The sequence below is a fragment of the Microbacterium sp. NPDC055455 genome (genome assembly GCF_053619935.1).
In genome coordinates, this window is sequence record NZ_JBSHLB010000003.1 from 110,482 (window position 1) to 222,540 (window position 112,059).

The following is a 112,059-nucleotide window of genomic DNA, read 5'->3' on the forward strand; positions in this document are numbered from 1 at the left end:
TCGCCGCGGGTGGCGTCGACCCACGAGGTGCGCACCTCGCCGACCGGGCAGTCGACGGCTTCGATGGCCTGCAGGCGACGGCCGCCGACCTGATAGGTGGTGACGTCGTTGTACTCGGTCGCGCCGGTGTCATAGGGCACGTTCAGCTGTGCGAGCGCGATCGAGTCGAGCACGAGGATCGGCGCCGCATCGTCTCGCGGCTGGTAGGCAACCTTGTCGAGCACGAGGCCCCGGTAGGTGTCCAGGCGCCAGCACATCTGCCAGCTCGATCCGGCCTCGAGCGTCTCCGAGACGAGGGAGTCGCCGGAGCAGGATGCCTCGGTGACGGTCTGCGCCGAGGCGGCCGCGGGCGCCGACAGCACCAGTCCGCCCGCGAGCAGGGTCATCGCGGTGCCCGCGCCGAGCAGCCGGCGAAGGGTGGGTCGTTTCATCGGGAGTGTCTCCATGGTCATGAGATGGACAGGACGGCACGCGTCGAGAGGTTGACGACGAACGTGCTGGTGGTGAGGAAGGCCCCGCCGTCGACCTGGGCGAGCACCTGCACGCACCGGTCGACGCCGCACGATTCGGCGCCGAAGGATCCGGCATCCGTCACGAAGGAGTGGGCGGTGAGGAGGACCTCGGCGGATGCCGGGGTGAGCGCGGAGCCGCCTGTGAGCGCCGCGAACTCGTCGACGACGGGCTGAGCCGCCTCCGAGTCGAGCAGCAGCTCCCACGCGAGCGCCGTCTCGGCGTCGGTCGGCGCCGGCTGGGTGCCCGACGCGCGATCGACCGACTCGACGGCACCGGTGGTCGCGTTGACGATCATGCTCACCGTCTCGTTCGTGCCGTAGTCGTAGTAGAGCGAGAGCAGACGCCGCTGCCCGTCGGCGTACGCCTGCGGGTCGGCGACGTCGGTGGACAGGAACTGCAGTCCGGCGTCGCCGAAGACGTCCTCGCCGGCGGCGAACGCCGCGTCCTGGGCGCCGAGGAAGCGGACGTACTCCACCTCGGCTCCCGTGAGAGCGTCGTAGGCGGCGGCGATCGCCGGGGGCTTGGCGACCTCCGCCGCCTTCTCGGGCGCGTCCTCATCGGTGCTGTCGGCGGCGATGGGGGTGGCCGGCGGGGTCTCGGGGGACGACGTCGCCTGCACGGCGGTCTGCGTGGCGAAGACGAGGGCGACGGCGGCTGCCGCGGCGGCGACCGCGGAGCCGATGCCGAGCGCCCGCGGCGTCAGCACACCGCCTCGGCGAGCGCGCTGCCGCTCCGGGGGTGGCGAGTCCCCGTCAGGAGAGAGCTGTGTATCGGTCACAGGAGTCCTTTCGATGGCGAAGACGCGGCTGCACCCGCGTCGGGCCGATTCTTCGCCGGCGCCGTTTCCCCGCGGTATGGAGCGGCGAACGCCGATCGAAATCATGCTGAGACGACGGGGCGGCCGGGCGCCGCGGATGTCTCAGGCGGTGTCACAGCGCCGAAACACACTCCGCGCTTTCCGGCAACGCACGGGCGGTAGCCTCGCGCGCAGCCGCATCGCGGCGGGCCGGTGCGGAGGAGGACGCGTGAGCAGTGCACTCGCGGACGCGATCGAGCAGGCTCGGCCGCGGCGGGATCTGGGCGGCAGTTCGCCGTTCGCGGGGCTGCGCCGGCGGCACGCGCACACGGTCGACGTCGTCGCGCAGTCGGTCGCCGCGACCGCACCCGCCGGCGTCCTGCTCGTGCACCCGGGCGCCCTCTTCGCGCGGAGCGGGTCGTTCGGGTTCTTCGACATCGCCCTCACCATCACCCTGGTCGTCGGCGTCGGCCTCGTCATCGGCATCTTCGCCCGGCGCATCGCGAGCACCGGCGCGCTCTACACCTTCGCCGCGCGCGGTCTCGGACCCCATATCGGCCTCGTGACCGGGGCGGCCCTCGGCATCGGCTATCTGGCGGTCGCGATGAACACGCTCGCTTCGGGTTCGCACCGACTCGCCGATCTCCTCAGCGGCGGTCCCGCCTCGCCGCTGCTGGTGATCGCGCTCATCATCGGATTCGGCGCGGTCATCGCCCTCGTCGTCGCGCGCGGCCTGCGCATGTCCACGCGCGTCCTCCTCGTGCTGGAATCCGTCGCGGTGCTGACGGTGCTGGGCCTCTCGGTGGCGGCGCTGGGCGTGAGCCGCTGGGACGTCGGCCTGCTGGTCCCGCGCGCGGCCGACTTCTCGATGGAGGCGATCATCACCGGCGTCGCCTTCTCGCTCATCGGCTTCGTCGGATTCGAGAGCGGCGCCGCGCTGGGTCCCGAGACGCGGCGTCCGTTCGCCGCCGTCCCGCGCGCGGTGATGTGGAGCGTCGGTGCGACCGGCCTGGTCATGCTCGTCGGCACGGCTGCCCAGCTGTCCATCGTCGCCGAGCAGCCGGGCGCGGCATCCCTCGCCGCCGTGACCGGGTTCGCGCACCTCATCGATGTCATCGTCGCGGTCTCGTTCCTCGCCTGCGCGCTCGCGATGACCACCGCCGCGACCCGCCTCGCGTTCGCCATGAGCCGCGAGGGGCTGCTCCCCGCCGCGCTCGGGCACGTGTCCCGGCGCGGGGTGCCCGCGATCGGCGGGCTGATCCTCGCAGCGACGGTCACCGCCGTCCCGGTGGCGGTGCTCGCCGCGGGCGGCAGCCGTCAGGACATGCGCGTCGTCACCTCGCCGGCCTCGATCCTCGGTTTCGTGCTGGCGTACGCGCTGGTGTGCGCGGCCGCGCCCGTCTTCCTCGGGCGGATCGGGGAGCTCACCGCCCGGGCGGTGGTCGTGAGCACGGTGCCGCTCGCAGGTCTGCTGTGCGTGCTCGCGTTCTACGTCGGCGTGACGATGCGCGAGAACCCCGCGGGCCTCCTGTGGGCGGCGGGCATCCTCGCCGCCGTCGTGGGCGCCGGCACCGTGCGCCTGCTGCGCAACCCCGCGGTGGCGGCGCGCATCGGCGTGCACGACTGGCCGGTCGATGCAGACACGATCGACGGGTCGGCGCGGAGGTGAGCGGGGCGGGTCTCCCGCGCGACATGCCGTTGCCGGAGAGGGGCCTGGGACTCGCGCTCGAGATCCTCGAGCAGGTCGCGCGCGACCATCACGGCGCCTCGGCCGCCGAGATCGCCCGCGCGGTCGGCGCGCCGCGGGCCACCGTGTACCGCGTCGTCAACGCGCTGGTGCGCGACGAGTACCTGGTGCGCCGTGCCGACTTCTCCGGCTTCGTCCTCGGCACCCGCGTGCTCGAGCTCGCGGCTGTCGTCGGAGCCCGCTCCCGACCCGACCACGCGGACGTGGTGGACCGGCTGCGCGCCGAGACCGGCGAGGCGGTGCACCTGTTCGCCTTCCACCGGACCGGCCTGGTGGTGCTCGACGAGGACGGCACACGCCCCCTCTCCGACCGCGACGCCCTGCTCGGCGATCCGCTGCGCTCGGCGATCGGGCACCTGTGGCTCGTCGCCCACCCCGACCGCCGCATGCCGCGGGCCCCGAGCTGGGGCAGCGGCGCACCGGCCGAGGACGTCCGAGCGATCCGTGAGGCCTACGCCGTGCGCGGGTACACCGAGCAGGGCGCGCTCCTCGCACCCGACCGCGGGTGCCTCGCGGTGCCCATCCACGACCACGCCGCCCGCCCCGTCGGCGCCGTGACCCTGTCGACGGCGATCGGGCGGCTCTCCGTCGCGGCGCGCCACGTCGGAGCATTGCGCGACGCGGCGCGCGCCCTCGCTCCGCTGGGCTCCCTCAGCGGCTGGTGACCCGCGGCGGGAGGGACAACGGATGCCGCGCCCCGCCGCCCGCGCTCACGGCGCCGCGTCGAGGATCCCGCGCAGCGTCTCCTGGTCGGCGCGCGCCTGCCTCAGCACCGCCTCGGCCGACTCCGCGACGGCCGGGTGCGGGTCGCCGTCGAGGATGAGCCCGATGAGTGCCACCATGCCGGCGTTCTGATCGCGCAGGATCTCGGCGAACCGGCGTTCGGCGTCGGGGTGCTGCGCGTCGACGAATCCCTGCACCGTGCTCCACGTCGGCATGCCGGGCATCTGCGCGTGGTCGGCGCCGTGACCACCGCAGGGGCCGTCCTTCGGTGGCTCGACCGGGCGCGCGTCCGCCCACGAGAGGTACCACTCGCGAAGCCGGTCGAGCTCGTCGGCGTCGCGCGCCGCGATGCCACCGGCGAACCCCAGGGCACCGGCGTCGATCCCGTCCTTGCGCAGCAGCGTCTCGGCCAGCTCGGACTCCTCGACGCGGTAGTAGATCATCGCCTCGACGTAGCAATAGTCGTCGGGGGTGACCTCGTGCGCGCCGGCCGACGGTGTCCGGCTGGGCGAGGGCGCGGCATCCGTCTTCCCCGCCGAAGGCGCCCCTGCCGCCACGGCGAGCGCGACGCCCGCGGCCGTCGTCGCCAGGGCGAGCGTCAGCGCGGCGACGACGACTGCTCTGCGGCGCACGCGAGACCTCCGGAACGGCGAGGATCCGGTTCGGGTCGGATGCCTCAGCGCCTGCCGGTGCCGAAGATCCCGCGGATCACCCCACCCAGTATCGTCTGCGTGGACTTGGAGTCGAGGATCTGCTCCAGCGGGGACTTCGACGACGAGCGCGACGCGCGCGTGGTGCGCGTGGTGCGCGTGGTGCCGGCGGTCTTCTTGAGCAGGCGCTCGTACTCCTGCCGCGCCTTCTTCTCGGCCGCCGCCTGCTGCTTGTCGATCGCCGCCTTCTGCTTCGCGTACTCGGCGTCCGCCTTGGCCTTCGCGAGGGCCGCCTCCTCCGCGGCGGCGGCTTCGTCGGCCGCCCGCATCTTGGCGGTGAGGATCTCGCGCGCGGACTCGCGGTCGATCGCCGTGCCGTACTTCGCCAGGAGCGGCGACGCCTTCACCGCCGCCTCGATCGCGGGGTCGGGGGTCGGCGACATGAGTCCCTGCGGTGCGCGCAGCCGCGTCCAGGCGACCGGTGTGGGTGCTCCCTTCTCGCTCATCACCGTGACGATCGCCTCGCCGGTGCCGAGCTCCTGCAGCACGCGCTCGAGGTCGTAACCCGACGTGGGGTACGTGCCGACGGTCGCGCGCAGGGCCTTGGCGTCGTCGGGGGTGAAGGCGCGCAGCGCGTGCTGCACGCGCGAGCCGAGCTGGGCGAGCACGTCGGACGGCACATCCTTGGGCGTCTGCGTCACGAAGAAGACGCCGACGCCCTTCGAGCGGATGAGGCGCACGGTCTGCACGATCGCCGCGAGGAAGTCCTTCGAGGCGTCCGTGAAGAGCAGGTGCGCCTCGTCGAAGAAGAAGACCAGCTCGGGCTTGTCGGGATCCCCCACCTCGGGCAGGATCTCGAACAGCTCGGCCAGCAGGTACATCAGGAAGGTCGAGAACAGCTCGGGCTTGTCGATCACGCCCGGGACCTCGAGCAAGCTGATGACGCCCCGCCCGTCGGGCGCCGTGCGGATGAAGTCGGCCACCTCGAACTCGGGTTCGCCGAAGAAGACGTCGGCTCCGGCATCCGCGAACGTGATCAGCTCGCGCAGGATCACGCCGGCCGTCGCCGCCGACAATCCACCCAGCTCCTTGAGCTCGGCCTTGCCCTCGTCGCTCGTGAGGTGCGTGAGCACGGCCCGGAGGTCGGCCAGGTCGACCAGCGCCAGGCCGTTCGCGTCGGCGTAGTGGAACACCAGGCCCAGGCTCGACTCCTGCGTGGCGTTGAGCCCCAGCACCTTGCTGAGCAGCAGCGGCCCGAAGCCGGACACCGTCGCCCGCACGGGCACGCCCTTGCCGATGCCGCCCAGGGCGAAGTACTCGGTGACGGATGCCTCGGGCGTCCAGTCCTGCGCGATCCCCCGGGTGCGCGCCAGCAGCTTCTCGCTCGGCTCACCGGGCGTCGCCACCCCCGACAGGTCGCCCTTGATGTCCGCGGCGAAGACGGGGACCCCCTTGGCGGCGAGCTGCTCGGCCAGCCCCTGCAGGGTGCGCGTCTTGCCGGTTCCGGTGGCGCCGGCGATCAGGCCGTGCCGGTTCATCATCCCCAGCGGGATGCGGACCTGGGCCTCCGGCACCGGCTCGCCGTTGACCAGCGCGCCGAGGTCGAGCGTGGCGCCCTCGAATCCGTAGCCGTCGGCGATGTCGCGGACCTCGTCCGCGTCGAGCGGGCCGGCGGTCGTGCGCGGCAGGTCCGTACCGGGGGCGGGCGCCGGGGTCTGCGGCTCCGGGAGCGGGGGCGCCGGGGCTGCGGACGGCGCGGGTGTCGCGTCGGCCGTCGGGGCCGACGGCGCGGCGGCCTCTCCTCCGACGCGGGCCTTCGCGGCGGCCGCTTCGGCGGCGGCGAGCGCGGCCTTGGCCTGCGCAGCCTTGAGCTGCGCCTCGGCCGCCTCCGCTTCCGCCCGCAGGCGGGCCAATTCGGCCTCCGCGGCGGCGACGGCCGGGTCGGTCGAGGGTGCGGTCGCAGGCGGGTCTGGCGCGTCGGCGGCGGTCATCCGCTCAGCCTATCGACGCGCGTTTCGCCCTGACATCGAGTTTCTCCCGCTCCCTCGCCATCGGGACCGCGAACGCGGCCGCCACGAGGAGGGCGGCGCCCGCGCCGATCAGGGCTCCGCCGACGGTGTCACTCAGCCAGTGCGCGTGCAGATACGTGCGGCTGAACGCCATCAGGATGATCCACACCCCGCCGACGATCGCCACCCACACCCGCGGGAAGATGACGTAGGCGGCGACGGCGATCGTGGCGGCGTTGGCGACATGCCCGGACGGGTATGAGCCGTAGTCCGCGACAACGACGATGTCCTCGGGGCGGACCCGTCCGAACAGGTGCTTGAGCACCTGGACGCCGCCGGCCGACACCGCCTCCGCCGCGACGAAGTACACGGCCGCCCACGGCCGCCGCAGCAGGACGAGCACGAGGGCGCCGCCGATGGGCACCGCGAGGACGGCGACCCACCCGCCGCCGACCCAGTCCATGAAGTACGAGAAGGCGCTGAACACCGGGTTGAACATGGCGGCCACCAAGGCGTTCCACCCGAGGTCGATCGCGAACGGCTCGTCGCCCCTGCTGAATACCCACCATCCGAGCAGGCACGCGAGCAGCGCGAGGCCTCCGCCCACGATCAGAAAGGCGACCACCGGTACCGCGACCCGCCGCTCCGCCGATGTCGTCATCGCCCCATTCTGCCGCGCGGCACCACCGCGGTCACCCTCTCGCCGTGATCGCCACGCGGATGCTATGGTTCGGACTCGATCCGCGCTGCGGCGGGACGGAGGTGGCATGACCCGCGTCGTCGACGTCGTAAGGGCGGTCGTCGCGCCCCTCACCCGCACGCGCCTGTTCCGGCGCATCATCGGCCCGACGCTGCTCCCGCCGATCGAACGGGCGATCGCCCGCGCGACGCACGGCCGCGTGCAGCTGAGCGCGCTGCTCGTCCCCTCGCTCGTGCTCCACACGGTCGGCGCCACGTCGGGTGAGCCGCGGGACGTGCCCCTCATGTACACCCCCGACGGGCGCGGGCGGGCGATCGTGGCCGGGACCAACTTCGCGGGGGCGCGGCATCCTGCGTGGACCGGGAACCTGCTCGCGCACCCTGACGCCGCGATCACCGTGCGCGGACGGCGCATGGCGGTCCGCGCCGCACTCATCCCCGCCGGCGAACGCGAGGCCGCCTGGTCCCTCATCCAGCGCCAGTGGCCGGGCTACCGCGACTACGAGCGCGAGTCCGGGCGCACGGTGCGGCTGTTCGTCCTGCAGCCGGTGCGACCGCCCGCGCCCTGAACCGGTCGGCTCAGGGCGCGAGCCGCTCCACCGTGCGCGGGCGCACGATCAGCCACAGCGCGAGCACACCCACGACGGAGCATCCGACCATGACGGACGCCATGGTGGTCGCGGTGATGCCGGCATCCGCCGCGAGCCACCCCACGAGCGGCGAGATGATCCCGGCCACGCCGAAGTTCGTGGCGCCGATGATCGACTGGGCCGTGCCCGCCGCCTTGCCGTGCCGGTCGAGCGCCAGCACCTGCACGCAGGGGAAGGTGAATCCGCAGCCGGTCATGAACACGAACAGCGGGATGATCGTGCCCCAGATGCCGAGGCCGAGCTGGTCGGTGATGATGATGGCGGATGCCGAGACCGCGAGCACGGCGGTCGACCACGCCATGACCCACTGCGGGCCGAAGCGCGCGGCCAGGCGCGACGCCGTCTGGACGCCGACCACGACGCCGAGCGAGTTGGCGGCGAAGAGCAGGCCGTACTGCTGGGCGTTGAAGCCGTACTCCTGCTGGAACAGGAACGATGAGCTCGACAGGTACGAGAAGAGGCCGGAGAAGGTCATTCCGCCGATGATGAGCACGCCGATGAACACGCGGTCGCTGAAGACGCTGCGATACCGCTGCCACACGGTCGTCGCGCCCCTCTCGTGCCGGCGCGCCGGCGGAAGCGTCTCGGGGAGGAAGATCATCGCCGAGACCAGCATCACGGCCCCGTAGACGGCCAGCACGACGAAGATGCCGCGCCAGGGCATGACGGCCAGGAGCGCGGAACCGACCAGCGGCGCGAGCACCGGCGCGACACCCGAGACGAGCGCCAGCCGGGAGAGCATGACGACCAGACGCCGGCCGCCGAACAGGTCGCGCACGATCGCTGCCGCGACCACGCCGCCGGCGGCCGCCCCCGCTCCCTGCAGCACGCGTGCCACGGACAGCAGCTCGAGCGTGGGCGCGAAGGCGGCGGCGGTGCTGGCCAGCACATGGAGGGCGGTGACCGCGAGGAGCGGCACGCGACGGCCCACCTTGTCGCTGAGCGGGCCGACGATGAGCTGACCCAGAGCGAAGCCGATCATGGTGCCGGTGAGGGTCAGCTGGATGGCTGCCGCGGTGGTGTCGAAGTCCGCCTCGAGCACCGGGAACGCCGGCAGGTACAGGTCGATCGTGAACGGACCCAGCGCCGTCAGCGCGCCGAGCAGGACGATGTAGAGCACCCGGCGGCGATGCGGGATCGAGTCGCCTGGGTGCAGCACGATGGGCGCGGTCGCCGGATTGCTGCCGAGGGTGCGGATGGCGCCCGTCGACGTCGCGTGGGGCTTCGGGGGGAGGGCGGCGCGGCCCTGGTCTTCGGGCCGGGGCTCGGCGGGGACGCGGTCTTCGCGCCGCTGGACGGGGATGGATGCGGTATCGAGCAACAGGGACTTCGTTTCGTGGCAAGGCCGTCAGGAGCGAGGCGGGGAAAGCGATCGCACGGGCGGTGCGCCGGGAGGGCGTGCGGGTGCGGAGGGAGCGGGCGCGAGTCGTCCGACGCTGCCGATCGGCGTCGCTGCTCGTGCGGGAGACCGTCAAGGTCGAATCGATTCGAGCACCATGTTACCGGATGGTCCCGCCCCGCTCGCAAGCGCTCTCCCGGAGGGCGCCGGGACAGGTCCCGGCTGTCGGGCCCTTCTCAGGGCAGGGCTCATTCGCTCGCATAGGATGAGGGCAACCCGTCAGCCTCCCGCCGAACGGCGTGGGCCGGGCGCCCCGACCGCTGTTCATCGATTGGCAGAGATCACGAGCATGACCCCGTCCCAGGCCGACAAGCGCAAGAGCGGCAACCCGGCAACGCAGGCCCAGATCGACCTCACGGTCAAGCAGCAGCGCGAGCAGAAGCGCCAGGAGAAGCTCGCGGAGTACCAGCGGCAGCTCGCCAAGCGGCGCCGCAGCCGGCTCGTCTGGTGGATCGTCGGCTCGGCGGCCGCGCTGCTGGTGGTGGCCGCGATCGTCGCGTCGATCGTGTTCGCCCCCGCTGCCCCTCCGACCTACGACCGCGGCGACAGCGACGGCAGCGGCATCGAGGGTCTCGAAACGTTCGAGAACACCGCCAACCACGTCGACACGACCGTCGACTACGAGCAGACCCCTCCGGCCGGCGGCGACCACAACGCGATCTGGCTGAACTGCGGCGTCTACACCGAGCCGGTGCCGAACGAGAACGCCGTCCACTCGCTGGAGCACGGCGCGGTGTGGGTCACCTACGACCCCGCCCAGGTCTCGGACGACGACATCGCGGCGCTCGAGGCGCAGCTGCCCTCCACCTACACGGTGCTCTCGCCCTACGAGGGCATGGACACCCCGATCGCCGTCAGCGCGTGGAACGCCCAGCTCAAGGTCGACGCCGCCGACGACGAGCGCATCGAGGAGTTCGTCCGCGCGTACTGGCGCAGCACCAACGCCCCCGAGCCGAACGCGGCCTGCACCGGCGCGTTCGACGCCCCCGGCAAGCAGTAGGGTTCCGTCGTGTCGGACGACGCCTCGACCGGATCCCCCCGGCGCTGGGTGGTCATCGTCGTCGGGCTCGTCCTGATCGCCGCGCTCGGTGTCGCGGTCGGCCGGTTCTCGACGTTCGGCGCGGCGCAGAGCGTCGCCGCCCCGGGGACGAGCTCACCCGAGGCCGGTTTCTCGCGCGACATGCAGGTGCACCACGCCCAGGCGATCGAGATGGCGATGGAGATCTACCGCAAGACCGAGGACGACGAGCTGCGCGTGCTGTCGTACGACATCGCCACCGGCCAGGCCGGCCAGCGCGGCGAGATGTACGACTGGCTCGTGCAGTGGGGGCTCCCCCAGACCGGCGACCCGATGATGCAGTGGATGGCGGAATCCTCCGTCGACCACGACCACGGTTCGAGCACGGGCGAGGCGATGTCCGAGGACGAGGCGCGGGCGGCCATGGGGATGGCTTCGGCCGAAGAGCTGACCGCGCTCCGGACCGCCACCGGCCAGGAGGCGGACTGCCTCTTCCTCGAGCTGATGATCCGGCACCACGAGGGCGCGATCCCGATGGCAGAGGCGCTCCTCGAGCTCGGGAGCGACCCTCGCGCGCTGCAGGTCGCCGGGACGATCCAGTCGGGCCAGACGGCCGAGATCGACGCGATGCAATCCATCCAGCGGCGCCTCGGCTGCAGCGCCTGACACACCGACCCTCGGACGACGGATGCCGCGGACCGGCGCTCAGCGCCTGGCCGCGGCATCCGTCGATCTGCTGTGTCAGCCCTTCGTGGCACCCGCCATGAGGCCTCGCACGAAGAAGCGCTGCATGGCCAGGAACACGATGAGCGGCACGATCAGCACGAGGAAGGCTCCTGCCGACAGCAGGAACCACTGATCGCCCCACGAGCCCGAGAGGGAGTTCAGCGTCTGCGTCATCGGCAGCGACGAGGTCGGCGCGAAGATCGTCGCGACGAGCAGGTCGTTCCACACCCAGATGAACTCGAAGATGGCGAAGGACGCCAGCGCGGGCGTGGACAGCGGGAGGATGATCCGGAAGAAGATCTGCCCGTGTCCTGCGCCGTCCACCCGAGCCGCCTCGATCACATCCGAGGGGATCTCGGAGATGAAGTTGTGCAGCAGGAAGATGGCCAGCGGCATCGCGAAGATGGTGTGGGCGATCCACACCGTCGCGAAGCTGTGGTCCACCTCGCGCATCTCCAGGCCAGGGAAGATCATCACGTCGCCGATCTCCAGTCCCCGCGAGAACAGCGTCAGCAGTGGCACCAGGGCCATCTGGATCGGCACGATCTGCAGCGCGAACACCGCGACGAACAGGAACCCGCGGCCCTTGAAGTCCATCCACGCGAAGGCGTAGGCCGCCAGCGAGGCGATCGCGAGCGAGAACACCGTGACGGGGATGGTGATCGCGAGGGAGTTGAGGAAGGACTCCCCCAGGGTCAGCGCGGTTCCCCCCGACGTCAGCGCGGCCTCGTAGTTGCCGAGCGTGAAGTCCGGGTTCGTGAAGACCGTCCACCAGCCCGACGTTGCCGAGTCCGCACCGGGGCGGAACGACGTGATGAGCAGGCCGAGGGTCGGGATCGTCCACAGGAAGGCGATCGCCACCGCGATCACGGTCGCCAGCGGCGACGTGAGCCGCTTCTGCGCCTGCGACTCGTTGCGACGCGTCTCGCGTGCGACCTTGCGCGCGGCCGCTCTGTCGAAGCTCGTCGTCTCGGATTCGACGGCGGTCATCAGCGGACCTCCCTCTGCTTGCGAAGCTGGATCACGTTGTAGACGAGCAGGGGCGTGACGAAGAGGAAGATGAGCACCGCCAGCGCCGCCGAGTGCCCGTAGCTCTGGAAACGCTGCTGCTGGTTGACCATCTCGAAGCCGAGGACCGTCGAGTTCGACCGGCCACCGGTCATCACCGCGACGATGTCGTACAGCTTCAGTGCGGCGATCGTGATCGTGGTCAGCACGACGATGATCGCACCGCGGATCCCGGGGACCGTGACGTTGATGAAGCGCTGCCACGCCGACGTCCCGTCCAGCTGGGCCGCCTCGAGCTGCTCGGCGGGGACCGCCTTGATCGCGGCGGACAGCACCACCATGGCGAAGCCCGTCTGCGCCCAGACGAACACGAAGAGCAGGCAGAACGTGTTGACCAGCGGCCAGATGTCGAGCCACCGGACCGGCTCGCCGCCGAAGGCGACGACGATGGCGTTGAGGAGGCCGACCTGCTCGCCCTGGCGGTAGTCGTACACGAACCGCCAGATGATGCTCATGCTCACCCCGGCGAACGCGAACGGCATGAAGACGAGGATCTTCAGCAGACGGTCACCGCGCGCGCGCTCCATGAAGGCCGCGTACGCGAGCCCGACGATGAGCGAGAACACCGGGGCGAAGATCGCCCAGATGAGCGTATTGATGATCGACCAGAATCCCTGCGGATTCGTGAAGGCCCAGACGTAGTTCTCCATCCCGACGAAGTTCTCGCCGCTCTTGTCGTAGAACGACTGGATGACCGTCGAGATGGTGGGATACACCAGGCCGACCAGGAGCAGGATGGCGGCCGGCGCCATGAAGAGCACCAGCTGGTACAGGTAGCCGGACCCTTCGCGCGCGCGGTGGTCGGCGTAGAACAGCAGTCCGCCGGAGATGAGGGCGATGGGGACCACGTACAGGACGGCGCCCTCGTACGGGCGCAGCATCATGAACGCCAGGAACGGGATCGCGAAGCACGAGATGAGCCGCAGCCAGAAGTAGCCGCGCCCCGCACGCGGGGCGTACTCGATCAGCACGAGCAGGATCGCGACCACCACGCCGAAGATCAGCACGATGACGGGGATCTGGGCGATCGGCCCCAGGTTGCCGATCCACTGGAAGAACGAGTTGAACGAGATGCCCAGCGAGACGGGCCTGGCGTCCTGATTCGGAGGGCTGAGGAGCAGGAAGACCACCAGCGCCGCGATCAGGATGAGCCCGATCGTGACGACGAGCCGGGTCGTCTTCTGCGACGGCGGCTTCCTTCCGCCGCGCTCGGCAGGCGGGGGCATCGTCTGCCCCTGATCCGCCGCCGATGTTGTGGTCTGAGACATGTTCTGCCTTCCCCCGTCGACGCCGACGGATGACGTCACGCCGGTGCCGGGACCGCGTGCGCGGACCCCGGCACCGACGTGCGGTGCGTCAGTTCTCGTAGCCTGCCTGGATGTCTTCCAGGACCTGCGACGTCGGCTTGCCGTCGATCCAGTCGACCATGCCGCGCCAGAAGGAGCCCGAGCCGACAGTCGCCGGCATCAGGTCGGAGGCGTCGAAGCGGAACACCGTGTTCGGGTCCTGCACGATCTCCATCGCCTCGGTCAGGAACTCGCTCGACGCCAGCGACGGGTCGGCGCCCGTGTTGGCCGAGATGGCGCCGCCGAGCTCGACGCGCGCGTCGGCGAACTCCGGGGTCGACATGTACTCGAGCACCGCCTGCGTCGCGGCGTCGTCCGAGAACGCCGTCACGAACTCGCCGCCGCCCTCGACCGCCAGCTCGCCCTCCTCGATGCCGGGGAGGATGAACGCGTAGATGTCGCCGTCAGGGGCAATGGTCGGCGTCTCGCCCTCCGCCGTCTGGGCGGTGAGGAAGTTCGCCGTGAGGAACGAACCCTGGTGCGTGAGCGCGCACGTGCCGTTGGCCACGGCCGCCGCGATCGGGTCGCCGAACGCCGTCGAGTTGATGCTCTTGACATCACCGAAGCCGGCGTTGACGTACTCCGGGTTCAGCAGGATCTCGCCCACGGCGTCGAACGCGGCCTCGATGTCGGGGTCGGTGAAGGGCGTGTCGCCCGCGGCCCAGCTGTCGTACACGTCCGGGCCCGCTCCGCGCAGGACGAGGTCCTCGACCCAGTCGGTGCCCGGCCAGCCCGACGCCGCCTCGGACGAGAAGCCGGCGCACCACGGGGGCTCTCCGGTGGCGTCGCGGATCGTCTGCGTCAGCTCGAGCAGTTCGTCCCAGGTCTTCGGGACCTCGACGCCCCACTCTTCGAAGCTGGCGGGCGAGTAGTACACGTAGCCCTTCAGGTTCGCCAGCATCGGAGCGGCGTAGAAGGTGCCGTCCAGCGAGCCGTACTCCTTCCAGTCCTCCGACCAGTACTCGTCGACGTTCGCCGACACCTCCTCGGTGGCCTCCTGGACCTCGCCGGTCTCGATGAGCGAACGGAGCAGACCGGGCTGCGGCACGATCGCGATGTCGGGAGCGGATCCGCCCGCGACCTTCGTGACGATGTTGCCCTCGAAGCCCTTGTCGCCGGTGTACTCGACGATGATGCCGGTGTCCTCGGTGAACTGGTCGAACGACTTCTGGAGGTTCTCCGCCTCCGAGCCGGTGATGCCGCCTGCGATCTCGACGGTCTCCCCCTCGACCGAGCCGTCGTCACCGGCCTCGTCACCGCCTTCGGCGCAGCCGGCGAGCGTCAGCGCCGCGATGGTCGCCACTCCCAGTGCGATGTAGCCGCGTCCGCGGCGGGATCGCAGTGCAGTCATGGTGTCTGCCTCCTCCTTGAGTTCGCGGAGCCGCGCCTCTCGGGCTCCGCACGTGAGAGATCGGGAACCGATTCCATGATCACGCTAGGGGATGCCGCCGGGGCGCACAATCTCCCCCGGTCACAACTCGGTAAACCTGCGTATCGGGGGTGGTGCCGTCCGCACCTGCACGGCACAATGAGGCCTGGAACCGGTTCCAGATTTCCGGGTGACGGTGATGTCCCCGGACGCACGAGGAGGACCCCGATGGCGGGCATCGCCGACGTGGCTCGGGTGGCAGGCGTGTCGAAGTCGACGGCCTCGCGCGCGCTCACCGGCTCGGGCTACGTCTCGGCGGGCACGCGGGCGCGCGTCCAGGACGCCGCCGCTGCGCTGGGCTACGTGCCGACCACCAGCGCGGTCAGCCTCGTCACCGGACGCACGCAGACCGTGGGCGTGGTCATGCCCTCACTCGACCGGTGGTTCTTCGCGCAGGTGCTCGAGGGCATCCAGGACGCCCTCCTGGAGCGGCGGTACGACCTCGCGCTGTACGGCGCACCGCCGGAGTCGGCCGCCCGGCGCGAGATGTTCGAGCACTTCCTGGCGCGCAAGAGGTTCGACGGACTGATCGCGGTGGGCATCGAGCCGAGCGCGCACGAGCTCGAGCGCCTGGTGGCCTTCGGCAAGCCGGTCGTCGCCGTCGGCGGCTACGACATCGGCACAAACGCGGTGACGATCGACGATCAGGCAGCGGCGCGCATCGCCACCGATCACCTCGTCGGCCTCGGGCACCGCGAGATCGCGTTCCTCGGCGGCGACCCGGACGGCCGCCGCACGAGCTTCGGGGACGGCCGTCGCCTCCACGGCTACCGGGCGGCGATGTGCGACGCGGGCCTGGAGGCCCGGATGCGCCATGTGCCGTCCGAGGTCACCCTGCCGGGCGGGTACGGCGCCGCGGTCGAGCTGCTGGGCGACCGTCGCACGCGGCCGACCGCCATCGTCGGAGTGTGCGACGAGGTGGCCGTCGGCGCCATCATCGCCGCCCGCCGGCTCGGCATCCGCGTGCCGGAGCGCCTCAGCGTCGTCGGCATCGACGACCACGCCTACGCCGAGATGTTCTCGCTCACGACGCTGCAGCAGCGGCCCCACCAGCAGGGCCGCGCCGCGGTGCAGCTGCTCATGTGGCAGCTCGACGACCCCGGCGCGCCGACGCACCGGCTCTACGAGTCGTCACCGCTCGTGGTCCGCAACTCCACGGCCCCCGTCGACGACGAGGCGTCGGCGGTCATCGGCGTGGGGCCGTCGGGCGGCTCCTGATCGGCGGACATGACGAAGGCCCCGGATGCGAAGCATCCGGGGCCTTCGTATTCGCAGAAGCGAGATTACTTGAGGGTAACCGTCGCGCCGGCCTCCTGGAGGGCGGCCTGAGCCTTCTCGGCGGTCTCCTTGTTGGCGCCCTCGAGGACGGCCTTGGGAGCACCGTCGACGACGGCCTTCGCCTCACCGAGGCCGAGCGAGGTCAGCTCGCGGACGACCTTGATGACCTGGATCTTCTTGTCGCCGGCGGCCTCGAGGATGACGTCGAACGAGTCCTTCTCCTCGGCCTCCTCGGCGGGGGCACCACCGGCGGGAGCGCCGGCAGCGGCCACGGCCACGGGGGCGGCGGCGGTGACGTCGAAGGTCTCCTCGAACGCCTTGACGAACTCGCTGAGCTCGATGAGCGTGAGCTCCTTGAACGCGTCGAGCAGCTCCTCAGTGCTGAGCTTTGCCATGATGATTCTCCTTGATTGTGGTTTTGCTTAGCCGAGGCCCGTTCAGGCCGCGGACTCCTGCTTCTCGCGCAGTGCGTCGACCGTGCGAACGGCCTTCGACGGCAGTGCGTTGAAGACGTAGGCCGCCTTCGTCATCGAGGCCTTCATCGCGCCGGCGAGCTTCGCCAGCAGGACTTCACGGCTCTCGAGGTCGGCGAGCTTGTTGACCTCGTCCGCGCTCAGGGGGTTTCCGTCGAAGAAACCGCCCTTGATCACGAGAAGAGGGTGTGCCTTGGCGAAGGCGCGCAGACCCTTCGCGACGGCGACCGGGTCACCGTGCACGAACGCCACGGCCGACGGACCCTTGAGGTCGTCGTCCAGCGACGTGATCCCCGCGTTGTTCGCGGCGATCTTGGTCAGCGTGTTCTTCACCACGGCGTACTCCGCGTCCTGACGGATGCTGTTGCGCAGCTCCTTGAGCTGCGCAACCGTCAGACCGCGGTACTCGGTCAGCAGAACGGCGGTCGAGTCCTCGAAGTGCTTCGTGAGCTCGGCGACCGATGCTTCCTTCTGCGCCATGGCCACTCCTTGTGTGTACGAGACGCTCCGCGGTGGCGGGCGCCGGCCGGAGGCATCCGTCATCTGGTCTCGTCACGGGAATGAAAAAAGCTCCGGCGCAAGCGCACGGAGCAGAATCCTGGATCCAGGAGAATCGTTCGTGACACCTGCGCGGGCCCCTGCATTCGCAGTGCTTCGATCTCGTACGCTTACACGCACGTCGATGACCGGCGGTCTTCGGCTTCCCCAAGGGTACGCGATGCCGCCCCCTCCGCCAAATCGACGCCCCTCCCCCGGCCGCCCGGTCCCCCGGGCCCCCTCCTGCCCGGTGGCCCTTCCTCCCCCCAACACTCCCCAACCCTCCGCCGACATCGCAGTATCTCGGCGAGAGACCACGTTGTCGGCGCCCAGAACATGGTTGCTCGCCGAGATCGCGGTTACTCGGCACGATGTTCCGGCACGGCGACGGCTACGGCAGGCGGATGCCGAATGCCGTGAGGCGCTCCGCGAGCGACTGGGCGGTGCGCAGGTGCTTGTCCTCTACGCGGACGAAACGCTGCTGGGTCGTGCCGCGGATCCAGTCCTCGCGACGCTTCTCGTCCAGGAGCACCTGCTGGAGCGTGCGCCCCGACCTCAACGCCTCATCCTCGTACTTCCCCATGCCGTCCACCTCGAGGAAGGTCCTCGCCTCCTCGATCTCGGCATCCACGCGATAGTCCTGACCCTCCGGCCCGGCCACCGGCACCTGCAGACGGACCCGCTCGAAGCCGAGCCCGTGCAGCAGAACTCGTGCAACGCTCTCGGCGGGCGACTCGGCGCGTCCATCCGCCATCTCGACCACCGTCGCGGCCTGCCTGACCCCGCGCTTGCCTTTCGCTCGCGCCACTCGCACGCGCATGCGCTCCCGCCAATCCTCTGCCGCGTCCTCGTCATACGTACGGTCGCGGAACGCGACCTGGCGCAGCGCGGCGTCGGCTGCGGCGACGGCGGTCTCCAACCCGACAGAGCGGACGAGGTCGAACACCGTCCTGTCGAGCGTCGTCGTGCGGATGCCGTGCCGCTCTGTCACATCGTCCGCCGGCAGCGCCTCCAGATGACGTCGGAGACCGGTTCGGCTGGAGACGTGCTTGCCACCCGGAAGGGTCACGTGGACGGCGCGAGGGACGTGGCGGTGAAGCGGGAGCTCCCACAGCACCGCACTCGACTCGCGGCATGCGACGCCACCGCCGCCACGCATCTCACCGAAAGCCGCGGCCACCTCGACCCGATGCCGCGATTCGGGCCAGAGGTCCGCCCAGTCGGCCTCGAGGACATAGCAGTTGCGGTGCAGCCGGATGAGCGTTCCGTTCGCCAGCGCTCTCCTGACGTCTCGATCACCCCAGCGATTGCGGTCGAGCAGCTCGCGGGTGAGCACGGCGCGTCGTGCGTCGTCGAAACCGATGTGACGGGGCATCCGAGCAACGTCCCAGACGCCGTCGCGAGAAGTCGTCGCCTGCTCCCTTCTGTGGATCCGATGAGCGGAACGCCGGCTCGTCCGATGCTGGGGAGGAGAGGCTCCCGGGCTCGGGATCAGCACCCTGGGCTGCCGCGTCGCCGGCACACGTGCGCCGAGTTCGCACGTCGTCGGCGAGTGACCACGTCCTCGGCGCCGAGAACGTGTCGGTTCGGCGAGAAACCGCGATGTCGGCACAAAAAGGGAGGGAGGGAGGGAGGGAGGGGCTACGCCGGGGGGCGGGTGTCGCGGGCGGCGGATGTCGCGCCGGCGGCGTACGGTTGATCCGTGACACCCGAGCTCGCCGCCCGCATCGTCGCGGATTCCCGCGACCGGGTCGCGTGGGTCCGTGCGCGGTCGCGCGGTATCACCGCGACCGATGTCGCGGCGCTGACCTCCGACAGGGCGATCTCGCGCGCAGCCGACGCGAAGCTGATGGGCTCAGGGTTCTCCGGCAACGCCTACACCGCGCATGGCCGCGCGCGCGAGCCCGAGATCGCGGGGTGGGTCGCCGCTACGCACGGCATCCAGCCGTCGTCGGCGCTCTTCCACGCCGTCGTCGAGAAGCGCCATCTGGCCACACCCGACGGCATCGCGGTCGACGGCGCGGGCCGCGTCATGCTGGCCGAGATCAAGACGACCAACAAGGCGTGGCGCAGCATCCCCCGCTCGTACCTCCGCCAGGTGTGGTGGCAGCAGCACGTGCTCGGGGCCGAGCGCACGCTCGTCGCGTGGGAGCAGCACGACGGCTTCGTGCCGGTCGGCGACGAGCCGCGCTGCGCGTGGGTCGACCGCGACGAGGCCGAGATCGCGAAGCTGGTGCGCCTCGCCACCGCGCTCATCGACGAGCTCTATCTGCGCACGACGCGCGCGCGACGCACGGATGATCGGATGCCGCAGCCCCCGGCTCCGCCCCGCGAGCCGTTCCGCGCGCTCGCCCTCGCCGACTGAGTCCGCTCAGCGCAGGGTCGTGACCTGCTTGGCCGAGGCATCCCACACCCGCAGTCCCACCGCGTGCCCGCGAGCATGCCCGAGCTGCACCGCGCGCAGCGCGAGCGCCAGGCGTTCGGGATCGAGTCCGCGGGCGAGCGTCATGTGCGGCGACCAGCGGTCGGGCGCCGTGTTGGCGTAGTGCGGCTCGGGCGGCCCGATCCGCCGCGCCACCTCCGCGTGGAACGCGAGCAGCGCTGCGCCGGGCACGACCTGCCGGGTGAGGACCAGCCGCGGGCTGCGGCCGAAGAGCAGCACGCCGCCGAGCTCGAGCGGCAGCGGCAGGAGGTCGGCGATCCCCTCCAGCTCACGCGGGTCGATGTGCTCCCGCACGGCGAGGGTGACGTGGGGGCGGTTGCTCGGCGCGGGGTTGCGCCCCGAACTCGGCAGCCCGGCGTCGATCAGGTGCGTCCAGTCCTCCCTCACAGCGCGGTCCACGGCGTCGTCGGGGACCAGCTCCACACTGAACACCTCTCCATCTTCCGCCGATCCGCGCCTCCCGGATGGTTGACACACCTCAACGATCAATCTATAGTTGATCCAAATCAACTGTTGACTTCGGTCAACCAGCTTCCGGCGCCGCCGCCGATCCTCCCGTCCATCGCCTCGGAAAGACCATCCATGACTGAACCCACCCCCGCGACCGGATCGGTCGCCGCTGTCGACGACAGGCGCCGGCACCGCACGGTGCTGCAGGCGCTCACCGGCCTCCTGCTGGGCATGTTCGTGTCGATGCTCGCATCGACCGTCGTGTCGACCTCGCTGCCGGTCATCGTCCACGACCTGGGCGGCGACCAGGCGGCGTTCACCTGGGTCGTCACGGCGACCCTCCTGACGACGGCGATCTCGACTCCCATCTGGGGGAAGCTCGCCGACCTCTTCGACCGCAAGCTGCTGATCCAGCTCGCGATCGTGCTCTTCGTGCTGGCCACCGCGGCCGCGGGCTTCTCGCAGGACCCCGGCACGCTCATCGCGTTCCGCGCCGTGCAGGGCCTCGGCGCCGGCGGCCTCGCCGCGCTGAGCCAGGTCATCATGGCCGACATCATCAGCCCGCGCGAGCGGGGCCGCTACATGGGCCTGTTCGGCGCCGTCATGGCCGTGGCGACCGTCGGCGGGCCCCTCCTCGGCGGCTTCATCACCGACACCATCAACTGGCGCTGGAACTTCTTCATCGCGCTGCCCTTCGCCGTCGCGGCGCTCATCATCATGCAGCGCACGCTGCACCTTCCCGCCCGCCCGAAGCAGAAGGCGCGCATCGACTACGTCGGCATCGTGCTGCTGTCCACCGCCGTGTCGCTGTTGCTCATCTGGGTCACCGGCGCCGGAGACGACTACGAGTGGTGGAGCGTCGAGACGGCCCTCATGGTCGGGGGCGCGCTCCTTGCGGCCGTGCTCTTCGTGATCGTCGAGCTGCGGGCGAAGGAGCCCCTCATCCCGCTCACGCTCTTCCGCGACCGGACCTTCACGCTCGCCGTCGTGGCGTCGATCTCCATCGGCATCGCGATGTTCGGCACCTCGGTCTTCCTCAGCCAGTACATGCAGCTCGCGCGCGGGGCGACCCCGACGGAGGCGGGGCTCATGACCCTCCCGATGATCGGTGGCCTCCTGCTCGCGTCGATCGTGATCGGCGGCCTCGTGACCCGGCACGGCCACTGGAAGCCCTACCTCATCGCCGGCGGCGTGCTCCTCATCGCCGGCTCATACCTGCTGTCGACCATCCACTACGACACGAACTTCGCGCTCGTCTCGCTCTACATGTTCCTGCTCGGCGCGGGCGTCGGCATGACGATGCAGAACCTCGTGCTCATCGTGCAGAACACCGCGAAGCCGAGCGAGATCGGGGTGGCGAGCTCGGGGGTCACCTTCTTCCGCAGCCTCGGCGGCACCGTCGGCGTCTCGGTGATGGGCGCCGCGCTGGCGGCGTCGGCGACGGACCTCTTCGCCGACCGCACGGACGACATCGCCGCAGCCATCATGACGCTCGGCGAGAAGGGCGCCGCCATCGCGGAGCAGCTCCAGTCCGGCACGATCCCGCAGGTCTCTGCGCTGCCCGAGGGCGTCCGCGTGATCGTCGAGGACATCTACGCGCAGGCCATCGCGCACTCGTTCCTCATCGCCGTGCCGCTGGCCGTCATCAGCCTCATCGCGATCCTCTTCCTGCCGAACGTGCCCCTGACCCGGATGACGACGAGCGAGCGCGTGCAGGCCAGCGAGGCCGACCTCGCGACGGTCTCGACGGCCGAGGGCATGGCGGCGCTGACGGCGACCGCTCCGCGGACGGGGAACACGGATGCCTCCGCCGCCGCCGCACAGCCCGAACCGTCCGGCGACGCGTCGGACGAGGCATCCGTCCGCCGCTAATGTCGATCACGATGACCTCCCCCGACACCCGAGCGGCGCGCACCGAGGCGGTGCGCGCCCTCGAGGCGGAGTTCGGCGAGCTGGTCACGCGCTTCCGGCGGGTGATCAGCGAGAACGCCAACAGGGTGAGCCCCGGCATGCTGCCGGGCGCCTACAAGGTGTTCACCACCATCGTCCGCCGGGAGCGGATCACCCTGTCGGCCCTCGCCGAGGTCCTGATGGCCGACAAGGGCCAGATCAGCCGCACGGTGCGCGAGCTGGAAGCACTCGGCCTCATCGAGCGCACGCCCGATCCGGACGACGGGCGGTCCCACCTGCTGTCTCCGACCGCGTTCGGGCTGGAGCGCCTCGCCGAGGCGCGCGCACCGCAGGAGAACACGCTGGTCGATGCGCTCGCGGAGTGGCCGCTGGAGGACATCCGCAACCTCACGCGGCTGCTGCACGCCCTCACCGCGGGCGAGACGCCTCACCGCTGACGCCTGACCGCTGACGGCCGACGCCCCACAGGCACTCTGCGGCTGGGCTTAGCACCGGCGTAACACGGTCGAGACGTGGGCAGGGTTGACTGGTGCCACGGGGATGGAATCCGGTGCCGACGGCGGCACGCCCGCGGAAGGAGTGCACGATGAGGATCCGGCCGCTGCGATCATCGCCCGACGTCCCGCTCACCGAGGTGGCCGACCCGCCCGAGACGATGCGGGCCATGGTCGTCGACGCGCCGGGGACGCCGGACGCGCTGCGCGCGGCATCCGTCCCCGTCCCCTCCCCCGTGCTCAGCGAGGTGCTCGTGCGGGTGGTGGCCGCGGGCGTGAACCCGATCGACGCCAAGACGCGGTCGGGCGCGGGGGTGTCCGCCTCCATCGGCGGGTATCCCGCCATCCCCGGGTTCGACTTCAGCGGGATCGTGGTGAAGAGCCCGTACGAGTCCCACCCGTTCCCGCCGGGAACCGAGGTGTTCGGCATGGCGGCGTTCCCGCGCACCGGCGGGACGTACGCGGACTACGTCGTCGCGCCGACGCTGTCGGTCGCCCGCAAGCCCGCCACGCTGTCGCACGTCGAGGCGGCGGGCGTGCCGTTGGCGGCCCTGACGGCCTGGGGGCTCGTGGTCGAGACCGCTCACGCGCACGAAGGTCAGCGCATGCTGATCCACGCCGGCAGCGGCGGCGTCGGTCACTTCGCGGTGCAGTTCGCCGCGTACTTCGGCGCGCACGTGACCGTGACGGCCTCCGCGCGCAACTCCTCGTGGCTGCGCGAGCTCGGCGCAGCGGTCGTCATCGACTACACGACCACGCGCTTCGAGGAGGTGGTCCCCGAGGTGGATGTCGTGATCGACCTCGTCGGAAACGTCTCCGCCGACACCGGCTCCCGCTCCCTCGAGGTGCTGCGCACGGGCGGGCTGTATGTTCTGGTGCCCACCGGCTCGTGGCCGGGGTACGCGGCGGCCGCGGCCGGGGCCGGCGTGCGCGCGACGTCGTACAAGGTCATCCCCGACGGCGGAGCGCTGGCGACGATCGCCCGCCTGCTGGACTCGGGCGCGGTCCAGGTCTACGTCGAGCAGGTCTTCGAGCTCGAGGAGGCGCCCGGCGCGCACCGTGCGATCGAGGCCGGTCACACGCGCGGCAAGGTCGTGCTCCGCGTCAGCGACGGCTGACCTGCAGTGTCACCGCACGGGCGCGAGCACGCGCCTGCCCTCGGCGACGACCTCGTCGGCGATGGCGTCCAGGAGCGGCGAGCGGAGGTTCCACTGCTGCCAGTGCAGCACCACGTCCACCGGGCGGCCGCCGAGCAGGACGAGCTCGCCGCGCTCGATCGCGTCGTGCGACTGGAACCGCGGCAGCATCGCCCAGCCCAGTCCGAGCCGCACGGCGGTCGCGAAGTCGTTCGAGGCCGGGACGTAGTGGCGCGGCGGCCGCGCCGGATCGACGCCCTGTGCCGAGAGCCACTCGTTCTGGAGGTCGTCGCGGCGGTCGAAGTCGACCACGGGTGCGGCGGTGAGGGCGGCGAGCGGCTCCCCGGCGAGCCAGCGCGCCGCGAAGCCCGGCGTGGCGACGGCCTCGTACCGCATGGCGCCGAGCACCGACGAGCGGCATCCGGGCACCGGCGCCGCCCGTGAGGTGACGGCGCCCATCACGGTTCCCGACTCCAGCAGCCCGGCCGTGAAGTCCTGGTCGTCGCGATGCAGGTCGAAGACGACCGGATGCCGTTGCGCGAGCCGGGCGAGCGGCTCGAGGAACCACGTCGCCAGGGAGTCGGCGTTGACGGCCAGCGGCACGCTCGCCAGCGCGGCGTCAGCGGGGTCCGCACCGAGCTCGGCGAGCGCGTCGTGCTCGAGCAGCGCCGTCTGGCGCGCCAGCCGGATGACCGACGCTCCGGCCTCGGTCGCGCGGGCGGGCTTCGAGCGCACCAGCAGGAGACGCCCCAGCTGCTCCTCCAGCGCCTTGATGCGCTGACTGACGGCGGACGGGGTGATGTGCAGTCGCCGGGCGGCGGAGTCGAGCGTGCCCTCGTCGACGACGACGGCCAGGGTCTCTGCCAGCTCGAACGGAATGCGCATCTTCAGTGGGGCTAATGGTACTGAAGAACCATGAGCTGGACTACGGATCAGCCGGCTCGTAGCGTCGAAGCGTGCCCAGTCCCCTCATCGCCGGCCTCGGCCTCGGCTTCTCCCTCATCATCGCCATCGGCGCGCAGAACCTCTTCGTGCTGCGGCAGGGACTCCGCCGGGAGCACGTCCTGGTCGTGGCGACGATCTGCGCCGTGTCCGACGCCGCGCTCATCGCGCTCGGGGTGTCGGGCATCGGGCTCGTCCTGCAGGCCGTGCCGTGGCTGGTCGACGTCGTGAGGTGGGCAGGGGCCGCGTTCCTCGTCGTCTACGGCCTCCTCGCAGCGCGGCGCGCCTGGCGGCCGACCGGCGACGTCCTGGGCGGCCAAGACGACCCGGATGCCGCGCACGACGTCGTCGGCGGCGGCGCCGTCGAGCTGCGATCGGGGGCCGAGGCACCGGCATCCGTCGCCACCCGCGTCCGCCCCGCCTCCGCCGCAACGGCGCGGGTGCTGCCTGTCGTCTTCACGTGCCTGGCACTGACGTGGCTCAACCCGCACGTGTACCTCGACACCGTGTTCCTCCTCGGCACGGTCGCCAACACGCACGGCGATCAGCGCTGGCTCTTCGCCGCCGGCGCGATGGCGGCGAGCTTCCTCTGGTTCTTCGGCCTCGCGTTCGGCGCGCGCCTGCTCGGCCGCTGGCTGTCGACGCCCCGCGCCTGGCGCATCCTCGACGCCGTGATCGCGGTCGTCATGATCGCGCTCGGCGTCTCACTGGTGCTCCCGCACTGACGAGCCCGACCCCACCGGGCTGCGCCGCACTCGGCTCAGCGCTCGATCTGCTCCCGACGAGCGACGACCAGAGCCCGCACCACGTCGTCCGGGAGCGGGTGCTCCGGCTGGTACCGGATCGTCCCCTTGTCCAGTCCGACACCGGGATGCCCCTCGAGCGCGCCCGACACGGCCGCGACAGCGTCCGGGCTGAAGGGATAGACGCCGATGTGCTTCTTCGCCCTCATCACGGAGACGAGCGGCTTGCCGCGGTAGACCAGCGCCGGCATCCCGTAGCCGGTCCCCTGTTCGGCATCGGGCGCCTCCTCGCGGGCGATCTCATAGATGCGCTCGACAGAGGGCCGATCGGCGGGATCGAGCCCTGCGAGCAGTTCGTCCACGGTTCCCATAGAGGCATCCTGGCATCCGGCGCTCGCACGCGTCACCATCGGCAGGGCACGATGGGCTCATGAGACGGGTGCACGTGACGGTCCGCGGCGAGGTGCAGGGCGTCGGCTACCGGTACACCATGCGCATGGTCGCCCGGGAAGCGGGGGTCGCCGGGTGGGTGCGCAATCGGCGCGACGGGGCGGTCGAGGCCGAGGTCGAGGGCACTCCCGGCCAGGTCGACGAGGTGCTCGCCTGGATGGCAGAGGGGCCGCCCGGGTCGCTCGTGGAGTCGGCGACGGTGACGGATGCCACGCCCACCGGCGAACGCGGCTTCGAGGTGCGCCCGACTGGCTGACTACTCGTCGTAGGGCCGGAGGATCCGGTCGATGAACCGCCTCGTGCGCTCATGCTTCGGAGCGGTGAACAGCTGCTGCGGCGCCCCGCGCTCGACGATGACGCCCTGGTCGAAGAAGACCACCTCGTCGGCGACCTGGCGCGCGAAGGCCAGCTCATGCGTGACGATGAGCATCGTCCAGCCCTCGTCGGCCAGCTCCTTCAGGACGGTGAGCACCTCGCCGACGAGCTCGGAGTCCAGGGCGCTCGTCGGCTCGTCGAAGAGCAGCAGCGCCGGCTGAAGGGCGAGCGCCCGCACGATGCCGACCCGCTGCTGCTGGCCGCCGGAGAGCTCGAACGGGTACGCATCGCGCTTCTCGCTCAGGCCCACGCGCTCGAGCAGCGCCTCCGCGCGCGCGATCGCCTCCCCTTTCGGCACGCCGTGCGCGTACACCGGCCCTTCGATGACGTTCTGCAGCACGGTGCGGTGCGGGAAGAGGTTGTGGTGCTGGAACACCATCGCCGACCGGTCGCGCAGCGCGATGCGGTCCGCCTTCGACACCGGGGCGGCGAAGTCCACCGCGGGTCCGCCGGTGAACGCGACGGTGCCCGCCTCAGGGATCTCGAGGCCGTTGAGCGAGCGCAGCACGGTCGTCTTGCCCGAGCCGCTCGGACCGATGAGCACCACGACTTCGCCACGGCGCACCTCGAGGTCCACGCCGTCGAGCACGCGGTTGTCGCCGAAGCTCTTCGTGAGCCCCGACACCGTCAGGAGCGGGCGGTCGTCGGCGGGCGCCGGAGGGGCCAGCGCGTCGTCGTGGGAGTGGTCAGTGGGCGACATAGCGGTCGAGCCTCCGTTCGATCGCGCTCTGGCCGGTGGAGAGCACCAGGCAGATCAGCCAGTAGATGAGGGCGGCCTCCAGGTAGATCGGGAGCACCTCGAACGAGAACGCGGCGATCTGCTGCGCCTGACGGAACATCTCGGTCACCAGGATCGTGGACGCGAGGGACGTGTCCTTCACCAGCGAGATGAAGGTGTTCGACAGCGGCGGCACGGACACCCTCGCCGCCTGGGGCAGCACGATCCTGGTGAGGGTGCGGGTCTGCGAGTACCCGACGGTGTGGGCGGCCTCCCACTGTCCCTTGGGCACCGAGAGGATCGCCGCGCGGACGATCTCGGCCGCGTAGCCGCCGACGTTGAGCGAGAAGGCGATGATCGCCGCCGGCCAGGGATCGATGACGATGCCGACCGACGGCATCCCGTAGAAGATCACGAACAGCTGCACCAGCAGCGGCGTGCCGCGGATCACCGAGACGTAGAACCGTCCGATGTTCGACAGCACGGGATTGCGCGACAGTCGCAGCAGCGCGATCGCCACGGCGATCACCATGCCGATCGCGAACGAGGCGATCGCAAGCGGGATCGTGCCGGTGATCGCCGCCAGCAGCAGCGGCCAGAACGAGTCGACGAGCAGAGTCCAGATGGTCTCGTCCATGGGCGCTCCTCCTTCGCACAGAGCCGCCGCCCGCCCAGGGCAGGGCGAGCGGCGGCTCGGGATGCACTACTCGGTGACGTCGGCTCCGAAGTACTTCTCGCTGATCTCGGCGAGGACGCCCTCCTCGCGGAGCTCGGCGAGGGCGCCGTCGATGGCCTCCGCGAGCGCTTCCTTGTCCTGGGTGAGCGCGAACGCGCTGAGGCCCGGCTCATCGGTCTCCGCGGCGATCTTCAGACCCGTCGGGCCCTCGCTCTTCTCGTAGTCGAGGAACGTCAGGTTGTCGTTGATGGTGGCGTCGACGCGGCCCTGCTGGAGCAGCGCCACGGCCTGCGCCCATCCCTCCACGGCCTCGATGGTGGCACCGCTCTCCTGGGCGAGCTCGTACCAGTTGCTCGTGAGGGACTGCGCGGTGGTCTTGCCCTCGAGGTCGTCGAAGCTCGTGATCGAGTCGTCGTCCTCGGGCACGACGATGACGCCGGGCGATACCGTGTAGGGCTCGCTGAAGAGGTACTTCTCCTGGCGTTCCGGGTTGATCGAGACCTGGTTGGCGATGACGTCGAAGCGGCCTGCGTCCAGCCCCGCGAAGATCGCGTCCCACTGGGTCTCCTGGAAGGAGACCTCGAGCCCGAGCTTGTCTGCGACGGCCTCGGCGATCTCGACGTCGAAGCCGACGAGGTCGCCCGACTCGTCGTGGTAGCTGAAGGGGCGGTAGGTGCCCTCGGTCGCGACGGTCAGCGTGCCCGCGGACACGAGACCGAGGTCGTCCGCCTCCGCGGACGCTGCGGGGTCGGCGGATCCGCCGCTGCTGCAGGCGGTGAGCGCGAGGGCGGCGGCGGTGGCGACGACGAGGGCGGTGATACTGCGGCGTGACATGTAGCTGTTCCTGGTGGGGTGAGTGCGAAGGACGCGCGAAGGGGTGGACGCGCGTCCTGGGGCCTTCCAGTACAACACGGGTCGCGCCGAGGCTCTTCCCCGCGTTACGCCGCGTTGCCTCCCGCCGCCTGCGGGACGCCCGCCCTCAGCTCGGCGAACACGTCCGTCGCATCGTCGAGGACCGCCAGGCCCGCGGCCTGCCCGGCCCACAGCGAGACCAGCTCGCCCTCGCCGCGCCGCGCGGCCTCCGTCCGGAACTGCCCCGTGAGCCAGTTCTGCGCGGGGAACGGCGCGATGACGCCGGCGGTCTCGAGAGCGCGCATCGCGCGGTTCGGGATGCCACGCGCCAGCCGTCCGCTCATGGCCCGGGTGAGCACGGTGCCGGTGTCGGCGGCACCGGCGATCGCCTGCCGGTGGGCGGCGGTCGCGGCGGACTGCCGCGTGCGGAGGAACGCCGACCCGACCTGCACGCCCGAGGCGCCCAGCGCGAACGCCGCGGCGACGCCACGCCGGTCGGCGATGCCGCCTGCCGCGATGACGGGCACCCGCACCGCGTCCACCACCTGCGGCACCAGCGCGAAGGTGCCGATGAGCGACTGCTCGGCCGGGCGCAGGAAGGAGACGCGGTGGCCGCCCGCCTCCGCGCCGGTGGCGACGACCGCGTCGACGCCGGCTGCGTCCAGCGCCACGGCCTCGGCCACCGTCGTGGCCGTGCCGATGAGCCGGATGCCACGGCTGTGCGCCGCGGCGACGAGCCGGTCGGAGGGCACGCCGAAGACCACGCTGAGCACCGCGGGCGCGGCATCCAGCACCGCCGTCACCTGGGCGTCGACGTCGGGCATGAACTCGAACGGCGGCGCCGGACGGGCCAGGCCCAGCTCGTCGAAGAGCGGCGCGGCCGCCTCGATCGCGGGGCGGAGGTCGACGTCGCCGGGGGCCACCTCGTCGCCGGTGGGCAGCCACAGGTTGACGGCGAACGGTCGCGTGGTCGCAGACCGCAGCGCCGCGATCGTGTCGCTGATGCGGTCCGCCGAGTACCCGTAGAGCCCGTACGACCCGAGCCCCCCGGCGTCACTGACCGCCGCCGTGAGCTCCACCGACGACAGCCCGCCGAACGGGCCCAGCACGATGGGTGCGTCGATGCCGAACAGGTCCTGAAGGGGCGTGGGCATGACTCCGACGCTACTCCGAACGCTCGGCGCCGCGCACAGAATCGGAGGCCCCGCCCGACACGCCGGGTCGCGGCATCCGTCCCCGGCGGGGATCATCCGACGTTGCGCCCGCCCGCTCACGCCGCTCGGAGACGCCGAAGGCCCCACCCGAGCGGGTGGGGCCTTCGGACGGACAGTCGCTGCGACGGTCGAAGCGTCAGGCGAGCGCGTTGACGTCCAGCGGGATGCCGGGGCCGAACGTGGTCGACACGGCGCCCTTCTGGATGTAGCGGCCCTTCGAGCTGGACGGCTTCAGGCGCACGATCTCTTCGAGCGCGGCCTTGAGGTTCTCGTCGAGCTGCTCGGCCGAGAACGAGGCCTTGCCGACGACGAAGTGCACGTTGGCGTGCTTGTCGACGCGGAACTCGATCTTGCCGCCCTTGATCTCCTCGACGGCCTTCGCCGGGTTGGGGGTCACGGTGCCGGTCTTGGGGTTGGGCATGAGGCCGCGCGGACCCAGCACCTTGCCGAGGCGACCGACCTGGCCCATGAGCTCGGGCGTGGCGACGGCCGCGTCGAACGCGGTCCAGCCGCCGGCGACCTTCTCGATGAGCTCGGCGCCGCCGACCTCGTCGGCACCCGCGGCGATCGCGGCCTCAGCGGCCGGACCGGTCGCGAACACGATGACGCGGGCGGTCTTGCCGGTGCCGTGCGGGAGGATGACGGTGCCGCGCACCATCTGGTCCGCCTTGCGGGGGTCGACCGAGAGCTTGAGCGCGACCTCGACGGTCGAGTCGAACTTCGCCGAACCGGTCTCCTTCGCCAGGGCGACGGCCTCGGTGGGAGTGTAGAACTTGTCCGCCTCGATCTTGGCGGCAGCGGCCTGGAAGGCCTTGGACTTGGTAGCCATGGTTACTGTTCCCCTCAGTCCTCGACCGTGATGCCCATGGAGCGGGCGGTGCCGGCGATGATCTTCGAGGCGGCCTCGATGTCATTCGCGTTCAGGTCGGCCTGCTTGGTCTCGGCGATCTGACGCACCTGGTCCTTGGTGAGCTTGCCCACCTTGGTCGTGTGCGGCGTCGGCGAGCCCTTCTGCAGTCCGGCGGCCTTCTTGATGAGCTCGGCGGCCGGCGGGGTCTTCAGGATGAACGTGAAGCTGCGGTCCTCGTAGACGGTGATCTCCACGGGGATGACGTTGCCGCGCTGCGACTCGGTCGCGGCGTTGTACGCCTTGCAGAACTCCATGATGTTGACGCCATGCTGACCGAGCGCGGGGCCGATCGGCGGCGCCGGGTTGGCTGCACCGGCGTTGATCTGAAGCTTGATCAGGCCGGTCACCTTCTTCTTCGGTGCCATTCTTCTTCCTCTGTTTCGTGCGCCCGTGCGGGCACGCTTCCACGGATCAGGCGGACCCTGAATGTGGTGGGGATGGTCGCGCAGACACGCGCAACCGCTCTAGTCTACCGGATGCCGCGAGCCGCAGCATCCGCTAGCGCCCTTGGCCATCTGCGCGTGCCCCTTGGCCATCCGCGCGTGCCCCTTGGCCATCCGCGCGCGTACCGAATGACGGAGATGTGCCAGATGACGGATGCCGCGGGGGCGAGGCATCCGTCATCGTGCACATCTCTGTGGTCATGCGCATGACTGGTGAGCGTCATGCCGCGCGGTGAAGGCCCTGGGCGATGGCCCGCACGATCACGTCGTGCACCTCGGGCCACCGCGTGACCACCTGGACGTAGTCGATGCGGATCACGTGGAAACCCATCAGGGTCAGCCGCGCGTCGTGCGCGATATCGCTGCGCCGTTGCGCGCCGACGTGGTGGCCGCCGTCGATCTGGAGCACGAGCCTGTCTCCGATGAGGAAGTCGACCGGGTGACCGGCGAGCCAGACCTGCTGGCGGATCGGCAGCCGGAGGAAGCGCAGCCGCACCGGAATGAGCGTCTCGAGCCCCGAGTCGGAGTGCGACGAGCACTCGGCCAGGACATCTCGCGCAGACGAGGGCAGGGGCATCCTCTCAAAGGACCAACGCTCCACCAGCTCGAGCCGAAGCGCCGCCTCCCAGATCGTGAGCGCCTCCTCGCGCGGCAGGCACGCCGCGGCGATCACCAGCACGTTCTCGATCGGGTCGACCAGAGCGTCTGGATGCCTTGGCACGAGCGGCCGCGCCCAATGCACGTGGGTGTCCCGTTTGACCTTGCCGACGTGCCGGTGAGGAGGAGCAGCCACGTGCACGGGACGCTCCTCGAGAACCCACAGCCCGAGCCTTCGCGCCTGGGTGTGGCACGTGAGCACCACCCCGGCGCGTGCGGCCGCGACGAGGAGCGGATCGGCGCCGGGCATGGCGACCCAGCCGTTGCGCGGACGGGTCAGCGCTCGCGACGACACGGCATTCTCGATCGTGCGGCGCGAATGCCCCCGCGCCCGCAGCGAAGCGACGCGCGCAACCCCGCCCGCCGCGCGCACCTCGCCCAGAAGGTGATCCATGGCCTTCAGGGTGCGACATCCCGGGGGCCGCGCCGACAGTCACGCCCGCGACGGTGGAGAGCCGGGACCCTACCAGCCCTGGGGAGGAGGCGCCGAGTCTTGGAGCCGGAGCCCTCCCCGGCCTGGGGAGGAGGCGCCGAGTCTCGGAGGCGGAGCCCTCCTCGGCCTGGGCAGGAGGCGCCGAGTCTCGGAGCCGGGACCCTCCCCGGCCCTGGGGAGGAGGTGCCGAGTCCCGGCGACGTGGAGGGTCTCCTGCAGACGCGGAGCAGGACGCCGGAGATCTGCAGAATCACGGATGCCGCAAGCCCAGCGGATCCGGCATCCTGCGCTTCTCCGCACTCGCGCGCCGAAGCGTTCGGCACCGCCGACTGCCGCGCACGACGAAGCGCCCCGCCGATTCGGCGGGGCGCTTCGGAGAATCTCGATGAGTCAGAGCTTGGTGACCTGGTCGAACGACAGCTCGACCGGGGTCTCGCGCTCGAAGAGCGAGACGAGGACCGTGAGCTTGCCGCTCTCGGGCTTGATCTCGCTGATCGTGCCGGGCAGGCCCGCGAACGAGCCCTCCTTGATCGTGATGGTCTCGCCCACCTCGAAGTCGACCTCGGCGGGGATGACGCGGGCAGCGGCGGCAGCGCCCTTCTTGGCGGCACCGCCCTTGGCGCCGGCGACCTCCTTGACCTCGACGAGGCTCTTCAGCATGTTGAAGGCCTCCTCGAAGCGCAGCGGGGTCGGGTTGTGGGCGTTGCCCACGAAGCCGGTGACGCCGGGAGTGTGGCGGACGACCGACCAGGTGTCCTCGTTGAGCTCCATGCGCACGAGCACGTAGCCGGGGATCCGGACGCGCGTGACCATCTTGCGCTGCCCGTTCTTGATCTCGACGACGTCCTCCATCGGGACCTCGATCTGGTAGATGTCCTCCTCGACCTCGAGCGTCGACTTGCGCTGCTCGATGTTGGCCTTCACCTTGCGCTCGAAGCCGGCGTAGGAGTGGATGACGTACCACTTGCCCGGGAGGGTGCGCAGCTCGGCGCGGAACGCCTCGTACGGGTCCTCGTCCTCGTCGGACTCGTCGTCGGAATCCGTCTCGACGGCGTCGGCCGCCTCGTCGAGCTCCGGCTCGTCCTCGTCGCCGTTCACATCGGGGCCGTCGTAGGGGCTGACCTCGTCGGCGGCCTCGGCCTCCCGCTCGGCGACCTCCTCCGCGATGGAGTCGTTGATCACCTCGGCGGCAGCCTCGGTCTCGGCCGTCTCGTCCAGGTTGAGAGCGTCGTTCACGATGGCATCCGCCTCCGGGTCGTCGATGTCGATGTCGTCCAGGTCGGCGTCGTCCTCGTCGGCGTCGGCGTCGTCGACGATGTGGATGGCGAGGTGCTCTGCGGGCTCCACCGAGCGCTCCTCGGCGGCCAGGACGTTGCCCTCCTGCGCTTCGTCGTCCTCGGACGACTGCTCGGCGGCCGTCGCCCAATCGGCGTCGTCGACATATCTTTCAGTCACGTGAATTCTCTTCCGTTCCGTCCGCTTCCGGACCTGCGGCCGCCCGTGCCGTGCACCGGCGAGCCGGGGCGCTCAGGATCAGGCGCCGGGCACTCCGAAGACGTAGGCCGTGATCCACACGAACAGCACGTCCAGGCCGTAGACGATCGCCATCATCACGACGACGAACCCCAGCACCACCGCCGTGTACTTCAGCAGCTCCTGGCGCGTCGGGGTGACGACCTTGCGGAGCTCGGCGAAGACCTGACGGATGAACAGGGCGATGCGAGCGAAGACGTTCGGCTTCTTCTCGCGAGGCGCCGCCGTTCCCTCAGTGGGGACGACTTCGCCCTTCGGCTCGTCCTGAACCATCGATGCCACCTGATTACCTTCCGTGAGCCGACGCGGGTCGGCCGCACATTACATGTCAACGCAGGGTGTTGTGTTCGACCGGAGCCATGTCACCGGCGTTGCGCTGATGCGCAGGGCGGACAGGAATCGAACCTGCAACCTGCGGTTTTGGAGACCGCTGCTCTGCCAATTGAGCTACCGCCCTAGAGACCCGGAGGTCTCGTGAAGCCCGCACTCTTCCCCTCTCACCGCGGCTTGAGGATGCGTGCCCGACCGGCGGGCACACCGAAAGAATGCAGAATTCAACTGCACCATCAAGTGTACGGCATGCCCGCGGAGCCCGCGAACCGGGGCCCCTCCGCAGGTGTGTCCCGGGCATGGCGCGACAGCGTCAGTACTGCTGCACGCCGTAGCGGTCGGGCTCGGGACCGCGCTGGAACGCGCGGCCCGAGATCGACGTCGCCTCGACGCGGACGTACGTGTACTTGAGGGTGGGGATCCAGGGCCGAAGACCCAGGCCGTCGGCGCGCTCCACGTCCGCGGAGCGGTCCAGCGGATGCGCGTGACCCCGCACGATGACGCTCCACGCCTCGGCGTCGGTGTGGTCGTCCACCTCGAACAGCACCTCGTCGTTCACGGTGAGCTCGAAGAGCTTGCTGCCCTGCGCGGTGCGGAACAGCACACCCTGACCGTCGACGACGTAGTTCACCGGGAAGATGTCCAGCACGTCGCCCACTCGAGTGACGAGCCGGCCGAGCTCCTGGGTGCGCAGGCGCTCCCAGCACTGCTCGTCGGCGAGTGCGACGACGGGGTCGGTTGTCTCTGCCATGCCCTTATCCTCGCGTTTCCGAGGTCGCGGCGACACCCCCGGATGGCGGTCCCGCCGTCCGGGGGTGGCGCGGGGAGGTCGCGGCGTCAGGGGGCGACGCGGATGAGCTTCTTGTTGACGAACTCGTCCGCGGCCAGCAGCCCCATCTCACGGCCGGTGCCGGAGCGCTTCACACCGCCGAAGGGCAGCTCGGGCGAGTCGGCGAGCACGATGTTGACGTAGACCATGCCGGCGTCGATCCTGTCCGCGATGCGCTGAGCCTGCTCGGGATCGGTCGTGTAGACGTACGACCCGAGGCCGAAGCTGGTGTCGTTGGCCACCTTGACCGCCTCGTCCTCGTCCGCGACCTTGTACACGACCCCCGCCGGCCCGAACAGCTCCTCGCGATACACGTCCATCTCGGGCGTGACGTCGGTGAGCACCGTCGGCTCGTAGAACGCGCCGTCACGTGTGCCGCCGGCCACGAGCCGCGCCCCCTGCGCCACCGCCCGGTCGACCTGCTCCTGAAGGCGCTCGGCGGCCGCCAGCGACGACAGCGGACCGAGGACGGTGTCGTCGGCGAACGGGTCGCCCATCTTCGACGCGGTCATCGCCTCGGTGAACTTCTCGAGGAAGGCGTCGTAGAGGCCCTCCTGCACGATGAAGCGCTTGGGGGCGTTGCACGACTGGCCGTTGTTGTCCATGCGCGCCTCGACGGCGGCGGCGACCGTCGCGTCCAGGTCGTCGGTGGACAGCACGATGAACGGGTCGGATCCGCCGAGCTCGAGCGCGACCTTCTTCAGGTTCTGTCCGGCCAGCGCCGCCACGGCGGACCCCGCCCGCTCCGAGCCGGTCACCGAGACGCCCTGCACCCGCCGGTCGGCGATGATGGCGGCCGCCTGGTCGTTGGTGGCGTACACGTTCGTGTAGACGCCCTCGCCGAGCCCGGCATCCGCGTACATCCGCTCGATGGCCGCGGCCGACTCGGGGCACTGCGGTGCGTGCTTGAGGAGGATCGTGTTCCCCACCACCACGTTGGGCGCTGCGAAGCGGGCGACCTGGTAGTAGGGGAAGTTCCACGGCATGATGCCCAGGAGCGCCCCGAGCGGGCTGCGGCGGATGACCGCGGTGCCCTCGCCGAGGATGTCGATCGGCTGGTCGGCCGTGATCGTCTCGGCGTTGTCGGCGTAGTACTCCGTGATGTCGGCGGCGAAGTCCACCTCGCCCAGCGCGGCCGACAGCGGCTTGCCCATCTCGCGCACGATGATCGCCGCCAGCTCGTCGCGGCGCTCGCGGTGAAGCTCGGCGACCTTGCGGATGCGCGCCGCGCGTTCGGCGACGGGCACATCGCGCCACGTGCGGTACGCGGCATCCGCCTTCGCGATCGCTGCCTCCAGGGCCTCGTCGGTGATGGTGGGATAGGTGGCCAGGGTCTCTCCCGTGGCCGGGTTGACGACGGCGTAGTCGGTCATGCTTCCTCTCCGATCGGATGGATTGGGGACAGTCTGCCCGTCAGCGGCGGGCGCGTCGAAGGCTTTCGGGCGCGTCGATACCGAGTGTCTCACCGCGGAAGAACGCCGGACGCTTGATGGCCTGCCAGATCATGATCACGATGCCGAGACCGATGATCAGCACGCCGAGCACGAAGACGCTGCCGAGGCCGAACCACTCGGTGCCGCTGCCGTACGCCGGGTCGAGGCTCTCGACGAGGGTGATCACGAACAGGGCGACGAGGATGACGCCGCCCACCAGAGGGAACAGCAGGGTGAAGAAGAAGGTGCGCGCCGAGTCGAACCACTGCCTGCGGAAGTACCAGACGCACGCGAACGCGGTGATGCCGTAGTAGAAGCAGATCATCATGCCGAGCGTCGTGATCGTGTCCCACAGCACGTTCTCGTTGATGAACCGCATCACGGCGTAGAACACCGACGCGACGACGGCGGAGACGATGGTGGCGTAGCCGGGCGTGAAGAAGCGCGGCGAAACCTTCGCGAACGCCGGCGGCAGCGCCCCGTAGTGCCCCATGGCGAGAAGCGTTCGCGCGGGGCCAACGAACGTCGACTGCAGCGACGACGCCGAGCTCGTGAGCACGGCCAGCGACACCAGGAACGCCAGCGGCCCCAGGATCGGGCCCGACAGGTAGAAGAAGACGTTCGCCTGGATGTCGGGGTTCCCGAGCCCGAGGCCCTCCTCTCCCGTTCCCGCGAACGCCAGCAGCGCCACCGAGATCAGCAGGTACAGCGTGACGATGGTGACCACGGTGACGGTGGCCGCGCGGCCCGGGGTCTTCTCGGGGTTGCGGGTCTCCTCGTTCATGGTGAGGGTGACGTCCCATCCCCAGAAGATGAAGATCGACAGCGACAGGCCCGCGACGATCGCGAGCGGCGGCGTCACGACGAGCGGGTTGAACCAGGATGCCTCGACGGGACTGGCGTCGAAGGCGGTGCCGTTCGCGACGTGCACGAACGCCGCGATCGAGAAGACCACCAGCACCAGCACCTGGAAGCTCACGAGCACGTACTGCAGCTTCTGCGTGGTCTGCATGTCGCGGTACGAGATGTACGTCGCGCCGAGCATGAACAGCAGACAGACCGCGACATTGATGAACGGGTTGAAGGCGAGCTCGGCGATGGTCCCCGGACTGCCCGCGAGCTGGTCGATGAGGAGGAAGAGGAACTCCACGGCGATGCCGGCGAGATTCGACAGCACGAGGATCGTGGCTGCGACGAGCCCCCATCCCGCCATCCAGCCCACCCACGGCCCGAAGGCGCGCGCCGCCCACGTGAACGACGTGCCCGAGTCGGGCATCGAGCGGTTGAGCTCGCGGTAGCCGAATGCGACGAGCAGCATCGGGATGAAGCCGAGCAGGATGATCGCCGGCACCTGGAACCCGACCTCCGACACGGTCGGGCCGAGCGCCGCCGTGAGGGTGTAGGCGGGCGCGATGCACGAGATGCCGATGACGACGGCGCCGATGAGACCGACCGTTCCGGCGCTCAGCCCCTTCTTCGACAGTCCGCCCGTGAGCGGCGCGGATGCCTCGGCGAGAGGCATCCGCGATTCCTGGCCAGCGCTCATCGCTGTGCTCCGTTCTTGCTCTCATGGCGGGTGCGGGGCACGACCACCATCGGTACGGTCAGCTCGTGCAGCATCTTCGCCGCGGTCGAGCCGAGGAACAGCCGACGAGGCTGCGCGAGACGGCTGGAGCCCACGACCGCGAGCTCGCGGGGGTCCCACGAGAGGTCGGCGACGGCGTCCTCGATGCTGTCGCCGAGCGCCACCACGGAGTCGGCGTGGATCCCCTCGGGTAGCGCGGCCCGCACGTGGACGTAGACCTCGTCGGCGTGCTGCGCGGCCGACTCGTTGCCCGCGAGGCCCGCCGGGAGGTCGAGCGCCACCAGCGACACCAGACGCAGCTCGGCGCCGGTCGCCTTGGCCAGCGCGATGCTCTCGTCCAGCAGCACGTCGGCGCCTGGGCGCAGCCCGATGGCGGCGGTGATGCGGCTGACGCCGCCGGCGGGGTCTATGAGGCGCGTCCCCTCGGGGGCGAGTGCGACCGGGACGTCGGCGGAGTGCAGGAGCTCACTGGCGACGGTGCCCAGGCGGTGCCGACCCCGCAGCCCGCCGTTGGCCGCGCCGACGACGATGAGCGAGGCGCCGGACTCGTGGGCGCACTCCAGCAGCCCCTCGGCGAAGGACTCCGCACGCCGGACGTGCGACTCGTGCGCGACCCCGTCGATGACGCGGTTCGAGGCGTCGGCCAGCCAGCCCTCGGCCTGCTCCTGGATGTAGCGGTCGTACGAGGCGTTGGGGGGCGTGATGACGCTCCGCTCCTCACTGGGGAGCACGACGACGAGGTCCAGGACCGCGCCCGTCGCCTTGGCCAGGCGCATGCCGAGCGAGAGCGCGTCGGCGCCGGCATCCGTCGCGGTGTAGCCGACGACGATCCGCGCGCTCATCGGCGGGCCGCCTCGACGATGCTGCCGGCGACGAGGCGACCCATGCGGATCGCGCCGTCGACGTGCTGGTAGCCGGCGCCGGCCATGTCGCTGCACGCGAAGTGGATGGGCCCGACCGGCGTGCGCAGGTCTGCGCCGTAACGGGCGAGGCCGCCGAGGTCGAAGCTGGCGGCGTAGGCGCCGCGGGTCCACTCCTCGGCGCCCCAGTCGCTCTCGAAGTACACGAGCGGCGTCTTCGCCTCGGGGCCGTAGTAGTGCGACAGCGACTCGAGGATGCGCTCCCTGCGCTCCTCGGCCGGCACGCGGAAGAGGTCGTCGGCGTTGCGGTCCGACACGAAGCCGACGAGGGTGCCGCGCTCGTCGCCGTGGTTGGTGTTGTCGTAGGCCTCGTGCGAGATCTCGTACGGGCTGAACGCGGTGCCGGACAGGCCCTGATCGCGCCAGAAGGGGCGGTCGTAGACGGCATGGACCTTGATGACGAAGCCCATCGAGATGTGCTGGTGCATCTGCTGCTTCAGGCGCGGCAGGGCCGGCTGGAACTCGATCCACGGATAGAGGATCGGGGCGTGCGCGAGCACCACGAAGCGGGCGCGCACCTGGAGCCCCTGATCGGTGACCACGCGCACGCTCTCGTCGGACCAGTGCACCTCGTTGACGGGCTGGCCGAGCAGGACGTCGTCGCCCAGCCGCTCCGCCAGCAGCAGCGGAACCTGCTGGAGGCCGCCCACGACGCGCTCGTCGAGGATGAAGTCGGCGTCCACGAGGTGCGAGAAGCTGCCGGCGCTGGCGGCCATGAGCAGGGCCTGCAGGGTCGAGAACGCATAGGCGGGCTTGGTCAGCATCGCGCCGGCGATGAAGAGCGCGATGTTGTCGCGCGCCTCGGCGTCGTCGGTCTGGGCTTCGAGCCACGCCTCGAACGAGACGCGGTCCAGTTCCTCGGCGTCGGGGTGCTCCCACGGCTTGTCGGGATCGATCTCGGCGACCATGCCGTCGAGCAGCTCGATGAGGCGGACGATCTCCTTCTCGGTCTCGGGCGCTACCGGGAAGATCTCGCCGGTGAAGCGCTTGAGCTCGCCGTCCCGGCCGATGTAGACCGAGTCCCCCTCGCGGTAGCGACTGTAGGTCTCCAGCCCCAGCTCGGCGAGGGTCTCCTTCAGCGCGTCCTGATCGGGCGAGACCCATTGGCCGCCGATCTCGAGCATGGCCCCGTCGACGACGTCGGTCCACAGGCGCCCGCCCACGCGGTCGCGCGCCTCGAGCACGACGACCGAGAGGCCCGCCTTCTTCAGCTCGTTGGCGGCGGTCAGGCCGGCGGCTCCGGCGCCGACGATGACGACATCGCGGCTCAACTCGGTCATTCGGACTCCTTCGTCGAGTTCTCTTCGTCAGGTCTGCGCGCCGTGGAGCGCAGGACACGGATGCCGCGGATCACGCAGCCGCGAGTGCGGCGGCGACGACGTCCAGGCCCTCGTGGAGCAGGTCGTCGGTGATCGACAGCGGCGGCAGGAAGCGGATGACGTTCCCGTACGTGCCGCAGGTGAGCACGATGACGCCCTGTGCGATGCAGGCCTTCGCGACCGCGGCGGTGAGCGCGGCATCCGGCTCTCCGGTCGCGGGATCCACGAACTCGGCGGCGATCATCGCGCCGTGCCCGCGCACGTCTCCCACGCGCGGGTCGGCGGCCTGCAGCCCGCGCAGCCGTTCGGTGAGGACGGCCTCGATCTCGCGGGCGCGCTCGAGCATCCCGTCGTTCTCGAAGACGTCGATGGCGGCCAGGGCCGCGGCGCACGCGATCGGGTTCCCGCCGTAGGTTCCGCCGAGGCCGCCGGCGTGCGACGCGTCCATGATCTCGGCACGGCCGGTGACCGCAGCCAGCGGCAGGCCGCCCGCGATGCCCTTGGCGGTGGTGATGAGGTCGGGGACGATGCCGAACACCTCGCTGGCGAACATGCGGCCGGTGCGAGCGAAGCCGGTCTGGATCTCGTCGGCGATGAAGACGACGCCGTTGGCGCGGCACCAGTCGACGATGGCGGGGAGGAACCCGTCCGCCGGAACGATGAAGCCGCCCTCGCCCTGGATGGGCTCGATGATCACCGCGGCGAGGTTGTCGGCGCCGACCTGCTTCTCGATGAGCGAGATGGCCTTCTTCGCCGCCTCGGCACCGCTCAGTCCGTCGCGGTACGGGTACGACAGCGGTGCGCGGTAGATCTCCGAGGCGAAGGGACCGAAGCCGTGCTTGTACGGCATCGACTTCGCCGTCAGCGCCATCGTGAGGTTGGTGCGGCCGTGATAGCCGTGGTCGAACGCCACGACAGCGGGCTTGCCGGTGTACTTGCGGGCGATCTTGACCGCGTTCTCCACCGCCTCGGCGCCCGAGTTGAACAGCGCGCTCTTCTTGGCGTGGTCGCCGGGGGTCATCCGGTTGAGCGCCTCGGCGACCGACACATACGAGTCGTACGGCGCGATCATGAAGCACGTGTGGGTGAACTGCGCGACCTGCTCCTGAACGGCCTTCACGACCTTCGGATGCGCGTTGCCGATGGTGGTGACGGCGATGCCCGAGCCCAGGTCGATGAGCGAGTTGCCGTCGGCGTCGACGATGACGCCCCCGCCGGCAGCCACGGCGTGCACCGGTGCGGTGTGGCCGACACCGGCTGCCACGGCGCCCGCCTTGCGGTCGAGCAGCTCCTGCGACCGGGGACCCGGGATGCTCGTGACGAGGCGTCGCCGCTGAGGCAGGGTGGGACCGCCGAGGGGCGTTTCGGTGAGGGTGTCGGCTGCGCTGCTCATGGAGGGGAGCGTATGTCGGCCGTTTCCGACGCCGCACCTTCCCGGCCGTACATTCTCGATGGACCGCTGTACGAAACGTACACTCGGAGCATCATGGACGCCGACGCCCCCACGCTGCGCGCACTGCTCGCACGCAGAGATCTGCAGCTGTCACTGGCGATCGACGACGTCGATCCGGCGGCCCTGGACCGAGCGATCCGATGGGTGCACAGCTCGGATCTCGCCGACCCGACACCGTTCCTCTCCGAGGGGCTCGTGCTGCTCACGACCGGGACCCAGTTCCCCCACGGCGACGACGGCGGCGCGGACGCGGCCGAGGTGTACCGCGCGTACGTGCGCCGCCTCTCGGCGCGGGGCGTGGTAGGTCTCGGCTTCGGCACCGAGGTCGTGCGCGCCGGCATCCCACCGGCGCTCGTCGACGCGTGCACGGATGAGCGGATGCCCCTGTTCGAGGTCCCCTACCGCACGCCGTTCATCGCCGTGGCGCGGGCGAACGCCGAGGCGATCGCGGCCGAGGCGTATGCCCGGCGCAGCTGGGCGCTGGCCGCTCAGCGGGCGATCGCGCTCGCCGCGCTCCGGCCGGACGGCCTCGGGGCGACGGTGGCGGAGCTCGCCAAGCAGCTCGACACCTGGGTGGGCATGTTCGACGCGGCCGGAGAGCTGTCGCGCGAGCACCCGGCCGGGAGTCTCGGCCACGACACGGCGGCCGCGCTGCAACGCGAGGTGACGGGCGTGCTCCACCGCGGGGCGCGCGCGGGATCGTCCCTGCACATCGGCCAGACCCCGTTCACGCTCCAGACGCTCGGGCGCGGCGGGCACCTCCGCGGCGTGATCGCGATCGCCGCGGGGGACCTCGACCAGGAGGGACGCGTCGTCGTGACAGCCGTCATCGCGATGGCCGGCCTGGCCCTCGAGCAGCAGCAGGGCCTGGCGCGGGCGCGCTCGGCGCTGCGCGCGGGGCTCGCGCAGTCGCTCATGACCGGCGACCCCGGCCTCGCCCGGCGGACGTCGCGCGAGCTGTGGGGGCCGCTGCCGTCCGCGCCGGTCATGGTCGGACTGACGGATGCCTCCGCCCTGCGCGTCGACGGCATCGCCGAGCTGCTCGAGCTGTGGGCGGAGGAGCGGCGCGGCGCGCTGTTCTTCGGCCGCGGCGACGACGGCATCGTGCTCGTGGTCCCGTCGGACGACCGCTCGGCCGCCGACGAGCTCGCCGACCGCTTCGACGTGCGGGTGGGACTCTCGGACCCGACCGGCTACGACGGGTTCGCCGCGGCGGTGGGCCAGGCACGGGTCGCGCGGGATCGCGGTCTCGCCCCGGTGACGGCGTTCGCCGACGTGTCGGGCGCGGGCGTCCTGTCCGCCCTCGGGGATGAGGCGCGAGCCCTCGCACGGGCCGAGCTCGCTCCCCTCGTGGATCACGACGCGGCGCAGGGCACGCGACTCCTCGAGACGCTGCGGGTGTGGCTCGACGAAGACTGCTCGCACGAGGCATCCGGTCGATCCCTCGGCGTGCATCGCCACACCGTGCGCACCCGCCTGGCGCTCATCGAACGGGTCCTCGGGCGCGATCTGACGTCGTTCGCGACGCGCGCGGAGCTGTGGGCCGCGCTGCGCGCGCTGGAGGACTGAGCGCTCGCACCATGCGGCGGTCGCGCGCCGTACACCGGATACGGGTGGACGCCGCGAATCGGACGGATCGACGACCCCTCGGCGCCGGCGTGCGCGGACGGCGGCGGTAGCCTGTGCGCGTGCCGCCGACCCGAGACCTCGATGACATCCGCAACGGCGACGTGTCGTGGTGGTGGCGCAGCGCCGGCGGGACTCCTGCCCCGCGACCGCCGCTGAACGGCGACCTGCAGGCCGACGTGGCGATCGTCGGCGCGGGCTACACCGGCCTGTGGACCGCCTACTACCTCAAGCGCGCCCAGCCCGACCTGCGGGTGGTCGTGCTCGAGCAGCGCTTCGCCGGATTCGGGGCGTCCGGCCGCAACGGCGGCTGGCTCACGAACACCGTCACGGGCGGCCGCGACGCGTTCGCGGCCTCGCGCGGGCGCGACGCGGCCATCGCGCAGCAGCGGGCGCTCAACCAGACCGTCGACGAGGTCATCGGCGTCGCGCAGCGCGAGGGCATCGAGGCCGACATCGCGAAGGGCGGCGAGCTGAACGTCGCCCGCTCCGCCGCGCAGCTCGCCCGCCTGCGGGCCGCCGTCGCGCACGACCGCTCGTGGCCCCACACCGACATCGAGGAGTGGGATGCCGCGGCCACGGCATCCCGTCTCCGCATCGACGGCGCGCTCGGGGCCGCCTGGCATCCGCACTGCGCCCGCGTGCACCCCGTGAAGCTGGCCGCCGGGCTCGCCGAGGCCGTCGAGCGCCTGGGCGTGACCGTCTTCGAGGACACGCGCGTGACCGAGATCACGCCGGGCCGCGCGGTGACCGACCGCGGCACGGTGCGGGCGGCGCACGTCCTGCGTGCGACCGAGGGGTTCACGCCCGACCTGCGAGGGCACCATCGCGCGGTGCTCCCGATGAACTCGTCGATGATCGTGACCGATCCGATCCCCGCTGCGGTGTGGGAGCGGATCGGCTGGGAGGGCCGTGAGACGCTCGGCGACTTCGCCCACGTCTACATGTACGCGCAGCGCACCGCCGACGACCGCATCGCGTTCGGCGGCAGAGGCGTCCCGTACCGCTACGGCTCGCGCGTCGACGCGGACGGGCGCACCCAGGAGCGCACGATCCGCTCGCTCACCCGGCTGCTGCGGCGGTTCTTCCCGGATGCCGCGGACGTGCCGATCGCGCACGCCTGGGCGGGCGTGCTCGGCGTCCCGCGGGACTGGACGGCCTCCCTCGCGCATGACCCGGCGACCGGCCTGGGCTGGGCGGGCGGCTATGTCGGCACCGGCGTGACGGCGACGAACCTCGCCGGCCGCACGCTGGCCGACCTCGTGCTCGCGCGCGACACCGAGCTCACCCGGCTGCCGTGGGTCGGGCACCATGCCCGGCGCTGGGAGGTCGAGCCGCTGCGGTGGGTCGCGGTGCACGGGATCTACACGGCGTACCGGGTGGCGGACCGGGTCGAGGACGCGCGGTCGTCGCCGCGCACCGCATGGCCGGCTCACGTCGCCGGCTGGGTCGCCGGCCGGCACTGACGATCAGCGCGGCGCGTGCGCCTCGAGGAACTCGTAGACGTCGGTCGTGTCGACCCCGGGGAACGCCCCCGTCGGCAGGGTGGCCAGGAGGGTTCTCGGTGTCCGCACGTTCGGCCACGACTGTTCGCGCCAGGCCGCCTCGAGGTCGGCAGGGGCCCGGCGGCAGCAGACCTCGACGGAGTGCTTCGACACCCCGCGGTTCGTCGTGTCGCGGCCGAGGAACCACCGGGTGTCGTCGAACCGCACACCCACCGACACCGAGTGGGCGCCCTCGCTCGACAGCTCCACGCGGGCGGTGCACCAGTACGTCCCGTTGCCCGTGTCGGTGTACTGGTAGTACGGGTTGAAGTGGTCGTCGACGTCGAAGACGACTCGCGACGTCCACTTGCGGCAGCACATCTGGCCCTCGATCGCGCCGAGGCGGTCCGTGGGGAAGTTGACGTCGTCGTTCTCGTACGCCTTGGTGATGGTGCCCGACTCATGCACCTTGAGGAAGTGCACCGGGATGCCGAGGTGCACGGTCGCCAGGTTCGTGAAGCGGTGCGCAGCCGTCTCGTACGAGACCGAGTACGCGTCGCGGAGGTCCTCGATCGAGATCGCGCGGTCCTTCTTGGCCTCCTGCAAGAACGGCACGACGTGGGCCTCGGGGATGAGCAGCGCCCCGGTGAGGTAGTTCGTCTCGACGCGCTGACGGAGGAACTCCGCGTACGACGTCGGCTCGCGGTGGCCGAGGATGCGGCTCGACAGCGCCTGCAGCAGTGCGGTGCGGGGGTCGCCCTTGGCCGTGACCCGGCTGGAGAGGTAAAGGCGGCCGTTCTTGATGTCGGCGACCGAGCGCGTCGTCTGCGGCAGGTCGGGCACGTAGTGGAGGGTGAAGCCGAGGTGGGCGGCGATGTCGGATGCCGTGCGCTGCGTCAGCGGACCCCCCGGGTGGTCGACGGCATCGAGGAGCCGGCGCGCCTCGATCTCCAGCTCGGGGAAGTAGTTGTTCTGCGTGCGCATCAGCCGCCGCAGCGCCACGTTCGCCCGCCGGGCCTCCTCCGGCGTCGCGGCCCGCTCGTCGCGGAGACGCTCGATCTCGCCCTGCAGGGCCAGCATCGCCTTCAGCGCCTCGGTCGGCACCGCCTTGCCGATCCGGAAAGGCGGGATCCCCAGCGCCTGGAACGTCTGGCCGCGCATGGCGCGTTCGAGGGAGATCTCGAGCGTGGCGCGCTCGTCCAGCGGCTCCGACTCGAGGATCGCCTCGATCGACGAGCCCAGCGCGCGGGCGATCGCCTGCAACAGCGTCAGCTTCGGCTCGCGGCGCCCGTTCTCGATCATCGACAGCTGGCTCGGCGCGCGGTCCACGGCCGCGGCGAGCTCCTCCAGCGTCATGCCGCGGTCGGTGCGCAGCTGCCGGATGCGGCGGCCGATGGTGAGCGGGTCCACCCCGCCATCGTCGGGGACTTCTGCGGCGGCATCCCTGGTCAGCGTCGTCGTCATGGGCCGATTCTGTCACGAAAACAGAAATAGACGAAAACTTCACAGCCTGATTCGTCAGGTAGTTCCCCGAACTTCACCGCAGAGTGGTCTCACGACATACCGCCGATCGGCCCAGAACGCAGATCAGGGGCAACCGCGAATCCGGCCCACACGCCGGATCGGGGCATCCCACTCTCCACGCACTGCTCACAGGAAGACAGGGACCATGACACCTGCAACCGCCACCCCGATGCGTACGCGCACCGGACCGATCCCCACCCAGACGCACGAGCCCTCGATCGAGATCGCCGGGCGCCTCGGCCCCCGCTACGACGAGATCCTGACCCCCGCGGCTCTGGCGTTCCTCACCGAACTGCACCACCGCTTCGGCGCCCGCCGGCACGACCGGCTCGCCGACCGCATGCGCCGCCGGTTCGAGATCGGCAACGGCCACGACCCGCAGTTCCGCGACGAGACCCGGCACATCCGCGAGGACTCGCAGTGGAAGGTCGCCGGCGCGGGCCCCGGGCTCGAGGACCGCCGCGTCGAGATCACCGGCCCGACCGACCCCAAGATGACCATCAATGCGCTGAACTCGGGCGCGACGGTGTGGCTCGCCGACCAGGAGGACGCCACCAGCCCGACGTGGAAGAACGTGATCGAGGGGCAGCTGAGCCTGCGCGACGCGATCCGCGGCGAGCTCTCGTTCACCAGCCCGGAGGGCAAGCGGTACGAGGTGACCGCGACCGAGACCCCGACGATCGTGATGCGACCGCGCGGGTGGCACCTGCCCGAGCAGCACCTCCGCTTCACCGACCGCGCCGGCCGCACGATGGCGGCATCCGGCTCGCTCGTCGATTTCGGGCTGTACTTCTTCCACAACGCGAAGCAGCTCATCGCGAACGGCCGAGGCCCGTACTTCTACATCGCCAAGCTCGAATCGAGCGAGGAGGCGAAGCTCTGGGACGACGTCTTCACCTTCAGCGAGCGCTACATCGGCATCCCCCACGGCACCATCCGCGCGACGGTGCTCATCGAGACGCTCCCTGCTGCATTCGAGATGGAGGAGATCCTCTTCGAGCTGCGCGACCACTGCGCGGGCCTGAACGCCGGCCGCTGGGACTACATCTTCTCGATCATCAAGAACTACCGCGGCCGCGGCGCGCGCTTCGTGCTGCCGGACCGCAGCGAGGTCACGATGACGGTGCCGTTCATGCGGGCCTACACCGAGCTGCTCGTGCAGACGTGCCACAAGCGCGGCGCCTTCGCGATCGGCGGCATGAGCGCCTTCATCCCGAACCGCCGTGATCCCGAGGTGACCGAGCGCGCGTTCGAGAAGGTCGCCGCTGACAAGAAGCGCGAGGCCGGTGACGGCTTCGACGGCACGTGGGTGGCGCACCCCGACCTCATCCCGGTGGCGCGCGCCGAGTTCGACGCGGTGCTGGGCGACCGGCCCAACCAGCTCGACCGTCAGCGCCCCGAGGTGGAGGTGCGGGCCGCCGACCTGATCGACGTCCACATCGGCCGCCCGATCACGAGCGCCGGCGTGCACGGCAACGTCTCGGTGGCCATCCGCTACATCGAGGCGTGGCTGCGGGGCCTGGGCGCCGTCGCGATCGACAACCTCATGGAGGATGCGGCCACTGCCGAGATCTCGCGCTCGCAGGTGTGGCAGTGGATCCATCAGGACCGCACGACCGAGGACGGCACCCCGATCACCCGCGAGCACGTCGAGGGCCTGATCGCACAGGTGCTCGGCGAGGTGGACCGCCGCGACGGAGACCGCTTCGACGACGCGGCCGAGATCTTCCGTGACGTCGCCCTCGGCCGGGACTTCCCGGCGTTCCTGACGCTGCCCGCGTACTCGCGCTTCCTCGTCGAGACCGAGTGACGCGGCATCCGTCCCCGCGACACCCACACCACCACCCAAGGAACTGACATGACCGCGTACCAAGACGACATCGAAGCCATCCAGGCGCTCAAGGAGCAGCACGGCTCCGGCTGGGAGGCCATCAACCCCGAGCATGTGGCCCGCATGCGGGCGCAGAACCGCTTCCGGACGGGCCTTGCGATCGCCCAGTACACCGCCGACATCATGCGCCGCGACATGGCCGATTACGACGCCAACTCGTCGGTCTACACCCAGTCGCTCGGCGTCTGGCACGGCTTCATCGGGCAGCAGAAGCTCATCTCGATCAAGAAGCACCTGAAGAGCACGAACAAGCGCTACCTGTACCTGTCCGGCTGGATGGTCGCCGCGCTGCGCTCGGAGTTCGGTCCCCTGCCCGACCAGTCGATGCACGAGAAGACGGCGGTGCCGGCCCTCATCGAGGAGCTCTACACGTTCCTGCGTCAGGCCGACGCCCGCGAGCTGGACCTGCTCTTCACGCAGCTCGACGAGGCGCGCCGCGCGGGTGACGAGACCGCGGTCGAGTTCATCCAGTCCCAGATCGACAACCACGAGACCCACGTGGTGCCGATCATCGCCGACATCGACGCGGGCTTCGGCAATCCCGAGGCCACCTACCTGCTCGCCAAGAAGATGATCGAGGCGGGCGCCTGCGCCATCCAGATCGAGAACCAGGTCTCGGACGAGAAGCAGTGCGGCCACCAGGACGGCAAGGTCACCGTCCCCCACGAGGACTTCCTCGCGAAGATCAACGCCGTCCGCTACGCGTTCCTCGAGCTCGGCATCGACAACGGCATCATCGTCGCCCGCACCGACTCGCTCGGCGCCGGGCTCACGCAGAAGCTCGCCGTCTCGAGCCGGCCCGGCGACCTCGGCGACCGGTACAACGCGTTCCTCGACGTCGAGGAGATCTCGGAGGCGGAGCTGAGCGACGGCGACGTCATCATCCGGCGGGAGGGAAGGCTGCTGCGGCCGAAGCGCCTGGCAAGCAACCTGTACCAGTTCCGCCCCGGCACGGGCGAGGACCGCGTCGTCCTGGACTGCATCACGTCGCTGCAGAACGGCGCGGACCTGCTGTGGATCGAGACCGAGAAGCCGCACGTCGAGCAGATCGCCGGCATGGTCGACCGCATCCGCGAGGTCGTCCCCGACGCGAAGCTCGTCTACAACAACAGCCCGTCGTTCAACTGGACCCTCAACTTCCGTCAGCAGGCGTACGACCTGCTCGCGGAGCGGGGCGAGGACATGTCGGCGTACGACCGCGGCGACCTGATGAGCGTCGAGTACGACGACACCGAGCTGGCGCGACTGGCCGACGAGAAGATCCGAACGTTCCAGCGCGACGGGTCGACGCGCGCCGGCATCTTCCACCACCTCATCACCCTCCCGACGTACCACACGGCGGCGCTGTCGACCGACAGCCTGGCCAAGGGGTACTTCGGCGACGAGGGCATGCTCGCCTACGTGAAGGGCGTCCAGCGCCGCGAGATCCGCGAGGGCATCGCGACCGTGAAGCACCAGAACATGGCCGGAAGCGACATCGGCGACAACCACAAGGAGTACTTCGCCGGCGACGCGGCCCTCAAGGCCGGCGGCAAGGACAACACGATGAACCAGTTCGGCTGAACGGCAGACGGATGCCCCGGACCGCCCGGTCCGGGGCATCCGTCGTCGCTCCGCGGCATCCGTCACGGATCCGGAATACGGAGAACCGAAGCGTTTCCGGATCGATGCGCCGCCAGCTCTCCGGAAACGCTGCGAAAGTCCGAATTCCGGATCCGCGAAGTGGAGCAGGAGCCGACGAGGACGCCGGCGGAAGCCCGTTCGCGGTGAGCCGGCCCAGCCTGCGTCAGGAGAGCAGGCCGCGCTCCATGGCAAGGGTCACGGCGCGCGTGCGGTCGGCGACTCCCAGCTTCTCGAACACCTTGAGCAGGTGCGTCTTGACCGTCGACTCGCCGATCCCGAGGGCGACCGCCACCTGCTTGTTGCTGTGACCGGTGGCGACCAGCCGCAGCACGTCGAGCTCACGGGCGGTGAGTACGGCGCCGGGCTCGGGGCGGCGCATCCGCTCGACGAGCCGCACCGCGACCTGCGGCGACAGGGCCGACTGCCCGGCGGCGACCGAGCGGATGCCGGCGACGATCTCCGCCTGCGGCGCCGCCTTCAGCAGGTAGCCCGATGCCCCCGCCTCGATCGCGGCGAGGATCTGGTCGTCGGACTCGTAGGTCGTGAGGATCAGCACGCGCGGCGGCGGAGTGCCCGCCTCTCCGCCGACGAGCCGCGCGGTCGCCGTGACGCCGTCCACCCGCGGCATGCGCAGGTCCATCAGCACGACGTCCGGGTGCGTCGCGGCCGCCAGGCGGACCGCCTCGTCTCCGTCGGATGCCTCCGCCACGACGTCGAAGCCGGGCTCGTCCGACAGCAGACCGGCCAGGCCCGCGCGCACGACGGGATGGTCGTCGGCGATGAGGAGGCGGATCACGGCGCCTCCCCCGCCCGGCGTGCGTCCGCGGACGCCACAGGGGGCTGCCCCGGCGAGATCGGCAGCCGTACGCGCACGGTCGTGCCGGCGCCCGGCGCGGAGTCCACCTCGAACGTGCCGCCCGCCAGAGCCACGCGTTCCGCCATTCCCGCGAGGCCGAATCCGCCGCCGGTGCCCGCAGGGTCGAAGCCGCTGCCGTCGTCCACGATCTCGAGCAGTGCGCCCTCCTCCGACTCCCGCACCGCGACCGAGACGTGCGTGGCGCGCGCGTGCCGTGCGACGTTCGAGAGCCCCTCCTGCACGCAGCGCAGCAGCACGACCTGCCGGTCGCGGTCGAGCGCCTCGGCGACGTCGTCGACCTCGATGTCGATCGCGGCGCCGTCGTGCGCGCGGAACCGCTCCGCGAGACGCTCGACGGCAGCGCCGAACGCGGGCTCGTCGGGCACGGCGGCCGTGCGGGCGACGAGCGCGCGTGCCTCGCCGAGTGCGTCGCGCGCGACCTGCTCGACGGTCGCGATCGTCGCGGCCGCGGCATCCGCCTGCCCCTCTCGAGACTGCCGCCCTGCGCGCTCCGCGAAGATCACGAGCCCCGCGAGGGTCTGAGCGAGCGTGTCGTGGATGTCACGGGCGAGCCGCTCCCGCTCCTCCGACGCACCACGCTCGTGGCTCAGCGCCCGCACCTCGGCCTGCGCCGCCGTCAGCTCGTCGAGCAGTCGCGCCCGCTCCTCGCCGTACTCCGCGATACCCGAGATCCACAGGCCGAACGCGGTCGCGAAGGCGAACGAGAACCCGGCGGTCGTCAGTCCCGCGACGATCGCGCCCACGGTGAAGCCGCCGCCGATCGCGTAGCCGAGCATCACAGCCGCGGCGATCACAGCCGACCCGATGACGCCGCGGCGGCGGGTGTCGCCGAGCACCCACGCCAGCGGGTACGCGAGCACCTGGAGGGTCGCGAGGAACGCGGTCGCCGCGGTTCCGACGGTGAGGATGACAGCGATCGTCATCATGAACGCGACGAACCGCACCGTCGACGCGGCGCCGATCGCGGGGCGCGCGATCACGAAGTACGCCAGCGCGAACGCGGCGATGGCCACGAACGCGATCGCCCGTTCGGCCGCGCCCCCCGGCCCCAGGCCGAAGGCGATGGCCATCGCGATCGACGCCGATCCGGCGACGACCGCGATGTCCCACCACCGCTTCTGCAGCATCCGTCCTCCTGTCCCTGAGTGAGGCTACGCGTTGCGGCGGATCCACCGGAAGGTGACGAGGGAGAGCACGAGCCCCACCACGAGCCAGATCCCCAGCGCCGCGGCGACGCCGCCCAGATTCCACTCGCCGCCCTGCTCGAGCGCCGCGAAGGCATCGGGGAGGAAGACCGCCCGCATGCCCTGCGCCATCCATTTCAGCGGGAAGAGCGACGCGATGTTCTGCAGCCACTCCGGCAGCTGCCAGAACATGAGGTACACGCCGGAGATGAACTGCAGGACGAGTCCGACCGGGATCACGACCGCGGTCGCGCTCTTGGCCGTGCGAGGCACGCTCGACAACGCGATGCCGAGGAGAGCCGACGTGGCGATGCCGAGCACGAACACCCATGCGAACGTGAGCCACTGCGCCGGCTCGGTGGGCAGCGGCACGCCCAGCAGGATGCCGGCGACCGCGAGCAGCAGCACCGTCTGCAGGACGCCGGTGACCAGGACCTGCGCGATCTTGCCCAGGAAGTAGCTCACCGGGGAGAGGGGGGACCCTCCCAGCCGCTTGAGCGTGCCGTCCGAGCGCTCCAGGGCGATGTCGATCGCGAGGTTCTGGAACCCCGACAGCAGAAGCCCTGCCGCCATCATGCCGGGCAGGTACAGCTGCGCCATCGGCAGCGCCGGCACGCCCGGCGCGATCTGCACGTCGCCGTCCCCGCCGAAGGCGACGCTGAAGAGTCCCAGCATGAAGACCGGGAACAGGAACGTGAAGAAGAGCGTGTCGCCGGAGCGGAAGTACTGCCTCAGCTCGAACTGCGCCCGCCACAGGCCGGTCGGGACGATCCCCGGCACCCGTATCGCCGTCGTGCTCATCGCACCGTCTCCTTCATGTCCGCCGCCGCGACGCCGGATGCGCTCGCGACCAGTTCCAGATAGATGTCCTCGAGGCTCGGGCGGACGATCTCGAGCTGCTCCGGCTCGTGCCCCAGCCTCTCGGTGAGCTCGCCGACGAAGCGCAGCGGCGCGGTCGCGCGCTGCTCCCGCCGGACGCCCTGCTCGTGCCACCGGACGAGCGGCACGCGGGCCTGCGGTCCGCCGAACGTGTCGACCTGCCCCACCGCCTGCAGCCGGCCGTCCGCGATGACGGCCACCCGATCGGCGAGCTGAGCCGCCTCATCGAGGTAGTGGGTCGTGAGCAGGATCGTGGTGCCGTCCGCCTTGAGCCCGCGAATCAGCTCCCAGAACTCCCGGCGGGCCTCCGGATCGAAGCCGGTCGTCGGCTCGTCGAGGAAGAGCAGCTCGGGCCGGCCGATGATCCCCATCGCGACGTCGACCCGGCGCTGCTGGCCACCCGACAGCTTCGAGGTCCGCATCTTCGCCTGGGCCGTGAGGCCGACGGCGGAGATGACCTCGTCGACGTCTCGCGCGTCGGGGTAGAAGCCCGCGAACTGCCGCAGCTGCTCGCGGACGGTGAGCAGACCGCTCTGGCCGCACACCTGCAGCACGATCCCCAGACGCGCCTTCCACTCGAGTCCGCCGTGCTCGGGGTCGACGCCGAGCACGCTCACCGTGCCGCCGCTGCGCCGGCGGTACCCTTCGAGGATCTCGACGGTCGTCGACTTGCCGGCGCCGTTCGGGCCGAGCAGGGCGAAGGTCTCGCCCTGCTCGATGTCGAAGCTCACGTCGTCGACGACCGCGCGGCCGTCATACGTCTTCTGCAGGTTCCGCACCTGCACCGCTGGAGTTCTCATGTCTTCAGCCTCGCGGCGCCGAGCCGCCTCGCCCAGCCGTCATCCGCAGGAGGAGGCATCCCCCATTCGGTGGATGCCCGCGTCCACCGGGTCGGGGTGCGGAGCGAGGCGCGGGCCGCGAACCGCCCCGCGAACGGGCAGTCGGCGTGTCAGATGCTGCGCGGGCGTGCGGGCGCGGTGGGCGCCACGAGGGCGTCGGCGGCGGCATCCGCTCGCTCTTCGGCGCGAAGCATGCGCTGACCGCGGATGCCGCCGGCCAGCGCCCACGCGAGCAGCCAGACGCCCGACGCCACCGTGCCGATCGCTGAGACCCGCAGGCCGGTGTCGAGGTCGAGCAGCACCGCCAGCGCGACGAGCGACATGACGCCGCCGACGATGGCGCCGGTCGCGCCGATCATGGTGAGGACGCAGCCGCGCGCGAGCCACCAGGCGATCCCCCCGGCGATCACGAGCACGATGGCGAGCACGACCGCACCCCAGATCCACGCGTCCACGAGGCACAGGCTATCCCGGCCGGGGGAGCCGCGGAAAGGGCTCGCCGGGCGGCGGCGGCGAGACCCGCCGTCGCCGGCGCCGCTCCCCCACCGGTCGCAGGCCGCCCGTGAGGAAGCAGCGGCTGAACCGCCGCGCCGCTCGGACTACGCTCGAAGCGTGACCGAACGCGCACCGCTCTCCCGCAAGCTCTCCGCCATCGCCGAGTCCGCGACCCTCAAGGTCGACGCCAAGGCCAAGGCGCTGCAGGCCGCCGGCCGCCCCGTCATCTCGTACGCGGCGGGCGAGCCCGACTTCGCGACGCCCGGATACATCGTGGATGCCGCCGCCGAGGCGCTGCGCGATCCCGCCAACTTCCGCTACACACCGGCGGCCGGCCTGCCGGTGCTGCGCGAGGCCATCGCCGCCAAGACGCTGCACGACTCGGGCCTGGACGTCGACCCGTCGCGGATCATCGTCACCAACGGCGGCAAGCAGGCCGTGTACCAGGCCTTCCAGACGGTCCTCAACCCGGGCGACGAGGTCCTGCTCCCCGCCCCGTACTGGACCACTTACCCCGAGGCGATCGCCCTGGCCGACGGCGTCCCGGTCGAGGTCTTCGCCGGGGCCGATCAGGAGTACAAGGTCACCGTCGAGCAGCTCGAGGCGGCACGCACCGAGCGCACGACGGCCCTCGTCTTCGTCTCTCCCTCCAACCCCACCGGCGCGGTGTACACCGCCGAGGAGACCACCGCGATCGGCGAATGGGCGGTCGAGCACGGCATCTGGATCATCTCCGACGAGATCTACCAGAACCTCGTCTACGAGGGCACCCGTGCGATCTCGATCGTCGAGGCGGTTCCGGATGCCGCGGCCCAGACGATCCTCGTCAACGGCGTGGCCAAGACCTACGCCATGACCGGCTGGCGCCTGGGCTGGATGGTCGGACCCGCGGACGCCATCAAGATCGCCGGCAACCTGCAGTCGCACCTGTGCTCGAACGTCAACAACATCGCGCAGCGCGCGGCGCTGGCCGCCCTCACCGGCCCGCAGGGAGAGGTCGAGCAGATGCGCCTGGCCTTCGACCGCCGCCGCCGCACCATCGTGTCGGAGCTGTCGAAGATCGACGGCGTGACCGTGCCCAACCCGCTGGGCGCGTTCTACGCCTACCCCGACGTCCGCGGCCTCCTCGGCCGCGAGTGGGCGGGCAAGACCCCGACGACGTCGCTCGAGCTCGCCGACCTCATCCTCGAAGAGGCCGAGGTCGCGGTCGTCCCCGGCGAGGCCTTCGGCCCGTCCGGCTACCTGCGCCTCTCGTACGCCCTCGGCGACGAGGCCCTGCTCGAGGGTATCCAGCGCCTGCAGCGCCTCTTCGCGTCCTAGCGACACAGCTCGTTCGGGGCGCGTCCCGCTCGTTCGGGGCGCGTCGCGCGCGCCCCGAACGGGTGCCGCGCGCCCCAAACCCGGGATGGGGGGTGTCAGAGCTCGACGTTGACCAGCACGGGCTCGGGCTGGAGGAGGAGCCCGAACTCGGACTGCACGCGGCCTTGGATGAAGCGGGCGAGCTCGGCCAGCTCGGCGGCGGTCGCGCTGCCGCGGTTGGTCAGCGCGAGGGCGTGCTTGGTCGACAGTCCCGCGCGCGAGCGGGGCAGCTTGAAGCCCTTGCGGACTCCGGCCTGCTCGATGAGCCATCCGGCGCTCACCTTCACGTCGGACTCGACGGTCGTGGGCGCGGGCACGTGGCCGTCGAAGGTCGCGAGCGGGATGACCAGGACCGGATCGAGGTCTGGGTGCACGGGCCAGCGCGGGCACGCGTCGGGAAGCGTCCGGGCGAACGAGGCCGACACCACGGCGTTCTGGAAGAACGAGCCGGCGCTGTACGTGTCGGGGTCGTCGGCGTCGAGCACCATGCCCTTGCTGCGACGGGTCTCGAGGATCCGGTCGCGCACCCACGCGAGCGTCACCTCGTCGTCGGGGCCGACACGCAGCGCCGTGCGCAGCTGGTCGCCGGCGATGCGACGGGCGTCGGGGCCGATCTCGGGCAGGTCGAGGGTGACCGACAGGATCACGGCACGACGCTCGGGCACCGAGCCGTAGTGGTGCTTGAGCACGGACGTCCGGAACCCGAGGCCGAGCTCGGCGGCCGGCACCGTGGAGACCTCGCCGGTCGACTCGTCGAGCAGTTCGACCTCGCTGAGCGTCTGGACGATCTCCTGCCCGTAGGCGCCGATGTTCTGCACCGGCGCCGCGCCGACGGTGCCGGGGATCCCCGACATCGCCTCCAGACCGCCGAGGCCGGCGTCCACGGCGTACGCGACGAGGTCGTCCCAGTCGTGTCCTGCCTGCACCCTCAGGCGCACCCGGCCCGGCAGAGGCGACGGCATCCGCTCGATGCCCTTCGTGAGCACGCGCACGACGGTGCCGTCGAACGGCTCGTCGCCGACGAACAGGTTCGATCCGCCGCCGAGCACGAGCCATTCGTCGCCGGACGCCCACACGTCGCGGAGGGCGTCGACGAGCTCGTCACGAGTCGTCGCCTCGATCATGCGGGCGGGCAGACCGCCGGTGCGGAGTGTCGTGAGCCGCGACAGCGGCACGGGGATGACCTCGGGCATGCGTCAGGCGGTCCGCACGCGCACCTGCGCCTTGACCAGCACGGTGGTGCCCTCGTACGACACGGTGAGATCGATGCGGGCGGACTCCTCGTCGACCGCGCCGACCTTCGCGACCACGGTGACGTCGGCGCCGGACTCGGGGTCGACCACGACGGGCTTGGTGAACCGCACGCCGTACTCGAGGATGCGACCGGTGTCGCCGATCCACGACCCGACGGTGCCGACGGCCAGGCCCATCGTGAGCATGCCGTGCGCCAGGACTCCCGGCAGTCCGACAGCGGCGGCGACATCGTCGCGGTAGTGGATCGGGTTGAAGTCCCCGGAGGCGCCGGCGTAGCGCACGAGGGATTCGCGGGTCAGGTGGACCGTGCGCTCGGCGACGACGTCGCCCACGGCGAGCGCATCCATCGCCGGGCCCGTCGATGCAGCGCTCACTGGTCGCCCTCCCCCACGAGCAGCACGGAGGTCGCCGTCACGACGTGGTCCCCCGCGGCATCCGTGATCTCGGACTCGCTCGTGACCATCGACGCAGCGCCCATCGCGCGGATGCCGGTGACCGAGAGCTTCGCCGTCAGCGCGTCGCCCGCCACGATCGGCCTGGAGTAGCGGAACTTCTGCTCGGCATGCAGCACGTTCTTGAGGACGATGCCGGAGTCGGGCTCGCCCAGCAGCTGCTGGAGCGTGGCGTCGGTGACGACGATGGCGAACGTGGGAGGGGCGACGACGTCCTTGTAGCCCAGCGCCTGCGCGGCCGACGGGTCGATGTGCTGCGGGTCGTCGGCGAAGACGGCGCGCGCGAACTCGCGCACCTTCTCGCGACCCACGAGGTAGGGGGCCGTCGGCGGGAAGTCACGCTCGACGAGCTCGGGGTTCACTGGCACCAGGCCATCCTACCGAGCGGCTTCGGACCCCCCGGCCGGACGGGAGCGGCCCTTCCAGGCACGGATCGCCATCTGCACGGCGATCACGACGAGATACGCCGCGAAGAGGGCGTTCGCCACGACAGGGTCGATCAGCACCGCCGCCCACGCGCCGAGAGCCGTCGTCGTGCAGGCTGCGATGCCCACGATCGCCGCCGCCACCAGGTCGACGTTGCGGCGGCGGATGTTGCCGACGGTGCCCGACAGCGCGGTCGGGATCATCATGAGCAGCGAGGTGCCCTTGGCGACCAGATCGCTCGTTCCGAACAGCACCATGAGCGCCGGAACGACGATGATGCCGCCGCCGACGCCGATGAGACCCGAGAGGATGCCCGTGACGACCCCCAGCACGACCAGCGCGGCGCCGCTCAGCCACGTGAGGACGAGCTCGGCGTCGCGCGACGGGATCACGACGAAGAGGCTCACGATCACCGCGACCAGGAACCCGACGAACGCCGACCGCAGCACCGTGAGCGAGAGCCTGGGCAGGAGCCACGTGCCGATCTGGGCGCCGACCACCGCGCCGGCGGCGAGCAGCAGCGCGGCGATCCAGGCGACGGAGCCGTGGACGGCGTAGGAGATGACGCCCACCGTGGCGGTCGGGACGATCGCCGCCAGAGACGTCCCCGCGGCGAGGCGCTGGTCGAAGCGCAGCAGCATCACGAGGAACGGCACGATGACGGTTCCGCCGCCGACGCCGAAGAGGCCCGACAGCAGGCCCGCCAGCAGGCCGATCCCCACGCAGGTGAGGTAGAAGCGCGCGTCGCGCGGAGGACGGATCGCCTGCGCCGCGCTCATCCGCCGGCGACGTCGTCGACGAGCCAGGCGCCGCCGGAATCGACCACCGTGTACTCGTACACCGCGGAGCCCGGGGTGGGCTCGGCGTCCTCGCCGACCTCGGAGTAGCTCTCCGTCGTCGTCACGACGATCACGTCCGCGACGGTCTCGACGTCCGTCACCTCGATCTCGTACTCCTGGAGGGCCGCGTTGAAGGCGGCGGCCTGCTCCTGGAAGGCGGCGCAGTCGTCGAAGCCGTTCGCCGCCCGGAACTCCTCCGTCGTCGCCTCGGCGAGGGCGTCGCAGTCGCCCTGCTGATAGGCCTCGTCGAACAGCTCCACGGCGGCGACGGCCGAGCGCTCGTTATCGCTCTGCGCGGAGCCGCCGGACGTCGACGCCGAGAGGATCAGCAGCGGGATCAGCACGGCCGCCGCGATGACGACGCCGAGAAGCACGACGCCGAGCACCACCCACACGATCCAGAGCTTGGACCTGCGAGGTTCGGTGGCGGCGGTGAAGGCGCCGCCCGCAGGTGCACCGCCGGGGTACGGCGGCTGGGGCTGCCCCGCGTAGGGCGGCGTCGCCGCGGGCACGACCGCCTGGGCAGGCGCGCCGGCAGCATACCCAGGAGATGCGACGGATGCCGCCCCCGGGGCGGCCGCGGTCGCGGCGGGTGCGGCGGTGACGGGCTGAGCGGGCGCGTCAGGGCCGGCGGTCCCCGCGGTCGCAGCGGGCTCGCCGCCGCCGAAGCCCAGCTGCGCGGCCACGATCTCGGCCTCGGTCGGGGCCTCCGACGCCTCCGGGTCGGGCTGAGCGACATGCTCCGTCCACTGACTGCCGTCCCACCACCGCAGGGCGCCGTGGCCGTCGTCATACCATCCGGGAGGAGTCGCGCTCATGCTCAAACCCTATCCCCGCCACGGGCGAGGCGATGGGGGCGGATGCCGCGACCCATCGCCTCGCCCCGGCGTCAGCGTTCGAGGACGGCGCGGGCGCTGTGCTCGGGGCTCAGGTCGAGGCGGCGCAGCAGCTGGGCGTTGAGGGCCACCACGACCGTCGACAGCGACATCAGGAGGGCGCCGACCGACATCGGCAGCACGAAGCCGACGGGGGCGAGCACGCCGGCCGCCAGCGGCACCGAGAGGAGGTTGTACCCCGCCGCCCACCACAGGTTCTGCGACATCTTGCGGTAGCCGGCGCGCGACAGCTCGATCACCGAGAGCACCGAGCGCGGATCGCTCGAGGCGAGGATGACCCCCGCCGACCCGATGGCGACATCCGTGCCGGCGCCGATCGCGATGCCGACGTCCGCGCGGGCGAGCGCGGGAGCGTCGTTCACGCCGTCGCCGACCATCGCGACCTTCAGCCCCTCCGACTGCAGCTCGGCGACCTTGGCCGACTTGTCCTCGGGTCGCACACCCGCGAACACGCGACGGATGCCGAGGGCCTCGGCCACAGAACGCGCGACGGGCTCCGCATCCCCGGTGATCATGACGACCTCGACGCCCAGCGCGTGCAGCGCCTCGACGGCCTCGCGGGACTCCGGCCGGATCTCGTCGGCCAGCGCCAGCCCGCCGACGACCTCGCCGTCGCGGACCACGTGCAGCACGGTCGACCCCTGCTCCCGCCAGTCCTCCGCCGCCGTCACGTCCGCCGCGCCGATCTCCTCCAGCAGGCGAGGGCCGCCGACCCGCACGACCTGACCGCCGACGGTGGCGGTCACGCCGACCGCGGGCGAGGACTGGAAGTCGGCCGCCGTGGCCACCGCGAGTCCGCGCTCGTGCGCAGCCCGGACGATGGCGCGGGCGAGGGGGTGCTCGCTGTCGGCCTCGGCCGAGGCGGCGAGCGCCAGCACGGCGTCGGCGTCGATGTCGGCCACCGCCGCGACGTCGACCACCGTGGGCTCGCCCTTGGTGAGCGTGCCTGTCTTGTCGAAGAGCACCGCGTCGACCGTGCGCATGCTCTCCAGCGCGAGGCGGTCCTTCACCAGGACGCCGCCGCGGGCGGCGCGCTCGGTCGCGATCGAGACCACGAGGGGGATCGCCAGCCCGAGCGCGTGCGGGCACGCGATCACCAGCACGGTGATCGTCCGGACCACCGCCTCGTCCGGCATCCCGAACGCGGTCCACACGACGGCCGTGACCGCAGCGGCGCCGAGCGCGAACCAGAACAGCCATCCCGCGGCGCGGTCGGCCAGGCGCTGGGCGCGCGATGTCGAGTTCTGCGCCTCGGCGACCAGACGCTGGATGCCCGCGAGCGTGGTGTCGTCGCCGGTGGCGGTCACCTCGACGCGCAGCCCCGAATCCGTCGCGACGGTCCCTGCGGTGACCTGGTCGCCCCGCGAGCGCGCGACGGCCCGCGACTCGCCGGTGACCATCGACTCGTCCATGTCGGCGCGGCCGTCGACGATGCGGCCGTCGGCGGGGACGCGCCCGCCGGGGCGTACCACCACGACGTCGCCGACGGCCAGGTCGGCGGGCGGCACCGTCACGATGCGATCCCCCTCGACGCGCTCGGCCTCGTCGGGGAGAAGGGCTGCCAGCGAGTCCAGCGCCGACGTCGTCTGCGCGAGCGAGCGCATCTCGATCCAGTGGCCGAGCAGCATGATCACGATGAGGAGAGCCAGCTCCCACCAGAACTCGAGCTCGTGATGGAGAAGGCCGAGGCTCGCACCCCACGACGCGAAGAACGCGACGGTGATGGCGAGCCCGATGAGGAGCATCATCCCGGGCTTGCGGGCCCGCAGCTCCGAGACGGCTCCCGTGAGGAAGGGCCAGCCGCCCCAGAAGAACATGACAGTGCCGAGCATCGGTGAGATCCAGGACACGATCGGGGCGTCGGGAAGCGTGTAGCCGAGCAGCATGGCGAACATGCCCGAGAAGGCGACGACCGGGACGGCGAGGACCAGGTTGATCCAGAACAGCCGGCGGAAGCGCGCCACGTGGTCGGCCCCGTGCCCGGCGTGACCGCCGTGACCCGCGTGCGCGTCGTGAGCTTCGTGGGGCGACTCGCTGTGCACCGTATCGGTGTGGTCGTGTGCGACGGCGCCGGCGGCGGCGTCGTGGTGCGGATCGTTCACGGGATTCTCCTCACGAGCCTGTGCTTCCGTTATACCCCCATGGGGTATCACTCACAACGCCCCACGCACGCTGCTATTCCCGGAACGCGGAGAAGAGCCGATCACGGAAGGCGTCCATCCCCCACACCGGAGAGGTCGTCCCGGGTCGGAGCCCCGGCGTCCACTCCCACCCGGCGATCGCCTCCAGCACGGCAGGATCCTTCGCGATGATGCTGACCGGCACGTCGCGGCCGGCGCCTTCTCCGGTGACGATCGGCGCCGGCTGGTGATCGCCGAGCGCGATGAGCACCAGATCGCGGTCGTCCACGTTCTCGAGGAACGCGAGCATCGAGCCGAGGGCGTACTCGATGGATCTTCCGTAGTGCCGCTGAACCGTCTCGGCGTCCTCCCACACCTCGCCCGCCGAGGCGCTCCGCGACCGCTGAACGTGGTAGACGCTCCCGTCTCCGACGTGACCCCACGGCACGAGCTCCGGCAGCGGCGCCCACGGCGTGTGCGACGACACCAGGTCGACCTCCGCCATGACCGGCTGTGCGGAACCGGCGAGCTCGTGGTCGGCGAAATGCTTCCAGACATACTGGTCCGGGACGCGCGCATACCCGAAGGGCGGGCCGCGGTACCCGAGATCGGTGGCATCCCAGATCTCGTCGAAACGGTAGAAATCCTGGCCGACCGGCCACGGCTGGGTGTTCGACGGCACCACGCCGACGGTTCGCCAGCCCGCCTCGGCGAACGCCGCGCTCAGCGTGAGACGGTCGCTGCGCATCACCTCTGTGTAGGCGGTCTGCGAGTCGATCCACACGCCGCTCTGCAGCGTCGCGTGCGCCAGCCAGCTGACTCCCCCGGACGTCGGCGAGGTCAGCCACGCGCTCTCGGCGACGTACCCCTCTGCGGCCAGCGCACTCTCGCCTCGGCGCAGGGTGTCGTTCACTCCGGACGAGAAGCCGCCGCCTTCCAGCGCCACCCGCCCGTAGCTCTCGATGAACGCGATCACGACGTCCTTGCCCCGGAGAGCCCTGACGAGGCCGCCGGGCGCGGCATCGGCGTAGCGGTCGTCGGCGATCGCGCGCGCGACGGCTTCTCGGTCGTGCAGCGCGGTGACCGTCCGCGAGACGGCCGCGCCGACGGACCCGGTGGATGCCGCCGCCGCGACGGGGCCGGTGGCACCCAGCGGGATCGCAGCCGCCGCGAGCACGATCCAGACGCCGGTGACGGCCGCGAGGGCGCGGTGGCGTCGGTGGCTGTGGCCGGCTCCGACGGCATCGATGCGCAGTGCGGCCCACGCCAGCGCGCACGCCGCCGCGACGAGCACGGCCAGCGCCGCGCCCACCAGCGCACTCGCGGGCAGCGGGCCGATCGCGGCGGCCAGCACGCCGTAGGCGTCGCCGAGCTGCGGCCAGTCGAGCGGCACGAAGCGCGTCCCCAGCGCGACGTCGTATCCGCGATCGACAGCGGCCAGGACGACGGCCACGCACACGAACGTCCCGAACGCCGCGGCGAGCGCCACGCGGCCGGGACGCCACGGCACCACGGCGAGCAGCAGCAGGATCACGAGGGACTCGACGGGGATCCCCACGAGTCGGAGGGCCGAGCCGGTCGAGATCACGCCAGGCACGAGCGGCACGACGATCAGGAGCGTCAGCGCGGCGGCGGTCCTGAGGCGCCGGCGCGGCGCAGGGACGACTCGTCCGCTGACCGCGCCCACGTCAGCGCCGTTCGGCGGGCACCGTCTCGGTCGCGTTCCGGCGTGATGCGGCGCCGTCGCCGAGGCCGTCGCCGTCAAGGGCGCCGAATCGCTCCGACAGCGCATAGCGCAGGAGCACGACGTCGCCGATCCGGAACGTCTCGGCAAGCCGGGCACGCCGCGAGGCCGTCCACGGGAAGCGCCCGGCCCCGACCGCACGCGGAGCGCGGTCCTCGCCCACGAAGAACGGCGCGACGACGAGGTGGAACTCGTCGACGAGATCTGCGGTGAGGAACTGCGTCAGCACCTTGCCGCCGCCCTCGACCATGAGACTGCGCACCCCCCGGTCGCCCAGGTCGTCGAGCACGGCGGTCATGGTGACGCAGTCCTGGCCCGACCCGACGACCGTCGCCCGCTCCCCCAGCCGATCCCGGAGCGGCACCGCGACCTCGGCGGGGCAGTACACGATGCGCGGCGCGTCGCCGGTGGTGAAGAAGGCCGCATCGGCGGGGAGGTCTCCGCTCGCGGTGACGGTCACCTTCGTCGGCGATTCGGGCAGCCCGAGCGCCAGCCGCCGCGCGCGCCGAGCGGTGTCGCGCACCAGCAGGCGCGGATCGTCGCGGCGCACCGTCGAGGCCCCGACCATGATCGCGTCGCTCCGCGCGCGCACCTCGTCCACCCGGTCCAGGTCGGAGGCGTTCGACATCGCGAGACGCCGGGGCTCGGCGCTGTCGAGGTATCCGTCGATCGACATCGCGCAGCTGAGTGTGACGTACGGTCGCTCTCTCATGCGGATCTCCTGCACCCGATGATGCCCCTCCCGCGCGGGGAACGGAAGCGGTCCCGGCCCGCGAGGCCGGTTCCGCCGGCCCGGGGAGCCGCACTCAGCCCGGCCATGCGAGCAGATCCTCGTGCCCCACGACGACCCGGAGATCGCCGGCGTCGGCCTGCGCGCGGCGCCGGCGACGCAGCTCCCCGGCCGGGCCCGCGAGGTCGGGACGCTGCTCGATCGCCGCGTCGACCCAGCCGTCGAGCCACGCGGCGGCCAGGGCGCGGTCGTGAGCGCCCAGTCGCCACGGCGTCGGCATCGTCCTGATGCGCCAGTCGGCCGCGGCGAAACGCTCCGCGACGACGCGCACCGCGTCGGGGCCGAGCATGCGCCGCCCGTCCGCATCGCGCCGCTGATGGGCGTCGAACGCCGCGCCGATCGTGCGCTCCAGCGCGGCGTCCTCACCCGTGCGGGGCCGCAGCGCGGCCTCCCCGGTCACGCTGAGGCTGAACAGCGCCGGCACGCCCGCGGCGGTGCACGCGGCCACGATGTGCGCGGCCTCCTGCTCGGTGATCACGTCGAGGAGAGCGGATGCCGTCACCGCCGACGCCCCGTGGAACGCGTCGCGCGGCAGCTCCGCCAGATCCTCCACCACCCATTCCGCGGCGATCGGACGCCCGTCTCGGTCGGCGACCGACCGGAGGTCCGCGTGCGCGAGGATCCCCGCGTCACCGTCGCGCAGGGTCCAGCGCTGCGGACCGGGAAGCAGCGGCGCGAGCCAGCGCGCCATGGCGCCGGTTCCCGCGCCGAGGTCGTGCACGTCCACGGGTCCCGGTCCGACCAACCGGGCCAGCTCGCGCGCCAGCTCGGCGGAGCGGGCGGCGTCGTCGGCACGGGCGCGCAGCGCGAGCCATTCGGCCGTCGCCGTCGAGATGGAGCTCATGCCGACTCCAGGGCGGCGGCGACGCTCTCGATCGTGTCGTCCCATCGCGGCAGCGCGTCCCGCGCGGCGAGCGCCTCGCGGCGCAGCCGCGCGCGAAGGCCCGGATCGCTCATCCACGCGTGCAGGGCGGCGGCCAGCTCGACGGCGTCGCCGGGCCGGACCAGGACCGCGCCGCCGCCGGCGACGGTGTCGGGGATGCCGCCCGTCGCCGCGGCGACGACGGGAAGCCCGCGGCCTCGCGCCTCGCCCACGGCCATGCCCGCGCTCTCGACGCGCGACGGCGCGACGAGCACGGCGCTGCGCCGGTACATCTCGGCGAGTTCGTCGCCTGTGAGCACTCCGGTGAGCGTGACGCGGCCGCCGAGCGCCTGCGCCTCCCGCTGGATCCGCGAGGCGAATCGCGGGTACGGCTCGGCGGACCCGACGATCGCACACGACCAGTCTGCTTCGCGCAGGCGGGCGAGGGCTGCCAGCAGGGTGTCCTGACCCTTGTGCGGCGCAAGCACCCCCACGCAGAGGAACCGGTCGTCACCGTCCGGGACGCTCACCTCCGCCGCCACGACTCCGGGCGCGGCGACGGTGACGCGATCACGCGTCGAGAGCCCGCGGCCCACGAGCTGGTCGGCCGTCCAGCGGCTGGTCGCGATGACGCGGCGAGCGCTCTGCGCCGCACGCCGCTCCGCCGCGACGGTGTCGATGTCGGCGTCGGGGAACACCGCCGCCACCATGTGCATGAGGAGCACGAGCCGCACCCGCGGCGACGACGCCTCGACCTCCGCCGGCGCCCAGCACGCAGCCAGACCGTCGACCAGCACGAGCGCACCGTCGTCGGCTGTCCGCAGGGCGGACGCGACAGCGGCACCGTCGGATGCCTCCACCGTCGTCACCGCCCACCCGCGGCGGCGCAGGCCGTCGCGCACGTGCTGGTCGTAGACGTTCCCGCCGCTGACCCGGCCCGGGTCATCGATCCCGGCGGGGACGATGAACACGATGCCGGGTCGTGTCACACCGTCACCTCGTACGAGGCCCAGGCCACGTGCGACTCGTGGAGCGTCACCGTGATGCCGGTCAGCGCCGTGTCGCCCAGCGCGCCGTCGCGCGCCCGCCCCGCGAGGCGGTCGCCGATGATCTGGCAGAGGCGCTCCGTCGTCGTGTTGACGCCCCGCAGGTCGGGCTCGTCGTCGAGGTTGCGGTAGTTGAGCGATGCGACGATCTCACGCACCGCCTCCGCCGCCCGCCCCATGTCGACCACGACGCCGTCGTCGTCGAGCTCGGCGGCCCGGAACGTCGCGTCGACGAGGAACGTCGCCCCGTGCAGGCTCTGGGCGGGGCCGAACACCTCGCCCCGCAGGCTGTGCGCGACCATGAGGTGATCGCGGACGGTGACGCTGAAGCTCATGCCGCACTCCAATCGAAGGTGTGACAGAGCCCTCCCGCCGTGCCGTCCGCGAGCGCGGCCACGACCTCGGGGAACTGTCTCCACGAGGAGCTTGCACCCAGCAGCGCGTCGAAGGCAGGGTCTTGCAGCAGGCGGAGGGCGAGCGCTAGGCGATCCCGTGTCGTGCGCCGCGATCGCCTGCTCGACGCGACGGCCCCGACCTGGCTGGAGCGGATCGCCAGGCGCCGCGAGTGGAAGTCGGCCCCCAGCTCCAACGGCACGGGCCGGTCGCCGAACCAGCTGGCGACCACCACCTCCCCGTCGGCGGGGGCCGCGCGCAGGGCGAGCTGAAGCCCTTCGGCGCTGCCGCTGGACTCGATGACCACATCGGCCTCGCCGATCGGACCCTCCGCCGGCGCGAAGCGCACCCCCAGCGCATCGGCCACCGATCGCTTGGACTCGTCGACATCGACGACCGTGACGTCGGCGCCTGGGATGCCGCGCGCTACGCGCGCGATCGCACCGCCGATCATGCCGGCGCCGACGACCACGATCCGGTCACCGACGAGCGCCCGGGCATCCCACAGCACGTTGACCGCCGTCTCGACCGCACCCGCGAGCACCGCACGACGGGCCGGCACGCCTTCCGGAACGACCGCCAGGGCCTCGGCGGGTACGACGAACCGCGACTGATGCGGGTACAGCGCGAACACCGTCCGCCCGCGCACGTCCGGGGGTCCGTCCTCCACGACACCGACGTTGAGGTAGCCGTACTTCACGGGGAACGGGAAGTCGCCCTCCTGGAACGGGGCGCGCATGCGCTCCCGCTCCGTGACCGGGACCTGTCCTCGCGCGACGAGCGACTCGGTGCCCCGGCTGACCCCGGTCCACAAGGTTCGCACCGACGCCTCGCCGTCCGACCGCGGAGGCAGCGGCGCCGGCCGGAATTCCCCCGAGCCCGGAGCCACCGTCCACCAGGCGGTCGCAGCATCCCGCTCCTCCCGGTGAACCGCGGCGGGTGTCTTCGTCGTGTTCCCGGTGACCGCCATGATGGGAACACGGGGAGCGGATGCGAAAAGTTCAGTGGACGCCGTGGTGGTGGGCCGTGGGCGGCTGCGTGCTGCTCGTCCCGGTCGGCGTCGTCGTCCCCCTCCCGCCGCCGGCATGGGCAGCGGGCATCGGCTACCTCGTCGTGTCCACGCTGCTGCTGACCGTGGCGCTGCGCCGCCGCCGAGCCGAGCGGTTCGGGGCGGCCAACGCCGTCACCGCGACGCGGTCGATGCTCGTCGGAGTGGTGACCGCGATGGTGGTCGCGTCGTTCTGGGGCGAGGCATCCGCTGCCCTGTTCGTGTCGATCGTGGCGGTGGCTCTCGTTCTGGACGGCGTGGACGGCTACGTCGCCCGGCGCACCGGCAGCGAGAGCGAGCTGGGTGCGCGCTTCGACATGGAGGTCGACGCGTTCCTTCTGCTCGTGCTGAGCGTGTACGTCGCACCGTTCGTCGGCTGGTGGGTGCTGATCATCGGGCTGCTGCGGTACGGCTTCGTCGCCGCGGGCTGGGCCCTGCCTTTCATGCGCGCGACGCTGCCCCCGAGGTACTGGCGCAAGGTGGTGACGGCAGCGAGCGGCATCGCCCTCGCGGCCGTGGCGTCGCAGCTGCTGCCTCTCGGGGCGAACGTCCTCGTCGTCGTGACGGCACTGGCGCTCATGCTCGAGTCGTTCGGCCGCGACGTCGTCTGGCTCGTCCGGATGAACCCGGCGCGCCGCGAAATCGTGTCCCTGGAGAGGGCCGCCACCGCGTCGCCTCCGGAAGAGAGCGGGTAGGACGATGAGCCAGACCGGTCTGCGCGTGCTGTGGGTCATGCGCATCCTGAGCGCCCTCGCGCTCGTCGCCGCCGGCGGGATCCACCTCTACCTCGCGCTCAACGGGGTGGGCGGCATCCTCGGCGTGCTGTTCATCCTCAACTTCGTCGCCGGGCTGGTCCTGGCGATCGGGATGCTCGCGCTGCGCGGCCGGCTTCTGCAGCTCACGACCGTCCTCAGCCTGCTGTTCCTGATCGCCACCCTGCTCGCGCTGGTTCTCGCACTGACCGTGGGGCTCTTCGGCATCACGCAGGAGTGGGACTTCATGCTGGTCCCCGAGACGGTGATCGTGGAGTCGGTCGGCATCCTGATCCTCGCGGTCACGACGTTCCTGGTGTTCCGGGTGCCTCCAGCGGAGTCGGTGACGCGCCGGGCCCCGTGATCTCGCTCTCAGACGAGATACGCGTCGACGAGGAGGCTGCCGCGGATGCCGCGCAGCGCGTCGATGAGCGGATCGAGTCCACGCCGCGACCAGGCCGCCAGCTGCAGGTCGTGCGGGCCGAGCGGCTCGAGCTTGCCGGTGCGGATGCGCACGACCTCCCAGCCGGAGGCGCGGACCACGCGATCCTTGCGGCGATCGGCGTCTTCGCGCCCGCCGACGTGCTCCAGGCCGTGCCTGCCCACGGTGTCGTACTCGATAGCCACGCGCAGTTCGGGCAGGAGGATGTCGGGCCACACCTCGAGATGGTCGAAGAACGGCCGGGCGGCGCGGATGGCGTTCATGCCCTGGGAGACAGAGAGTCGTGAGAAGACGTCGGCGCGCAGCCGCGCCTCGACCGCGGACGCCGGCTTCGGGGCGCATGCGCTGGCGAACGGCTCCCCCACCGGCAGGTCGGGCGTCTTCGGGCAGAGCGTCCGCTCCCGCGTGCGCCGAGGCGGGCGCGCGGGGGTCGCGGCAGGGATGATGCGCGGCGGCCGGGCGAGGGTGGAGCAGTCCGGGCACCACGCCGACCGGCGCCGCTCGCGTCCGGGACGCGCGCGCTGCTCGGCGGGCGTGGCGGCGAACCGGTGCCCCGCCTCGCACTCCCACAGCAGCAGCACGTCGGCCGCGGGCGGGACCTGCGTCAGCGTGATGCCCGCGTTGAGCTCGGGGTGGTACTGCCGGATCAGCGCGGGGTAGGCCGCCCATTCCGTGCGGTACGTCCCCACCGGGTACGGCACGTCGAGGCCCTTCGAGAACTGGCGCCTCGCCCACCACAGCTCCACGCGCTCGGCCATGCGCGCACTCTACGAGGAGCCGCGGACACCGGCGCCGGGCCCGGCGGGCCGGACGAACAGGCGGGAACGGCGGCGCCCGGGTGCTGCGACTCGATGCGCAGCGATCCGTAAGCTGGACGTGTGCCGGACATCAGTCGAGACCCTCGCGGGACTGCCGCGACCGATCGGCTCAACTACACCGCCTATCGCCTGGCGCGCGCACTGAACCGCGCGGCGGAGAACACTGCGCTCGCGCAGGGCATCACACTCTCGCAGCTGCTGATCATGCAGGTGCTCGGAGAGGGCATGCCGCTTTCCAACGCCCAGATCGCCCGGCGCACGTTCGTGAGCTCGCAAGCGGCCCATGTCGTCTCCGCGGAGCTCCTGTCGTCCGGGCTCATCGAGAAGGTCGATCATCCGACGAACCGGCGCGTCCGGCTGGTGCGCCTCAGCGAGAGCGGATGGGCGCGGCTCGCCGAGTGCGAGCGGGAGATGCGGGAGCGAGAGGACCGGCTGGTGGCGGCGATCGGGCCCGATCTCGGTGAGACGCTGGCAGAGATCCTCGACCGCGCCGCCGACGCCCTCGCAGGTGGCTACTTCGGCGACAAGGACGCCGAGGCCGAGGCGGTCGCCCGTCGTCGCCGTCCGAGCAGCGGAGTCGGCATGACGCCCGCCTGACCGGCTGTCAGGACGAGCGCCTAGGACCGAGCCGGGCTCGCACGAAGACCGCGCAGGCAAGCGCGGCAGTCCCGCCGATCGCGAGCGCCGCCGGTCCGCCGCGCTCATCGATCACCCAGCCCATCAGCAGGGCGCCGAACGGCACCACGCCGTAGTTCCCGAGCGTCACCAGCGACATCGTGCGGCCGATCTGCTCGGGCGGCACGCTCACCTGCGCCGCGGCGTTGAGGACGCCGTGGTAGTACCCCACGCCGAGTCCCAGCAGCGGTCCGAGCGCGAGGAAGACCGGCAGCGCCGGCGCCAGGGCTGTCGCGAGGAGGGAGAGTCCGAGTCCGGCGCAGGCGGCGATGAGCGAGCGCACCGACACACTCGCGCGCGACGCGGCCAGCATACCGCCCAGGATCGCACCGATGGCGTTCAGCGTGTGCGCGACTCCGACGGCGGTCGCATCGCCGCCGAAGGTGAGGGCGACGGTGGACGTCAGCGTCAGCATCAGGTTGAGGGCGAGGAGCGCGACGACCGCATTCACGATGAGCAGCGTGACGAGGGGCCGGTCCTCGCGCACACGGTACCGCCGGTCCGCGGCTCGGAGCCGGCTCGCACGACGATGCAGTTGCTCGGGGCGGATCACGGCGATCGAGAGGAAGACCAGCAGGAACGACAGGGCGTTGACGAGCATGCACACGGTCGGCCCCGCCACCTGGAACACGACACCCGCGAGCCCCGGGCCGATCGACCGGGCCGAGGCGAGCGCGATGGTGCTCAGTGAGACCGCTCGGCTGAGCTCGCCCGGCCCGACCAGCTCGAAGATGATCGCCTGCGCCGCGATGCGATCGAAGGCGTGCACCGCGCCGAGCGCCGCGATCAGCGCGTAGAGCACCCCGACAGGAGCATCCGGGGCGAGCGTCGCCACTCCGAGACCCGTGACGATGACCGCGGACAGCAGCGACGTGATCAGGAGGATCGTCCGGGGCCGCACGCGATCGGCCACCCGGCCGGCCGGCACGCTGAGCAGCAGCAGCGGCAGGAACTGCGCGACGGTCACGCCGCTGAGGGCGCGGGCGCTTCCGGTCGCCTCGAGGATCACGAGCGAGAGCGCGAGATTTTGGAACCACGTCCCGGTGTTCGAGACGACCTGCCCGCCGAAGTAGAGCGAGAAGCGCCGGTTCGCGAACGGCTCGAACACTCCCCCGCGGATCACCGCCTCACGCGCTCGCCGGCACGCGGTCGCGCAGGAACCGCGCGATGCGGTCGCGCACATCGGCGGTCGACCGGTCGTCGGCGTTGCTCCCCCGGATCTCGAGGACGGGGATGCCGCGTTCCTCCAGTGCTGCCGAGATCAGGGCTCCTCCCGGGGTGTCGTCGGCCACGAGGTGCACGACACCGCCGACCCCGTGGGACACGGCCTCCTTCACGTACCAGGACGACGACATCGGGGGCACGTAGAGGAGATCGGTCAGCCCGACGAAGCGGGCGGCGAGGGCCCGCACCGGGTCGTCTCCGTACCGCACGTAGCCGTCGGCGGCGATCGCGAGATACATCGACCACACGAAGACCGCGTCGAACTCTTCCTGGAACGACCGGTACATCTCGAGGTCCGACCACAGCCCGCGCCCGATCCACATCAGCCGGTGCCGCTCACGAGGCGCCACCGCGGCGCCGTCGTCGATGCGCTGAGCGACGTCGTCGTGGAGTCGCCGCGCTGCCTCGACCGCCCACCGGGTCCCCCGATGCCACTGCGGCACCATGACGCTGGGGATGATGTCCGTCACCGCGACCGGGAGCGGGCGCGCCGACGCGAGCAGGTCCCGGGTCCGCCGGTTCCACTCGGCCTGCTCATTGGCGAGTCCCATCACCTCACCCAGGCGTGCACGGTCCAGCCGTCGCCCGAGCCGAGGCTCGAGCCACGTGATGAGGTCCTCGATCTCACCCTGGAGCAGATCGATGCGGGGCCGCCCGAACACCTCCTCCCAGCGGTGCGCGACGATGTCCCACCAGCCCTCGGGTGCCGGGACGGCCGCCGTGCGCGACAGCAGGAAGGTCTCGGTCTGCGGCCGCCGGTCCCACTGCTCGAAGATCTTGTGCGTGACATCCCCGCCGCGCTCGGCGATCGCGAACCGCGGCTCGGGCAGTCCGCCCCATGGCGCGTCCTGCGCCGGCAGGTTCTGCGCGCCGAGCGGCAGCGCGTCGTATTGGCGGCTGTAGTCCGGAAGCCCGGCGGCGCCGATGGCCTGCAGGCTTGCCGGACCCGCCCGCTTCGCCGAGATGATGGACGACCACCACTGGTTGACGACGTAGTGCACATCGAGCGCCCGCAGCACCTCGTGTGGCGCATCGGCGTTGGCCAGGGCGAGCGGCTCGCCGTCGCGGACCCTCCCGGCGAGGCCGGCGAACCACTCCCGCTGGTAGGCGGTCGCCGCCGCGGCGCTCGGGAGCCTCTCGGGGGTGAGGAGCCGTGCACTCATGCCGAGACCGCCCGACTCGAGGCCTGCGTCGCCAGTTCGCGCGCGGTCTCCGACTCGTCCCCCGGTCGCACGCGGGTGCCGGCGAGGATCGGAACACCGATCTCGGCGAGCAGCCGCTCCTGGTCTGCGAGGTCCCACGCCGGGGCCTCGTCCAGTTCGCGGATGAGAGCGATGACGGCCTGTGCCTCCGCGGTCACCGTGGCATCGCGGGTGAGTTGCGCCCGAGCCGCGCTGGAGGCAGCGGGCGACGCACCGACGCGGTCGAAGTGGAGGTCCACCAGGGCGTCCAGCATCCCGTCCCGATCCGCCGCGTCGACGGCCGCCCCGAGCCATGCCCCGTCACCGGTGTCGTGGTCCTCGCTCACCACGACGCACCCGTGCTCCTCGAGCACGCGGTAGAGCGCGGCATCCGGATGACTCGATCCCGTGACGTGCACGCGGAGCGCTGAAGCGACGACGTCCGACCGCGCCGCGTCGATCCGCGCGATCGCCTCGGACGGGGACAGCCGTGCCGACGCGATGAGGGCTTCGAGCGCGACGGCGCCGTGGCACCGCGAGGGGACGGCACGGCGGCGGTCGCGCAGCCGCTGGATCGCATGCCCCAGCTCCCGCTCCTCCCGCCCGGCGTCGGCGAGGGTCGACGCATCGGGCGCCCGGCCGGTCAGGCCGCCCAGGAATGCGGCGAGATCGTCGAACTGCACGCGGGCGAATCGCCGGGCCGCGGCGGATCCGGCGCGCGGCAGGTCCACGAGGTGCAGCGGCAGCTCCGGCAGGATCGAGCGCACCACGTAGAACAGCCGCACGTGCGCCTGGCTGTCGGCGCACACGATGAGCGCGTCGCAGCCGGAGCGCCCCGCGACGAGCTCGGTGAGGATGCGCGCGGTGGGTGCGTCCGCCGCGCCGAGCAGCTGCGCGGCTGCCGGATCGACGGCTCCCTCCCACGAGCCGGTGAGCCGGTGCGGGAGCGCACCGGCCGCGAGCACGACCTGCCGCGGAACGTCGTTCCCGACGATCCCGACCACCACGCGGCGAGCGCTGGTCACAGCACTCCGTCCCGTCGCAGGGCCTCCACGCGCGCGTCGTCGTATCCCAGCAGCCCGCCGAGGACGTCGGCGGTGTGCTCGCCGAGCGCCGGGGCGGGGCGGGACAGGTCGGCGGAGCTGCGGGAGAAGACCACCGGAAGTCCGCTGCCGTACAGGCCCTCGAAGTGCCCGAACCGCGGATGGACGAGCGGGACGACCTCGCGACGGCTGGTCACGATGTCGTCACGGACGGCGGTCGCCGTGTCGCGCACGGGGGCCGCCGGCACCCCGTTGCGCTCGAGCGCGGAGAGCACCTCGGCCGACGATCGCCCCGCCGCCCACTCCGAGATCATCCCGTGGAGCTCGTCGGCGTGGGCGACGCGGGCATCCCGCGAGGCGAAACGCGGATCGTCGACGAGGTCGGGGCTGCCCATGGCCGCGAGGGTCCCTTCGGCGAACTGGTCGGTCGGGGCGCAGATCGCGAACCAGCCGTCTGCGGACTGGAACGTGCCGAAGGGTGCGAGCCGGGGCACGACGGATCCCGTCCGCAGCGGGAACCCCACCGACTCGAGCGCGTCGAACGGCTCGCAGGCGACCAGCGAGGTGAGGCTGCCCAGCATCGACACGTCGACGTGCTGACCCTCACCCGTGGCCTCGGCGTCCATGACGGCGGCGAGCGTGCCGATCACCGCGAAGAGCGGTGCGACGAGATCTCCGATGGGCAGGCCGAAGCGGATGGGCGCATCGCCCGGCTCGCCGGCGGTCATCATGACCCCGCTGAGCGCCTGGATGATGGTGTCCATCGCCTTGCCGTCGCCCGAGACGCCCTGCGCGCCGAAGCCGCTGATGGACGTGTAGACGATGCGGCGATTCACCTGCTGGACGGCGGCGTAGTCGATGCCCAGTCGCCTGGTCACCCCGGCGCTGTAGTTCTCCACGACGATGTCGGCGTTGCGCACGAGGTCGAAGAAGACGCTCCGACTCTCGGGGTGCTTGAGGTTGAGCGTGATGCTCTCCTTGCCCCGCCCCCGCGACATCATCGACACCGACATGTCGTCCGGTCCGGACCGGCGCATCTGCAGGCCGTCCGCGGTGACGTACGGCGAGTTGTTCCTCGAGGAGTCGCCGCCGCGTGTCGGGTTCTCCACCTTGATCACCCGCGCTCCGAGGCTCGCGAGCAGCAGCGTCGCGTAGGGCCCGGCCAGGGCGGTGGTCAGATCGATCACGGTCTTGCCCGCGAGCGGGCCGCCGGTGGTGCTCATGTCAGTCTTCCTTCGTCCGCGCGAGGAGCCGGTCGCCGGCCCACGCGAGTTCTGTGGTGAACCCGGCCTCGCTCGTGATGCGTTGCAGGTATGCCGCGACGTCGTCGCCTCGTGCCGACCGCCCGACGGGCACCGGGCGGGCGTCGTCGTCGATCCAGCAGGGGATGAGGCCGGCCTCGACACGGTCGCCCTCGATGGTGAGGACGGCGATCGCGGTGTTGCGGCTGTCGGGGTGGAACGGGTAGTCGGGCATCGCGGGGTCCGGCTCGAAGCCGAAGATCCGCCGTCGCTCCCGCGCCCACGCCTCCCGCTCCGGCGCATCGCCCGACATCGCCGAGAGCGCCCTGGTCACGGTGGCGAAGTTCCCGAGCCCGTGGAAGATCGGACGCCCGCGATACATCTCGACGCCCTTGAAGATGTGGGCATGGTGCCCCACGACGGCCGTCGCGCCCGCGTCGACGGCCGCATGCGCGATCTCCGTCTCGTAGGCGGCGATCTCGACGGGGACGTGCACCAGGCCCTTGTGGAGGGCCACGACCACGATGTCGGCGCGGGTGGCGGCATCCGTCACCGCCGCGATGAACCGACGAAGGCTCGCGGGCTCGACGAACGTGTCGATCCGCGGCGGTCCGCCGGGGTTCGCGTTCCGCGGCTCGTAGTGGGTCACGACGTCCACGTGGGCGGCCCCCGGCTTGAGCGTCGTCGCCCTGCTCTCGCGGGGGCCGACGCAGTTCACGCTCACCACTGCGATCCGCGTGCCGTCGACGTCGGCGATCACCGGCTCGAACGCCTCGTCGATCGTCTCACCGATGCCCACGGTCCGCATGCCGCGCGCCTCGCAGTGCCCGACGGTCTCGCGCATCCCCTCGGGCCCGAAGTCGTACACGTGATTGCCGGCGAGAGTCAGGATGCCGAATCCGGCCTCGGCCAGGGCATCCAGCGCCGACGGCGGCCCCGGGAGCGCCGGGACGTCGGTGGTCTGCACGACCGCTGCCTCGGCCGACGCCACGTGCGGGATCTCGAGCTGCCCGATCACGAGGTCTGCTGAGCGCAGGGTGTCCGCGACGGCGGCCAGGAGGTCCCGCGCGTCGTCGCGCTCGAGCACGAGGTCGCCGACCGCGTGGATCGTGATCACGCGACCCCGCCCGCCGGCGCCGCGGACGTGCGGGTGAGGAACGTGCGCAGCCGCGTGGACTCCGGGTGGTCGAAGAAGTCGGCGGACGGCCGGTCCTCGATCACCTGGCCGTCGGCCATGAACACGCATCGGTCGGCGACGTGCCGGGCGAACTCCAGCTCATGCGTGACGACGATCATCGTCATGCCCGCCTCGGCGAGGTCCTTCATCACCTGCAGCACCTCGTCGACGAGCTCGGGGTCCAGCGAGCTGGTGGGCTCGTCGAAGAGGAGGATGCGGGGATTCGTCGCGACGGCCCGGGCGATCGCGACGCGCTGCTGCTGACCGCCCGAGAGCTGACGCGGGTGCGCATCGGCCTTGTCGGCGAGCCCGACGCGGGCGAGGAGCTCCATGGCACGCTGCTTCGCTTCCGCCGGCGGCACCCCGTGCACCTTCACGGGCGCTTCGGTGATGTTGCGGAGCACCGTCCAGTGCGGGAACAGGTTGAACTGCTGGAACACCATCCCCATGCGACGCCGCTGCCGCTGCACCTCCGTGTCGGTCAGCGGACGGATGCCGTCGCGGTGGCGCTCGTACCCGAGCAGCCGGCCGTCCAGATAGATCGCTCCGCCCTCGATCGACTCGAGCTGGTCGATGCAGCGGACGAGCGTCGACTTGCCGGACCCCGAAGGCCCGAGCACTGCGACGACCTCGCGGGCATGCACCTCCAGATCGACGCCGGACAGGGCGAGGTGATCGCCGTACGACTTGCGCAGCCCGACGACCTGGAGCACCGGCGTCAGATCCTTTCCCTGCGCGGTCATGCCGTCGCCTCCGTTCGCTCGACCGTGCGCCGCGCGACCGCGGCCCGCGACATGCCCTTGCTGAAATGCCGCTCCACCCGTCGCTGCACGAGCGTGAGCGCGGTCACGACGACCAGGTACCAGATGACCGCGACGATCAGCATCGGCACCACCTCATACGTGCGGTTGTAGATCACCTGCACGGAATGCAGCAGGTCGCCCATCGCGATGACGCTGACGAGGGAGGTGCCCTTCATCAGCGCGATCACCTGCGACCCGGTCGGCGGAATGATCACGCGCATCGCCTGCGGCAGCACGACCCGCGTGAAGGAGTGCCAGCGGCTGAAGCCCATCGCCGCGGCGGCGTCGCGCTGCCCCGAGTCGACCGAGAGGATACCGGCCCGGATGATCTCGGCCATGTACGCGGCCTCGTGGAGGGACAGGCCGATGATCGCGGCGGTGAGCGGGGTGATCAGGTCGTTCGTCGGCCAGCTCAGGAGCTCCGGCCCGAACGGGACGCCGACCGCCAGGCGCGGCACGAGGTAGGCGAGGTTGTACCAGAAGATCAGCTGCACCAGCGGCGGGACCCCGCGGAAGACGCCGACGAAGACGATGCACGCCCACCGCAGCGGTGCGAAGTCGCTGAGCTGGCCGGCGGCGAGGGCCGTGCCCAGGATCGAGCCCAGCACCATGCCCACGATGGTGAGCATGATGGACATGCCGAGCCCCATCAGGACTGTCGGGTTGAACAGGTACTCCGCGACGACGGGCCAGTCGAACCGCTCGTTCGTCACCAGGAAGATGACGATCTGCGCGGTGACCAGGGCGAGCAGGGCGCCCACGGCGACCCGCCAGGGATGGATGCGACGCCGGGCGTCGGCGACGTCCACCGTGCGGTCCGCGGACGGATTGCGCACCGGCTGCGTCGTGAGATCGGTCATGGCTGTCTCACTCGCTCGTCATGGGGTTCAGCACAGGCGCCTCGACGGCGGCATCCTCGATGCCCCATTCGGACATGATGCGGTCGTACTCGCCGTTCTCGAAGATCGCCTCGAACGCCGCGAGCATCGGCTCGGCCAGCCCGTTGCCCTTCGGCATGAACATCGCGAGCTGGTCGACGCCTGCGCCCTGCTCGTCCGACTGGATCAGGTAGCCGTAGCGGTCCGGGTCCGACGACTGCAGGTCGATCGCGGCGGACTGCGTCGTGCCGGCGTAGTCCGCGCGGTCCGAGTTCACCGCCAGGAACGTCGCATTGCTGTCCTCGAGGCCGATGAACTCGGCGGGATCGAGGCCCTCGGCCGCGCACCACTCGTTGTACCGCGCGAGCTGGCTCTCGGTGACGGATCCCGTCACACCCGCCACGCGCGAGCCGCACAGGGCCTCAGGGTCGTCCAGCTCGCCCGCGCGCTCTTCGAGGAAGACGTAGGACGTGCGGGTCGTCATCCAGACCACCGCATCGAACTCCGCCTCCCGCTCCGGTGTCGTGCGCACCGGGCCGTTGAAGGCGTCGAAGCGGCCCGAGAGCATGCCGGTGAGCATCGCGTCCAAGCCGGACGACGTGATGATCTCGAACGGCACGCCGAGCTGCTCCGACAGCACGGCCTGGAGGTCGGGATCGATCCCCGTGATCTCGCCGCCCTCCTCGATCGTGCGGTAGGGCGGGTGCGTGTCACCGGCGATCTTGATGACCCCGGCGTCCTTGATGGCATCGGGAAGCTGGTCGTACAAGGGCGCCTCGGCGGCGGCCGCGTCGTCACCCGGAGCGGGCTCGGAGGCGGGCGACGCCGAGCAGCCCGCGAGAAGGGCGACGGCGAGCAGGGGGACGAAGGCGACAGTGCTGGTACGCATGGGAACTCCACATCGTTGTGCAGGAGGAGCGGCGTCTCATGACGCGCAAATAACATCATAAAAGTTGATGGTTGAGATTTTCAACTATCAATTTCAACCACGATAGGCGGCCATTGCGACCAGAGTATCAATTTGGTTGACATTCTGCCCCGACGCGGGCAGGCTTCCGCACAGGCCGGCCGAGGGGCCGGATCAACGATGACGTTGGATGAGGGAGCACTGCAGATGCCTGATGCACACCGGACGACCCGCGCCATGATCGCCGCCGCAGCGGCACTGGCGCTCACGGCGACAGCCGCCCCGGCGGTCGCGGCCGAGCAACCCGACACGATCGTCTCGGGCCGGTTGTCGGACTCGACGGCCTACCGGTTCGTCGTCCCCGCCGACTGGAACGGGACCGTGTTCGTCAACCTGGACTTCGCGGGCGGCTCACCGTCGGCGGCGCAGAACGAGCTGATCGACCGCGGGTACGCGTACGGCGGCACGACGCGCAATGTCACCGGCTGGAACCTCGGTGACGCGGTCGACAACCAGATCGAGGCGCTCGACGCGTTCACCGCGGCGGTGGGAGAGCCGGATCGCGCCATCGCGATGGGCAACTCGATGGGCGGCATGATCGCCGCCGCGACCGGCGAGCTGCACCCCGATCGCATCGACGGGGTGCTGGCTGCGTGCGGCGGCCTGTCGGGCACCGTGTCGCAGTGGAATCAGAAGCTGGACACCGTGTTCGTCCTGTCGGAGCTGCTCGACCCCGAGGGGACCCTGCCCGTCGAGGACGTGCCGGCCGACATCGAGGGAGCGCGCAACGCCTGGTTCGCGCGGCTCGCCGAGGCGCAGCAGACCCCGGAGGGGCGCGCCCGCATCGCCCTCGCCGCCGCGATCGGGCAGCTGCCGGCCTGGTCGCAGGCGATCGCCGATCCGGACCCGCGAGACCGCGATGCCTACCAGGCGGCCTGGTACGGCGCGCTGGCCGGAGACCCGCTGCCCTACATCGGTCAGGCGATGAGCAGCCGCCACACGAGCACCATCGTGTTCGGCGGCATGCCGTCCTGGAACACCGGCATCGACTACGTCGAGCAGCTGCGAAAGGCCTCCCCCGAGTCGCGTCGCGTGGTCGCCGAGCTCTACGACGCCGCCGGACTGTCGCTGGACGAGGACCTCGCGGCGGTCAACGCCGGCGAGCGCGTCGAGGCCGACCCGGACGCGGTCGAGCGATTCGCCGCCTCGTACGAGTTCACGGGCCGCATCAGCGTGCCCACCGTGACCTTGAACAACGTCGGCGACCAGATCTCGACCGTCGCGCAGCAGCAGGAGTACGAGGAGCGGGTCACCCACGCGGGCAACGCCTCGCTGCTGCGGCAGACCTACGTCGCATCCGCCGGTCACTGCAACTTCACCGCGGCCGAGACCGTGGCGGCGACAGAGCTGCTGCTGGACCGCCTCGACACCGGACGCTGGGGCAGCGCGAACTCCGTGCAGCTGAACCGTGCGGCGGACGCGCTCGACCTCGGCGATGCGCGTTTCCTCGCCTTCCACCCCGATCGGTTCAACCGATGAGACCGAACACGAAGGCGTCTCGTCGTAGCTCGGCGCGTGCCGCCGCCCTGATGGCCGGGTTCGGTCTCGTCACCACGCTCATCGCCGCGCCGCCCGCGAGCGCGGCGGGCTCGGCGGATCCGAGCGACGGCGCGCCGCCGGAGATCCCGGCGGCCGCGCCTCCCGCCGCGTTCACGGAGGAGCCCGTCCTCGCCACGCCCGCGGCGTGGCCGTTCTCCGATGACTTCTCCCGCACCTCCGGGACGAGCAGGTACGACGGCGGCGCTCTGCTCTGGACGGACTGGCTGTTCGACGATGTGGGCGACGGCTCGCTCACCTACGCCGACGCGGCGGCGCACGCGAACGGCGCGGACGTCTTCCGAGCCGGAATCGGCGTGCGCGGCGACCGCTCGTACTGGCGCGTCGACTGGACCACTCTCGCCGATCCGGAGCTGCCGATCGCCGTGTGGGCGCTCGACACCGACGCCGACGAGCGGACCGGCACCTCGACGTGGCCAGGCGACGCCGGCGTCACCTCCCCCGGCAGCGACGCATTCCTCATCGTGTCGGCCGCCGGAGTGTGGCTCGAGGACGCGGACGGCAGCCGCGAGCTGACCCGGCACGGCGCGCGCGTCGACGTCGACGTCGAGGCGAAGTCGTTCGTCGCCGAGGTGCCGCGCGCGGCGCTGCGCGTCAACGGAGTGTTCACGGTCCGCCTGGCGACGGGGATCGCGGATGCCACCGGCACGGGCTTCGCCGCCGCACCGGAGCGCGATGACCTGCGCGTCTACAACGCCGCGTTCCGCAGCGCGGAGCAGGAGGACATGCGGGCCGCCGGCCCTGCGCGGGCGACGGCGTGGAACAACGGCGCGCAGAGCGCGGCGCTCGCCGACGGAGACATGTCGCCGTTCGCGCTCGAGGTGGACTGGCGCGAGCTCGCGCGCGGCACGGTGGAGCAGCATCCGTCGCCCGAAGGCTTCTCCACCCGGTGGTACGTCTCGTCCGTCGATCTTGGTCCCGGTCTGCACCCCGACACCCGCCAGCCGACGGGCCAGCCGCCCACCACGGCGCCGCGGGTGTACGGGCAGGTGCAGCCGTACCTGGTCTACGTGCCGACGACGTACGATCCGTCCGAGCCGGCAGCGCTGACGATCCTGCTCCATGGCGGTGGCAGCAACCACAACGGGTTCCGGGGTTCGCGGGAGGATCACCTGTTCGGCCCTGTCTGCGAGGACCGCGGGTCGGTCTGCCTCTCTCCGCTCGCCCGCGGCGACGGCACCTGGTACGTCAATGAGGCGGAGCTGGACGTGTGGGAGACGTGGAACCGGGTCGCCGGCGTCTACTCGCTCGATGGCAGCCGCACCACGATCGCCGGGCACTCGATGGGCGGTGTCGGCGCGACGCGCTTCGCGACCAACCATCCCGACGTCTTCGCCGGCGTCGGCATCGTCTCCGGTGCCGGGTACATGCACGCCGCCGGAATCCGCGACGGCGCCGACGACAGCGCCCGCGTGGAGAACCTCGCGGCGATGAGCGTGTTCCTGGATGCCGGGACCGCCGACATCGCCGAGGGCAACACGCGCACCTGGGCGTCGGCGCTCGAGGCCGCCGGTGTGGAACACCGCGCGCACTACTACGGCGGTGCGACGCACGGGCACTTCGGATGGCTCGGATGGCGCGAGTACGCCCAGCACGTCGCTGAGGCGCAGCTCGCCACCTCGCCCGGCACGATCGCGTTCCGGTGGGATCCGCGGGAGAACCGTCCCGATCTGGGGCTCGCGATCGACAGCGCGTACTGGGTCGACGGACTCGCCGCGCGCGACGCCGCGGCCCGGTGGAGTCGTGTCGAGGCCCGCTCCGGCGCACTCGACCTCGTGGCGACCGAGCCGGTGGTGACCACCGACAGCGCGGTGTTCGACGGGTTCCCGACCGAGATCCGGGTGCTGGACCGCCACCCGGCGGGCAGCGTCCCCGCGAGCGATGTGCTCGACCTCGCGCTCGTCAACGTCGCCACCGCGGACGTCGACCTGGCGGCCGCCGGGTTCGAATCCGGTTCCGAGGTGCGGCTTCAGGTGACCACCGACGGGCCGACCACGTTGCACGTGCACGGGGACGGCGCGACGGATCGGGTGGACCTGGAGGCCGGCACGCACGTCGTCCTCCTCGGATGATCCTGCGGCGCCCGGCTCCCGCTGCGGCGGGGCCGGGCGTCGTCGTTCCTGCCCCCGTTCGCGCCCCGCCCGCCGCAGCGGCTCACGGCCCGCCGGGCGGCGAGCCCTCCTCGGGTGCATCCGCGGGCCTGCTCGGGCCGAGCCGCCCCACCTGCCAGTCGTGCACGTCGGGCAGCCACTCCAGCGGGGCCGCCGGGCCGACCCGCGGATCGTCGAAGTCCGATCCATCGCGGAGCGTCTCGACGTACACCCGGTCCTGGGCGATGCGCGCCCGCAACGAACCCGGTCCGCCGACCGAGCCGTGCCCCGGCACCACTGCGTCCACCTCGTCGACCAGGTTCTCGAGGAGCGCCAGCGCGGCGAGGTAATCCGCGATGGGCGTCTCAGCCTCGAGGTCGAGGAACGGCATCAGGATGTCGGAGAGCATGTCGCCGGCGACGAGCACGCGGCGCTCCTCGACGAGGAGCGCGGCGTGACCCGGCGCGTGGGCGCGATGCTCGATGATTCGCACCTCCGGCCCGTCCCACGGGACACGGGTGGCACCGGCGGGCAGAGCGGTGATGTCGCCGAGCAGCTCCATCGGAATGTCGTCGGCGTACTCCGGCGGCAGCCCCTCGGCGATGGCATCCCGCCAGTCCGGACGCGCCAGCACCTCCCGGATGGATGCCGCACCGCGGGCCGTGCCGTAGCGCGGCACGTCGCCGAACCTCGGGTGCCATAGGACGTGGTCCCAGTCCGGATGCGTCGAGAAGCCGGCCACGACGGGCTGTCCCCGCTCGCCGAGATCGTCTGCGAGGTGCGCCATCTCGGCGTCGGTGATGCCCGGATCGATGAGGAGCACGCCGTGGCGTCCCTGCACGACCGTGCAGTTGCTTCGGATGAACTCGCTCTCGTGGACGAACACGCCCTCTGCGATCCGCCTCAGCATCGCCGGCCTCCGCTCGCCCGGCGCGGCCGCCGGTCAGGGCTCACCCTAGCCGGGCAGGCACGAAAAAGCCCCCGGAATCCGGGGGCTTTCGTCTGTAGCAGGAGCGGGGCTTGAACCCGCGACCTCACGATTATGAGTCGTGCGCTCTCACCAACTGAGCTACCCTGCCGCGTGGCATCCGATCGCTGGAACGGATGCTGCGAGCCCCGAGTCAGGATTGAACTGACGACCCCTTCCTTACCATGGAAGTGCTCTGCCACTGAGCTATCGGGGCGTGCTGCCTGCGAGCAGGCAACTAGAAGAGGATACCAGAGGCCCGGCATCCTTCCGAACCGTCAGCCCACCGTGTGGGTGCCGTCGGTGTGGGTACGCAGCCACGGCATCGGGTCGATCGCCGTGGTGCCGTTCTGAAGCAGTTCGAAGTGCGTGTGGGCGCCGTACGAGCGCCCGGTGTTGCCGGTGCGGCCGAGGACCGTGCCGACCGTGACGCGCTGACCGGCCGAGACCTGGAGCGAGCCGTACTCCATGTGCGCGTAGTGGCTGGAGATGAGCTGGCCGTCGACGATGTGGTCGATGATCACGTGCACGCCGTACGCGCCGCCGGCCTCGGAGGCCACGCGGACGGTGCCGTCGGCGATGGCCTGGATCGGGGCTCCGGCGCCGGGCGTGAAGTCGACGCCCTCGTGCATGCGGCCGGACCGCATGCCGAACCCGTACGACATCGTCACGCCGACCGTGAAGGGCCACTGGATGTTCGAGTTCGGGTCGTTGCGGAACAGGTTCGAGAAGTTCTTGATGCCGGCCTCCGACGCGAGCTGAGCCGTCGTCGTGGTCGTGTAGTTCTCCGGACGGTCGAGCGTGTCGGCCTCGATGCCGGCCGGCGCGACATAGGCCTGGATCTCGGCCTCATCGATCACCGATGCCTTCGAGTCGCCGGGGGCGAGGACCGACAGCGAGGCGTCGACGCCGCGAGCTGCGGCGACGGCCTCGGCGGGTGTCGTCATCCCGACCGCCATCAGCCCCACGACGCCGAGCACTCCGACCGAGAACGAGGCGGTGGCCACGCGACGGAACGCTGCACCCCGGCGGGCCTGCGACCGACGCGGCGCGGTGTGCGCGGCGGGCTGCTCCTCGGCCGAGGGGCCGGCGGCAGGTCGCGACTGCTCCTGCTCCTCGGCCGGCTGCTGCACGGGGGTCTCGCCGGTGAACTCGAACAGGCGCGCCGCGACCTCGAACTCGTCGACATCAGATGCCGCGGGCTGGGCGATCGGGCCGGTGAGGGGGTGGATCTGCTCGGTCGCCGGGCGGGCCTGAGCTGTCTCGGCAGCCGCCGCAGGCTCGGGCGCCGAGGGCCGCACGGTCTCGACCGGCGCGGCGGTCGTCGCGGCTGCCGCCACGGCCTCCGCCGCGAGGATCTTCGCGAACGACTCCGACATCCACGTCGAGGCGCTCGCGGACGACGCCGAGGCAGCCGAGGCGGCTGTGGAGCTCGGCGGTGCGGGGATCGGAGCGGTCTCCGACGCGACCAGGGGCTCGAGGAGCTGGAAGGGCGGCGCGGGAGCGACGGCCTCAGCAGGGGTGGCGGGAGCGACGGCCTCAGCAGGGGTGGCGGGAGCGACGGCCTCAGCGGCCGGCGCGCTGAACGCGGCGAACTCACCGGTCTCCGCGGGCGGCGCGCTGACCGCAGCGAACTCGCCGGTCTGCGCGAGCGGTGCGCTGACCGCAGCGAACTCGCCGGTCTGCGCCCGGCGTGCACGACGGCTCACGGGCGCCGTGGCCGGGAGTTCGGCAGCCGGCGACGAGGGAGCGACAGCCGCAGCCTCCGCGACCTCCGCCGGAGCAGCCGCCGGAGCGTGCGCCGCAGTGTCGGCGGCCGGTGCGACGATCGGACGCGCGGCGGGCCGCTGGCGTCGGGAGGCCGGCGCCGGGTGCGGGGCGGTCGTCTGCCCCGCGGGGGCCGACAGCTGCGCCTGCGTCGCGGCTGCGGGTGCGTCATCCGCCTTCTTCAGGTCGACGGAACGACCCCACACGACAGCCGGACGCTCGGGGGCGATCTGCGCGGCTTCGCGCCGCGCGGTGGCGCGACCTGCTCCCGGCGTCTCCGGGGTCGCCTGGACAGGCGTGGCGGAGGTGCGGCTCGACCGGCGCGTGGGCGCGGGTTCAGCCATGGGGGCGTCGAAAGGCAAAGCGGCGGCGGGCTCTCGGGTCGTACCGCGAGGGTAACGCGGCGAGGCGGTCGTGGGCTATGACGACCTCCGCCGTTCGGGCAGCGAAGGTAACGATCGGGTAAACACTACCCCGGGCGTCCTGGGAATGCCATGTACGGCTCGGATTTCAGCGCGCGTCATAGATGAGAGTTGGATGAGAGCGCCGTTCACGAGAGCCCTGCCGCAGCGGCGAGGCGGTCATAGATCGCCGGTGTCGACGCGACCACGAGCGGCGCGCGCGGCGAGCCGTCGGGCACGGCACGGCCGAACCGGCCGCCGGCCTCGGTCACCAGGAGCGATCCGGCGGCGAGGTCCCACGGCGCCAATCCCCGCTCGAAGTAGCCGTCGAGGCGACCGGCGGCGACGTACGCGAGATCCAGGGATGCCGCTCCCCCGCGGCGGAGGTCACGAGCCAGGCCCGGCATCACGGCCGAGATCAGCTCGATGTCCCCCGGCCGCGTGGCGGGGTCGTAGCCGAAACCTGTCGCGAGCAGCGCGCCGGCGGGTCCGACCTCGCTGTTGACGCGCAGCGGATCAGCGCCGAGCCAGGCTCCGTGATCGCGGGCGGCGTGGAACAGCTCGCCGATGACGGGGGTGTACACGGCGCCCGCCAGCGCCTCCCAGTCCGCCGGAGTGGGCTCGCCGCGGACGGCCGCGATGCTGACCGCGTAGGCCGGGATGCCGTAGGCGTAGTTGACCGTGCCGTCGATCGGGTCGACGACCCACGTGATGCCGCTCGCACCGCCCTCGGCGCCGGTCTCCTCGCCGAGGAACGCGTCGTCGGGGCGCTCGGCGGCCAGCCGGGCGCGGATCAGCGTCTCCACCTCGCGGTCGGCCTCGGTGACGATGTCGGCGAGCGCGGACTTCGTCGCGGCGATCGACACGCCCGCCTCGCGGCGCACCCGGGCGAGGTCTCCCGCCTCCCGGGCGATGTCCATGGCGAGTGCTTCGAGATCCTGCGCGAGAGTCATGCGTCCACGCTAACGTCCCGCGCGCCCGGTGCCCGGTGCCCGGGCGACCGCGGTGGCTGTTGTCCGCGGCGTCTCGCTAGCGTGAGGGGATGGCCGACGCAGTCCCGCACCGCACCTACGACGTCGCGATCGTGGGCGGCGGTCACAACGCGCTGGTCGCCGCGGCCTACCTCGCCGGCGCCGGCCGGTCGGTCGTCGTCCTGGAGCGGCTGGACCACCTGGGCGGGGCAGCGGTGTCCGAACGCCCGTGGGACGGCGTTGACGCGCGCCTGTCGCGCTACTCCTACCTGGTGAGCCTGCTGCCCCGGAGCATCGTGCGCGACCTCGGGCTCGGCATCCGTCTGCTCCGCCGGCGGTACTCGTCGTACACGCCGGACCCCGCGGATCCGTCGCGAGGGATCCTGATCGACAACGCGGATGCCGCGGCCACCGCGGAATCGTTCGCCCGGGTGACCGGCGACACGGCGGAGGCCGAGCGGTTCGCCGCCTTCTCGGGACGGCTCTCGCCGGTCGCCCGCCTGCTGTTCCCCTCGATGACCGAACCGCTGCGGCGTCGATCCGAGCTGCGCGCGCGTCTCCGCGATGACGGTCTGTGGTCGGAGCTGATCGAGCAGCCGCTCGGCGGGCTGCTGCGGTCGTCGCTGGGCACCGACCTCGCGCGCGGCATCGCCCTCACGGACGGCCTGATCGGCACGTTCGCCGCGGCTGACGAGGGCGACCTGCGCCAGAACCGGTGCTTCCTGTACCACGTCATCGGCGGCGGCACCGGCGACTGGGACGTGCCCGTCGGAGGCATGGGGCAGGTGTCCGCGGAGCTCGCACGGGCCGCGGCGCGGGCGGGTGCCGAGCTGCGCACCGAGAGCGAAGTCGTCGCGGTCTCGCCCGACGGCGAGGTGCAGCTGGGCGACGACTCGACCGTGCACGCCCGGCTGGTGCTGAGCGGCGTCGGCCCGGCGGTGCTCGCCGACCTCCTCGCCGCGGGTGGAGCGGGCGGCTCGGCGGGCGATGCCGACGCCGCGCGACCGGAGGGCGCCCAGCTGAAGGTCAACATGCTGCTGCGGCGACTCCCCCGCCTCCGCGACCGGCGCGTCGCGCCCGAGGCGGCGTTCGCCGGCACGTTCCACGTCAACGAGACGCTGTCACAGCTGGACGCGGCGCACGCCGCGGCGGCGAGCGGTGGCATTCCGGATCCGCTTCCCGCCGAGATCTACTGCCACTCGCTCACCGACCCGTCGATCCTGGGACCCGACCTGCGGCGGTCGGGGGCGCAGACACTCACCCTCTTCGGTCTGCAGGTGCCGCACCGGCTCCTCCCGGGGAGGGATCCGGATGCCGCGCGCGCCGAGCTCCTCGCCGCGGCCCAGCGTTCGCTCGACGCCGTGCTGGCCGAGCCGATCTCCGACTGCGTGCTCGAAGCGCCTGACGGCACGCCGTGCGTCGAAGCGCGGACGACGGCGGACCTCGAGCGCTCCCTCGGCATGGTCGGCGGCGACATCTTCCACGGCCCGCTCTCGTGGCCGTGGGCGGACGACGACGAGCCGCTGCGGACTCCCGCCGAGCGGTGGGGCGTCGCCACGTCCCACCCGTCCGTGCTGTTGTGCGGATCGGGCGCGCGACGCGGCGGCGCGGTCAGCGGGCTCGGTGGCCACAACGCCGCCATGGCCGCGCTGGAGCTGCTCGCCGGGTGAGCCGGCCCCGCGACGGTCAGGGGCGCGGCGGAAGCGGCGGCGGGGGCGGGTAGCCCTCGTACCCGGGACGCTCCGGCGCCCGGGCTGGCGCCTCCGCGGCGGGCTGCGGAGCATCGCCGTGCGGAGCCGGCGCTCCGGCGGTCGCGGGCGACGGCTCGGCGACGGCCGGTGCGAGCGGCGTGAACACGTGCGCCCCCGGCGAGGGGTGGCCGGTGTAGTAGGCGTTCCAGTCCGGCGACCCGTCGGGCAGCATGGGCAGCGGTGTGCCGCCGTCCGCGTACGTCGGCCACGGCAGCAGCTCCTGCGTCGCGGGAGCGGATGCCACCGGAGCCGCCGGCACCGCGCCGGACGCGTGCGGCGGGGGCACCGGGTGCGGGTGCGTTCGCGGCCGCTTCGGTGCGAAGAGCACGTTCACCAGCGGCACGAGTGCCGTTCCGACGGCCGCCAGGATCGCGACCGCCACGACGATGCGCCAGTAGAGGTCCGCGAGGGACAGCCACTCCCCGAAGGCCAGTGGGATGATCAGGAGCGCGGCGAGCGCGACCACGAGTGCGATCGTGACGATGACCACGGCACGCGTGAACGTCGTGTCGTACCGCTGGAACGCCTTGATGTAGAGGCGCAGGTGAAGCAGCACCAGTTGCAGGATGAGCACGACCAGCAGGAACTGGATGAACCGGGAGACGCCGAGCCACGGGAAGCGCTCGGGCATCCAGATCATGATCGCCCCGAGGAGCAGCGCGATGATCCAGGACGCCATGCTGGCGAGGGCGAACCACGCGGGGCGCCGGGGTGCGAGGTGGGCGTCCAGGATCGCGACGCCCGCGAATGCGACGAGCAGCAGGATGGTGAGGAAGGCGCGCCCGACGAGACCGTTCTGCGAGCCGACCAGCACCCACACCACGCAGACGATGGCTGCGGCGATGAGCGCACCGATGGCCACCCAGATGGCAGCTCGCAGCAGCGGCGAGAGGGAGGCGTCGCCGCGCTCCGGCTGTGGCGTCGCATACGGATCGGGCGCGGTCATGGCGTTCCTCTCGTGACGCGGGCGGTGGACCCGACACGCCCATCCTGACACGCGCGCATCCCCGGTTCGAGATCCGCGGAGGCGCGCCGGGATCGGGGGTGCGTCCCCACCCGACGGCTCGTACCGTGTGCATATGGAGAGCTCCTCGCCCGGGCCGACGCCGGGGCTCGCTGCGAGGCCGGCGCTGCGGCTGCCGCGCTGGGTGGGATTCACGGTGCTGGGTGAGGGTCTCGGCTTCCTGATCCCGGTGACGGCCTTCGCGCTGGCGTCGGCGCTCGGGCTGAGCGGCTGGGCGGCGTGGGCGATTCTCGTCGTGTTCGGCGCCGGCGAAGGCGCTCTGCTGGGCGTCGGCCAGGCGCTCGGCGCCCGGGGGTCGCGCGCCCAGGTGCCCGTGGGCCGGTGGGCAGCGGTGACGGCGGTGGCGGCATCCGTCGCGTGGGCGATCGGCATGCTGCCGTCGACTCTCGCGGATCTCGGTGCCGACATCGACTGGGCATCGCCGTCGACCTGGGCGGTGGCGGCGACGGCCGCACTCCTGCTGCTGGCGACCATCCCGCTCGCTCAGCGCCCGGTGCTCGCACGGGCGGGCGTGCCCCGATCGTGGTGGTGGGTGCCCATCAACATGGTCGCGTGGCTGATCGGCATCGTCTTCACGTTCCTGCCGTCGCCGTGGGTCGACGAGTCGACGCCCGCTGCGGTCGTGTTCGCGCTCTTCGCGATCGGCGGGGTGCTCATGGCGGCGACCGTCGCGGTGCTGACCGGGCTCGGTCTTCGCTGGATGCTGCGCAACGAGGAAACGCGCCCCGCAAGCGGGACGCGTTTCTGATCTCGGGTGGCGAGTGAGGGATTCGAACCCCCGAAGGCTATGCCGGCTGATTTACAGTCAGATCCCTTTGGCCGCTTGGGTAACTCGCCGAGTGCGCACCCGTCCGACTTTTCCAGACGACCGGAGGCGCGATCCACAATCTTACGCGTAGATGCGCGAGGTCAGAAATCGGCGGCCACCCGTGGCCGTCACGGCCCGCGCCCGCCCATCGTCACGTGCCGATGCCGTCACGTGCCGATGCGATCGAGGTCCATGCCGTCGAGGGCGCTCGGCGTGCGCAGCAGGGCACCCTCGAAACGGCAGGTCGCGGCCGCGACATCCATCGCGGTCTGCAGCGCCGTCTCCCAGCCGTCCTCGTCCACCGGAGCGCCGTCCACGAGGACGGCCACCGTCGCGGCGAACGCGGCGTCGCCGGCGCCCATCGTGTCGACGATGCGGCCGGGGAGGCTCGAGATCGGCCGGGTCACCACCACGTCGCCGGCCTCGATCGTGGCGCCCGCTGGCCCCTCGGTGGCGAGCACCGCCTGCGCACCGAGGTCGATCAGCCGGGCCCGCAGCACGTCGAGTCGGTCGTCGTAGAGCAGCGCCGCATCGTCCTCCCCCACCTTCACCAGGGCTGCGCCGGAGGCCAGGCGCTCGAAGCCGCGCACGAACTCCGGCTTGTCGCTCATCATGCCCGTACGGGGGTTCGGGTCGACCGCGACCAGGACGCCCGCCGCGTCGACCGCCTCCGCCAGCTCGGCGGTCTGCTCGGGGTCGTCGAACGCGAAGCAGCTGATCACCACGAGGTCGGCATCGGCCATCGCCGCGCGCTCGGCGTCGCCGAACCGGATGCGGCGCTGCTGAGAGGCCTCGTTGAACTCGTACACCGGCTCACCTCCCCCGGACCGCGTGCTGACCGCCCGCGCCGTCCCCAGCAGCGACGGCGTCGCGATGAGGTCCACCCCGAAGTCCGCGAGATAGCGCCGCACGCGTGAGGCCGGCTCGTCATCGCCCAGCATCGCCACCAGCGTCGCCGGCACGCCCAGACGGGTGAGGCCCACGGCGACGTTCAGCGCGGCGCCGCCGGCGAACTCGCGCACGCCGTGGTCGTCGCGGAGCTCGTCGATGAGCGCGTCACCCACCACCACGACGGTCATCGCGGGACTCCCGCCGTCTCGAGGACCCGCCCGACGAACGCCTCGGTGCGGCGCCGCGTGCCGTCGATCTTGCGGTCGACGCTCGCCCGCACCTCGTTGGGCGCGAGCGGAGCGGCCAGCCGCACCGTCTCGTGGCAGGACAGATCCGCGCAGATGTAGGTGCCGACGCTGTCACCGTGCGCGCCCGCCTCGCCGGCCCTCCGCGCGGTGTACATCACGACTTGGTCGGCCGGCTGCATGGTGTGGCACAGATTGCACATCGCGGCCCGACCGCGGGATGTGCCCTCGGCCGCACGCAGCACGACGCCCGACGGCTCTCCGTCGATCTCGGCGATCACGTAGCCGCGACTGCGCGTGCGCGGATCGCGCCACGCGAGGAAATCGAGGTGATCCCAGTCGGTCAGCATGAAGTCATGCGGCAGGGCGACGAGTCTCAGCTCGTCGGGTGAGGCGTTCACGAACGACGAACGCACATCATCTTCGGTCAGCGGGCGCATGGCACCTCCTCGCCGACCCAGTCTACGAACGACGGATGCCGCCGCCACCCCGCGCGCTCGATCTCAGGGCGGCCGCGGCATCCGTCGGGCCGGTCAGCTCCAGCCGAGGCGTGCCGCCACGACGTCGGCGGCCCGCGAGGGGAAGTCCTCCCACCCGGGCTCCAGGATCCGGCGCGTGAGGCGGTACAGCTCGAAGGCGGTCTCCTCGATGGGCAGATCCAGCGATGCGGCGATGTCGGACCCCCACGCCGGGAAGTCGCGCTCGAAGCGCCGCACGGGATCGATCGCGTCGCGGAGGGAAGTGGATGCCGCGGCGAACCGTCCACGGATGGCCCGCACCAGCAGCTGCACGGCCCACTGCCGGATGAACGCGTTCCCGTTCAGAACCTCGCCGCGGCGCACCCGCCCCACGCCGATCAGCAGCTTCACGAGCACGAGCCGCGCGTCGTTCGCGGGGTCGAACCGGTCGTCCTCGGCGGCGCGCGCCCGCGACTCCGCGACCAGCCTCGCCGTGGTGCCCGCCTCGTCGTCGACGAGGACCGTCGCGTCGCCGGCGCGAGCGCCGGCGAGCTCCGCGGCGTCCGAGAACGCGAACTCGAAGACGTGCCCGTCGTCGTAGACGGCGACGAACCCGATCTCGCCTTCGCGCGCGGTGAGCACGAGACGATCCTGATCGGGCAGCCAGGACAGGTCGGGACGCACCTCGCTCCCGCGGCCGGCCGCCGTCAGCGCGAAGAAGTCGTGGTCCGACCACTCGTCGCGCCGCGCGCGCGCCTCGTCCGACGCCGAGCCGAGCAGCACGAGCCCGACCAGTCCGGGATGCGCGCGAACTCCGGCTGCCAGCCCCGCGCTGAGCGCGTCGAACCGCTCCGGCGCCGTCACTCCGGCTCCACCCGGGTCGGCCGGGGTCGTGTCCTGCGCCGACACGACGCCGCGCGAGACCTCGTCCACCCGGTCCATGCCCGCCTGCGTCACTTGACGCTGCCGGCGGTGAGTCCGCCCACGATGTATCGCTGCAGTGACAGGAACAGCGCCATCGGCAGGATCGCCGCAACCACGGCGCCCGCTGCGAAGACGCTCCAGTTCTTCGACTGCGCGTTGGAGACGAACTGATAGAGCCCGACGGCCAGCGTCTGGTTGGCGGGGTCGATGAGCACGACGGAAGCGATGACGAACTCGGCGAAGGTGGAGAGGAAGACGAGGAGGACCACGACGGCCAGGATCGGTGCGACCAGGCGGAGCACGATCGTGAAGAAGATCCGCGCATGACCCGCTCCGTCGATCCGCGCCGCCTCGTCGATGGACGTCGGCACGGTGTTGAAGAACCCGTAGAGAAGGAACGTGTTGACGCCGAGCGCACCACCGAGGTAGATCATGATGAGCCCGAGGAGAGAGTTCAACCCCAGAGCCGGGAAGACGTCGCTGATCGCCGACATGAGCAGGAAGATCGCGACGAAGGCGAGGAGCTGCGGGAACATCTGCACGAGGAGGATCGACAGCAGCCCGAACCGCCGTCCTGTGAACCGCATGCGCGAGAACGCGTACGCCGCGAGCGCCGACAGGAAGACCGCGCCGACAGCTGTCGACAGCCCGACGATCACCGTGTTCGCGAGCCATCGCCCATAGGGATAGTTCGGATCCTGGAACAGCGCGACGTAGCTGTCGAAGCTGATGTTCCGGAACAGCCCGTTCGCTGTCAGCAGCGTGCCGCCGGGGTTCAGCGAAGCCGACAGCACGTAGACGAGCGGGAAGACCGAGAACAGCACCATGACGATGCCGACGATGTGGCGCCACCCGGTCTCGCGGAAGTACTTTCCGAACGGACGCCGCGGCATCGGTGCGGTCGGACGCTCCTTCTCCGCAGCGGCCTCGAACCCGATGGCGAGACTCTCGGCGCCGCCCACCCTGGTCTGATCCGTGGACATGTCAGTTCAACTCCTCGAGCGCTTTGGTCTGCCGGAACGCGATGTACGAGATCGCGCCGACGATGAGGAAGATCAGGATCGAGAACGCGGCAGCCAGCCCCATGTCGCGCTGACCGCCCACGAAGGCCACCTTGTAGACCATCGAGATGAGGATGTCGGTCTGCCCGACCGGGATCGGCGCATCGGGGAACCTCGGCCCACCGTTGGTGAGCATGTAGATGAGGACGAAGTTGTTGAAGTTGAAGGCGAACGACGAGATGAGCAGCGGCGCGACCGAGACCAGCAGGAGCGGGAACTTGATGTGCCGGAAGATGCCCCACGCACTGGCGCCGTCGACCTTGCCTGCTTCCTGGATGTCGTCCGGGATCGACTGGATAGCCCCCGTGCAGACGAGGAACATGTAGGGGAAGCCCATCCAGAGATTCACGACGAGGATCGCGATCTTCGCGAGCAGCGGATCGGTCAGCCACGGAATCTGCGCGCCGCCGAAGAACCACTCGTTGATGATCCCGAAGTCCTGATTGAACATGCCCGCCCACACCAGTGCGGAAAGGAACCCGGGGAACGCGTAAGGCAGGATCATCGCCACGCGGTAGTACTTCTTGCTCTTCATCCGCGGATCGTTGAACGTGATCGCGAGGAACAGTCCGAGCGCGAACGTCGTGGCGACGGAGAGCAGCGCGAACACGAACGTCCAGATCAAGACGTAGATGAAGGGTCCGCGGATGGACTGCTCCGTGAAGGCGCGGACGTAGTTGTCGAAGCCGACCACGACCTGCCATCCGGGCAGCAGTTCGGTGCCGTCCTCGGCAGTGAACGCGCCGGTGCCGATGTCGCTGTACACGACGCCGGTGGTGGTGTCGGTCATCGTGTCAGCGACGGGATCCCACTCCAGCGACGAGGTGAAGAGATACGCGGTCGATCCGTCGGTCGTGCGAAGGTACCCGTCGTTGAGGTCCTCCGATACCGGAACGGCGAGCCCGGCGATCGCCTCCTGATTGGCGAGGATGCCGCCGAGATCGAGGGTGTTGTATCCCGGTGCGCCGGTGGCGGTGGCACCGTCGACCGGCTCCAGCGGCTGCTCCTCCCCGCCGACGACGAAGTCGCCGGTGTCGGGGTCGGTGGTCAGGAAGAAGAACTCGTTCGCGCGCTCCAGCACGGTGACGGGGAAGGCCGGCGAATCCTCGACGCGGGTCTGGGACTGGAGGAGGAGCGCATTGACCGCATCCTCTTTCGTCGAATTGTGCCCGGAGCCGTAGTTCGTGAAAGAGATGAAGACCGTGTAGACGATGAGGAAGATCTGGAAGACCAGCAGGAACAGGATGCCGGGCGTGAGGTACTTCGCGGGCAGCAGGCCCGGCACCAGATAGATGACGTTGACCGCGATGGTGACGACGGCGATGATCAGCGGCACGAGCCACTCGCCCTGGAACGCCAGGGTGAGGATGCCGTAGACCGCGAAGGCGTCGATGAGGCCGAGCAGGAGGATCTTGACCAGCCAGATCTTCCAGCCCTGTCCAGCCGCCTCCGCGACGCCCCAGAACTCCCACACCGATCCCATCTCGGGGATGCTCGGCATCGGGAACCCGGTCGCGCCGACATCGCCGAATCCCTTGATGATCGGGTCCTCAGCCGCCTTCTCGTACGCGGAAGTCAGCGCCGGAGGCCGGTTGCCCGCCTCGTAGAGGGCGTACTGGACCTCTTCGGTGCCGATGTAGTTCACGAGGAACTGGTTGGCCAGGAGCGCGTTCTCCGACTTGGCGTTCACGTAGAAGCCCTGCACGCCGACGAAGGGCGATGCGGTCTCGCCGCCCGCGGTCGGAATGGGGTCGATGGCGATGTTGATGCCCTTGGCCTCGGCGTCCGTCGTGTTCCACGGGCCGGTGAGGATGAAGGGCGACTCGCCCGCGTTGAACGCTTCCTTCGCGAGATCCTGCGTGAGGTTCAGGTTGATCGCGCCCGCCGCGCCCTGCTGACCGAGCCACGCCGCGAACGCCTGGCCGGCCTCGTCACCGACGGTGAGCTGAGAACCGTCGTACGAGCCATCGGCGTTCTGCGCGAACACGGAGTTGCCGAACGAGGTCTGGAAGCCGTACAGGTGGTACGGATCCGCGTTGGCCGGGTCGAGTCCGACGACGAACGGGTACTTGGTGCCCGCGGCGGTGCCGGCGGCGATCATGTCGTCGAAGGTGGCAGGCGCCTCGGACACGAGATCCACGTTGCGCATGAGCGCAACGTTCTCGGTCGCGTACGGCAGACCGTAGACCTTGCCGTCGTACGTGAAGGCGGAGATGGCCACCTCCTGGAATGCGGACGCGGAGTCGCCGAGCTCGATCGGCGCGACGAGGCCGTCCTGCACGAACGAGCCGAGCCAGTCGTGGGCGCCGATGGTGACGTCCGGACCCTTGCCGGTCGGCACCTGCGCGGTGAAGTCGTCGCGGATCTTCTCGTTCTGCTTCACGACGAGGTCGACCGTGACGCCGTTCTCCTCCTCGAAGTCCGAGATGGTGCCCTCGAGCGCGTCTGCGCGGTTCTGGTCGACCCAGACGGTCAGCGTGGCATCGCTTTCGCTTTCGCCCCCGCCCCCATCGGTGCTGTCCGCGCCGCCGCCGGCGCAGCCGGCGAGCAGCAGCGCGCTCCCTGCTATGAACGCGCCGGTGGCAAGCGCGCGCTTCATGTTCACCCTCATCGGTGTGTGCCTCTCTGGAGTGCTGGTGAGTTGAACCGGCCCTCGGCCGGTGCGGTGGCACCGATGAAGGCCGTTCTTCGGCTTGCACGAATCTGCAAGCGCTTACATTCTGCATCATGCGGTGAATCAGGACAAGGTGGGCGAAGCCAATCGATATCTCCTCGTGATCTTGCGAGAACTGGAACCGCTTCCAGCCGACGACTCGCTCAGCAACGCGCGCATGCCCGGAAAGCGGCATCCCACTCTCCGCCAGCCGTCCGCCCGCCGATAGACTTCCGGCCATGGCAGATTCCTCGTTCGACATCGTCAGCAAGGTCGACCACCAGGAGGCCGACAACGCGCTCAACCAGGCCCGCAAGGAGGTCGAGCAGCGCTACGACTTCAAGGGCACGGGCGCCTCGATCGAGTGGAGCGGCGAGGCCGTGCTCATCAAGGCCAACTCCGAGGAGCGGGCGAAGGCGGTCCTCGACGTGTTCCAGTCCAAGCTCATCAAGCGGGGCATCTCTCTGAAGAGCCTGGAGTCCGGCGACCCGGTCGCCAGCGGCAAGGAGTACCGGATCACGTCGACGATCAAGGACGGCATCTCGTCCGAGAACGCGAAGAAGATCTCGAAGATCATCCGCGACGAGGGCCCGAAGTCGGTGAAGTCGCAGATCCAGGGCGACGAGCTGCGCGTGCAGTCCAAGTCCCGCGACGACCTGCAGGAGGTGCAGCGCCTGCTGAAGGCCGCCGACCTCGACGTCGACCTCCAGTTCGTCAACTACCGGTAGTGCCCTAACCCGGCCGCGACCTCGTGTCAACACGTCAGGCGGCCACGAGCCTCCTGAAAGAATGGGGGCACCCGCGGCGAGACCGAGTGCTCGCCCGGACTGGGGCGGATACACAGTGATCGAGATCGCGGAGATGACGCGTGCGCTGCGGCGCGCGCTGAGCCGCGGCGAACTGGCGGCGTGGTTCCAGCCTCAGATCGACCTGAGAACGAACCGGCTGGTCGCCGCCGAGGCGCTCTGCCGTTGGCACCACCCGACGTGGGGCACGGTGGGCCCCAATGAGTTCATCCCGGTCGCCGAAGAGGACGGCACCATCCACGACATCGGCCGGTACATGACCACGCAGGCCATGGGAGCGATGACCGAGTGGGGCATCGATCTCTCGGTCAACGTCTCCCCCGCCCAGTTGGAAGGCGCCGGTTTCACCACCTGGATGGAACGGATGATCCACCGCATCCGGCGCCCTGCGCGGCACCTGACGCTCGAGATCACCGAGGGTCGTCGCATCGGCGACGCCCCCGCCCTCGTGGCACGGCTGGACCGGTTGCGCGGGCTCGGCATAGGCATCGCAATCGATGACTTCGGTGCCGGGCAGGCGTCGCTCACCCAGGCCAAGCGGCTGCACGCCACGGAACTGAAGATCGACCGGGCTCTCATCGTCGACGACTCCCCGGAGGCCTCCGAAGTGGTCTCGGATGCCGTGACACGTGCTCATGACGCCGGCATCCGCGTCGTCGCCGAAGGCGTCGAGACCGCCGAGCAGCTCGCCAAGGTGACCCGGCTGGGGTGCGACCGCGCGCAGGGTTACCTGCTGAGCCGCCCTATCCGCCGCACTGAGATGGCCCGCTTGGTGGCCAGCGCCTGAAGACAGGCATCCCGAGCCGCGAAGAGCCCTGCCGACGATGCCGCGGGTCGGTCAGTGCGCGACATGCTGCGCGAGGCGGTCCAGGAGCGCCTCGAGCGAGACCTCGAACTCCTCGTCGCTGCGATCCTCGCTGAGCAGGGCCCGCAGGCGGAACACTTCCGGCGCATCCTCGAGGGTGCGGGTGCCGTCCTGCTCGGGGATGGAAGCGCCCCCTTCGTCCAGGGGTTCGCCGACGGGGCCGGTCGCTGCTCCTCGGACAGCCGCCTCCAGCAGCAGCTGCCCCAGGAGGAAGCTGCTGAAGGACCGGTAGGCGTCGACGGCCTGCTGGTCGGTGAAGCCGTGCCCGATCAGCGCCGCGAGGAACGCATTGACCACCTCGATGCTCCGCAACGGCGGCCGCAGCCACGGCGCTGCAGGATGCCGCGACGCGATCAACGGGAAGACCTTCGGGTGCTTGATCGCGATCTGCCGCACCTGGTGGGCGGTGGTCTGCAGATAGCCCTGCCAATGCTCAGCGAGCTGGGCGTCCAGACTCGACAGCAGGTCACCCATGAGCAGGGCGACGACCCCCTCGAGGAGATCCTCCTTGCCGTGCACGTGACGGTACAGCGACATCGCCTCGACACCGAGCTCCTGCGCCAGCGACCGCATCGACAGGCTCTGCGCGCCGGAGACATCGATCTGCCGCAACGCCGTCTCGATGATCAGCTCGCGACTGAGCTTCGGCGCCGCGGTCTTCGCCGGCTGCGTGCTCCTGCTCTTGGCCACTGACCTATCCTTCCCTACCTGCGGTCGCCGGTTGAGGGGTTTACGTGAGATGCTTCTCGCTACGCTTACACCGTAAGCACAGACTCGCCCCGTCTGTGACCCGCCTGCCCCGAGAGGCCCCCCAGCATGCCCGCTGTCCCCGCCCGCGCTGCGTGCGCCGTTCACGCCTCCGAGAGTGGGCGGTTCCTGTCATGACCTCCACCGTAGACAACGACTGGTTCCACCGGGCCCCCTGCGGACTTCTTGCCACGACGTTCGAAGGCTCCATCGTCGAGGCGAACGACATCCTGCTCACCTGGACGGGCCGCACCCGCCAGGAGCTCTCCGGCGCAGGACTGACTGCGCTCCTCGATCCGGCCAGCACGCTCACCTACGAGACCAGCTACCGTCAGGTCCTCCTTCGCAACGGCTCGGTGCAACAGGTGACGCTCACACTCCGCACGCCTGCGGATGCCGCCGTGCCGGTGCTCGTCAACGCGGTTCGTGATGACGAAGCCGGACTCATCCGGTTCGCGCTCTTCGACGCCACCGAACGCGTCCGCTACGAGCAGGACCTCCTCGCCGCCAGGAGAACCGCGGAGCAGTCCGAACAACGCGTCCGGATCCTGCAGGAGGTGTCCACGATGTTCGACGTGAGCGCCACCGACCGAGACGTCGCCCAGTCCTTCGCGGCCGTCGCGCGGGACGCGTTCACAGCGACGGAGACCGCGGTCCTGCTCGCCCAGGACGACGGGCACCTCGTCCTCAGCGGCGGCACGAACCCGCTCGAGGGCAAAGTCGCGCCCGTGCACGCGCTGAGGGAGACCACCGAGGTGACGGTGGTGCACAACAACGACGCCGGGTATCCGGAACTCAGTGCTGCGATGCGGAGCAACGGTCTCGCCGCACTCAGCGTGATGCCGCTCGTCGCCGACGGGCAGCGCCTGGGGATCCTGGTCTGCTTCTACAACCGGCGCACCGACTTCGATGCGCACTTCTTCGAGCTCCAGCAGGCGCTGGGGCGACAGGCCTCGCAGACGCTGCTCCGGGTTCGTCTGCAGCGCACCCTCGCGCGGCTGGCCCTGCACGACCAGCTCACCGGTGCGGCCAACCGGCAGCTTCTCCAACTCACCCTCGACGAGGCGATCGCGGCGGCCGACGTCTCCGGCGAGCCCCTCGCCGTGCTCTTCCTGGACGTCGACGACTTCAAGGGCATCAACGACGCCTTCGGCCACGCCGCGGGCGACATGGTGCTCGTCGAACTCGCCACGCGCCTGCGAGGCGGCGTCCGCGCCGGAGACATGGTCGGGCGGATCGGCGGCGACGAGTTCGTCGCCATCTGCGCCGGCGCGGACGCCGACGCCGCCGAAGCCATCGCGCAGCGCATCCTCACCGTCTGCCGACTGCCCATCCCCGTGCCGGACGGGATCATCTCGGCGTCGGTCAGCGTCGGCGTATCCCTCTACCGTCCGGGAATCGACCCGTCCACCGCCGCGCAGCAGCTGCTCGTGCGCGCCGACGCCGCGATGTACGACGCCAAGCGGGCGGGCAAGGACCGCGTCACGATGAACGCGGGCTGACTCACTCGCAGATACTCGTGTGGCGGTGGACACCATGTCGGCGCCACGCACGACTCCGGCCCGGGCTGCGAAGATCCCCGGGCCGGAGCGGCCGTGCGTACGAACGGCGTGAGCGGTTACAGGCCCAGGCCGGTCAGAAGACGGTTCAGCAGCGCACCGATGCCCTGCAGCGGGCCGTCGCGGTCCAGGAGCCCGGCGACCGCGCACAGCAGGTTGCCGAGCAGGTTGCCGGCGCCCGGAACGGCGGTGATGTCGAGCTGCACCTCGTTCAGGTCGACGACGAGGCCGAGGAGGTCGAGGTGCAGCGGTCCGAGATCCAGGTCGAGGATCGTGCACGCGTCGTTCGCCTGCAGGTTGTCGATCGTCGTGGTGAACGGGGTGGCGGCGATCGGAACACCGTCAAGGGTTCCCGAGATCGTTCCGGTCAGCTGCAGCACGCCATCCACGGTGCGGACGGTCAGGTCACTGATCTCACCGACGAAGCCGTCACCTGTCACCGGCAACGACGTCGGAACAGCGGGAGCCTGGTGAACGACCGCGGCGGACGCGGTCGTCGGGGGTGCGGCGCTGGCCGCCATGGCAGGCAGCACTCCCAGTGTGGTTGAAAGGGCGAGGGCGACTCCGGCGCTGGCGATCTTCGTCTTGCGCAACATGGCTTGCACTTCCTTTCGTTGGGCTCGTGGCCGGGGCGCCGCGAGCTCAGGAATGTTCAAGCTAGGTCGCATCGTCTCGCCGAGCTTCTCGGTTCCCTTCGTCGCGTCCCGCGGGTATCATCCGGGTCCTTCAGCGCGCCGCGACCCGACCCCGGCGACCCGATTTCCGGGGAATTCGTCGCGTCGGCATAGGCAGGCGGCCGACTGAACCGGGTGCCCTCGACGATTGTGTTCGCCGCCCGCGAAACCGGCGTAATAGAAAGGCGCTTCGCCGTCGCTTCGCCGGAAAGGCTCCCCTCGGACGCCGGGTCACGCGTGCGCGGCGGTGGGCGCGAGGGCGTCCGCGATCTCGGCCGCCCACGTGTCGATGACGTCCCACTCGCGGAAATCTCCCTGCGGCAGGATGTCGCGGATCGCCGGCATCCAGGCGATGATGCGATCGGCGCCGCGGACCTTGTCGTGATCGTAGGCGCCGCGGAAGACCTGGGTCCCCCGCGGGTGCAGACGGTCTTCATAGTCGGCGAACTGCTTGGGCTCGGCACCCTTCAGCACGTCTTCGCCGTCCTTGTCGACCTCCTCGGTGCCGAGCGGCCCGCTGCTGAAGAGCCACACCGGGTGCGCGGCGAGCTCAGCCGCGTTGCGTTTCACGAACCGCCGCGCGTCCTTCCTCCAGTTGAACTCGTACGTCGCCGACCCGACCACGTACGCGTCGTAGCCGGTGGCATCGTGCACGTCTCGGCATCGGCTGACGTCGACAGCGAGACCCCGCTTGCGCAAGCAGTCACCGATCCGCTGCGCGATGCCCTCGGTTGCGCCGTACTTGCTCGAGTACGCCACCAGTACCCTCATTGCGCTCATCTCCTTCATCCCGGCGCTGCGATGCACCGTTCGACGTGCTCCCGGCCCTGAATCAGATCAGCCGGTCAGAGCGACGTGCTCTGCGGTGCCCTGGGTGGCTGGGCAGGCGCCGGCTGGCCGGGCGAGCGCAGTCCGCGCTGCCCCACGCCGAGGAGCACGGCTCCGGCGACGATGCCGGTCAGTCCTGCCACCAAGAGGATGCCGCCGAGCACGAGCAGCGCCGTAGCCGCCGGGGCGATGAGGTCGCTGCGTGCGCCGACGCTCATCTCCACGTCGATCCCGCGGGCGCCGTCGGGGTTCATGACGACGATCCCCCACTCGCCGGGCGTGAGCGTCCAGCGCACCTCCTGCGGCCCCGCGCCGCTCGCCGACGACACCCAGATGTCGAGATCGGCCGGCTCCTCCGACGGCGCCGAGCCGTCGTGCTCGCGGTAGCGCACGTCCGAGCGGAAGTCGAGCCGGCGCACCTCGCTGTGCGCGACGTCCGCGAGGTATCGATCGATGTCGTCCTGGGCGGCGATCCCGACGAAGACCGGCCCGTCCGCCGATTCGACGGTCATCCGCAGCACGGCGACATCGAACGGGAGGTCCGGCACGTCGCTGTCGACCGTGACCGCGTCTCGTGCGGGCGACGTGAGCGCGTACGAATCCGTCGACATCTCGATCGGGCCGGCGGAGATGAATCCGTCACGGCCCTGCAGCCCCTGGACCCCGGCGGCCGTCACTCCGACGAGAAGGACGGCACCGCCGCCTGCCGCGACGAGGAGGCCGATGATGAGCAGCACGATCCCGACGATCGTGGCGGTCGCACCGGGCTGCCGCGGCGGGGTGGCGACGCTGGGTGTGGTCGATCCGGTCATGTTCCCAGAGTGCGCGGCGGCGGTGGGATGCCACGGGGCGAAGGTCCCATGGCGGCGCGGCGGATCCCGGCGCGACCGCCCTACACTCGGGGCCATGCGCTTTCTCCGGGCACTGCTGTCAGCCGTCGTCGGGACGCTGCCGGTGCTGGCCATCCTGCTGATCCCCGATCTCGTCCGGGGCGACGCGGGGGGCGTCCCGCTCGTCGGCATCGGCAGCACGCTCCTCAACGCGGCGTTCATCGCCGCGATCATCCTGGTCCCGAAGGTCAATGGATGGCTCGACCCGGAGGCGCCCGACTGGACCACGGCGACCGCCATGGCGGCCGTCGGTGCCGTGTGGCGCAACCGCATCTGGCTCGCGCTGCTGGCCGTGCTGGCGCTGCTCGCGGTCTACGCCGCCGGGCAGACCGTCGCGTACTTCGTCGGCCAGGCGAACCCCGCCGTCACGGACGGCGCGCTGGACTACAGCACGTTCCTCGCGCAGGAGATGACCGTCTACCTGCTCGGGTTCGTGCTGTCGCTGACGACCTACCTGCTCATCATGCGGGCGCTGACTCGCCGGGCCGACTGAGACGCCGACGCAGCGGGACACGTAAAAGGCCCCGGGTGCTGGGGACACCCGGGGCCTGTCGTCGTCTGCTCTCGCTCACCAACCCCCCGGTTAGCGGCGCCCGACGACGGGATGGGAAGGATTCTTGGGGAGGGCCTTCCCTGAGATGCTGGGGACATCTCCCCTATATGTTAACCCGTCCGGCAAGTGGTCCGATGTCCCCTCTTCGGGGGACATCAGCCGTCGGACGCGACATACCCCCGCAGCCACCGGTCGAGCGCCTGATAAGCCGCGGCCCGGGGACCGGGTCTGGAGAGGAACACGTCGTGGATGGCTCCCTCGATCCGCGCGATCGTCACGATACCCCCGATGCGGGTCGCGGCGCGAGCGATGTCGTCGACGACCAGCACCGAATCCGTCGACGTCATCGACTCCCGCCATGACAGCGGCACGGTGGAGTGCGTCGAGAGCAGCACCATCGCCGGGCATCCCACGTCCACTCCCGCCGCGATGCGACGATGCCCGTCCATGACGGCCGAGAGCCAGCCCGGTGCGGTCGGGAACCCCCGGTCCGGCCGCCACCGCGCCCGCACCTCGTCAGCCGGCAGCGAGCCGATCTCCTGCTGCGCGCGGGTGTAGAACCCCAGGTCGACGGCGGGCTGCGCGCCGCGCGGGTCGAGGCGGGCGCGGATGTCGACCAGCGGCGCCAGCGCCTGGCGACCGAGCGCGCCCAGCTGCAGCTCGAGCCACGGGCTGTTGAGCACGACGGCGTCGGCCCGTCCCGGGTGCCGCGCCGCCCACAGAGTCAGCGTGAGGCCGCCCGTCGAGTGGCCGAGCAGCACGAGGCGGCGCCGAGAGGCGGCATCCGCTCCCGTGCCGTGCCCCATCGCCTCCAGCGCCGCGGCGATGTCGAGGTCGTAGTCCTCGAGGGAGTCGATGTAGCCCGGCGCCTCCCCGTCTCGCAGGCTGCGTCCGTAGCGCCGCAGGTCGAGCGCGTAGAAGCGCGCTCCCCGCGTGGTCCAGAAGTGCGCGAGCTCCCGCTGGAAGAAGTAGTCCGACCACCCGTGCACGTAGAGCACGTCGACGCCGCGCAGCGGCGCGAACAGCGTGGCGAGACTGTTCGGAAGGCAGCGCACGAGCGTCGCCAGCAGCTCGCCGTCGACGCCGGAGGCATCCAGCGGCAGCGTCAGCTGCTCGAACGGCTTCCCGAGGACGTCGGGGCTCCACGCGGCGGACGGCCCGGCCATGGCCTCAGCCTAGGGGGCGGCGGTCACTCCCCGCGGGAGATCGTCACCATCTCGTCGCGCGGCACGACCTTGACGCGGGCGCGCTCGTGCGGCGCGCCGAGCGCCATCTCGTGCTCGTCCAGGCGGTGCCAGCCCTCGAGGTCGGTCCACTTCACGCCGCGTGAGGCCAGCAGCTCGGGGATCGCCTCCTCGGACGGGTCGGCCGGCTGCCACCAGGTGCCCTGATCGTTGATCAGATGGCGGATGGTCTCCATGGCGTCGGACTTCGTGTGACCGATGAGACCCACCGGCCCGCGCTTGATCCAGCCGGTGGCGTACACGCCGTTCACGCGCTGGTTCGAGTCCTTGCTGAGCACCTGGCCCTCCCGGTTGGGGATCACGCCGTGCTTCTTGTCGAACGGCACGCCCGGCAGGGGCGAGCCGAAGTACCCGACAGCGCGGTAGATGGCCTGGATCGGCACCTCGCGCAGCTCGCCCGTGCCGACGACGCCGCCCTCACCGTCGGGCCGCGTGCGCTCGTAGACGAGGGCGGCGACGCGGCCCTCGGCATCCGTCTTCACCTCGATCGGCTTGGCGTAGAAGTGCAGATGCAGGCGACGGGATGCCGTGCCGCCGGCGTTGTTCACCGAATCGCGCTTGCGCCACGACTGCAGCACGCGGTCGATGACCATGACCTGCTTGTTGCTGGCGATGGCTGCGCGCGACGCCTCGTCGTAGTCGAAGTCCTCGTCGTAGACCACCATGTCGACGTCGCGCAGTTCGCCGAGCTCTCGCAGCTCCAGCGGGGTGAACTTCACGTTCGCCGGGCCACGCCGGCCGAAGACGTGGACGTCGGTGACCGGCGAGGCCTTGAGGCCTTCGTACACGTTGTCGGGGATTTCGGTCGGCAGGAGGTCGTCCGCGTGCTTGGCGAGCATGCGCGAGATGTCGAGCGCCACGTTGCCGTTGCCGATGACGGCGACGGATGCCGCATCCAGCGGCCACTCCCGCGGCACGTCGGGGTGCCCGTCGAACCAGCTCACGAAGTCCGCGGCGCCGTACGAGCCGAGGGCGTCCATGCCGGGGATGTCGAGGTCGGTGTCGCGGATCGCGCCGGTGGCGAAGATGACCGCGTTGTAATGGCGCTTGAGGTCTTCGAGGGTGATGTCCTCGCCGAAGCGGACGTTGCCGAAGATGCGGATGTCGCCGCTGTCGAGCACCTCGCGCAGGGCCGTGATGATGCCCTTGATGCGCGGGTGGTCGGGCGCGACACCGTAGCGGACCAGGCCGTAGGGCGCCGGGAGCTGCTCGAACAGGTCGATCGACACGTCGAACTTGCGCTCGGCCTTCAGCAGGATGTCAGCGGCGTAGATGCCCGCCGGGCCTGCGCCGACGATCGCCAGCCGGAGCTTGGTCATGGTGGTCCTTTCGGGGAGGAGCGGCTTCGCGTGCGGTCTTCGCCTGAGCGTGTCGAAGGGCTCGGGGCCCGACCCCTCGACGTGCTCAGGGACCGGGGATGCTAACTGGAGCGATCCGCGACGGCCTGGGCGAATCGGGTCAGGGCCTCGCGCACCGCGCCGTCGGGCAGCGGCGCGAGGGCGTCGATGGCCTGCTGCGACCACGCGTGCGCGAGGTCCAGTGTCGCGTCGGTCGCCTCGTGCTCGCGCAGCTGCGCGAGCGGCTCGTCCAGGAGCGACGGGTCGGCGCCGTCGGCGATGCGGGCGACGCCCTCGTCGATGCGCTCGCGCAGTGCGACCGAGCCGGCATCCGTCCGCTGTCCGAGCACCAGATAGGGCATGGTCGGCACGCCGGCACGCAGGTCGGTGCCGGGGACCTTGCCGGTCTCATCGGGGTCGGCGGAGAGGTCGATGACGTCGTCCAGCAGCTGGAAGGCGACGCCGGCCTTCTCGCCGAACGTCATCATCGGCTGCTCGAACTCCTCGGGGCCGTTGGAGAAGATGATGCCCGACTGGGCTGCGGCGGCGATGAGCGAGCCGGTCTTGTCGGACAGCACCTGAAGATAGAACTCGACGCGATCGTCGGTCTCGGCCGGCCCGACGGTCTCGTGCATCTGCCCGAGGACGAGCCGCTCGAACGTGTCGGCCTGCAGCCGGATGGCGCGGTCGCCGTGACGAGCCATGATCTGGCTCGCGCGGGAGAAGAGCAGGTCGCCGGTGAGGATGGCCACGCTGTTGCCCCACACCGCGTGCGCGCTCGGCACGCCACGGCGCTTGTCCGCGGCATCCATCACGTCGTCGTGGTACAGCGAGCCCAGGTGGGTCATCTCCAGCGCGGTGGCCGACTCGATCACTTCGTCGGTGGCCCCGTCGCCGAGCTGGGCGGTCAGCAGGGCGAGCATCGGGCGCACCCGCTTGCCGCCGGCGTCGTAGAGGTAGCGGCTCGTCGCATCGGCGAGCGCGTCGGTGACGCGGAGCTCCCGCTCGAGGGCGCTGTCGACGCGCTTCAGGCCCGCCTCCACCGTCTTGAGCAGGGTGCGCGAGCGCGCGCCCGCGAAGACGCGGTCGGTCAGGCCCAGCTTGCCCGCGATGCGCGAGCCCGGCGCGGTCGGTGTCACACGCCCAGCCTACCGGGGGTGCGTTCGGGCTCGGCTCGCGCGGGCCTCGGCCCGCTCACCGGCTCCGCGGCTTGGTGGCGCGATGCAGCGCCACGATGCCCATCGACAGGTTGCGGTACGCGACGCCGGTCCAGCCGGCCTCGCGGATCCACGCCGAGAGGGTCCTCTGATCGGGCCAGTCGCGGATCGACTCGTTGAGGTAGTCGTACGCGTCGGCGTTCGAGCTGACGGTCTTGGCGACCACCGGCAGCACCCGGTCGTTGTAGAAGCGGTAGAGGCCGTTGAACGCCTTCGACGGCGGGTGCGAGAACTCGCAGATCACGAGGCGCCCCCCGGGCCTGGTCACCCGCAGCAGCTCGCGCAGCGCCTTCTTCGGCTCGTTCACGTTGCGCAGCCCGAACGACATCGTCACGGCGTCGAACTCGTCGTCGCCGAAGGGCAGGTCGGTCGCGTCCGCCTGGACGAACGAGAGGTTCCGGATGCCACCGTGCCGACGCCGGCCCTCGGCGATCATGCCCGGGGAGAAGTCCGCCGCGACGACGTCGGCGCCGCGGCCGGCCAGCGCGACGCTGGATGCCCCGGTGCCGGCGGCCAGATCGAGGATCCGCTCCCCCTGCCGCGGTGCGACCGCCCGCGTGGTCGCGGCGCGCCACAGGCGGTCGTTGCCCATGCTGAGCACGGTGTTGGTGCGGTCGTACCCCGCGGCGACCTGGTCGAACATGCCGCTCACGCGCGACGGGTCCTTGTGGAGGTCGGCGCGGTTCGGCTCGTGATCGGACGGGTCGGATGCCACGGGTCCGAGTCTATGCCGCGTGCTCGGGTGGCAGCGGGACGGCGCCTCGACGGCCGGCGCGGGCGCCGACGCGCCGTCGCCGTCAGGACGCGCGGCCGAAGGCGGCGAGGCGTCCGAGCCAGTGCGCCGCGGTCGCATCGTCGAACGGCGCCTCGTCCGCGCGGGCGCGCCGCTCAAGGTCGAGTGCCACCGCCTCCAGCCGCTCGACGACGTCAGCGGGGTAGCCGTACGTGATGCGGTGCTCGTCCCATTCGTCACGGTCCTCGATGTAGACGTCGCCGGGCTGCCGCAGCACCCCCTCGCGATCGATGTACGGCGCGTCGGGCATGCGACGCACGACGTCGAGGTCCATGTCGATGCCCGTCGGCTCACCGGCGCTCCACCGCACGTCCCACGCGAGGTCGATGTACACGCGCGTGCGGTGCGGTGCCGCGTTGTGCGTGAAGGCGTACTCGCCGCTGGGCGGGACGAGCGTCACGTTGTCGTTCTCGGCGACCATGTCGCGCCCCGGACGCGAGCTGCGGTCGCCCGCGTGCTGCCCGAACCACTCCCCCCAGCGGTCGCTGCCGAGGTACACGCACTCGTGCAGCCAGTGGGGCGAGCCGTCCCACTTGCGCCAGCGGAACCACAACCGCGTCCCGGGATCCGGGCGCTCTGCGGAGCCTGCGGCGGGGGGCCGTGCGGCGGGGGGCGGTGCGGCGTCCTCGGTCACCTCGCGAGTCTAGGCTGGAGGGGTGACATCTTCGCACCGCCCGCTGGCGCTGGTGGTCGAGACGCGCGAGATCGACCCGGTCGACGACCTCCTCGCCTACACGTCGCCCTCTGCGCCCCTCGCCTGGCTTCGTCGGGGCGACGGCATCGTCGGGATCGGCGACCTGGGCGGCTACGAGAGCGGGCCGGCGGACGCGCGGGACGCGTCGCGATCCGAGAGCCCCGCCGACACCTGGCGGGCCATCGCGGCCGCCGCGCACGTGGACGACCCGCTGCGCCTGCCCGGCACGGGGCTCGTCGCCTTCGGAACCCTCGTCTTCGACGAGCGCTCGAGCGGAACCAGCCGGCTGATCGTCCCGGAGGCGATCGTCGGCCGTCATCGCGGCCGGTCCTGGATCACCCGGATCCGCCGCGACGACGCGTCGCCGCACGACCCCCTGCCCGTGGAGCCCACCGCCTACGGCCCCTACTGGTCGGCGACCCTCGGCCCCGGCACGCTCGACCCCGAGGGCTACCAGGCCACCGTGCGCCGGGCGGTCGAGGCGATCCGCGCGGGCGGCCTCGAGAAGGTGGTGCTCGCCCGCGACCTCGTCGGCACCATTCCCGGCGGCACCGATCTGCGGCGCCTCGTCCGCGCCCTCGCCGACGACTATCCCGACACGTGGACGTTCGCCGTCGACGGCCTGATCGGCGCGAGCCCCGAGACGCTCGTGACCGCGTCACGCGGAGTGGTCACGGCCCGGGTGCTCGCCGGGACGATTCCGCGCGGCACGGACGCGCACCGCGACACCGAGGCATCCGCTTCGCTCTCGCACAGCGCGAAGGACCTCGAAGAGCATCGCTACGCGGTGCAGAGCGTGCTGGATACGCTCGGCCCCCACGTCCGCGACCTGCGCGCGGATCCCGAGCCGTTCACGCTGAAGCTGCCCAACCTGTGGCACCTGGCCACGGACGTCGCGGGCGACCTCGCCGACCACGCCTCGTCGCTCGACCTCGTGGCGGCGCTCCACCCCACCGCCGCGGTGGCGGGCACGCCGACGGATGCCGCGGTGGAGCTCATCCGCCGGCTCGAGCCGTTCGACCGCAGGCGCTATGCCGGCCCCGTCGGGTGGATCGACGGGGAGGGCAACGGCGAGTGGGCGATCGCGCTGCGCTGCGCGCAGATCGGCTCGCGCTCGGACGCCCCCGCGCAGGGCGGCACGATCCCCGTCGTCGCCCACGCCGGCGCCGGGATCGTCGCCCAGAGCGACCCGGACGCCGAGCTGCTCGAGACGCGGGTGAAGTTCCGTCCGATCGTCGACGCGCTGGCATGACGGGGCCGCCCCTCCCGAAGGGGCCGGAGCGAGAAGCCTCGCTTCAGCGCGCGATGAGCCGTCGCAGCGGATCGAGCCCCATCGGACCCAGCGCCAGCGCGTCGCGATGGAAGTCCCGGAGCGAGAAGGCGGAGCCGAGCTGCTCCTGTCGAGCCGCGCGAGCCTCAGCCCACAGTCGCGCCCCCACCTTGAACGCGAGGGCCTGACCCGGCCAGCCGAGGTAGCGGTCCACCTCGAATCCGGCCAGCGCCGGTTCCACGAGCGCGAGGTCGATCAGCATGCGTCGTGCCAGCGCGGGCGTCCACTCCCGATCGGCCACCAGCGCATTCGGAGGAACCGGGCGCCCGGTATGGAGCCCGATGTCGGCGACGATCCGGACCGCTCTCCAGATCTGCCCGAGGAGAAGGCCCAGTCGCTCGGCGTCATCCCGGATGAGCCCCAGCTCGTCGGCCAGCTGCTCGGCGTAGTGGGCCCAGCCCTCGGCGTAGCCGTGCACGTGGCAGAGATGGCGCTGCCACGGATGCAGGTCCGGATACGACGCCGTCAGCACGAACTGCAGGTGGTGCCCCGGGACGCCCTCGTGGTGGACGCTCGTGACCTCCTGCCAGCTCGACACGACGGGCACGCCGCTCGGGATCGTCCACACCACGCGCCCGGGAGTCGAGCCGTCCGGGGCGCCCGGGGTGTAGTACACGACGCCGGAGGCGGCCTCCGAGACCAGGCACTCCACCTCCCGCACCGCGGCCGGCAGATCGAACGCCGGTGCGATCGCATCGATGGTCTCGTCGACGCGGGCGGCGAGCCAGGCCCGGATCGCCGCCGTGCCCTCCAGCCGGCGGCGAGGGTCGCCGTCGAGCAGGGCGGCCGCGGCCCGCACCGGATCGTCGCCGGTGCCCCCGAGCCGGAGGGCCAGCGAACGGGCCTCGGCGACGAGGCGCTCCAGCTCCGACCAGCCGTAGGCATAGGTCTCGGCGACGTCGATGCGCGCCCCGAGCATCCCGGCGGCGAGATCGGGATAGAGCCGCTCGCCGACGCCGTCCTCCACCGGCGCCGCGGGGCGCAGCTCGTCCCGGAGCAGGGTCACGAGCTCGCCGAGCGCGGCCCCGGTCTCGTCGGCAGCGCTGCGCACGCGCGCGGCGGCTGCGGCGTCCGTGCCCTCGGCAATCGGAACGGCGCCGAACCAGTCTCGGTCGATCCATATCTGCACCTGGTCCGCGAGGGTGTCGAGCTGGCGGACCGGCGCGACCCCCGGGCCGGCGAAGCGCGCTGCCTCGTCGCGTGACCACCGCAGCGCGGCGATGTACCGGCGCACGGCGAGCGGGGCAGCCTCGAGCCGGCGCAGCAGGGCCTCGCCCGCGGCATCCGGTGTCACCGTCAGGCCTTCCACTGCGTAGCGCACGAGGTGCACCGGGGTGGCGAGCCCCGCGACGAGCCGCGGGGTGAAGCCCGAGTCGAAGAGCAGTCGCTCGCGTTCGAGCCGCTCGCGCAGCGCCGCGCGCAGCACCTCGTCGCCGGCGGGCGCCGCGTCGAGGGCCGCCAGGGTCTCGCGCTGGAGCTCGTGCCTGCGCTGCAGCCACTCGGGACCGAGGTCGGGCAGCGCCGGACCCTCGAGCCCGACCGCGAGGGCGGCGTCGGGCTCGTGGCCGGCGAGCTCCCGGACGTAGGCGTCGGCGATGGCGCGGACGGGGTCGGTGTCTGTCACCGCACCAGGCTATGCGCCGTCCGCCGCGACTCCGCGCCGCGCGCCCGCGCCGCCCTGGGGCGCCATGCCGTCGTGCCGCTCAGCTCGCGGCGAGCCGCTTCTTCTCCTCCTCGACGTCGAACGTGGCCGTCGGCCACTGCGGGTCGATGTCCTCGAGGGCCTCCAGCAGCAGGTGCTGCACGGCCAGCCGCGCGTACCACTTGCGGTCCGCCGGCACCACGTACCAGGGCGCGTGGTCGGTCGACGTCCGCTCGAAGACCGTCTGGTAGGCGGCCATGTACTTGGGCCACAGCGCCCGCTCGTCGACGTCGCCCGGGTTGTACTTCCAGTGCTTGTCGGGCCGCTCGAGGCGCTCCATGAGCCGGTCCCGCTGCTCGTCGTGCGAGATGTGCAGCATCACCTTGACGATGCGGGTGCCGCTGTCGGCGATCCGCTTCTCGAACTCGTTGATCGCGTCGTACCGGCGCTCGATCTCGTCCAGCGGCGCCAGCGATCGCACGCGGCCGATCAGGACGTCCTCGTAGTGGGAGCGGTCGAACACCCCGATCATTCCCGATTCCGGCAGCCGCTTCTCGATCCGCCAGAGGAAGTCGTGCTCGAGCTCTTCGGGCGTGGGCTTCTTGAACGCGGCGAGGTCGACGCCCTGGGGGTCGACGGAGCCGACCACGTGGCGGATGACGCCGCCCTTCCCGGCGGAGTCCATCGCCTGCAGCACCAGCAGGACGGCCGCGTCCGTCGCGTCGACGCGGCTGCGGGCGTACAGGCGCTCCTGGTACTCGTCGAGCTCGGCCGCTCCCGCGGCGAGATCCTCGGCGGCTTGATCCTTGTCTTCGCCGTACCCGGGCGTGGCGCGGGTGTCGACGTCGGCGAGGACGAAGCCCTCCCCCACCTTGAGGAGATCGGCGACGTCGCCGCTCCAGTGCTTCTGACTCGACGCGATCATGGAGCCATCATGGCGTGCCGGAGCCTGCGACGGCCAGGATCGGCCGACGGGCGACGCCGAGGCTCAGCGGTCGAGGGGGACCTCGATGAGCTGGCGCCCGCCGACGGGCGAGGTGAGCGCCTGATCGAGTGCGGAGCGGGTCGTGACCCGCCGGTAGTCCCAGCCGTACGCCGCGGCGAGCTCCCCGAGGCGCACCGCGTGCGGCGTGAAGAGGACGCGATCCAT

General features: G+C 71.2%; 107 protein-coding genes and 4 tRNA genes (2 of these 111 cut by a window edge). 29 read left to right on the plus strand and 82 right to left on the minus strand.

Annotation, left to right across the window (positions count from 1 at the left end):
- Together ACWGUG_RS10245 and ACWGUG_RS10250 are read right to left on the minus strand one after the other, a co-directional pair.
- Nucleotides 1-431 carry the start of a copper amine oxidase gene (locus ACWGUG_RS10245; protein ID WP_452324608.1) on the minus strand. 1,489 nt of this gene lie to the left of the window's left edge, so 431 of the gene's 1,920 nt are visible here — the first part of the coding sequence; it begins with the start codon at nt 429-431; the stop codon falls past the left edge of the window.
- 17 nt (nt 432-448) lie between these two features.
- A complete protein-coding gene (locus ACWGUG_RS10250) occupies nt 449-1,291 on the minus strand; it encodes a hypothetical protein (RefSeq protein ID WP_378884597.1) in 843 nt (280 codons plus the stop codon).
- A 247-nt stretch (nt 1,292-1,538) separates the two neighbouring features.
- Here ACWGUG_RS10250 and ACWGUG_RS10255 point away from each other — a divergent pair, with 247 nt between their 5' ends.
- Entirely contained in the window at nt 1,539-2,978 is a 1,440-nt protein-coding gene (locus tag ACWGUG_RS10255; RefSeq protein ID WP_452324609.1) for an APC family permease, read from the plus strand.
- A gap of 23 nt (nt 2,979-3,001) precedes the next feature.
- Nucleotides 3,002-3,721 (plus strand): IclR family transcriptional regulator, encoded by a 720-nt coding sequence (locus ACWGUG_RS10260; RefSeq protein WP_452324610.1) that lies wholly within the window; start codon nt 3,002-3,004, stop codon nt 3,719-3,721.
- A 45-nt stretch (nt 3,722-3,766) separates the two neighbouring features.
- On the opposite strand, the gene ACWGUG_RS10265 is transcribed toward ACWGUG_RS10260, so the two are convergent.
- From ACWGUG_RS10265 to ACWGUG_RS10275, 3 genes are read right to left on the minus strand one after another with little or no spacing between them, the layout of a single operon-like run.
- Nucleotides 3,767-4,411 (minus strand): DUF305 domain-containing protein, encoded by a 645-nt coding sequence (locus ACWGUG_RS10265; protein WP_452324611.1) that lies wholly within the window; start codon nt 4,409-4,411, stop codon nt 3,767-3,769.
- 44 nt (nt 4,412-4,455) lie between these two features.
- Nucleotides 4,456-6,420: a helicase HerA-like domain-containing protein gene (locus ACWGUG_RS10270; RefSeq protein ID WP_452324612.1), complete on the minus strand. Its 1,965-nt coding sequence runs from the start codon at nt 6,418-6,420 to the stop codon at nt 4,456-4,458.
- 4 nt (nt 6,421-6,424) lie between these two features.
- The gene (locus ACWGUG_RS10275) at nt 6,425-7,099 is read right to left on the minus strand and encodes a phosphatase PAP2 family protein (protein WP_452324613.1); all 675 of its coding nucleotides are present in this window, start codon (nt 7,097-7,099) and stop codon (nt 6,425-6,427) included.
- Nucleotides 7,100-7,205: 106 nt separating this feature from the next.
- Between ACWGUG_RS10275 and ACWGUG_RS10280 the strand changes: the two genes are divergently transcribed.
- On the plus strand, nt 7,206-7,706 hold the full coding sequence (locus ACWGUG_RS10280) for a nitroreductase family deazaflavin-dependent oxidoreductase (RefSeq protein WP_452324614.1): 501 nt from the start codon (nt 7,206-7,208) through the stop codon (nt 7,704-7,706).
- Between the two features lie 10 nt (nt 7,707-7,716).
- Here ACWGUG_RS10280 and ACWGUG_RS10285 read toward each other — a convergent pair whose 3' ends face one another.
- Nucleotides 7,717-9,108: a multidrug effflux MFS transporter gene (locus ACWGUG_RS10285; RefSeq protein ID WP_378884616.1), complete on the minus strand. Its 1,392-nt coding sequence runs from the start codon at nt 9,106-9,108 to the stop codon at nt 7,717-7,719.
- Nucleotides 9,109-9,475: 367 nt separating this feature from the next.
- Between ACWGUG_RS10285 and ACWGUG_RS10290 the strand changes: the two genes are divergently transcribed.
- Together ACWGUG_RS10290 and ACWGUG_RS10295 are read left to right on the plus strand one after the other, a co-directional pair.
- A complete protein-coding gene (locus ACWGUG_RS10290; protein ID WP_336394880.1) occupies nt 9,476-10,186 on the plus strand; it encodes a DUF3105 domain-containing protein in 711 nt (236 codons plus the stop codon).
- A gap of 9 nt (nt 10,187-10,195) precedes the next feature.
- Nucleotides 10,196-10,870, plus strand: coding sequence for a DUF305 domain-containing protein (locus tag ACWGUG_RS10295; RefSeq protein ID WP_452324615.1), 675 nt, complete (start codon nt 10,196-10,198; stop codon nt 10,868-10,870).
- A 75-nt stretch (nt 10,871-10,945) separates the two neighbouring features.
- On the opposite strand, the gene ACWGUG_RS10300 is transcribed toward ACWGUG_RS10295, so the two are convergent.
- The 3 genes from ACWGUG_RS10300 to ACWGUG_RS10310 all read right to left on the minus strand — a co-directional run bounded on the left by ACWGUG_RS10300 (nt 10,946) and on the right by ACWGUG_RS10310 (nt 14,695).
- The gene (locus ACWGUG_RS10300) at nt 10,946-11,920 is read right to left on the minus strand and encodes a carbohydrate ABC transporter permease (protein WP_336394878.1); all 975 of its coding nucleotides are present in this window, start codon (nt 11,918-11,920) and stop codon (nt 10,946-10,948) included.
- Complete coding sequence (locus tag ACWGUG_RS10305; RefSeq protein WP_336394877.1) at nt 11,920-13,266, minus strand: carbohydrate ABC transporter permease; 1,347 nt, start codon at nt 13,264-13,266, stop codon at nt 11,920-11,922. The genes ACWGUG_RS10300 and ACWGUG_RS10305 overlap by 1 nt, the downstream gene beginning before the upstream one ends.
- A gap of 88 nt (nt 13,267-13,354) precedes the next feature.
- Nucleotides 13,355-14,695, minus strand: a complete 1,341-nt coding sequence (locus ACWGUG_RS10310; RefSeq protein ID WP_378884625.1) for an ABC transporter substrate-binding protein — start codon at nt 14,693-14,695, stop codon at nt 13,355-13,357.
- Nucleotides 14,696-14,941: 246 nt separating this feature from the next.
- On the opposite strand from ACWGUG_RS10310, the gene ACWGUG_RS10315 reads away from it, so the two are divergent.
- On the plus strand, nt 14,942-15,991 hold the full coding sequence (locus tag ACWGUG_RS10315) for a LacI family DNA-binding transcriptional regulator (protein WP_452324616.1): 1,050 nt from the start codon (nt 14,942-14,944) through the stop codon (nt 15,989-15,991).
- 65 nt (nt 15,992-16,056) lie between these two features.
- Here ACWGUG_RS10315 and rplL read toward each other — a convergent pair whose 3' ends face one another.
- From rplL to ACWGUG_RS10330, 3 genes are all read right to left on the minus strand, one after another.
- Complete coding sequence (gene rplL, locus ACWGUG_RS10320) at nt 16,057-16,446, minus strand: 50S ribosomal protein L7/L12 (protein ID WP_141883983.1); 390 nt, start codon at nt 16,444-16,446, stop codon at nt 16,057-16,059.
- A 42-nt stretch (nt 16,447-16,488) separates the two neighbouring features.
- Nucleotides 16,489-17,004, minus strand: coding sequence for a 50S ribosomal protein L10 (gene rplJ / locus ACWGUG_RS10325; protein ID WP_194396148.1), 516 nt, complete (start codon nt 17,002-17,004; stop codon nt 16,489-16,491).
- A 448-nt stretch (nt 17,005-17,452) separates the two neighbouring features.
- Entirely contained in the window at nt 17,453-18,436 is a 984-nt protein-coding gene (locus tag ACWGUG_RS10330) for a hypothetical protein (RefSeq protein WP_452324617.1), read from the minus strand.
- Between the two features lie 327 nt (nt 18,437-18,763).
- Between ACWGUG_RS10330 and ACWGUG_RS10335 the strand changes: the two genes are divergently transcribed.
- Nucleotides 18,764-19,426 carry a YqaJ viral recombinase family protein gene (locus ACWGUG_RS10335; protein WP_336394873.1) on the plus strand — a complete coding sequence of 221 codons (663 nt, stop codon included), beginning with the start codon at nt 18,764-18,766 and terminating at the stop codon, nt 19,424-19,426.
- A gap of 6 nt (nt 19,427-19,432) precedes the next feature.
- On the opposite strand, the gene ACWGUG_RS10340 is transcribed toward ACWGUG_RS10335, so the two are convergent.
- The gene (locus ACWGUG_RS10340) at nt 19,433-19,936 is read right to left on the minus strand and encodes a 2'-5' RNA ligase family protein (RefSeq protein ID WP_452324618.1); all 504 of its coding nucleotides are present in this window, start codon (nt 19,934-19,936) and stop codon (nt 19,433-19,435) included.
- 150 nt (nt 19,937-20,086) lie between these two features.
- Here ACWGUG_RS10340 and ACWGUG_RS10345 point away from each other — a divergent pair, with 150 nt between their 5' ends.
- The 3 genes from ACWGUG_RS10345 (at nt 20,087) to ACWGUG_RS10355 (ending at nt 23,477) form a co-directional block, all read left to right on the plus strand.
- Entirely contained in the window at nt 20,087-21,826 is a 1,740-nt protein-coding gene (locus ACWGUG_RS10345; RefSeq protein ID WP_452324619.1) for an MDR family MFS transporter, read from the plus strand.
- Between the two features lie 11 nt (nt 21,827-21,837).
- Nucleotides 21,838-22,302 carry a MarR family winged helix-turn-helix transcriptional regulator gene (locus tag ACWGUG_RS10350; RefSeq protein ID WP_452324620.1) on the plus strand — a complete coding sequence of 155 codons (465 nt, stop codon included), beginning with the start codon at nt 21,838-21,840 and terminating at the stop codon, nt 22,300-22,302.
- A gap of 149 nt (nt 22,303-22,451) precedes the next feature.
- Nucleotides 22,452-23,477: an NADP-dependent oxidoreductase gene (locus tag ACWGUG_RS10355; RefSeq protein WP_336394869.1), complete on the plus strand. Its 1,026-nt coding sequence runs from the start codon at nt 22,452-22,454 to the stop codon at nt 23,475-23,477.
- A 9-nt stretch (nt 23,478-23,486) separates the two neighbouring features.
- Here ACWGUG_RS10355 and ACWGUG_RS10360 read toward each other — a convergent pair whose 3' ends face one another.
- Nucleotides 23,487-24,380 carry a LysR family transcriptional regulator ArgP gene (locus tag ACWGUG_RS10360; protein WP_452324621.1) on the minus strand — a complete coding sequence of 298 codons (894 nt, stop codon included), beginning with the start codon at nt 24,378-24,380 and terminating at the stop codon, nt 23,487-23,489.
- Between the two features lie 71 nt (nt 24,381-24,451).
- Here ACWGUG_RS10360 and lysE point away from each other — a divergent pair, with 71 nt between their 5' ends.
- Nucleotides 24,452-25,162, plus strand: coding sequence for an L-lysine exporter (gene lysE, locus ACWGUG_RS10365; RefSeq protein WP_452324622.1), 711 nt, complete (start codon nt 24,452-24,454; stop codon nt 25,160-25,162).
- Nucleotides 25,163-25,197: 35 nt separating this feature from the next.
- Here lysE and ACWGUG_RS10370 read toward each other — a convergent pair whose 3' ends face one another.
- The gene (locus ACWGUG_RS10370) at nt 25,198-25,551 is read right to left on the minus strand and encodes an iron chaperone (protein WP_336394867.1); all 354 of its coding nucleotides are present in this window, start codon (nt 25,549-25,551) and stop codon (nt 25,198-25,200) included.
- Between the two features lie 59 nt (nt 25,552-25,610).
- Between ACWGUG_RS10370 and ACWGUG_RS10375 the strand changes: the two genes are divergently transcribed.
- Complete coding sequence (locus ACWGUG_RS10375) at nt 25,611-25,886, plus strand: acylphosphatase (protein ID WP_336394866.1); 276 nt, start codon at nt 25,611-25,613, stop codon at nt 25,884-25,886.
- Here the strand turns inward: ACWGUG_RS10375 and ACWGUG_RS10380 are convergent, their stop codons facing one another.
- The 16 genes from ACWGUG_RS10380 to gabT all read right to left on the minus strand — a co-directional run bounded on the left by ACWGUG_RS10380 (nt 25,887) and on the right by gabT (nt 41,250).
- Nucleotides 25,887-26,705, minus strand: a complete 819-nt coding sequence (locus ACWGUG_RS10380) for an amino acid ABC transporter ATP-binding protein (RefSeq protein WP_336394865.1) — start codon at nt 26,703-26,705, stop codon at nt 25,887-25,889.
- Complete coding sequence (locus ACWGUG_RS10385) at nt 26,692-27,360, minus strand: amino acid ABC transporter permease (RefSeq protein ID WP_336394864.1); 669 nt, start codon at nt 27,358-27,360, stop codon at nt 26,692-26,694. The genes ACWGUG_RS10380 and ACWGUG_RS10385 overlap by 14 nt, the downstream gene beginning before the upstream one ends.
- A gap of 66 nt (nt 27,361-27,426) precedes the next feature.
- Entirely contained in the window at nt 27,427-28,233 is an 807-nt protein-coding gene (locus ACWGUG_RS10390) for an amino acid ABC transporter substrate-binding protein (RefSeq protein WP_336394863.1), read from the minus strand.
- 104 nt (nt 28,234-28,337) lie between these two features.
- Nucleotides 28,338-29,405 carry an NAD(P)H-dependent flavin oxidoreductase gene (locus ACWGUG_RS10395; RefSeq protein WP_378883371.1) on the minus strand — a complete coding sequence of 356 codons (1,068 nt, stop codon included), beginning with the start codon at nt 29,403-29,405 and terminating at the stop codon, nt 28,338-28,340.
- Nucleotides 29,406-29,601: 196 nt separating this feature from the next.
- Nucleotides 29,602-30,294 carry a 50S ribosomal protein L1 gene (gene rplA, locus ACWGUG_RS10400; RefSeq protein WP_336394861.1) on the minus strand — a complete coding sequence of 231 codons (693 nt, stop codon included), beginning with the start codon at nt 30,292-30,294 and terminating at the stop codon, nt 29,602-29,604.
- A 14-nt stretch (nt 30,295-30,308) separates the two neighbouring features.
- Nucleotides 30,309-30,740 (minus strand): 50S ribosomal protein L11, encoded by a 432-nt coding sequence (gene rplK / locus ACWGUG_RS10405; protein ID WP_192634886.1) that lies wholly within the window; start codon nt 30,738-30,740, stop codon nt 30,309-30,311.
- Between the two features lie 298 nt (nt 30,741-31,038).
- Nucleotides 31,039-31,869 carry an endonuclease domain-containing protein gene (locus tag ACWGUG_RS10410; RefSeq protein ID WP_452324623.1) on the minus strand — a complete coding sequence of 277 codons (831 nt, stop codon included), beginning with the start codon at nt 31,867-31,869 and terminating at the stop codon, nt 31,039-31,041.
- A gap of 429 nt (nt 31,870-32,298) precedes the next feature.
- Complete coding sequence (gene nusG, locus ACWGUG_RS10415; protein WP_378883377.1) at nt 32,299-33,363, minus strand: transcription termination/antitermination protein NusG; 1,065 nt, start codon at nt 33,361-33,363, stop codon at nt 32,299-32,301.
- Nucleotides 33,364-33,441: 78 nt separating this feature from the next.
- Complete coding sequence (gene secE, locus ACWGUG_RS10420; protein ID WP_336395064.1) at nt 33,442-33,714, minus strand: preprotein translocase subunit SecE; 273 nt, start codon at nt 33,712-33,714, stop codon at nt 33,442-33,444.
- Between the two features lie 111 nt (nt 33,715-33,825).
- A tRNA-Trp gene (locus ACWGUG_RS10425) sits at nt 33,826-33,898 on the minus strand.
- A gap of 186 nt (nt 33,899-34,084) precedes the next feature.
- Nucleotides 34,085-34,522 (minus strand): pyridoxamine 5'-phosphate oxidase family protein, encoded by a 438-nt coding sequence (locus tag ACWGUG_RS10430; RefSeq protein ID WP_378883380.1) that lies wholly within the window; start codon nt 34,520-34,522, stop codon nt 34,085-34,087.
- Nucleotides 34,523-34,608: 86 nt separating this feature from the next.
- Complete coding sequence (locus tag ACWGUG_RS10435) at nt 34,609-35,973, minus strand: NAD-dependent succinate-semialdehyde dehydrogenase (protein WP_336394857.1); 1,365 nt, start codon at nt 35,971-35,973, stop codon at nt 34,609-34,611.
- 40 nt (nt 35,974-36,013) lie between these two features.
- Nucleotides 36,014-37,555 carry an APC family permease gene (locus ACWGUG_RS10440; protein ID WP_452324624.1) on the minus strand — a complete coding sequence of 514 codons (1,542 nt, stop codon included), beginning with the start codon at nt 37,553-37,555 and terminating at the stop codon, nt 36,014-36,016.
- A 20-nt stretch (nt 37,556-37,575) separates the two neighbouring features.
- Nucleotides 37,576-38,460: a universal stress protein gene (locus ACWGUG_RS10445; RefSeq protein ID WP_378883385.1), complete on the minus strand. Its 885-nt coding sequence runs from the start codon at nt 38,458-38,460 to the stop codon at nt 37,576-37,578.
- Complete coding sequence (locus tag ACWGUG_RS10450) at nt 38,457-39,818, minus strand: flavin monoamine oxidase family protein (RefSeq protein WP_336394854.1); 1,362 nt, start codon at nt 39,816-39,818, stop codon at nt 38,457-38,459. The genes ACWGUG_RS10445 and ACWGUG_RS10450 overlap by 4 nt, the downstream gene beginning before the upstream one ends.
- A gap of 70 nt (nt 39,819-39,888) precedes the next feature.
- Nucleotides 39,889-41,250, minus strand: a complete 1,362-nt coding sequence (gene gabT, locus ACWGUG_RS10455) for a 4-aminobutyrate--2-oxoglutarate transaminase (protein WP_452324625.1) — start codon at nt 41,248-41,250, stop codon at nt 39,889-39,891.
- A gap of 93 nt (nt 41,251-41,343) precedes the next feature.
- On the opposite strand from gabT, the gene ACWGUG_RS10460 reads away from it, so the two are divergent.
- Both ACWGUG_RS10460 and ACWGUG_RS10465 read left to right on the plus strand, forming a co-directional pair.
- Nucleotides 41,344-42,879 (plus strand): PucR family transcriptional regulator, encoded by a 1,536-nt coding sequence (locus ACWGUG_RS10460; RefSeq protein ID WP_452324626.1) that lies wholly within the window; start codon nt 41,344-41,346, stop codon nt 42,877-42,879.
- A 119-nt stretch (nt 42,880-42,998) separates the two neighbouring features.
- Entirely contained in the window at nt 42,999-44,402 is a 1,404-nt protein-coding gene (locus ACWGUG_RS10465) for an NAD(P)/FAD-dependent oxidoreductase (RefSeq protein ID WP_452324627.1), read from the plus strand.
- Nucleotides 44,403-44,405: 3 nt separating this feature from the next.
- On the opposite strand, the gene ACWGUG_RS10470 is transcribed toward ACWGUG_RS10465, so the two are convergent.
- Nucleotides 44,406-45,884, minus strand: coding sequence for a helix-turn-helix domain-containing protein (locus ACWGUG_RS10470; protein ID WP_378883397.1), 1,479 nt, complete (start codon nt 45,882-45,884; stop codon nt 44,406-44,408).
- A 205-nt stretch (nt 45,885-46,089) separates the two neighbouring features.
- On the opposite strand from ACWGUG_RS10470, the gene aceB reads away from it, so the two are divergent.
- Together aceB and ACWGUG_RS10480 are read left to right on the plus strand one after the other, a co-directional pair.
- Nucleotides 46,090-47,754 (plus strand): malate synthase A, encoded by a 1,665-nt coding sequence (gene aceB / locus ACWGUG_RS10475; RefSeq protein ID WP_452324628.1) that lies wholly within the window; start codon nt 46,090-46,092, stop codon nt 47,752-47,754.
- A gap of 48 nt (nt 47,755-47,802) precedes the next feature.
- Entirely contained in the window at nt 47,803-49,398 is a 1,596-nt protein-coding gene (locus ACWGUG_RS10480; RefSeq protein ID WP_452324629.1) for an isocitrate lyase, read from the plus strand.
- Nucleotides 49,399-49,621: 223 nt separating this feature from the next.
- On the opposite strand, the gene ACWGUG_RS10485 is transcribed toward ACWGUG_RS10480, so the two are convergent.
- From ACWGUG_RS10485 to ACWGUG_RS10505, 5 genes are all read right to left on the minus strand, one after another.
- Nucleotides 49,622-50,254 carry a response regulator transcription factor gene (locus ACWGUG_RS10485; RefSeq protein WP_336394849.1) on the minus strand — a complete coding sequence of 211 codons (633 nt, stop codon included), beginning with the start codon at nt 50,252-50,254 and terminating at the stop codon, nt 49,622-49,624.
- Nucleotides 50,251-51,462, minus strand: coding sequence for a sensor histidine kinase (locus ACWGUG_RS10490; protein WP_452324630.1), 1,212 nt, complete (start codon nt 51,460-51,462; stop codon nt 50,251-50,253). The genes ACWGUG_RS10485 and ACWGUG_RS10490 overlap by 4 nt, the downstream gene beginning before the upstream one ends.
- 24 nt (nt 51,463-51,486) lie before the next feature.
- Complete coding sequence (locus tag ACWGUG_RS10495) at nt 51,487-52,320, minus strand: ABC transporter permease (protein ID WP_336394847.1); 834 nt, start codon at nt 52,318-52,320, stop codon at nt 51,487-51,489.
- Nucleotides 52,317-53,198: an ABC transporter ATP-binding protein gene (locus ACWGUG_RS10500; protein ID WP_452324631.1), complete on the minus strand. Its 882-nt coding sequence runs from the start codon at nt 53,196-53,198 to the stop codon at nt 52,317-52,319. The genes ACWGUG_RS10495 and ACWGUG_RS10500 overlap by 4 nt, the downstream gene beginning before the upstream one ends.
- Nucleotides 53,199-53,347: 149 nt before the next feature.
- Nucleotides 53,348-53,692, minus strand: a complete 345-nt coding sequence (locus tag ACWGUG_RS10505) for a hypothetical protein (protein ID WP_336394845.1) — start codon at nt 53,690-53,692, stop codon at nt 53,348-53,350.
- A 157-nt stretch (nt 53,693-53,849) separates the two neighbouring features.
- On the opposite strand from ACWGUG_RS10505, the gene ACWGUG_RS10510 reads away from it, so the two are divergent.
- Nucleotides 53,850-55,052 carry a pyridoxal phosphate-dependent aminotransferase gene (locus ACWGUG_RS10510; protein ID WP_336394844.1) on the plus strand — a complete coding sequence of 401 codons (1,203 nt, stop codon included), beginning with the start codon at nt 53,850-53,852 and terminating at the stop codon, nt 55,050-55,052.
- 95 nt (nt 55,053-55,147) lie between these two features.
- On the opposite strand, the gene ACWGUG_RS10515 is transcribed toward ACWGUG_RS10510, so the two are convergent.
- The 12 genes from ACWGUG_RS10515 to ACWGUG_RS10570 form a co-directional block, all read right to left on the minus strand.
- Nucleotides 55,148-56,284: a UDP-N-acetylmuramate dehydrogenase gene (locus ACWGUG_RS10515; RefSeq protein ID WP_378883409.1), complete on the minus strand. Its 1,137-nt coding sequence runs from the start codon at nt 56,282-56,284 to the stop codon at nt 55,148-55,150.
- Nucleotides 56,285-56,287: 3 nt separating this feature from the next.
- Nucleotides 56,288-56,692 carry a MaoC/PaaZ C-terminal domain-containing protein gene (locus ACWGUG_RS10520; RefSeq protein WP_336395061.1) on the minus strand — a complete coding sequence of 135 codons (405 nt, stop codon included), beginning with the start codon at nt 56,690-56,692 and terminating at the stop codon, nt 56,288-56,290.
- Between the two features lie 23 nt (nt 56,693-56,715).
- A complete protein-coding gene (locus tag ACWGUG_RS10525; RefSeq protein WP_336394842.1) occupies nt 56,716-57,165 on the minus strand; it encodes an FAS1-like dehydratase domain-containing protein in 450 nt (149 codons plus the stop codon).
- A 9-nt stretch (nt 57,166-57,174) separates the two neighbouring features.
- Nucleotides 57,175-58,002 carry a sulfite exporter TauE/SafE family protein gene (locus ACWGUG_RS10530; RefSeq protein ID WP_378883412.1) on the minus strand — a complete coding sequence of 276 codons (828 nt, stop codon included), beginning with the start codon at nt 58,000-58,002 and terminating at the stop codon, nt 57,175-57,177.
- Nucleotides 57,999-58,880, minus strand: a complete 882-nt coding sequence (locus ACWGUG_RS10535; protein ID WP_452324632.1) for a DUF2510 domain-containing protein — start codon at nt 58,878-58,880, stop codon at nt 57,999-58,001. The genes ACWGUG_RS10530 and ACWGUG_RS10535 overlap by 4 nt, the downstream gene beginning before the upstream one ends.
- 71 nt (nt 58,881-58,951) lie before the next feature.
- On the minus strand, nt 58,952-61,060 hold the full coding sequence (locus ACWGUG_RS10540; protein ID WP_452324633.1) for a heavy metal translocating P-type ATPase: 2,109 nt from the start codon (nt 61,058-61,060) through the stop codon (nt 58,952-58,954).
- Between the two features lie 73 nt (nt 61,061-61,133).
- The gene (locus tag ACWGUG_RS10545; RefSeq protein ID WP_452324634.1) at nt 61,134-62,765 is read right to left on the minus strand and encodes a CDP-alcohol phosphatidyltransferase; all 1,632 of its coding nucleotides are present in this window, start codon (nt 62,763-62,765) and stop codon (nt 61,134-61,136) included.
- A 1-nt stretch (nt 62,766) separates the two neighbouring features.
- Nucleotides 62,767-63,534, minus strand: coding sequence for a RibD family protein (locus ACWGUG_RS10550; protein ID WP_378883426.1), 768 nt, complete (start codon nt 63,532-63,534; stop codon nt 62,767-62,769).
- A 94-nt stretch (nt 63,535-63,628) separates the two neighbouring features.
- Nucleotides 63,629-64,456, minus strand: a complete 828-nt coding sequence (locus ACWGUG_RS10555) for an SAM-dependent methyltransferase (protein ID WP_452324635.1) — start codon at nt 64,454-64,456, stop codon at nt 63,629-63,631.
- Nucleotides 64,453-65,463: a glycosyltransferase family 4 protein gene (locus ACWGUG_RS10560; RefSeq protein ID WP_452324636.1), complete on the minus strand. Its 1,011-nt coding sequence runs from the start codon at nt 65,461-65,463 to the stop codon at nt 64,453-64,455. The genes ACWGUG_RS10555 and ACWGUG_RS10560 overlap by 4 nt, the downstream gene beginning before the upstream one ends.
- Entirely contained in the window at nt 65,460-65,855 is a 396-nt protein-coding gene (locus tag ACWGUG_RS10565) for a 6-pyruvoyl trahydropterin synthase family protein (protein WP_452324637.1), read from the minus strand. The genes ACWGUG_RS10560 and ACWGUG_RS10565 overlap by 4 nt, the downstream gene beginning before the upstream one ends.
- A complete protein-coding gene (locus tag ACWGUG_RS10570; RefSeq protein ID WP_452324638.1) occupies nt 65,852-66,736 on the minus strand; it encodes a zinc-dependent alcohol dehydrogenase in 885 nt (294 codons plus the stop codon). Before ACWGUG_RS10570 ends, ACWGUG_RS10565 begins: the two co-directional genes overlap by 4 nt.
- Nucleotides 66,737-66,903: 167 nt before the next feature.
- Here ACWGUG_RS10570 and ACWGUG_RS10575 point away from each other — a divergent pair, with 167 nt between their 5' ends.
- Both ACWGUG_RS10575 and ACWGUG_RS10580 read left to right on the plus strand, forming a co-directional pair.
- Nucleotides 66,904-67,656 (plus strand): CDP-alcohol phosphatidyltransferase family protein, encoded by a 753-nt coding sequence (locus ACWGUG_RS10575; RefSeq protein ID WP_336394832.1) that lies wholly within the window; start codon nt 66,904-66,906, stop codon nt 67,654-67,656.
- 4 nt (nt 67,657-67,660) lie between these two features.
- On the plus strand, nt 67,661-68,077 hold the full coding sequence (locus tag ACWGUG_RS10580; RefSeq protein WP_378883438.1) for a hypothetical protein: 417 nt from the start codon (nt 67,661-67,663) through the stop codon (nt 68,075-68,077).
- A gap of 8 nt (nt 68,078-68,085) precedes the next feature.
- Here the strand turns inward: ACWGUG_RS10580 and ACWGUG_RS10585 are convergent, their stop codons facing one another.
- On the minus strand, nt 68,086-68,913 hold the full coding sequence (locus ACWGUG_RS10585; RefSeq protein ID WP_452324639.1) for a zinc-ribbon domain-containing protein: 828 nt from the start codon (nt 68,911-68,913) through the stop codon (nt 68,086-68,088).
- Between the two features lie 120 nt (nt 68,914-69,033).
- Between ACWGUG_RS10585 and ACWGUG_RS10590 the strand changes: the two genes are divergently transcribed.
- Nucleotides 69,034-69,570 carry a MarR family winged helix-turn-helix transcriptional regulator gene (locus ACWGUG_RS10590; RefSeq protein WP_452324640.1) on the plus strand — a complete coding sequence of 179 codons (537 nt, stop codon included), beginning with the start codon at nt 69,034-69,036 and terminating at the stop codon, nt 69,568-69,570.
- Between the two features lie 7 nt (nt 69,571-69,577).
- Here the strand turns inward: ACWGUG_RS10590 and ACWGUG_RS10595 are convergent, their stop codons facing one another.
- From ACWGUG_RS10595 to ACWGUG_RS10630, 8 genes are read right to left on the minus strand one after another with little or no spacing between them, the layout of a single operon-like run.
- Nucleotides 69,578-70,771 (minus strand): MFS transporter, encoded by a 1,194-nt coding sequence (locus ACWGUG_RS10595; RefSeq protein ID WP_452324641.1) that lies wholly within the window; start codon nt 70,769-70,771, stop codon nt 69,578-69,580.
- A 4-nt stretch (nt 70,772-70,775) separates the two neighbouring features.
- Nucleotides 70,776-72,035 (minus strand): 2-hydroxyacyl-CoA dehydratase, encoded by a 1,260-nt coding sequence (locus ACWGUG_RS10600; RefSeq protein WP_452324642.1) that lies wholly within the window; start codon nt 72,033-72,035, stop codon nt 70,776-70,778.
- Nucleotides 72,032-73,078: a 2-hydroxyacyl-CoA dehydratase gene (locus ACWGUG_RS10605; protein WP_452324643.1), complete on the minus strand. Its 1,047-nt coding sequence runs from the start codon at nt 73,076-73,078 to the stop codon at nt 72,032-72,034. The genes ACWGUG_RS10600 and ACWGUG_RS10605 overlap by 4 nt, the downstream gene beginning before the upstream one ends.
- On the minus strand, nt 73,075-74,319 hold the full coding sequence (locus ACWGUG_RS10610) for a CaiB/BaiF CoA transferase family protein (protein ID WP_336394825.1): 1,245 nt from the start codon (nt 74,317-74,319) through the stop codon (nt 73,075-73,077). Before ACWGUG_RS10610 ends, ACWGUG_RS10605 begins: the two co-directional genes overlap by 4 nt.
- A gap of 1 nt (nt 74,320) precedes the next feature.
- Nucleotides 74,321-75,454 carry a CapA family protein gene (locus ACWGUG_RS10615; RefSeq protein ID WP_452324644.1) on the minus strand — a complete coding sequence of 378 codons (1,134 nt, stop codon included), beginning with the start codon at nt 75,452-75,454 and terminating at the stop codon, nt 74,321-74,323.
- Nucleotides 75,451-76,257 (minus strand): amino acid ABC transporter ATP-binding protein, encoded by an 807-nt coding sequence (locus ACWGUG_RS10620; RefSeq protein WP_336394823.1) that lies wholly within the window; start codon nt 76,255-76,257, stop codon nt 75,451-75,453. Before ACWGUG_RS10620 ends, ACWGUG_RS10615 begins: the two co-directional genes overlap by 4 nt.
- Entirely contained in the window at nt 76,254-77,177 is a 924-nt protein-coding gene (locus tag ACWGUG_RS10625; RefSeq protein WP_452324645.1) for an amino acid ABC transporter permease, read from the minus strand. Before ACWGUG_RS10625 ends, ACWGUG_RS10620 begins: the two co-directional genes overlap by 4 nt.
- 7 nt (nt 77,178-77,184) lie before the next feature.
- Nucleotides 77,185-78,084, minus strand: coding sequence for a transporter substrate-binding domain-containing protein (locus ACWGUG_RS10630; protein ID WP_336394821.1), 900 nt, complete (start codon nt 78,082-78,084; stop codon nt 77,185-77,187).
- 225 nt (nt 78,085-78,309) lie between these two features.
- On the opposite strand from ACWGUG_RS10630, the gene ACWGUG_RS10635 reads away from it, so the two are divergent.
- A complete protein-coding gene (locus ACWGUG_RS10635) occupies nt 78,310-79,641 on the plus strand; it encodes an alpha/beta fold hydrolase (protein ID WP_452324646.1) in 1,332 nt (443 codons plus the stop codon).
- On the plus strand, nt 79,638-81,791 hold the full coding sequence (locus ACWGUG_RS10640) for an alpha/beta hydrolase-fold protein (protein WP_452324647.1): 2,154 nt from the start codon (nt 79,638-79,640) through the stop codon (nt 81,789-81,791). Before ACWGUG_RS10635 ends, ACWGUG_RS10640 begins: the two co-directional genes overlap by 4 nt.
- A gap of 82 nt (nt 81,792-81,873) precedes the next feature.
- On the opposite strand, the gene ACWGUG_RS10645 is transcribed toward ACWGUG_RS10640, so the two are convergent.
- From ACWGUG_RS10645 to ACWGUG_RS10665, 5 genes are all read right to left on the minus strand, one after another.
- Nucleotides 81,874-82,719 carry an MBL fold metallo-hydrolase gene (locus ACWGUG_RS10645; protein WP_378883465.1) on the minus strand — a complete coding sequence of 282 codons (846 nt, stop codon included), beginning with the start codon at nt 82,717-82,719 and terminating at the stop codon, nt 81,874-81,876.
- A 95-nt stretch (nt 82,720-82,814) separates the two neighbouring features.
- Nucleotides 82,815-82,888, minus strand: a tRNA-Met gene (locus ACWGUG_RS10650).
- Nucleotides 82,889-82,921: 33 nt separating this feature from the next.
- Nucleotides 82,922-82,993 (minus strand) — tRNA-Thr (locus ACWGUG_RS10655).
- Nucleotides 82,994-83,054: 61 nt separating this feature from the next.
- Entirely contained in the window at nt 83,055-84,887 is a 1,833-nt protein-coding gene (locus tag ACWGUG_RS10660; protein WP_452324648.1) for a M23 family metallopeptidase, read from the minus strand.
- 206 nt (nt 84,888-85,093) lie between these two features.
- Nucleotides 85,094-85,897: an inositol monophosphatase family protein gene (locus tag ACWGUG_RS10665; RefSeq protein WP_378883471.1), complete on the minus strand. Its 804-nt coding sequence runs from the start codon at nt 85,895-85,897 to the stop codon at nt 85,094-85,096.
- An 89-nt stretch (nt 85,898-85,986) separates the two neighbouring features.
- Between ACWGUG_RS10665 and ACWGUG_RS10670 the strand changes: the two genes are divergently transcribed.
- A complete protein-coding gene (locus ACWGUG_RS10670) occupies nt 85,987-87,585 on the plus strand; it encodes a phytoene desaturase family protein (protein WP_452324649.1) in 1,599 nt (532 codons plus the stop codon).
- Between the two features lie 16 nt (nt 87,586-87,601).
- On the opposite strand, the gene ACWGUG_RS10675 is transcribed toward ACWGUG_RS10670, so the two are convergent.
- Entirely contained in the window at nt 87,602-88,612 is a 1,011-nt protein-coding gene (locus tag ACWGUG_RS10675) for a hypothetical protein (protein WP_452324650.1), read from the minus strand.
- A 133-nt stretch (nt 88,613-88,745) separates the two neighbouring features.
- Here ACWGUG_RS10675 and ACWGUG_RS10680 point away from each other — a divergent pair, with 133 nt between their 5' ends.
- Complete coding sequence (locus ACWGUG_RS10680; protein ID WP_452324651.1) at nt 88,746-89,438, plus strand: hypothetical protein; 693 nt, start codon at nt 88,746-88,748, stop codon at nt 89,436-89,438.
- A gap of 7 nt (nt 89,439-89,445) precedes the next feature.
- Here ACWGUG_RS10680 and ACWGUG_RS10685 read toward each other — a convergent pair.
- From ACWGUG_RS10685 to ACWGUG_RS10710, 6 genes are all read right to left on the minus strand, one after another.
- A tRNA-Tyr gene (locus ACWGUG_RS10685) sits at nt 89,446-89,527 on the minus strand.
- 138 nt (nt 89,528-89,665) lie between these two features.
- Entirely contained in the window at nt 89,666-90,577 is a 912-nt protein-coding gene (locus ACWGUG_RS10690; protein ID WP_452324652.1) for a PfkB family carbohydrate kinase, read from the minus strand.
- Entirely contained in the window at nt 90,574-91,074 is a 501-nt protein-coding gene (locus ACWGUG_RS10695) for an FBP domain-containing protein (RefSeq protein ID WP_378883484.1), read from the minus strand. The genes ACWGUG_RS10690 and ACWGUG_RS10695 overlap by 4 nt, the downstream gene beginning before the upstream one ends.
- 93 nt (nt 91,075-91,167) lie before the next feature.
- Nucleotides 91,168-92,034 (minus strand): hypothetical protein, encoded by an 867-nt coding sequence (locus ACWGUG_RS10700; protein ID WP_452324653.1) that lies wholly within the window; start codon nt 92,032-92,034, stop codon nt 91,168-91,170.
- A gap of 11 nt (nt 92,035-92,045) precedes the next feature.
- Complete coding sequence (locus ACWGUG_RS10705) at nt 92,046-92,999, minus strand: sugar ABC transporter permease (protein ID WP_378883489.1); 954 nt, start codon at nt 92,997-92,999, stop codon at nt 92,046-92,048.
- 1 nt (nt 93,000) lies between these two features.
- A complete protein-coding gene (locus ACWGUG_RS10710) occupies nt 93,001-95,688 on the minus strand; it encodes an extracellular solute-binding protein (protein WP_452324654.1) in 2,688 nt (895 codons plus the stop codon).
- A 281-nt stretch (nt 95,689-95,969) separates the two neighbouring features.
- On the opposite strand from ACWGUG_RS10710, the gene ACWGUG_RS10715 reads away from it, so the two are divergent.
- On the plus strand, nt 95,970-96,458 hold the full coding sequence (locus tag ACWGUG_RS10715; protein WP_109211358.1) for a YajQ family cyclic di-GMP-binding protein: 489 nt from the start codon (nt 95,970-95,972) through the stop codon (nt 96,456-96,458).
- Between the two features lie 115 nt (nt 96,459-96,573).
- Nucleotides 96,574-97,323, plus strand: a complete 750-nt coding sequence (locus ACWGUG_RS10720; RefSeq protein WP_336394808.1) for an EAL domain-containing protein — start codon at nt 96,574-96,576, stop codon at nt 97,321-97,323.
- A gap of 51 nt (nt 97,324-97,374) precedes the next feature.
- Here the strand turns inward: ACWGUG_RS10720 and ACWGUG_RS10725 are convergent, their stop codons facing one another.
- Complete coding sequence (locus tag ACWGUG_RS10725) at nt 97,375-98,091, minus strand: TetR/AcrR family transcriptional regulator C-terminal domain-containing protein (protein ID WP_336394807.1); 717 nt, start codon at nt 98,089-98,091, stop codon at nt 97,375-97,377.
- Nucleotides 98,092-98,282: 191 nt separating this feature from the next.
- Between ACWGUG_RS10725 and ACWGUG_RS10730 the strand changes: the two genes are divergently transcribed.
- Complete coding sequence (locus ACWGUG_RS10730) at nt 98,283-99,650, plus strand: diguanylate cyclase (protein WP_336394806.1); 1,368 nt, start codon at nt 98,283-98,285, stop codon at nt 99,648-99,650.
- 116 nt (nt 99,651-99,766) lie between these two features.
- Here the strand turns inward: ACWGUG_RS10730 and ACWGUG_RS10735 are convergent, their stop codons facing one another.
- The 3 genes from ACWGUG_RS10735 to ACWGUG_RS10745 all read right to left on the minus strand — a co-directional run bounded on the left by ACWGUG_RS10735 (nt 99,767) and on the right by ACWGUG_RS10745 (nt 102,021).
- Nucleotides 99,767-100,303 carry an ABC transporter substrate-binding protein gene (locus tag ACWGUG_RS10735; RefSeq protein WP_452324655.1) on the minus strand — a complete coding sequence of 179 codons (537 nt, stop codon included), beginning with the start codon at nt 100,301-100,303 and terminating at the stop codon, nt 99,767-99,769.
- 309 nt (nt 100,304-100,612) lie between these two features.
- Entirely contained in the window at nt 100,613-101,152 is a 540-nt protein-coding gene (locus ACWGUG_RS10740; protein ID WP_378883508.1) for a flavodoxin domain-containing protein, read from the minus strand.
- A gap of 74 nt (nt 101,153-101,226) precedes the next feature.
- A complete protein-coding gene (locus ACWGUG_RS10745) occupies nt 101,227-102,021 on the minus strand; it encodes a hypothetical protein (RefSeq protein ID WP_452324656.1) in 795 nt (264 codons plus the stop codon).
- A gap of 94 nt (nt 102,022-102,115) precedes the next feature.
- Between ACWGUG_RS10745 and ACWGUG_RS10750 the strand changes: the two genes are divergently transcribed.
- A complete protein-coding gene (locus ACWGUG_RS10750) occupies nt 102,116-102,592 on the plus strand; it encodes a hypothetical protein (RefSeq protein WP_452324657.1) in 477 nt (158 codons plus the stop codon).
- Between the two features lie 215 nt (nt 102,593-102,807).
- Here the strand turns inward: ACWGUG_RS10750 and ACWGUG_RS10755 are convergent, their stop codons facing one another.
- The 5 genes from ACWGUG_RS10755 to ACWGUG_RS10775 form a co-directional block, all read right to left on the minus strand.
- Nucleotides 102,808-103,818 carry an alpha/beta hydrolase gene (locus ACWGUG_RS10755; RefSeq protein WP_452324658.1) on the minus strand — a complete coding sequence of 337 codons (1,011 nt, stop codon included), beginning with the start codon at nt 103,816-103,818 and terminating at the stop codon, nt 102,808-102,810.
- Nucleotides 103,819-103,841: 23 nt separating this feature from the next.
- A complete protein-coding gene (locus ACWGUG_RS10760; RefSeq protein ID WP_336394800.1) occupies nt 103,842-105,215 on the minus strand; it encodes an FAD-dependent oxidoreductase in 1,374 nt (457 codons plus the stop codon).
- Nucleotides 105,216-105,316: 101 nt separating this feature from the next.
- Nucleotides 105,317-106,372, minus strand: coding sequence for a polyprenyl synthetase family protein (locus ACWGUG_RS10765; protein WP_452324659.1), 1,056 nt, complete (start codon nt 106,370-106,372; stop codon nt 105,317-105,319).
- A gap of 55 nt (nt 106,373-106,427) precedes the next feature.
- On the minus strand, nt 106,428-107,093 hold the full coding sequence (locus ACWGUG_RS10770) for a class I SAM-dependent methyltransferase (protein ID WP_452324777.1): 666 nt from the start codon (nt 107,091-107,093) through the stop codon (nt 106,428-106,430).
- A 154-nt stretch (nt 107,094-107,247) separates the two neighbouring features.
- The gene (locus tag ACWGUG_RS10775) at nt 107,248-107,877 is read right to left on the minus strand and encodes a DUF402 domain-containing protein (RefSeq protein WP_452324660.1); all 630 of its coding nucleotides are present in this window, start codon (nt 107,875-107,877) and stop codon (nt 107,248-107,250) included.
- Nucleotides 107,878-107,899: 22 nt separating this feature from the next.
- On the opposite strand from ACWGUG_RS10775, the gene ACWGUG_RS10780 reads away from it, so the two are divergent.
- Nucleotides 107,900-109,189 carry an isochorismate synthase gene (locus ACWGUG_RS10780; protein ID WP_452324661.1) on the plus strand — a complete coding sequence of 430 codons (1,290 nt, stop codon included), beginning with the start codon at nt 107,900-107,902 and terminating at the stop codon, nt 109,187-109,189.
- Nucleotides 109,190-109,232: 43 nt separating this feature from the next.
- On the opposite strand, the gene ACWGUG_RS10785 is transcribed toward ACWGUG_RS10780, so the two are convergent.
- The 3 genes from ACWGUG_RS10785 to menD all read right to left on the minus strand — a co-directional run.
- On the minus strand, nt 109,233-110,891 hold the full coding sequence (locus ACWGUG_RS10785) for a DUF885 domain-containing protein (RefSeq protein WP_452324662.1): 1,659 nt from the start codon (nt 110,889-110,891) through the stop codon (nt 109,233-109,235).
- 79 nt (nt 110,892-110,970) lie between these two features.
- Nucleotides 110,971-111,834, minus strand: coding sequence for a PPK2 family polyphosphate kinase (locus ACWGUG_RS10790; RefSeq protein ID WP_336394794.1), 864 nt, complete (start codon nt 111,832-111,834; stop codon nt 110,971-110,973).
- Nucleotides 111,835-111,897: 63 nt separating this feature from the next.
- Nucleotides 111,898-112,059, minus strand: the final stretch of a protein-coding gene (gene menD, locus ACWGUG_RS10795; RefSeq protein WP_452324663.1) for a 2-succinyl-5-enolpyruvyl-6-hydroxy-3-cyclohexene-1-carboxylic-acid synthase. 1,665 nt of this gene lie beyond the right edge of the window; the window shows 162 of its 1,827 coding nt (coding positions 1,666-1,827); the start codon falls outside the window, past its right edge; the stop codon is at nt 111,898-111,900.

Excerpts from the sequence above, each read along its gene's own strand:
- ACWGUG_RS10440 (WP_452324624.1), bottom strand. The coding sequence starts at position 37,555 with ATGCCTCTCGCCGAGGCATCCGCGCCGCTCACGGGCGGACTGTCGAAG.
- ACWGUG_RS10315 (WP_452324616.1), top strand. The coding sequence starts at position 14,942 with ATGGCGGGCATCGCCGACGTGGCTCGGGTGGCAGGCGTGTCGAAGTCG.
- ACWGUG_RS10610 (WP_336394825.1), bottom strand. The coding sequence starts at position 74,319 with ATGAGCACCACCGGCGGCCCGCTCGCGGGCAAGACCGTGATCGATCTG.
- ACWGUG_RS10390 (WP_336394863.1), bottom strand. The coding sequence starts at position 28,233 with ATGTCACGCCGCAGTATCACCGCCCTCGTCGTCGCCACCGCCGCCGCC.
- ACWGUG_RS10740 (WP_378883508.1), bottom strand. The coding sequence starts at position 101,152 with ATGAGGGTACTGGTGGCGTACTCGAGCAAGTACGGCGCAACCGAGGGC.
- ACWGUG_RS10575 (WP_336394832.1), top strand. The coding sequence starts at position 66,904 with ATGCGAAAAGTTCAGTGGACGCCGTGGTGGTGGGCCGTGGGCGGCTGC.
- ACWGUG_RS10585 (WP_452324639.1), bottom strand. The coding sequence starts at position 68,913 with ATGGCCGAGCGCGTGGAGCTGTGGTGGGCGAGGCGCCAGTTCTCGAAG.
- ACWGUG_RS10695 (WP_378883484.1), bottom strand. The coding sequence starts at position 91,074 with ATGCGCCCGCTGACCGAAGATGATGTGCGTTCGTCGTTCGTGAACGCC.
- ACWGUG_RS10275 (WP_452324613.1), bottom strand. The coding sequence starts at position 7,099 with ATGACGACATCGGCGGAGCGGCGGGTCGCGGTACCGGTGGTCGCCTTT.
- ACWGUG_RS10445 (WP_378883385.1), bottom strand. The coding sequence starts at position 38,460 with ATGAGCGCGCGGATCGTCGTCGGCTACACCGCGACGGATGCCGGCGCC.
- ACWGUG_RS10625 (WP_452324645.1), bottom strand. The coding sequence starts at position 77,177 with ATGACCGATCTCACGACGCAGCCGGTGCGCAATCCGTCCGCGGACCGC.
- ACWGUG_RS10530 (WP_378883412.1), bottom strand. The coding sequence starts at position 58,002 with ATGAGCGCGGCGCAGGCGATCCGTCCTCCGCGCGACGCGCGCTTCTAC.
- rplL (WP_141883983.1), bottom strand. The coding sequence starts at position 16,446 with ATGGCAAAGCTCAGCACTGAGGAGCTGCTCGACGCGTTCAAGGAGCTC.
- ACWGUG_RS10600 (WP_452324642.1), bottom strand. The coding sequence starts at position 72,035 with ATGAGTGCACGGCTCCTCACCCCCGAGAGGCTCCCGAGCGCCGCGGCG.
- ACWGUG_RS10490 (WP_452324630.1), bottom strand. The coding sequence starts at position 51,462 with ATGCTGCAGAAGCGGTGGTGGGACATCGCGGTCGTCGCCGGATCGGCG.
- ACWGUG_RS10395 (WP_378883371.1), bottom strand. The coding sequence starts at position 29,405 with ATGCCCACGCCCCTTCAGGACCTGTTCGGCATCGACGCACCCATCGTG.
- ACWGUG_RS10385 (WP_336394864.1), bottom strand. The coding sequence starts at position 27,360 with ATGGACGAGACCATCTGGACTCTGCTCGTCGACTCGTTCTGGCCGCTG.
- ACWGUG_RS10370 (WP_336394867.1), bottom strand. The coding sequence starts at position 25,551 with ATGGGAACCGTGGACGAACTGCTCGCAGGGCTCGATCCCGCCGATCGG.
- rplK (WP_192634886.1), bottom strand. The coding sequence starts at position 30,740 with ATGGCACCGAAGAAGAAGGTGACCGGCCTGATCAAGCTTCAGATCAAC.
- ACWGUG_RS10495 (WP_336394847.1), bottom strand. The coding sequence starts at position 52,320 with ATGAGCACGACGGCGATACGGGTGCCGGGGATCGTCCCGACCGGCCTG.
- ACWGUG_RS10470 (WP_378883397.1), bottom strand. The coding sequence starts at position 45,884 with ATGACGACGACGCTGACCAGGGATGCCGCCGCAGAAGTCCCCGACGAT.
- ACWGUG_RS10360 (WP_452324621.1), bottom strand. The coding sequence starts at position 24,380 with ATGCGCATTCCGTTCGAGCTGGCAGAGACCCTGGCCGTCGTCGTCGAC.
- ACWGUG_RS10735 (WP_452324655.1), bottom strand. The coding sequence starts at position 100,303 with ATGTTGCGCAAGACGAAGATCGCCAGCGCCGGAGTCGCCCTCGCCCTT.
- ACWGUG_RS10345 (WP_452324619.1), top strand. The coding sequence starts at position 20,087 with ATGACTGAACCCACCCCCGCGACCGGATCGGTCGCCGCTGTCGACGAC.
- ACWGUG_RS10535 (WP_452324632.1), bottom strand. The coding sequence starts at position 58,880 with ATGAGCGCGACTCCTCCCGGATGGTATGACGACGGCCACGGCGCCCTG.
- ACWGUG_RS10745 (WP_452324656.1), bottom strand. The coding sequence starts at position 102,021 with ATGACCGGATCGACCACACCCAGCGTCGCCACCCCGCCGCGGCAGCCC.
- ACWGUG_RS10670 (WP_452324649.1), top strand. The coding sequence starts at position 85,987 with ATGGCCGACGCAGTCCCGCACCGCACCTACGACGTCGCGATCGTGGGC.
- ACWGUG_RS10355 (WP_336394869.1), top strand. The coding sequence starts at position 22,452 with ATGAGGATCCGGCCGCTGCGATCATCGCCCGACGTCCCGCTCACCGAG.
- ACWGUG_RS10500 (WP_452324631.1), bottom strand. The coding sequence starts at position 53,198 with ATGAGAACTCCAGCGGTGCAGGTGCGGAACCTGCAGAAGACGTATGAC.
- ACWGUG_RS10310 (WP_378884625.1), bottom strand. The coding sequence starts at position 14,695 with ATGACTGCACTGCGATCCCGCCGCGGACGCGGCTACATCGCACTGGGA.
- ACWGUG_RS10690 (WP_452324652.1), bottom strand. The coding sequence starts at position 90,577 with ATGACCGTCGTGGTGGTGGGTGACGCGCTCATCGACGAGCTCCGCGAC.
- ACWGUG_RS10645 (WP_378883465.1), bottom strand. The coding sequence starts at position 82,719 with ATGCTGAGGCGGATCGCAGAGGGCGTGTTCGTCCACGAGAGCGAGTTC.
- ACWGUG_RS10380 (WP_336394865.1), bottom strand. The coding sequence starts at position 26,705 with ATGTCGCCCACTGACCACTCCCACGACGACGCGCTGGCCCCTCCGGCG.
- ACWGUG_RS10675 (WP_452324650.1), bottom strand. The coding sequence starts at position 88,612 with ATGACCGCGCCCGATCCGTATGCGACGCCACAGCCGGAGCGCGGCGAC.
- ACWGUG_RS10330 (WP_452324617.1), bottom strand. The coding sequence starts at position 18,436 with ATGCCCCGTCACATCGGTTTCGACGACGCACGACGCGCCGTGCTCACC.
- ACWGUG_RS10640 (WP_452324647.1), top strand. The coding sequence starts at position 79,638 with ATGAGACCGAACACGAAGGCGTCTCGTCGTAGCTCGGCGCGTGCCGCC.
- ACWGUG_RS10375 (WP_336394866.1), top strand. The coding sequence starts at position 25,611 with ATGAGACGGGTGCACGTGACGGTCCGCGGCGAGGTGCAGGGCGTCGGC.
- rplJ (WP_194396148.1), bottom strand. The coding sequence starts at position 17,004 with ATGGCGCAGAAGGAAGCATCGGTCGCCGAGCTCACGAAGCACTTCGAG.
- ACWGUG_RS10260 (WP_452324610.1), top strand. The coding sequence starts at position 3,002 with ATGCCGTTGCCGGAGAGGGGCCTGGGACTCGCGCTCGAGATCCTCGAG.
- ACWGUG_RS10435 (WP_336394857.1), bottom strand. The coding sequence starts at position 35,973 with ATGACCGACTACGCCGTCGTCAACCCGGCCACGGGAGAGACCCTGGCC.
- ACWGUG_RS10550 (WP_378883426.1), bottom strand. The coding sequence starts at position 63,534 with ATGAGAGAGCGACCGTACGTCACACTCAGCTGCGCGATGTCGATCGAC.
- ACWGUG_RS10460 (WP_452324626.1), top strand. The coding sequence starts at position 41,344 with ATGGACGCCGACGCCCCCACGCTGCGCGCACTGCTCGCACGCAGAGAT.
- ACWGUG_RS10270 (WP_452324612.1), bottom strand. The coding sequence starts at position 6,420 with ATGACCGCCGCCGACGCGCCAGACCCGCCTGCGACCGCACCCTCGACC.
- rplA (WP_336394861.1), bottom strand. The coding sequence starts at position 30,294 with ATGGCTACCAAGTCCAAGGCCTTCCAGGCCGCTGCCGCCAAGATCGAG.
- ACWGUG_RS10280 (WP_452324614.1), top strand. The coding sequence starts at position 7,206 with ATGACCCGCGTCGTCGACGTCGTAAGGGCGGTCGTCGCGCCCCTCACC.
- ACWGUG_RS10665 (WP_378883471.1), bottom strand. The coding sequence starts at position 85,897 with ATGACTCTCGCGCAGGATCTCGAAGCACTCGCCATGGACATCGCCCGG.
- ACWGUG_RS10515 (WP_378883409.1), bottom strand. The coding sequence starts at position 56,284 with ATGCCCGAGGTCATCCCCGTGCCGCTGTCGCGGCTCACGACACTCCGC.
- ACWGUG_RS10630 (WP_336394821.1), bottom strand. The coding sequence starts at position 78,084 with ATGCGTACCAGCACTGTCGCCTTCGTCCCCCTGCTCGCCGTCGCCCTT.
- ACWGUG_RS10705 (WP_378883489.1), bottom strand. The coding sequence starts at position 92,999 with ATGTCCACGGATCAGACCAGGGTGGGCGGCGCCGAGAGTCTCGCCATC.
- ACWGUG_RS10480 (WP_452324629.1), top strand. The coding sequence starts at position 47,803 with ATGACCGCGTACCAAGACGACATCGAAGCCATCCAGGCGCTCAAGGAG.
- ACWGUG_RS10565 (WP_452324637.1), bottom strand. The coding sequence starts at position 65,855 with ATGAGCTTCAGCGTCACCGTCCGCGATCACCTCATGGTCGCGCACAGC.
- ACWGUG_RS10750 (WP_452324657.1), top strand. The coding sequence starts at position 102,116 with ATGCGCTTTCTCCGGGCACTGCTGTCAGCCGTCGTCGGGACGCTGCCG.
- ACWGUG_RS10635 (WP_452324646.1), top strand. The coding sequence starts at position 78,310 with ATGCCTGATGCACACCGGACGACCCGCGCCATGATCGCCGCCGCAGCG.
- ACWGUG_RS10555 (WP_452324635.1), bottom strand. The coding sequence starts at position 64,456 with ATGAGCTCCATCTCGACGGCGACGGCCGAATGGCTCGCGCTGCGCGCC.
- ACWGUG_RS10520 (WP_336395061.1), bottom strand. The coding sequence starts at position 56,692 with ATGGATGCGCTCGCCGTGGGCGACGTCGTCGCCGAGCGCACGGTCCAC.
- ACWGUG_RS10790 (WP_336394794.1), bottom strand. The coding sequence starts at position 111,834 with ATGATCGCGTCGAGTCAGAAGCACTGGAGCGGCGACGTCGCCGATCTC.
- gabT (WP_452324625.1), bottom strand. The coding sequence starts at position 41,250 with ATGAGCAGCGCAGCCGACACCCTCACCGAAACGCCCCTCGGCGGTCCC.
- ACWGUG_RS10450 (WP_336394854.1), bottom strand. The coding sequence starts at position 39,818 with ATGACCGAGTTGAGCCGCGATGTCGTCATCGTCGGCGCCGGAGCCGCC.
- ACWGUG_RS10700 (WP_452324653.1), bottom strand. The coding sequence starts at position 92,034 with ATGGACCGGGTGGACGAGGTCTCGCGCGGCGTCGTGTCGGCGCAGGAC.
- ACWGUG_RS10755 (WP_452324658.1), bottom strand. The coding sequence starts at position 103,818 with ATGGCCGGGCCGTCCGCCGCGTGGAGCCCCGACGTCCTCGGGAAGCCG.
- ACWGUG_RS10660 (WP_452324648.1), bottom strand. The coding sequence starts at position 84,887 with ATGGCTGAACCCGCGCCCACGCGCCGGTCGAGCCGCACCTCCGCCACG.
- ACWGUG_RS10305 (WP_336394877.1), bottom strand. The coding sequence starts at position 13,266 with ATGTCTCAGACCACAACATCGGCGGCGGATCAGGGGCAGACGATGCCC.
- ACWGUG_RS10620 (WP_336394823.1), bottom strand. The coding sequence starts at position 76,257 with ATGACCGCGCAGGGAAAGGATCTGACGCCGGTGCTCCAGGTCGTCGGG.
- ACWGUG_RS10680 (WP_452324651.1), top strand. The coding sequence starts at position 88,746 with ATGGAGAGCTCCTCGCCCGGGCCGACGCCGGGGCTCGCTGCGAGGCCG.
- aceB (WP_452324628.1), top strand. The coding sequence starts at position 46,090 with ATGACACCTGCAACCGCCACCCCGATGCGTACGCGCACCGGACCGATC.
- ACWGUG_RS10760 (WP_336394800.1), bottom strand. The coding sequence starts at position 105,215 with ATGACCAAGCTCCGGCTGGCGATCGTCGGCGCAGGCCCGGCGGGCATC.
- ACWGUG_RS10770 (WP_452324777.1), bottom strand. The coding sequence starts at position 107,093 with ATGTTCGACCAGGTCGCCGCGGGGTACGACCGCACCAACACCGTGCTC.
- ACWGUG_RS10410 (WP_452324623.1), bottom strand. The coding sequence starts at position 31,869 with ATGGATCACCTTCTGGGCGAGGTGCGCGCGGCGGGCGGGGTTGCGCGC.
- ACWGUG_RS10430 (WP_378883380.1), bottom strand. The coding sequence starts at position 34,522 with ATGGCAGAGACAACCGACCCCGTCGTCGCACTCGCCGACGAGCAGTGC.
- ACWGUG_RS10580 (WP_378883438.1), top strand. The coding sequence starts at position 67,661 with ATGAGCCAGACCGGTCTGCGCGTGCTGTGGGTCATGCGCATCCTGAGC.
- ACWGUG_RS10710 (WP_452324654.1), bottom strand. The coding sequence starts at position 95,688 with ATGAGGGTGAACATGAAGCGCGCGCTTGCCACCGGCGCGTTCATAGCA.
- secE (WP_336395064.1), bottom strand. The coding sequence starts at position 33,714 with ATGGTTCAGGACGAGCCGAAGGGCGAAGTCGTCCCCACTGAGGGAACG.
- ACWGUG_RS10290 (WP_336394880.1), top strand. The coding sequence starts at position 9,476 with ATGACCCCGTCCCAGGCCGACAAGCGCAAGAGCGGCAACCCGGCAACG.
- ACWGUG_RS10350 (WP_452324620.1), top strand. The coding sequence starts at position 21,838 with ATGACCTCCCCCGACACCCGAGCGGCGCGCACCGAGGCGGTGCGCGCC.
- ACWGUG_RS10730 (WP_336394806.1), top strand. The coding sequence starts at position 98,283 with ATGACCTCCACCGTAGACAACGACTGGTTCCACCGGGCCCCCTGCGGA.
- ACWGUG_RS10300 (WP_336394878.1), bottom strand. The coding sequence starts at position 11,920 with ATGACCGCCGTCGAATCCGAGACGACGAGCTTCGACAGAGCGGCCGCG.
- ACWGUG_RS10715 (WP_109211358.1), top strand. The coding sequence starts at position 95,970 with ATGGCAGATTCCTCGTTCGACATCGTCAGCAAGGTCGACCACCAGGAG.